Below are 111,215 nucleotides of genomic sequence, written 5' to 3'. Positions count from 1 at the left end.
GACGAGACCGACGGGGTGGGCGGAGCCGGCGCATTCTTCCTGCTGCTCGACGAACCCGAGGTCTACGGCCTGCCGCCGGACCCGGTGGTCACCACCCGTGACCTGCCGGCGATGTGGCGAGCCGTGGCAGCCGGAGCGGCGGCGGCCGTGGGTCTGATCGCCACGGCCTTCCTGGGATGGCGGCGATGACCGCGGGCGGCGACCCGGGCGCCGGGTGGCACCGCGCGGACGGTGCGCCGGCACAGCGCCGGGAGCGGCACCGGCGACGCCGGCGGGGGGCCGGCGAGGCGCTCATGGTCGAGGAGGCGGAGTTCACCTCCTACTACGGACGGCCGGTCATCAAGCCGCCGGTGTGGAAGCAACCCGACGTCCCGCTGTACCTGTTCCTGGGCGGAACGGCGGGTTCCTCGGCCGTCCTCGGCTGCTTCGCCGAGATGACCGGCCGATCCGCCATGGCCAGGGCGGCCCACCTGACCGCGGCCGGCACGGCGTTGTCCTCGGTGGGTTTCCTCATCCACGACCTGGGGCGGCCGAGCCGTTTCCTCAACATGCTGCGGGTGTTCAAGACGACCTCGCCGCTGTCGGTGGGCTCCTGGATCCTCGCCCCGTTCGGCGCGCTGACGACCGTGACCGCGGGCGCCCACCTGCTGGGCCGGTTCCCCCTGGTCCGCGCGGTCTCGTCGGCCGGTGCCGCCGCACTCGGCGGACCCATGATGACCTACACCGCGGCCCTGCTGGCCAACACCGCGGTGCCCGCCTGGCACGCGGCGCACCGGGAACTCCCGTTCGTCTTCGCGGGCTCCGCCCTGGCTGCCGGGGGAGGGATCGCCACGGCGCTGAGCCCCGTGACGGAGGCCGGACCGGCGCGACGCACCGCCATCGCGGGGGCGGTGCTCGACCTGGCCACCATGCACCGCATCGAGCACGAGCACGGCATCGTCAGCGAGCCGTACCGCGACGGCAAGGCGGGGAAGCTGCTGCGGGCGGCCCGTGCCTGCACGGCGACGGGCGCGGGTCTGGCGCTGGCCGCCGGCCGGCGGCGGGTGCTCGGTGTGGCCAGCGGGACACTGCTGGCCGCAGGGGCGGTGCTGACCCGGTTCGGGGTCTACGAGGCCGGCATGGCCAGCGCCAGGGACCCCAGGTACACGGTGGAGCCGCAGCGAGCCCGTGCGGCCGCCGCCGCCGCGGAGGAGGCGGCCTCGGAGAGCCGCACCTGACCGGTGCCCCGGCAGGGCCGACCATCCGACGGGGATGGTCGACGAGGTGTGGACCTCTCCCGCACCGGTAACAATGCAGCCGATCCCCGATCACCACCAGGAGGTTCCGTGTCCCGATCCGGGAGTGGCGCCATTCGCAACACCGACCTGCTGGCCATCTACTGCAACGACCACCTCGCCGCCTCGGTGGGTGGCATCGAGCTGGTCAAGCGGATGGTGGGTGTTCACCGTGGCTCGTCCTACGAGGAGCCCCTGCGGAAGCTGCTGGACGAACTACGCGAGGAGAACGAGTCCGTCCAGATCCTCATGGTGGCTCTCGGGCTGCCCCGGCGGCACTACAAGCAGCTGGGGCTGTGGATCGGGGAGAAGGTGAGCCGCGTCAAGCTGAACGGGCGGCTGCTGCGCCGGTCACCGCTGAGCACCTTGGTCGAGTTCGAGTTCCTCGCCTCGGCGGTCCGCGCCAAGCGCAGCGGGTTCGAGACCCTGCGGGAGATCGCGGCGATCGACGACCGGTTGGACGTGGCGGAGATCGACCGGCTCGTCGATCAGGCCAACCGGCAGCACGACTGGCTGACACATGCCCGCCGCGACGTGGCCGGCCGTCTGTTCGGCGGCAGCCCGGAGGCCGCGGACCAGGCCGCGCGCGATTGAGGCGCCCATGTGCCACAGCCACGACAGCCGCCCGCCGGCGCCGCCTCGCAGCGGCGCGCTGGGGGAGTGCGCCACCTCCACCCTCACCGCCGCCGACGGCACGGAGTTCTCGGTGGCGACTGCGCTGCCGGCCACGGACCCGACGGCCGGCGTCGTCATCCTCCCCGACATCCGGGGGCTCCATCCCTACTACGTGGCACTGGCCGAGCGGTTCGCGCAGGCGGGCCTGGCCGCGGTGGCCATCGACTGGTTCGGGCGCACCGCCGGCGTGTGCCCGGAGGGCGTCCGTCCCGAGGGCTTCGACTGGCAGTCGCACATCCCGCGGACGACGCCCGAGGGGATCGATGCCGACGTCACCGCCGCCATCGCGCACCTGCGCGAGCGCGCCGGCGCCGGCCTGCCAGTCGTGACCGTCGGCTTCTGCTTCGGGGGCAGCCACTCCTGGCGGCTGGCCGACGGCCGGCTGGACCTCGCCGGGTTCTACGGCCGGCCGGCGTTGGTCGGCGACGCCGCCGACGCGGCACACCTCCCCACGGTGATGCTGATCGCGGGAGCGGACACCGCGACACCGGTCGACGACCAGCTGGCCCTGGCCGAGCGGATGCGCGCGGCCGGCGCCGAGGTGGACGCCGTCGTGTACGACGGGGCGCCGCACTCCTTCTTCGACCGGGCGCACGGCGAGTGGGCCGACGCCTGCATGGACGCGTGGGAGCACGTGCTGGCGCTGACCGACCGCGTCGGCCGCTGACCTCCCGCGGCCCGGCACCAGCCGCCGGCATCGGGCCGGTGCTGTGCCGGTCTCCTAGGCTGGGCGTCGTGAGCGGCCAGCCGATCGATCCCGGAGTCGTCGAACTCGCCGGGCGGGTCTTCGACCTGGCCCGTGGCGGGCACACCGAGGAGCTCGCCGCCTACATGGACGCCGGTGTGCCGGTGAACCTCACCAACGACAAGGGCGACACCCTGCTGATCCTGGCCGCCTACCACGGGCACGCCGAGACGGTGGCCGCGCTGCTGGCCCGGGGAGCGGACCACGGCCGGGCCAACGACCGCGGTCAGACCGCGCTGGCCGCCGCGGTGTTCAAGCAGTCGACCGGGACCGTGCAGGCGCTCGTGGCCGCCGGTGCCGACCCCGACGCCGGCGGACCGAGCGCCCGGGCGACGGCGCAGTTCTTCGAGCTCCCCGCAATGACGGCGCTGCTGGACGGGCGCGGCTAACGTCGGACCGGCCGCTGGTGGGCACCGACCACACGCAGGGCGCCACCGAGGGGAGGGCGGCATGTCAGCACGGCCTGAGACGCCGGACGTCGGCCCGCCGCCGCACGGGCGGCGCGAGGCCGACCGGCTGGTCGCCGAGAGCAGTGCCGACCTGACCCCGGTTCCCGTCCCTGCGGGGACCACCGGCGCGGCGCCGGTGGTTCCCCGGTGGCTGGTGCTGGTCGGTGGGGTGGCCGCCGCCACGCTGGCCATCGCCGGGCTGCGGGCCATCGCCTGGCTCGTGGCCCCGGTCCTCCTCGCCGTGGTGGTCGTCGTCGCGCTGACCCCGGTGCAGCACTGGCTGCGCCGGCTGGGCGCCCCGCGCTGGGTGGCGACGACGGTGCTGCTGCTGCTGGTCTGGACCGTCCTGCTCGCCTTCGCCGCTCTCCTCATCGTGTCCGTGGCGCAGTTCGCCGCCCTGCTCCCGGACTACGCCGGGCAGGCCCAGACCCTGATCAACGACGTCGTCGCCGATCTGAACGACGCCGGCATCGTCTCCGGGCAGCTCTCCGATCTGGTCGCCCAGCTGGACTACAGCGCGCTGGTCGGCCTGGCCACCGGGCTGCTCACCCGGCTCACCGACACGGCGAGCACGCTGGTCCTGCTGCTCACCGCGCTGGTCTTCATGGCCATCGAGTCCGGCGGGGTCCGCCACCGCATGGCCCTGGTGGGCGCGGAGCGCCCGCACCTGCCGGTGGCGATGAGCCTGTTCACCCGCGGCACCCGCAGCTACCTGCTGGTGAGCACGGTGTTCGGGGCGATCGTGGCGGTCGGCGACACCATCGCCCTCGCGTTCCTGGACGTCCCGGCCGCACCGCTGTGGGGCCTGCTGGCGTTCATCACCAACTACGTGCCCAACATCGGCTTCCTGCTGGGTGTGGCGCCGCCGGCCGTGCTGGGTCTGCTGGCCGGCGGCTGGGGCGATTTCGTCGCGGTCCTCGTCGTGTACTCGCTGCTGAACTTCGTCGTCCAGACCCTGATCCAGCCGCGGTTCGTGGGCGACTCCGTGGGCCTGTCCATGACCGTCACCTTCGTCGCCCTGCTCTTCTGGAGCTGGGTGCTGGGCGCGCTCGGCGCCCTGCTGGCCATCCCGCTGACCTTGCTCGTCAAGGCCCTGCTCGTCGACGTCGACCCGCGCGGGCACTGGCTGGACGCCCTGCTCCGGGAGGAACCGCGGGCCCCCCGCACCGTGCGGGCCCGTCGACGGATGGACGACCGGCGCGCGACGCTCGCCTCGATCCGCCGGTTCCACTCCCACCCGACCCGCCGCGGGGCGGCGGAGCCGGCCGACGAGGTGGTCGGAGGGAACGACTGACCGCAGCCAGGGGTGGCCCGGAGCTCGTGGTGCTGGTCGGCCTGCAGGGCAGTGGCAAGTCCTCGTGGGTGGGTGCGCACCTGGCCGGCACGCACGTCGTGGTCAGCAAGGACCACTGGCCCAACGCCCGGCGCCGGCAGGCCCGGCAGCAGCGCGTCGTCGCCGAGCTCCTGGCCGATGGGCGCAGCGTGGTCGTGGACAACACCAACGCCGCACCGGAGGACCGCGCCCCGCTCGTGGCCCTCGCCCGGCAGGCCGGTGTACCGGTGCGGGCGGTGTGGGTGGACACCCCGCTGGAGGTCTGCCTGGAGCGCAACGCCCGCCGTGCGGGCCGGGCACGCGTGCCGCTCGCCGGGCTGTACGGCACCCGGGCCCGGCTCGTCCCGCCGTCGACGGACGAGGGCTTCACCCGCGTCGACGTCGTCCGGAGCGGCAGCGGCCCGTCCGCCGGCGGGAACGCGGCCCGGACCATGTGACGGCCGCCCGGACCCGCGGCCGTAACGTGTCGGGCGCAGCTCGCCGCGCGCCGGGGCTCCCCGCCCCGGTGACCGCCGGCATCCGAGACGAAGGGAACTCTCATGAGCGAGGCAGGCACCACGGGGGCACCCCGCGTGGCCATCGTGACCGGTGCGGCGCGCGGCATCGGCGCGGCGACCGCCCAGCGGCTGGCGCAGGACGGCTTCGCCGTCGCGGTCCTCGACCTGGACGAGGGGCAGGCGAAGGGCACCGTCGAGGCGATCGAGGCAGCCGGCGGCCGGGCGCTGGCCATCGGGGCCGACGTCAGCGACGCCGAGCAGGTCGAGGCCGCCGTCGCGCGCATCGCCAGCGAGCTGGGCGCGCCCACCGTGCTGGTCAACAACGCCGGCGTCCTGCGCGACAACATGCTGTTCAAGATGAGCGAGTCCGACTGGGACATCGTCATGAACGTGCACCTCAAGGGCGCTTTCCTGATGACCCGGGCCGCGCAGAAGCACATGATCGAGGCCACGTGGGGCCGGATCGTGAACCTGTCGAGCACCTCCGCCCTGGGCAACCGCGGGCAGGCGAACTACTCGACGGCCAAGGCCGGGCTGCAGGGCTTCACCAAGACCCTCGCCATCGAGCTGGGCAAGTTCGGCGTCACCGCCAACGCCATCGCCCCGGGCTTCATCGAGACCGAGATGACCAAGGCGACGGCCGAGCGCATGGGCATCCCGTTCGACGACTTCATCAAGGGCGCGGCGTCCATGATCCCGGTGTCCCGCACGGGCAAGCCCGAGGACATCGCGCACCTGGTGTCGTTCTTCGTCAGCGAGGGCGCCGGCTTCGTCTCCGGGCAGGTCGTCTACGCCGCCGGTGGCCCCAAGGCCTGAGGAAGGCCCGCTTCAGCAGGCCTTCCGGGGCCGGGCAGCCGCACCGGCTGCCCGGCCCCGCTTCCCTTCCCCGCCGAGGAGGCGTCATGGACGAGCGCAAGGTCCTGGTGGAGCGCCGCGGCGCCGTCCAGGTGATCACCATCAACCGGCCGTCGGCCCGCAACGCCCTCGACGCCGAGGTGGCCACGGCGGTCGCCGCCGCGGTCGACGAGCTCGACGCCGACGACCAGCTGCGGGCCGGCGTGCTCACCGGCTCCGGGGGCACCTTCTCGGCCGGGATGGACCTCAAGGCGTTCCTGCGCGGGGAGAGCCCGTCGCTGCCCGGCCGCGGGCTGTGCGGGATCACCCGCACGCCGCCACGCAAGCCGCTGATCGCCGCCGTCGAGGGCTGGGCGCTGGCCGGCGGCTTCGAGCTGGTCCTCGCCTGCGACCTGGTCGTCGCCGGCCGGACGGCGCGGTTCGGCGTCCCGGAGGTCAAGCGGTCGCTGGTGGCCGCCGGAGGTGCCGCGCTGCTCCTGCCGCAGCGCGTCCCGCGCGCCGTGGCGCTGGAGCTGCTGCTGACCGGGGAGCCGATCGGCGCGGAGCGGGCCGCCGCCGCCGGGCTGGTGAACCGGCTGGTGGACGAGGGAGACGCCGTCGACGCAGCCGTGGAGCTCGCCGGGACGATCGCCGCCAACGGCCCGCTCGCGGTGGCCGCGACCAAGCGGATCGTCCAGGAGGCGCCGGGCTGGGCACCCGAGGAGGCATGGGCACGGCACGACGAGGTGACCGCGCCGGTGTTCACGTCCGAGGACGCCCGCGAGGGCTCGACCGCGTTCGCCGAGCGGCGGGAGCCGGTCTGGCGCGGTCGCTGACGGGCCCGGGCACGGCATGGCCGGTGCCCGGTCCGGTGTTGCACCGGGCGTGGTCCGCACAGCTCTCCGCCTCGCCGTCCTCGGTGACTCGCTCGCCTTCGGCACCGGCGCCGCCCGCCTCTCCGACGCCCTCGGACCGCGGCTGGCCCGCGCGCTCTCCGACGACGGGTTCGACGTCGACCTGCACGTCCTCGCCGTCCCCGGTGCCGTCTCGGCCGACCTGGCGGCGCAGGTGCGCCGGGCACTGCCGCTGGCCGCCGACCTGGCCGTCGTGGTCGTCGGCGCCAACGACCTCGCCCGGTTCGTACCGGCGCAGCAGGCCGCCGCCGCACTGTCGGCCGCGGTGACGGCGCTCCGCGCCGCCGGCACCGACGTCGTCGTCGTCCCGGCACCGGACATGTCGATGGTGCCGTTCGTCCCCCCGGCGCTGCGGCCCCTCGTCCGCGGCGCCTGCGGAGTGCTGCAGCAGCGGCAGGCCGAGGTCGCCCTGGCCGGCGGCGCCTCGGTCGCCGCGGTGGCGGCCGAGGTGGCCCGTGCCTTCGTCACCGATCCGGCGTTCTTCTCCGGGGACCGGTTCCACCCGTCGTCGGCCGGCTACGGGCGCATCGCCGAGGCCGTGGGACCGTACGTCCTGACCGCGGCCCGCGCCCGCCGGGACGACGACGCGGCGGCCTGAGCGTCGGGCCGGTACCGCTGTGGTCCGCGACCGGCATCGTGGCAGCCGGTCAGGGCAGCCGTTCCGCCAGCAGCTCCGCGAGGTGCCGGCCCCGCCGGCCCGCCAGCTGGTCGAGCTGGGTCCGGCAGGAGAAGCCGTCGGCCAGCACCACCGCGTCGGGCGCCAGGTCGCGGACGGCGGGCAGCAGCTGCTGCTCGGCGACCGCCACGGAGACGTCGTGGTGCCCGCGCTCCACGCCCCAGTTGCCGGCCAGCCCGCAGCAGCCGCCGAGCCGCGTCACCCGGGCGCCGGCCTGCTCGAGGAGCTTGGCGTCGGCCGACCAGCCCAGCACCGAGGCGTGGTGGCAGTGCGGCTGGGCGACGATCTCCAGGCCGTCCAGCGACGGCGGCGTCCAGCCCGGGGTGGCGGCGAGCAGCTCGGCCAGGGTGCGGGTGGCGGCGGCGACCTGCTCGGCCTCCGGCCCGCCCACCAGCTCCAGCGCCTCGCTGCGCAGGACCGCGGTGCACGAGGGTTCGATGCCGACGACCGGGACGCCGGCCGCCGCGAGCGGGGCGAGGGCGCGCACGGTGCCCCCCAGGATGCCCCGGGCGGCGTCGAGCTGGCCGGTGGTGATCCAGGTCAGCCCGCAGCAGGTGTCCGCGCCGGGCACCTCCACCCGGTATCCCGCGTCGGTGAGCACCCGCGCGGCGGCGACGGCGACCTCGGGGGCGAAGTGGTCGGTGAACGAGTCGACCCACAGCGCCACTGCCTGCCCGCCCACCCCGCCCTCGCCGTGCGCCGGCCGGTCGGCCCACTGCTGGCGGAAGGTGCGGGGTGCGAACGGGGGCACCTCCCGCCGCTGGTCCATGCCCGCTCCCCACTTGGCCAGCCGCCCGCCGAGACGCGAGGTGAGCACGGCGTTGACCAGCCGCGGCGCCCGTGCGGCCAGGTCGGCCCAGAACGGCAGCCGGCCCAGCGTGTAGTGCGAGATCGGCCGCAGCCGACGCTTGTAGGACTGGTGCAGCACCTCGGCCTTGTAGGTCGCCATGTCCACGCCGGTGGGGCAGTCGCGCGAGCAGCCCTTGCAGGACAGGCAGAGGTCCAGCGCCGCGTGCACCTCCGGCGACCGCCAGTCCGTCACCGGGCCGCCCGGGGCGAGCATCTCCTGCAGCACCCGCGCCCGGCCGCGGGTCGTGTCCTTCTCCTCGCGGGTCGCCGGCCAGGACGGGCACATGACCCCGCCGGAGGACTGCAGGTCGGCCCGGCACTTGCCGACGCCGGTGCAGCGGTGCACGGCGGCGGAGAAGTCGCCGTCGTCGTGCCGGTAGGCCAGCGCCAGCCCCTTCCTGAGCGCCGGCGCGGCGGCCATCCGCACGTCCTCGTCGAGCGGAGCCGGGCGCACCAGTACCCCCGGGTTGAGCACGTCGGCCGGGTCGAACAGGCCCTTGACCCGCTCGAACAGCGACAGGGCGGCGGGGGAGTACATGTGCGGCAGCAGCTCGCTGCGTGCCCGGCCGTCACCGTGCTCCCCGGACAGCGAGCCCCCGTAGCCGGCGACCAGCCGGGCGGCGTCCTCGACGAAGGCCCGGTAGGCGCCGCGACCCCGGTCACCACCGGAACCGAACGGGAAGTCGATCCGGCCGTGCACGCAGCCGTCCCCGAAGTGCCCGTAGGGCACGCACTGCAGGCCGTGCTGGTCCAGCAGGGCGTCGAAGTCGCGCAGGTAGGCGCCGAGCCGCTCGACCGGGACGGCGGCGTCCTCCCAGCCGGCGTGCGCGGGGTGCCCGTCGCTGGTTCGGGCGGCGAGCCCCGCACCGTCCTCGCGGATCCGCCAGATGGCCGCGGCCTCCGCCGGGTCGGTGACGACGAGGGAGTCCAGGGCGCCCGCGTCGGCCAGCACCCCGCGGGCCTTGGCCACCACCTCGGCCACGGTCTCGCCGGTCAGCTCGACGACCAGCCAGCCCTCTCCGCGGGGCAGCTCGGGGACGACGGCGGCCGGCACGTCCCGCAGCCGCTGCACCATGCGCGAGTCGAGCCCCTCGACCGCCGTGGGCTCGTGGGGCAGCAGCCCCGGGGTGGCGTCGGCGGCGTCGGCCATCGTGGGGTAGCCCAGCACGACCAGGCCGCGCACCGGGGCGTCGGTGACCAGCCGCACCGTCGCGCCCAGCACCACCGCGAGCGTGCCCTCGCTGCCCACCAGCGCACGCGCGACGTCGAAGCCGCGTTCGGGCAGCAGGTGCTCCAGCGAGTAGCCGGACACCTGCCGGCCGAAGCGGCCGAACTCGGTGCGGATGGTCGCGAGCTCGGCGGCGACCAGACGGTGCAGGTCGGCGAGGACGCCGTCGCGGGGGCCGGTGCCCGGGCCGACGGTCAGGCGGGTGCCGCTCCCGGTGACCACGTCCAGCGCCACGACGTTGTCCGACGTCCGGCCGTAGCCCAGCGCCCGGGAGCCGCACGCGTTGTTGCCGATCATCCCGCCGACGGTGCAGCGGTTGTGCGTGCTCGGGTCCGGGCCGAAGCGCAACCCGTGCGGGCGGGCGGCCGTCTGCAGCGCCGCCTGCACCACCCCGGGATCCACGGTGGCCGTCCCGGCCTCCTGGTCGACGGCACGCACCCGGTCTAGGTGGCGGCTGGTGTCCAGGACGACGCCGGTGCCGACGGCGTTCCCGGCGATCGACGTCCCCGCGCCGCGGGCGGTCAGCGGGACCCCGAGGGACCGGCACACCTCGAGGGTCGCCACGATCTCGTCGGGGTGACGGGGCCGGACGACGGCCCGGGGCAGCACCCGGTACAGCGACGCGTCCGAGGAGTACAGGGCCCGGGCCAGCCCGGAGTCGTCGACGTCGCCGATGCCGGCGCGGCGGAGCTCGGCGACGACCGTGCGGCCCGCTTCCTCACGCGTGGTCGGGGAGCCGGTGGCCGGAGCGCTCATGGCGACGAGTCTGGTCCCCGGGCAGTGGGCCGGCCACACCCGGGTGGCGGTGCACGGAGACGGCGGCGGCCGGGCACCGGGGTGCCCGGCCGCCGCCGGTGGTGGGGACGAGCCGCTCAGGACGTGGGGGGCTCGTCCTTGCCCGACTCCTCGGCCTCGTCGGCCTCTTCCTTGGTCGTGTGCACCGCGCCGTCGGCGTGCTCCGGCGGGCCGTAGACGGTGTAGAGGATCAGCGGGTTCTCGCCGGTGTTGACGAAGTTGTGCTTCGTGCCGGCCGGGACGACGACGAGGTCGCCCTGCGCGACGTTCTTCTCCGAGCCGGAGACGATCGCCTTCCCGGTCCCGCTGACGAAGGTGAGGATCTGGTCGATGTCCTCGTGGGTCTCCTCGCCGATCTCCCCGCCCTTCGGGATCGTCATGATCACCAGCTGGGTGTTCGTGCCGGTCCAGAGGACCCGCCGGAAGTCGGGGCTCTTCTCTGCTTCGGTCGCGATCGTGTAGTGGATGACGGACGCCATGGACGGCGCTCCTCTCGTCTCGCGGGCAAGGGCTGCGGTCGGTCCGCCTCCACGGCGGTCCGGACCGGTGACGGCCTGCTCCTGCCCGGTCCGCACCGGGAGTAGTCGTCGGCACCCGGCGGTGTGGATCACCGGCCGGCCGGCGCCAGTCGATGCTGATCGCCCTGCCGGAGCTGGTGCGTGAGTGAACTCACCACGGCCCGGGGAAGGTCCGGGCGTCCGCCGGTGTCGTCCCCAGGTGACCTCCGTGCCCGCGACCCGGCCGTCGGCCCGCGCCTACGCGATGTGGGGCATCGGGCTGCTGGCCTACGCCGTCGCGGTGTTCCACCGCTCCTCGCTGGGTGTGGCGACGGTCGAGGCGCAGGAGCGGTTCTCCGCCGGCGCATCGGCGGTGTCGCTGTTCCTGGTGCTGCAGCTGGCCGTGTACGCCGGACTGCAGGTGCCGGTGGGTGTGGCGCTGGACGCCTGGGGCTCGCGCCGGATGATCCTGGCCGGCGCAGTGACGATGGCCGCCGGTCAGCTGGCGCTCGGCCTGGCCACCGACGTCCCCACGGCGATCGCTGCCCGGGTGCTGGTGGGCGCCGGCGACGCGATGACCTTCATCAGCGTGCTGCGGATCGTCTCCTTCTGGTTCCCGGGGGCGGCGGCCCCGCTGGTCACCCAGCTGACCGGCATCCTCGGTCAGGTCGGGTCGATCGTGGCCGCCTACCCGCTGGTCACGCTGCTGCATGCGACGTCGTGGACGGCGACGTTCGTGGGCGCCGCGGCGACCGGGGTGCTGGTGGCGCTCCTGGTGCTCCTCGCGTTGCGCGACGCACCGGAGGGCACCCCGCGGCCGCCCGCGGTCGGGCTGGCCCAGCTGCGCCGAGGGCTGGGCGAGACGTGGCGGGAGCCGGGCACCCGGATCGGCCTGTACACGCACCTGGTCACCCAGTTCTCGGGCACGGTGTTCGTGCTGCTCTGGGGCTATCCGTTCCTCGTCGTCGGGCAGGGGCTGGCCCCCGGCACGGCGGCCGGGCTGCTCACCCTCCTGGTCGTCGTCGGCATGGCTGTCGGGCCCGCCTTCGGGCGGCTGTGCGGCCGCTGGCCGCTGCGCCGGTCGGACCTCGTCTTCGGCATCCTGGCGGCGACCGCGACGGTGTGGACCGTGGTCCTCCTCTGGCCCGGGCGCGCGCCCCTGCCGCTGCTCGTGCTGCTCGTGGCGGTGCTGGGCACCAACGGGCCCGGCTCGATGATCGGCTTCGACTTCGCCCGCACGGAGAACCCGGCGGAGCGGCACGGCAGCGCCAGCGGCGTGGTGAACGTGGGCGGGTTCGTGGCCTCGTTGCTCACCATCCTGGTCGTGGGCGTCGTCCTCGACGTCCTCACCCCGGGTACCTCCGCGGACTACGACCTGGACGCCTTCCGGGCGGCGTTCGCCGCCCAGTACCTGTTCTGGGCCATCGGGCTGGGAGGCGTCCTCCGCCACCGCCGAGAGCTCCGTGGGCGGCTGGCCCGGGACGGCGTCGTGCTGGCGCCGTTGCACGCGGCCGTGCGGGCCCGGATGCGCGGCACCTCCGCCTACCGCTGAGCGGCGCGCCGGTCGCGGTTGCCCCCCGGTCCGCCACCCGGGCAGGATGCGGCCAGCGAACCGGCTGGTCGCAGAGGGGGTGGGCGTGGACGTCGTCGTCGGTCTCGACTCGGGGACGACGTCGACGAAAGCGGTCACCGCCGGCGTCGACGGGCGGGTCCGTGACGTCGTCAGCGTGGGGTACCCGCTGCTCGTGCCGGCCCCCGGACGCGCCGAGCTGGACGCCGGTGAGCTCGTCGGCGCGGCGATCGAGGCGCTCACCGCGGTCGCAGCCTGTGCCCGTGAACGGGGCGACCGGGTCGTCGCCGTCGCCCTCAGCGCGGCGATGCACGGGCTGGTACCCATGGACGACGACGGCCGCCCGCTCGGGCCGCTGCTGACCTGGGCCGACGACCGGGCCGCGCAGTGGGCGCAGGCGCTGGTCGCCGACGGCCGGGCGCCGGACCTGCACGCCCGCACCGGCACCCCCGTCCACGCGATGTCGCCCCTGGTGAAGCTGTCGTGGGAGCGGGCGGCCGACCCCGACCGGGTGGCCCGGGTGCCGCGCTGGGGCGGGGTCAAGGAGCTGGTGGTGGCGGCGCTCTGCGGCGGCCGGCACGTGGTCGACCGTTCCTGCGCCTCGGCCACCGGCCTCTACGACATCCGGGCCGGCCGCTGGGACGGCGAGGCGCTGCAGATCGCCGGCGTCCGCGCCGAGCAGCTGGGCGAGGTGCTGCCCACCACGGCGGCGCTGCGCGGGCTGCGGTCCGAGATCACGTCGGCCACCGGGCTGCCGGCCGACCTGCCGGTGGTCATCGGGGCGTCGGACGGCGTGCTCGCCAACCTCGGCATCGGGGCCGTGCGGCCGGATGTCGCCGCGGTGTCGCTGGGCACCAGCGGTGCGATGCGCGTCGTCGTCCCGGCGCCGACGGTGGACGCGGACCGCCGGCTGTTCTGCTACGCGCTCACCGACGAGGCCTGGGTGGTGGGCGGCGCGATCAACAACGGCGGGTCGGTGGTGCGGTGGGCCGCGCAGGCGCTCGCCGCCGGCCTCGAGCCGGCGCCCGACCTGGTGGGGGAGGACGCCGACGAGCTCGACGCCCGGCTGCTGGCCGAGGCCGAGACGGTGCCGGTGGGCAGCGGCGGGCTGCTGTGCCTGCCCTACCTGCTGGGCGAGCGAGCGCCGTGGTGGCGGTCGGGGCTGCGCGGGGCCTACCTCGGCCTGCGCCGGGAGCACCGCCGCGAGCACCTCGTACGGGCCGCGGTCGAGGGGGTCTGCCAGCAGCTGGCGCTGGTCCGCGACGCCTTCGCCGCAACCGGCCTGCCGGTGCGCGAGGTGCGGGCGACCGGCGGCGCGGTGGCCTCACCGCTGTGGGTCAGCACGCTGGCGGCGGCACTCGACCTGCCCGTCCGGATCGCCGACTCGCCCGAGGGCACCGGACTGGGGGCCTGCCTGCTGGGCTGGCACGCGCTGGGCGCGCTGCCCGACCTGACCGCCGCGACGGCGCTGGTCGCCGTCCACGACCCGGTCCTCCCGGATCCGGACGCCGTTGCCGTGTACCGGCAGCTGCGCCCGCTCGCCGAGCGGTCCACCCGTGCGCTGGCCGACGTGCTCACCACGCTCGACGCGCTGGACGAGGTGCTCCCCACCGTGCAGACGTAGCCAGGCCCACCCGCCGCTCGAGGAGGAACCATGCCCGAGGTCGAACCCGCACTGGGTGCCGGTCCGCTGTTGCTCATCGCCGCCGCGGGGGTCGCCCTCCTGCTGTTCCTGATCATGAAGCTCAAGCTGCACGCCTTCCTGGCGCTGGTGCTGGTCAGCTTCCTCGTGGCACTGGCCGCCCAGGTGCCCCTGGCGGACGTGGTCGGCACGCTGACCACCGGCTTCGGCAGCACGCTCGCCGCCGTCGCCCTGCTGGTGGGGCTCGGCGCGATGCTCGGCCGGCTGCTGGAGTTCAGCGGCGGGGCGCAGGTGCTGGCCGACAGCCTGGTGCGCCGCTTCGGCGAGCAGCGGGCCCCCTTGGCCCTCGGCGTCGCCGCACTCCTCTTCGGCTTCCCGATCTTCTTCGACGCCGGGCTCGTCGTCTTCCTGCCGATCGTCTTCACCGTGGCCCGCCGGCTGGGCGGCTCGCTGCTCACCTACGGACTGCCGGTGGCCGGGGCGTTCGCCGTCATGCACGCGTTCGTGCCGCCCCACCCGGGGCCGGTGGCCGCGGCCGAGCTGGTCGGCGCCGACATCGGGCTGGTCCTGGTCTTCGGGCTCCTGATCGGGCTGCCGACCTGGTACCTGGGCGGGTACCTGTTCGGCCTCTGGGCCGGGCGCCGCTACGACATCGCCGTCCCCGACATCCTGTCCTCCGGTGGCCGCACCGGCCCGGACGCGGCCGGAGCGCCGGAGACCCCGGCCGAGGGTGGCACGCCCCGGCCGGAAGCGGTGCCGCCGGCGCCGGAGAGCACGGTGGCCGGCACCGCCCCCGCGGTCGCCGCGCCCTCGGGTGGTGGGGACCGGACCTCGACCGGAACGGCCGGGCCGCCGCGCTTCGGCACCGTCCTGGCCCTGCTCCTGCTCCCGCTGCTGCTGATCTTCCTCAACACCGGGCTGAGCACGCTGGCCACCGCCGGGGCCCTCGACGGGGAGTCGTGGGTCGTCCGGACCGGCCAGCTGGTCGGGGCCACGCCCATCGCGCTGCTGATCACGGTGCTCGTCGCCTCCTACGTGCTGGGCAAGCACCGCGGCAGCTCCGGGGCCGAGATCGAGTCGGTGGTCAACAGCGCCCTCGGCCCGGTCTGCGCGATCATCCTGATCACCGGCGCCGGTGGGATGTTCGGCGGCGTGCTGCGGGCCAGCGGGATCGGCGTGGCGCTGGCCGACGTGCTGGGCGACATCGGGCTGCCGGTCATCGTGGCCGCGTTCGTGATCGCCGTCCTGCTGCGGGTGGCCCAGGGGTCGGCGACCGTCGCACTGACCACGACCGCCGGCCTGATCGCGCCGGTGATCGCGGCGACCGACGGCGTCTCGACCGCCGACCGGGCGCTGATCGTGATCGCCATCGCCGGCGGCGCGACCGTCCTGTCGCACGTCAACGACTCCGGGTTCTGGCTGGTCAGCCGGTTCTTCCAGATGGACGAGAAGACGACGCTGAAGACCTGGACGGTGATGGAGACGCTGCTGGGCACGATCGGCTTCGTGCTGGCGTTCGTGCTGAGCCTGTTCCTCTGACGGCCGCCCTCCGGGGCCGTCGTCCGTCCGGCTCCCCCCAGCTCCAGGCATAGGAGGCTATGCCTATGGATGCGGACCCGATCCGGTAGGCATAGCTTCCTATGCTGGGGGTCCGTCCGGCTGTCGGGGCGGCCGGCCCGTGGCAGGGTGAGGGCATGACGCTCGCCTCGCGTGCTGCCGCGGCCGGCCTGTCCGTGCTGGCGGGGGTCGCCGTCCGCGACCTCCTGCAGCGGGAGCACACCCTGCTGCGCAACTTCCCGCTGGTCGGCCACGCGCGCTACCTGCTCGAGTCCATCGGACCCGAGCTGCGCCAGTACCTGGTCGCCGGCAACAACGAGGAGCGGCCGTTCACCCGCGACCAGCGGCGCTGGGTGTACGCCTCGAGCAAGCGGGAGAACAACTACTTCGCGTTCGGCACCGACAACGACCTGGAGTACACGGCCGGGTACCCGGTGATCAAGCACCGCACCTTCGGGCGGGCCGTGCCGGCGACCAACGTCCATGCCGGGCACGACGTCGACCTGCCGTGCGCCAAGGTGCTCGGTGCCGCACGCGGCCGGGCGGGCGCCTTCCGGCCCGGCTCGGTCGTCAACATCTCCGCGATGAGCTTCGGCTCGCTCTCCGGAGCCGCCGTGGAGGCGCTCAACCGGGGGGCCGCGCTGGCCGGCTGCCTGCACAACACCGGTGAGGGCGGGATCTCCGGCCACCACCGGCACGGCGGGGACCTGATCTACCAGATCGGCACCGCCTACTTCGGCTGCCGGGACGAGCACGGCCGGTTCGACCTGGACCGGCTCAAGGACCTGGTGGCCGGCGCCCCGGTCCGGGCCATCGAGATCAAGCTGAGCCAGGGGGCCAAGCCCGGCCTCGGCGGGGTGCTGCCGGCGGCCAAGGTGTCGGCGGAGATCGCCGCCGCCCGGGGCGTTCCGGAGGGGGTCGACTGCATCAGCCCCTCGCGGCACGCCGAGTTCTCCGACGCCGACAGCCTGCTGGACTGGGTGGAGCTGCTGGCCGCGGAGACGGGGCTGCCGGTCGGCATCAAGTCGGCGGTGGGCGACATGGAGTTCTGGGAGGAGCTCACCCGGCTCATGGCGGAGACCGGCCGCGGGGTGGACTTCGTGACCGTCGACGGTGGCGAGGGCGGCACCGGCGCGGCGCCGCTGATCTTCACCGACTCGGTGTCGCTGCCCTTCCAGCTCGGCTTCGCGCGGGTGCACTCGACCTTCGCGCGGGCCGGCCTGGCCGACGACGTCGTCTTCATCGGCGCCGGGAAGCTGGGCCTGCCCGACAACGCGATCATCGCGTTCGCCCTCGGCTGCGACATGGTCAACGTCGGCCGTGAGGCGATGCTGGCCATCGGCTGCATCCAGGCCCAGAAGTGCCACACCGACACGTGCCCGACCGGGGTCGCGACGCAGAACGCCTGGCTGGTGCACGGGCTGGACCCGGCGCTGAAGTCGGTGCGGGCCGCCAACTACATCAGCACGCTGCGCCGCGACCTGGTCAAGGTCGCCGAGGCCTGCGGGGTCGAGCACCCCGGGCTGATCGACACCGACTCGGTGGAGGTGCTCACCGGCCGGACAGCGTCACGGCCGCTGCGCGAGGTGTACGGCTACGAGGCCGGTTGGGGCCTGCCGTCACCGGCCGACCGGGCGGCGATCGCCGCGATCATGACCGGCGAGGGCCCCGAGGGCGGCACGGCGCCGCCGTCCCCGACCGCCGTCGGCTGAACGCTCTAGTTTCGTATTACGGATGTGTGAACGTCCCCCCTGAGTGGGGATGGGACGTGGTGGTCGCGGACACAGGCTCTGTGACACCGAACCGTTGCCGGCTGCGGCCGGCCGACCTGGAGGAGAATCCATGAGCCGTACCTCTCTGCCCAACCGTCGCTGGCGCTCGGCCGCGGCCGGCATCGCCATCGCCGCCGCGTCGTTCACGATGACCGCCTGCAGCGAGGAGGAGCCGCTCGACGAGGGTGGCGTCGTCGAGGAGGAGGGCGTCCTCGAGGAGGAGGAGGGGGTGGGCTGATCTCCGCCCCCGATCGTGCCCCGGTGTGATCGAGTGCGACCGGGTGCACTGAGGGAAACGACGTCTGCGGCCGGCCCTTCGGGGCCGGCCGCAGGCATGTGGTCGCCGGCTGGTCAGGCTCCCGGGCCGCGGAGCAGGTCCTCGAAGGAGGTCACCGGGTCCGCGAACGGGTCCGCGGGCGCCGCGGGCGGACGGCCGGCCACCAGGTCGGCGAACTCCCCGGCGGCGCGGTGCACCCGTCCGGTGAGGGCCGGGCTGGTCGCGTCAGCCCCGGCCCAGTCCTCCGCTGCCGCGAAGACCGCCGTCGGGGCGACCGTGGCCCGCAGGTAGGCGAACAGCGGGCGCATCGCGTGCTCCAGTGCCAGCGAGTGCCGGGCGGTGCCGGCGGTGGCTCCCAGCAGCACCGGCTTCCCGGCGAGGGAGTCCTTGTCCAGCACGTCGAAGAACGTCTTGAACAGCCCGCTGTAGGACGCCGAGAAGATCGGGCTCACCGCGATCAGCCCGTCGGCACCGACGACGGTGTCGACCGAACCGCGCAGGCTCGTGTTGGCGAAGCCGGTGACCAGGTTGTCGGCCAGATCGCGGGCGTGCTCGCGCAGCTCCACCACCTCGACGGTGGCGGCCACCCCCCGCTCGCGGAGGGCGTCGACCGTCGCCGCCGTCAGGCGGTCGGCCAGCAGCCGGGTCGACGAGGGGACGCTCAGCCCCGCGCTGACGACGGCGAGGGTCCGGGTGCTCATCGCGCCACCGCCTCCGCCGTCCGGCCGGTCACGCTGTCGCCGGCGGCGTGCACCGTCGTCCCGCCCGCCGCGGCGACCCGTGCCGCGTGGGTGGGCGCGTCGGGCACGTGCGCGGGCTTCAGGGCGGCGAACTCCTTGCGCAGCACGGGGACGACCTCCTCGCCGAGGATGTCCAGCTGCTCGAGCACCGTCTTCAGCGGCAGGCCGGCGTGGTCCATGAGGAACAGCTGGCGCTGGTAGTCGCCGACGTAGTCGCGGAAGCCCAGGGTGCGCTCGATGACCTGTTGCGGCGAGCCGACGGTCAGCGGCGTCTCCCGGCTGAAGTCCTCCAGCGACGGGCCGTGGCCGTACACCGGGGCGTTGTCGAAGTAGGGGCGGAACTCGTCCACCGCGTCCTGGCTGTTCTTGCGCATGAAGACCTGCCCACCGATGCCGACGATGGCCTGGTCGGCGCTGCCGTGGCCGTAGTGCTCGTAGCGCCGGCGGTAGAACTCCACCATCCGCTGGGTGTGCTCGGCCGGCCAGAAGATGTGGTTGTGGAAGAAGCCGTCGCCGTAGTACGCGGCCTGCTCGGCGATCTGCGGGCTGCGGATGGAGCCGTGCCACACGAACGGCGGGACGCCGTCCAGCGGGCGGGGCGTGGAGGTGAAGCCCTGCAGCGGCGTGCGGAAGCGGCCCTGCCAGTCGACGACGTCCTCGGTCCACAGCCGGCGCAGCAACGCGTAGTTCTCGACCGCCAGCTCGATGCCGTTGCGGATGTCCTGACCGAACCATGGGTAGACCGGGCCGGTGTTGCCGCGGCCCATCATCAGGTCCACCCGGCCGCCGGCCAGGTGCTGGAGCATCGCGTAGTCCTCGGCGATCTTCACCGGGTCGTTCGTGGTGATCAGCGTCGTGGCCGTCGACAGCTGGAGCTTCTCCGTCCTCGCCGCGATCCACGCGAGCGTGGTCGTGGGGGAGGAGGAGAAGAACGGCGGGTTGTGGTGCTCGCCCAGGGCGAACACGTCGAGCCCGACCTCCTCGGCCTTCTGCGCGATGGCCAGCACCGCCTTCAGCCGCTCGGCCTCGCTGGGCGTGCGGCCGGTGGTCGGGTCGGTGGTGATGTCGCTGACGGTGAAGACGCCGAACTGCATCTCGTTCTCTCCGTATCTGGTTGAGAGTGCAATTATCTCTGCCGGGACAACGCGCCGCATCCGCGCGGTATGCCCGGGGTGTCCGAAGGGATGGGACGGCGCTCGGTGGCAGCGCAACGTAGTCGTTCCGGTACGGCCTGCCGTGGCATCGCCGGGTCGCTTCCGACCCGGGTCACGGACCCGTCACGGCGGTCCGCGCGCCGCGCGGCCCTCTGGCAGATTTCCCGTCACCTACTTCCCAGGGGGGCCATCCGGATGCTCGGGCGTGTCGAGTTCGTCGCCAACCGTGTCCAGGACGACGCAGCGCTGCCGGAGGGGTCCGATGCACGGGCTCCGCGCCCGGTCGGCGGCCTGGAGACGCTGCTGGACCACCGGCCGGCGTTCCGCGGAGCGGTGCGCGGCTACGACCGGCTCGAGGTGGACAACTACGTGGCCTGGGCCGAGGAGGAGCTCTCCGCAGCGCAGCGGGAGCGGGAGCACCTGCTCGACCGGGTGATCGCCTGCGGTACGGAGCTGGAGATCTCCCGCCGGCTGCTCGCCGAGCAGCCCGTCGGCCGCGAGCGGCCGTTGGTCAGCGCGCAGGTGAGCGAGGTGCTGCGCCTCGCCGAGGGCCAGGCGGCGCAGGTGCTCGACGCCGCGGACGCCGAGGCCGCACAGGTGCGCGCGGAGGCCCGGCTGGAGGCGGACGCCCGGCTGCGGAAGGCCCACGAGATCAAGGAACTGGCGATCGAGGTGGCCGACCAGCTGCGGGTCGACGCCCAGCGGGACCGGGCCGAGGGTGCGGCGGTGCTGGAGAAGGCGGAAGCCGATGCCACCGCGATCCTCGAGAAGGCACAGACCGACGCCGCCGAGCTGCTGCGTGCCGCCGCTGCCGAGCGGGACCGGATGGCGGCCGCCGGGGCGGCGGAGCGGGCGGCGCTGGACGAGCAGGCCGCGGCGGAGCGGGCGGCGCTGGCCGAGCAGGCGCAGCGGGACCGGGCGGCCGATGACGGCGCCGCGGCCGCCCGGCTGGCCGCGGTGCGCAGCGAGGTCGAGGACCTGTGCCGCCAGCGGGACCAGGCCCGGGAGTCGCTGCGGTCCCTGACCGACCGGATCGGTGCCGCGCTGCAGGCGGTCGGGGTGCCGCCCGCCGACGAGCTCGTGCTGATGGGCGGGCGGCCGGAACCGGCCCCCAACTGACGACCCGGCGCCGGTCGGGGCCTGGTGGGAAGCTGGCCGCAACGGTGATCGCATCGCGAGGCGGCAACAGGGAGGCAGCGGTGGACGAGGTCCGTGAGGTCGTTCGGGTCGAGGGTGGGGTCGTGGTGGGCCATGACGGCTCCACGTGCGCGCAGGAGGCGCTGCGCTGGGCCGCGCGACTGGCCCGCAGGGCCGATGTCGACCTGCACGTGGTGCGCACCTGGTCGATGACCACCGCACCGCAGCCCAGCAGCTGGGAGCCCGGCTACGTGCCGCCCATGACCGACTGGGAGCAGGCCGTGCACGACGAGCTGACCGCGCACGTGGCCGCAGCCGGGCTGGACCCGGCCGTCCGCGTCACCTGTCACGTGGTCCACCGGGCGCCGGTGCAGGGGCTGCTGGCCGCTGCCGAGGGGGCCAACCTGCTGGTGGTCGGCGCCCGCGGTCGCGGCGGCTTCGGCGGTCTGCTGCTCGGGTCGGTCAGCGACCAGCTGGTGCACCACGCCGCGTGCCCCGTGACCGTGGTGCGCACCGGCGCCGGCGGTCGGGACTTCACCGCGGCCGAGGCAGGGTCGGCGGTCGTCGGGGAGTGAGCGAGCTCGCGAGCGAACGCAAGGACAGGGCAGCCCCGCGAGCGCGGCCGACGAGCGCCAGCGAGGAGGGCACGTGAGCGTTCCCGCCGCTCGCGGCGGTAGGACACACTCCCGCTGGCCGGCGGACCGACCGCGGGTCGCGGCGGGAGGAACGGCGTGCGCGACTCCGGCGGCACCACGGTGGTCCCGGTGGGCGAGGTCCCCGAGGACGTCCTCGTGGACCGCGGCGGACGGGTCTGCACCGGTCTGGCCACGGGCGGATCGTGCCCGTCTGACCGCGGCCGTCTGACCGCGCCCGGCTGACCGTCGCCGGTCAGCCGGGGGCCTGGGCGCCGTAGACGGCCGACAGCCAGATGCCCAGCAGGACGTCGACGACGTCGGACTCCGCGATCGCCGGGCCGTCCCCGCTGAACGTCGCGTAGAGCACCCGTTCGTTCATCGACGTCAGGGCGACCGCGAGGTCCCGTGACGGCAGCCCGGGCGGAGCCGCTCCGCGGGCGCGCTCGGCGTCGATGGCGGTGGCGCACTGCTGCACCCAGCGCTCGAAGACCGCCGACCACAGGGCGCGCACCTCGTCGCTGGCCGACCGGGCCTGGGCCCACGCGACGGTGAGCGCCCGGTGCGCGCGGAAGGTCTCGTAGTAGGCCCCGATCGCACGCGCCCAGCCGTCGCGCGGGGTGGTCGCCGGAGTGCCGAACACCTCCCGCATCGCGGTGTCCGCCTCGGCGACGACGCGATCGAGCAGCGACAGGAGGACGGCGTCCTTGGAGGAGAAGTAGAAGTAGAAGGTGGGCCGGGAGATGCCGGCGCCGCGGGCCAGGTCGTCGACGGAGATGGCGGCCAGTGGCCGGTCGGCGAGGAGCCGCTCGGCCGTGCCGAGGATCGCGAGCTCCCGGTCGTCACCGGACAGCCGGGCCGGCCGACGGCCGCGCCCGGTGCTCGGGGCGTCCTCCGGAGCAACCGACACGGGAGGGAGGATAACCGCCGACGCGCGGTGCTCGACACCGTGTTGACTCCATCGACGGTCCGTCGATACGGTCGGTGGCCTCGACCACGTCCTGATCGAGCTCCGGCCCGGCCGGACGAGACCCACCGGAGAGCGCATGAGCAGCGAGCACGTGGATGTCCTGATCGTCGGCGCCGGGCTCTCCGGCATCGGCGCGGCCTGCCACCTGGAGAACCGGCGGCCGGGCACGAGCTACGCGGTGCTGGAGTCCCGGGCCGCCCTCGGCGGCACCTGGGACCTCTTCCGCTACCCCGGTATCCGCTCGGACTCGGACATGTTCACCCTCGGGTACTCCTTCCGGCCGTGGAACGAGGCCGAGTCGATCGCCGACGGGCCGTCGATCCGGCGGTACATCGAGGACACCGCCCGCGAGTACGGCGTCACCGACAAGATCCGGTACCACCACCGGGTGGTGTCCGCGGAGTGGTCGTCGGCGGACGCGCGCTGGACGGTGACCGCCGAACGCACCGACACCGGTGCGACGGTGCAGCTGACCTGCACCTGGCTGTCGGTGTGCTCGGGCTACTACCGCTACGACGAGGGCTTCCGACCCCGCTTCCAGGGGGAGGAGCGCTTCCGCGGGCAGCTGGTGCACCCGCAGCACTGGCCCGAGGACCTCGACGTCACCGGCCGGAAGGTCGTCGTCATCGGCAGCGGCGCCACCGCCGTCACCCTGGTGCCGAACCTGGCCGAGCAGGCCGAGCACGTGACGATGCTGCAGCGCACACCCAGCTACATCATGTCGCTGCCCAGCCGCGACCCGCTGGCGCAGGTCCTGCGCGCGAAGCTGCCGGCGACGGTGGCCTATCCCATCGTCCGGTGGAAGAACGTGCTCACGTCCACGGCCATCTTCCAGCTCAGCCGCCGCCGGCCCGCCCTGGTGCGCTCGCTCATCCGCCGGCTCACCGCCAAGCAGCTACCGGCCGGGTACGACGTCGACACGCACTTCAACCCGCCGTACGACCCCTGGGACCAGCGGCTCTGCCTCGTCCCCGACGGCGACCTGTTCCGCACCCTGCGCCGGGGGACCGCGTCGATCGCCACCGATCGGATCCGCACCTTCACCGAGCACGGCATCGAGCTGGAGTCCGGCCGGCACCTGGACGCCGACGTCGTCGTGACCGCCACCGGCCTGAACCTGCTGCCGGTGGGCGGGATGACCCTCGCGGTCGACGGCCGGCCGGTCGACCTGTCGGAGACGGTGTCCTACAAGGGGATGATGATCTCCGGCGTCCCGAACTTCACCATGGTCGTCGGCTACACCAACGCCTCCTGGACGCTGAAGGCCGACCTGGTCAACGGCTACGTCTGCCGGTTGCTCGACCACCTCGACGCGCACGGCTACGCGTCGGCGACGCCGGTCGCCCCGCCGGAGGGTGCCGACGCGCCGTTCCTGGACCTGGCGGCCGGCTACGTGCAGCGCAGCCTGGGCGGCCTGCCGAAGCAGGGCAGCCGGGCGCCCTGGCGCCTGCACCAGAACTACCTGCGCGACGTCGCGATGATGCGCCGCGGGCCGCTCGAGGACCAGGGGATGACCTTCCAGCCCCGTGCCACGGCCGGCGTGCTCTCCGGCACGGTGGCCGAGCGGACGGTGGCGTGATGCAGCCCTACGCCTTCGCCGAGGGAACGGCGATCGTCACCGGCGCGGCCAGCGGCATCGGCGAGGCGCTGGCGGTGCAGCTGGCCGCCCGCGGCAGCCACCTGGTCCTGCTGGACCGGGACGCCGAGCGGCTCGAGGGCGTGGCCGGCCGGATCCGGACCGCCCACCCGGCCCTGCGGGTCGGCACGCACGTCGTCGACCTGGCCGACGACCAGGCGACGGCGGCGATCGGCGAGCGGCTCGCCGCCGAGCACCCGGAGACGACCCTGCTGGTGAACAACGCCGGGGTGGCACTGGGCGGGCGCTTCGACCAGGTGACCCTGGAGGAGTTCGACTGGGTCATGGCGATCAACTTCTCCGCCGTCGTCCGGCTCACCCACGCCCTGCTGCCGGTGCTCAAGGCCAACCGCGGCGCCCACGTGGTCAACGTGTCGAGCGTGTTCGGCATCTTCGCCCCGGCCGGGCAGGCGGCCTACTCGGCGAGCAAGTTCGCGGTCCGGGGCTTCAGCGAGTCGCTGCGCCACGAGCTGGCCGAGGACGGCGTCGGCGTCACCGTGGTGCACCCCGGGGGGATCCGCACCCGGATCGCCGAGAGCGCCCGGACCGGCTCGGGCGTCTCGGTCGAGGAGTACGAGGAGGGGCGCAAGCAGTTCGCCAAGCTGCTCCGAATGCCCCCGGAGGACGCGGCGGCGCAGATCGTCACGGCCATCGAGAAGCGCCGCCCCCGGCTGCTCATCGGCTGGAGCGCGAAGGTGCCCGACGTGCTCGTCCGGCTGATGCCCGGCACCTACTGGCGGCTGATCGCCCGGCGGGCGGCGCCGGCCAGGCCGCCCGCCGCCTGAGCGGGGCGAAAAGCGGTTGCGGCGGGCGGTACAACCAGGAAGTGACCGCCCCCGCATCCGCCGTCGTCGAACTCGGACCGGACGACGACCTGTTCGCCGCCTGGTGCGAGGTGTGGGCGGCGGATGTTCGCGGAGCGGCACGGCTGGACGTGCGACCTGGTCGAGACCCGGCGGGACCTCGTGCTGCCGGTGGACGAGGACCGGCTGTCGGCCCTCGAGTCCGAGGCAGTGCGGGCCGGCGCCGGATACGAGGTCGTCACCTGGCGGGACCGGACACCCGACGCGCTGCTCGAGGACCGGGCGTTGCTGGAGCGGCGGATGACCACCGACGCGCCGCACGGCACCCTGCCGGTCGAGGAGGAGGAGTGGGACGGCGAGCGCATCCGCGAGTACGAGCGGTCCCACAGCGCCCGCGGGCGGGCGGTGCTCTCCGCCGGTGCGGTCACCGGCGACGGGCGGCTGGTCGCGTTCACCGATCTGCACGTGCCGCTGGGCCGGCCCGCGTGTGCCCACCAGGGCGGCACCTTGGTGCTGCGTGAGCACCGGGGCCACCGGCTGGGCGCGCGCGTGAAGGCCGCCGTGCTCCGCGAGGTCAGCACGGACTTCCCCGAGGTCCGCCGGATCAGCACGTACAACTCGGACGCGAACACGCCCATCGTCGCCGTCAACGAGGCCCTCGGCTTCCGGCCCGCCGGGCAGCTGTCGTCCTGGTCGCTCCGGCTGTGACCGGCCGGGTGCCGGCAGCGCCAGCGGGCCAGGCACCGCAGACTGACCGGGTGCTGACCGTCCCGCCCGAGTTCGTCCGCGCCCACACCCGTCCGGTGCGGCCCGCGCTGGTGCCGGAGGTGGAACTGCTGGTCGCCGCCGACGTCGTCGCCCTGTGGGAGGCGATGGAGACCCAGCACGGCCGCACCTCCACCGATCCACCCTTCTGGGCCGCGGCGTGGCCGGGCGGCCAGGCGCTCGCGCGGTACGTCCTCGACCACCCCGAGCTCGTCGCCGGGCGCACGGTGCTCGACCTCGGTGCCGGGAGCGGGCTGGTCGCCGTCGCCGCCGCCCGGGCCGGCGCGGCCGCGGTGCTGGCCAGCGACGTCGATCCGTTCGCGCTGACCGCGGTCACCGTCAACGCCGAGCTGAACGGGACACCGGGCATCACCCCGGTGGGCGACGTGCTGGGCGACGAGCCGCCCGACGTGGGCGTGATCCTGGCCGGCGACGTCTGCTACGACCGGGAGATGACCGACCGGGTGCTGCCGTTCCTGGACGCCGCCCGCGCGGGCGGTGCCGAGGTGCTGATCGGCGACCCGGGGCGGATCTACCTGCCGGAGGACCGGCTGGCCGCGCTGGCGGTGTACGACGTCCCCGACACCGAGCCGTCGCCCACCCGGCCGGCGGCCGTGCGCCGAACGACGGTGTGGCGGCTGCCCTGAGCCCCCGGGTTCCGGAGGTTTTGTCACCGGGGGATTGTCACGGCCCGATAACGGTGGTTACCGTGGCTCCGCCCGGCCGGTCGTCCACTCCCCATCCGGGGAGGTCCGCCCGGGCGCCGCCGAGTCACCCGCAGTCATCGAGCCGCGGGCGAGCCGGGGACCCACCGCAGCACTGGGGTGAATCGCGCGCCGCGCACGTCGCGGCGCGGGTAGGGCCACTTCCCGCCCGAACCCGTCAGCTAACTCGGTAGGCGGCCATCGGAAGGAACGGAGCGCCGCCGCATGGCGAGCCCACGGGCCCACCTGGCACGGAACTGCAGCAGGTACGCGGTCTCGCGGGCGCCGTCCCCGCGCTGAGCCCGGGCCCCGCCCGCACCCGCTGCCACGACCATCCCGCAGCAGCCCGCCGCCGTGTCGGCCGGCCGCCTGCTGCGCCCCGCACCAGGAGCAGTCCCACCCCATGAAGCCTCGCGCCACCTCCATCGCCCGTGCCCTGCGCCCGACCGGCGGCCGCAGCCGCATCCCGGGACCGGCCGGCCGGGCGGGGCTCCTGCTGGCGGTCGCCGCGGCGGGCGGCCTCGTGGCCACCGTCGTCGTCGCCGACGAGCCGGCCGCGCACGCCAAGCCGCAGCTGGCGTCGGTGAGCGTCGCGGCGCAGCTGGGCATCACCACCGAGGCGCCCGCCGACGTCGCCGAGGTCGCCGACACCGCCGCCGACTCGCTCGAGCAGCTCGCCGCCAGCCGCAGCGAGCGCGCCGCCGAGCAGACCGCCGCCGCGGAGGCCCGAGCCGCTGCCGAGCAGGCCGAGCTCGACCGCCGGGCTGCCGAGGAGGCGGCGCGGATCGCGGCCGAGGAGGCCGCGCGCCAGGCCGCGGAGGAGGCGGCCCGCCAGGAGGCCGCGCGCCAGGCGGCCGAGGAGGCTGCCCGTCAGGAGACCGCACGCCAGGCCGAGGCCGCACGCCAGGCCGAGGCCGCGCGCCAGGCCGAGGCCGCACGCCAGGCCGAGGCCGCGGCGGCTCGTGCGAGCCGGGCCCCGGCCGCGCCGGCCGCACCCGCCCCCCAGGCCGCGCCGTCCGGCTCCTACCAGAACTACGCGATGCAGAAGCTCGGCGGCTCCGGCAGCGAGTTCGGCTGCCTGGAGAGGCTGTGGGGCAAGGAGAGCGGCTGGAACCCCAACGCGCAGAACCCGCGGAGCACCGCGTACGGCATCGCGCAGTTCCTCGACTCCACCTGGGCCGGCACCGGCATCGCCAAGACCTCCGACGGCTACCGGCAGATCGACGCCGGGCTGATCTACATCCAGAACCGGTACGGCTCCCCCTGCGGCGCGTGGGCTGCTTTCCAGTCCAAGGGCTGGTACTGATCGCAGCCCCCACCGAGATCACCGGTCGTGCAGAACTCGAACGCTGATCCACCGGATGCATCGGTGGGCCGATCGCATGCGGGCCTGTGGGACGACGGCCGGTGTCTCAGGCGGGGGACCCGGCCTCGGCATTCGCGGTGAGAACCGGGCCGACCGTCTCGTAGCCCGTTCCCGTGCCTGCCGGCCCGGCGTCGGCGGGAGACGTGCGGCATGCCTAGAGTCGTTGACGAGCGACCGGACGGCAGAGGGGGAGCGATGACCGAGGCCGACGACAGCCGGCGGGCCGCCGCGCAGAGCGGGCTCGTGGGCCGGTCCATCGACGAGTTCGTCGCCCAGCTGCGCGGCTTCACCGATCGCGCGCGGGGTCTGGCGGGCAACGCCACGGCGCGGCTCCCGTTGCCGGCGCTGCCCAGCCCGCCGGGAGCGCTGTCGGCCGCCCAGGTCAGGGCGATCGCCGAGATGGTGAGCGCCCAGCGCAGCTCGATCGCGGCCATGCGCGCCCAGCTCGATGCCTTCGACCAGCAGCTCGAGGTCCTCGAGCGGATCCTCGACCCGCTGGTGGAGTGGAGCTCCACCTGGGCCCGTCTCGAGGAGGCGGTCGGTGACTTCGTCCGCCGTGACGGCGAGCGGCGCCAGAACGGCGAGCAGGCTCAGTAGCCGTCGTCCTCGTCCCCGGCCCCGGGCCGACGGCGCAGCAGGCCGGTCACCGAGCCCATCCTGGACTGCGCCTGCCGCAGCCCGGAGATCAACGGCATCAGGTCGTCGTGGATGCGCCGCAGCGTGTCGGGGACCGTGTCGACGGCTGGATCGTCGAGCACCCGGCCCACCCGCTCGATCCCGGGGCGCAGGGCCCGCACCGGCTCCTCGAGCTCCTCGACCAGCGACTCCAGCCGCTCCGCCATCCGCTGCGCCGATGCGATGGTCTCGCGGGCCGACGTCGTCGCAGCGGTCAGCTCGCGCACCGTGCCGTTGAGGTCGGCGAGGGTGCGGGGGAGCTGGGCGAGCGCCTCGGTCTGCGTCTGCAGCAGGGTGAGCAGCTCGGCGAACCCGGGGATCCGGGGAATGCCGAGGCCGCGGAAGGGGTCCACCCCACGACCGTCGACGACCGGTCGCCGGGACGCAACCCGACCGGCCGGGGAGGCGACCCAGCGGCCGTGTGCTCGACCGCTGGATCTGGGCCGTCCGGTACTGCGCGCGGCACCGGTTGCCGTGACGCGGGGGTGCCCATTCGACGGGCCGGGCATGCCCCGGTGCGGCCGCCCGTCCCCATCGGGTTCAGGACCGGGGCAGTTCTCCGGTGAGCGCGAGCCGTTCGGCCACGTCCCGCAGCTTCGTGTTCGACACCATCGAGAGCCGGGCCAGCACCTGGAACGCCTGGTCGGCGGTGAGCTTGTGCCGCTCCATGAGGATGCCTTTGGCCTGGTCGATGACCGCGCGGGACTCCAGCGCCGCCTGCAGGTGCTCGGCGCGCTCCACGGCGCTCTCGTAGAGGTACATGTTGGAGACCGGCCCCACCGCGTAAGACGCCAGCCGGGACACCAGCTGGCGGGTCCGCAGGCCGGTGACGGCCAGTTGCCGCGCGTAGACGTTGAGGGCCCCGGAGACTTTCTCCTGCACCGGCAGGGGATAGGAGAACACGCTGTCGCAGCCGTTCGCGGCGGCCTCGGCGGCGAACTCCGGCCAGGGACTCGGCGGCCCGGGTGTCGTCGACGCCGGCCGGGCGGCCCGTCGATGCCGCCTGCAGGCACGGCCCGGCGCCGGTGCGGTACTGGAAGACGTCGAGCTGCAGGGCCAGCTCACCGCTGGCCGCCACCGTGCTGGGCCGGCCGTCGCCGAGGATGGTCACCGAGACGACCGGCCGGCCCGGCAGGATGCGGGTGGCCTGCTCGGTGACCTGGTGCAGGATGGACTCGAGCGAGTGCTCGGCGAAGGGCAGCCGGGCCAGCTCGTCGAACGCAGGTTGAACGACGGCGTCGTCCTCAGGAGCTGTCACGCGTGGGACTCCGTCGGGGCTTGCACCGGACGACACACGTGCCGGCGGGGGGTGAAGGCCCGGTGGGTTCCAGGGTCGCTTCATGGTCGGGCCGGGGCCTGGTCGCACGCCGGCTGTGTGACGCGCTGTCGCGTCCCCCGGCATAGTGGTCGCCGGAGGGCCTTTCGCGCGGGGCGACCGGCTCGGCGTGCCGACCGCTGACGGCCGCCGGGAGTGCCGCGGACCTCAGGCAGCGGGGGCGAACGACACCGACGCCCACTCGTCCAGCTCGAGGACCTGCCACGTCCGCCGGACGAGCGCCGGAGCGTCCCAGAGCTCGAGCCGCACGCCCCGCTGGGCCAGGCCCCGGGCCCACACGGCGATCGCCCGGCACCCGGCCACGTCGGCGAACTCCAGCCCCGAGAGGTCGAGGGCACACGTGCCGCCGGTGACCGGGGAGGCCGCCAGCACCCTGGCCAGCTGCTCGGAACCGAGCGCGTCGACGTCGCCGACGAGCACGATCCGCTGCTGGTCGACGAAGACCTGGAACGCCGGGGGAGCACCGGGGGCGTGCACCGCCGAGGCCTCGGTCAGGGTGGACGCCGGGAGATCGGCGCGGTCGGCACACATCGCGCTCACGCCCGGCCCGTCGGCCATGAACTGGTCGGCCACGTGTCCCCAGCGGACCAGCTCCGGCTGGACCTGCGGGTCGGTGGCCAGGGCACTGACCTCCGCGCCCGGGCCGGTCCCCCGGCGAGGACCTCCAGCGCGGCCTCGTCGAGCTCACGCGCGTCGCGGTACACCCGGCAGACGTGGTCGCGCCCCCCGGCGACCGGGACGTCGGTGATCTGTCCGTGAACGCACATGCGCTCAGAGTAAGGCCTGGACAGGCACGATAGGGCCGTCCGTCCCTCCGTTCGCAGCCGTCACAAGGCTTTCAGGATGTCCTCGACCCGATCCCGCGCGTCGCCGAAGAGCATCCGGGTGTTGTCCCGGAAGAACAACGGGTTCTGGACCCCGGCGTAGCCGGTGTTCATCGACCGCTTGAAGACCACGACACGCTCGGCCTCCCACACGCGCAGGACCGGCATGCCGGCGATCGGGCTGGCCGGGTCATCGGTGGCGGCCGGGTTCACCGTGTCGTTGGCGCCGATCACCAGGACGACGGAGGTGGTGGCGAGGTCGTCGTTGACCTCGTCCATCTCCAGGACGACGTCGTAGGGCACCTTGGCCTCGGCCAGCAGCACGTTCATGTGCCCGGGCAGTCGCCCGGCGACCGGGTGGATGCCGAACCGCACCTCGACGCCGCGTTCGGTGAGCTTGCGGGTGAGGTCGGCGACCGGGCCCTGGGCCTGGGCGACCGCCATGCCGTAGCCCGGGGTGATCACGACGGACTTCGCGTCCCGCAGCAGTTCGGCGGTCTCCTCGGCGCTGATCTCGGTGTGCTCCCCGTAGTCGACGTCGGAGGAGGCGGCGCTGCCCTCGTTGCCGAACCCGCCGGCGATGACCGACAGGAACGAGCGGTTCATCGCCGTGCACATGATGTAGGAGAGGTAGGCACCCGAGGAGCCGACCAGCGCACCGGTGATGATCAGCAGGTCGTTGCCCAGCAGGAAGCCCGACGCGGCCGCAGCCCATCCCGAGTAGCTGTTGAGCATCGAGACGACGACCGGCATGTCACCGCCGCCGATCGAGGCGACCAGGTGCCACCCCAGGGCCAGCGCGAGCACCGTCACGATCGACAGCACGAGCAGGTTCGGCTCGACGACGAACACCACGGTCAGGACGGCGAACAGCACCAGCGCGCCCAGGTTCAGCCAGTTGTGGCCCGGCAGCATCAGCGGGTTGCTCTTGATCCGCGCCGACAGCTTCAGGAACGCCACGACGGAACCGGTGAAGGTCACCGCGCCGATGAAGACGCCGACCACCACCTCGCCGGAGTGGATCCCGGCCTCGGCCCCGTCGAGGACCGGGCCGCCGCCGGCCGCCTCCACGGAGAGGTAGCCGTTCCAGCCCACGAGGACCGCGGCGAGACCGACGAAGCTGTGCAGCAGGGCGATCAGCTCCGGCATGCCGGTCATCTCGACCTTGCGGGCCCGCCAGATGCCGATCGCGGCGCCGATCGCCACGGCGAGCAGGAGCAGAATGAGCCCGGTGGCCGAGATGTCCCCGATGACCACGCCGACGGTCGCGACCAGCGCGACGGCCATGCCGGCGATCCCGTAGGTGTTCCCGGCCTTGGCCGTCTCGTGCCTGGACAGCCCGGCCAGGCTGAGGATGAACAGCAGGCCGGCGACGATGTAGGCCGCGTAGGCGGCCGAGACGGCGGTCATCGGGCGGCGCCCTTTCCGTTCGGGCCGCGGGAGAACATGCCCAGCATGCGGCGGGTGACGGCGAAGCCGCCGAAGACGTTGATGCTGGCTACGAGGGTGGCGACGAAGGCCAGCGCCCGGACGGCGCCGTCGTCACTGCCCAGCTGCAGCAGCGCGCCGACCACGATGATCCCGGAGATCGCGTTGGTCACCGACATCAGCGGCGTGTGCAGGGCGTGGTGCACGTGCCCGATGACGTAGAAGCCGACGACGACGGCCAGGGTGAACACGGTGAAGTGCTGGACCAGCTCGTTCGGCGAGAAGGCGGTCAGCAGGAACAGCAGCGCGGCGCCCAGGCCGACCAGCGCGAACCGCCGCCCGGGTGCCGGCGTCTTCGCGGGCACGCTCGGCGCGCCGGCCGTGGCACCGGGCGGTGGCGAGGGTGGGGTGGGCGCCGCCGAGACCTGCACCGGCGGCGGGGGCCAGGTCTTCTCGCCGGCGCGCACGACCGTGATGGCCCGCTGCACGACGTCGTCGAAGTCGAGGACGAGCTGCCCGTCCTTGCCGGGGGTCAGCAGCTTCAGCAGGTTGACCAGGTTCGTGCCGTACAGCTGCGAGGCCTGCGCCGGGAGCCGGGCGGGCAGGTCGGTGTAGCCGATGATCGACACCCCGTTGGGCGTGACCACCACCTCGTCGGGCACCGAGCCCGCGACGTTGCCGCCCTGCGCGGCAGCCATGTCGACGACGACCGAGCCCGAGCGCATCGAGGCGACCATCTCCTCGGTGATCAGCCGCGGCGCCGGCCGGCCGGGGATGAGCGCGGTGGTGATGACGATGTCGACGTCCTTGGCCTGCTCCGCGTACATCTGCGCGGCCCGCCGGTTGAAGTCCTCGCCCATCTCGCGGGCGTAGCCGTCGGTGCTCACCTGCGCCTCCGCGCTCGGGACGGCGACGTACTCGCCGCCCAGCGAGCGCACCTGCTCGGCCACCTCGGGGCGGACATCGGTGGCCCGCACGATCGCGCCCAGGCTGGAGGCGGCACCGATCGCGGCGAGCCCCGCGACACCCGCTCCGGCGACCAGCACCTTCGCCGGGGGGACCTTGCCCGCCGCCGTCACCTGACCGGTGAAGAACCGCCCGAACACGTTCGCCGCCTCGATGACCGCCCGGTACCCGGCGATGTTGGCCATCGAGGAGAGCACGTCCATCGACTGGGCGCGGGAGATCCGGGGGACCGCGTCCATCGCCAGCGCGGTGATCGGCCGGGCGGCCAGCGCGTCGACCAGTTCCGAGGCCAGCGCGGGGGAGAGGAGGCTGATCAGCGTCGCGCCGGAGGCCAGCCGGTCGAGCTCCCCGATCGCCGGGGCGTTCACCCGCAGCACCACCTCGGCGCCCCACGCCTCGGCGGCCGTGCCGATGCGTGCACCGCCCGCGACGTAGGCCTCGTCGGGGAAGCTGCTGGCCGCACCCGCGCCGCTCTCCACCACCACGTCGTAGCCCAGCGCCACCAGCTGGGTCACCGTCGCCGGTGTCGCGGACACCCGCGTCTCGCGGGGGCGCGTCTCTCGCGGGACTCCGAGCTGCATCGTGGCGCTCCGTTCCTCGGGGGCAGGCTTCGTCGCCTGACCGCCTGCGGTGGGGTCGTTCGCGGTGCTGGTGGATCCGGAGGGATCTTCGCCTGCCGACGGATCGACCGCGCATCCGGCTCCGCAGATGTGAGCGAGTCCACGTTGCCGGCCGGCCGGGACACGGGGCGCGACGCCGACTCCCCCGGACGGGGGGCCTGGCAGGGACCCGGGTGGAGACCGGAGGGGGGATGGGCCGAAGTAGTCCGCAGCGCGCCCGAGCATCGGCGCCTGTGTGGACGAGGGGAGGACCGTGTCCGTCTTCATCAGCGAACCCGACGACGACCGCGTCCCACCGGAGATCGTGTCCTCGGTGTTCTACTGCGCCAGCGTCAGCGACGGCTTCGCCCTGGTGGTCGCCGAGACGGTGGCCGGGCGCGTTCGCGTCACATGGGTCAACGCCGGGGCCGTCGAGCTGCTGGGTTACGGGCTGGACGACGTGCGCGCTCTGCCCGTCGACCACCTCTTCCCGAGCCTCGGGGGCGGGGAGCTCGAGCTCCTCCTGCGCCGTGAGCGGGCCGCCCGGATGACCCTGCCCGTGCGCACCGCCAGCGGCGCCATGGTGCAGTCCGTGGTCACCACCACGCCCTCGCCCGGCGGCCGGATGTGGACGATCCGCATCGTCTCCGCGACCAACGAGCAGGAGCGGGCGCTGCGGGCCACCGCCGACGCCCACGAGCGCCGCTTCTCGACGCTCACCGAGCGGTCGCCGGTGCCGACGCTGCTGTCCGAGCAGGGCATGCGGCTGGCGCACGTCAACGACGCGTTCTGCAGCCTCGTGGGGCGCCGCGCCGAGCAGCTGCTGGGCACCGGCTGGATCGACACCGTGCACGACGAGGACATCGAGGCGGTCATCGAGCAGGTGTCGGCCTGGTCCTTCGTCGCCGAGCTCGCCCACGGCCACACCGAGATCGCCTCCGCGGTCATCGCGTTGGCCCGCAGCCTCAACCTGAGCACCGTCGCCGAGGGGGTGGAGACCGCCGACCAGGCCGCGGAGCTGGCCCGCATGGGCGCCACGTACCTGCAGGGCTTCGGCCTCAGCCAACCCATGACCGGCTCGCGCACCGCCGCCTGGTTCGCATCCCACGGAGAGCCGACCCCATGACCGTCACCCCGTTCCCGGCTAGAGCCGAGGCCGCCCCCGTGTTCGACCTGGAGAAGGTGCTCAGCAGCATCGACACCATGGCCGCCCAGCGGCCCGTGGCGGCGCAGATCGTCTCCGTGGCGAACTCCGACGACACCAGCGCCAAGGTGCTCTCGGGCATCCTCGCCTCCGACGTCGCCCTGGCCAGCCGGGTGATGAAGCTGGCCAACTCCGCGTACTTCGGCATGCGCGGGCGGGTGACCTCGCTGCAGTTCGCCGTCACGGTGGTCGGGTTCACCACCGTGCGGACCATGGCCACCGTGGCGCTGACCGAGCTGGACGACGAGTCCCGCCTGCCGGAGAACTTCTGGGACGTGACGACCAGCCTCGCCCTCGCCTCCTCCACGCTCGCGCCGCGCTTCGGTGAACGGCCGCAGGACGCCCTGTGCATCGGCCTGCTGGCCCAGCTGGGTGCGGCGCTGCTGCACCACAACGACACCGACGGCTATGCCGAGCTGACGGCCGAGCACCCCGACGTCACCACCCGGCGTACCGCGGAGCTGCGCCGGTACGGCATCAACAGCCTCCGCCTGACCGCCGTCGCCCTCGAGCAGTGGGGCTTCCCGCACAGCATGACGACCAGGCTCGACGAGGTCGACGACGTCACGTCGATGGAGGGCGCCCTGCTTCGCGGTGCCTTCGAGGTCGCGGCACGGCTGACCACCGAGGACTACGACACCGTGCCGATCGCCCGGCTCACCTGCGGTCAGCTGCGCGAGGACGACCTGGTGCCGGTGCTCGACGCGGTGCGGGCCGGCGCCGACGAGCTCCGCCGCGCGATGCTGGGCGACTGAGCGAGGACCGCGTCGCTGTGCGCAGACGAGCAGGATCGCGGTGGTGGCGAACTGCTCGTCTGCGCACAGCGTCTGCGCGGCGTCAGGCGTACGGGGCGCCCAGCGGGTCGACCGTCTCCCGCTCGCCGACGTGCTCGGCGAGCCGGGCGACGGCGAAGCCACCGTCACCGAGCAGGTGGTCGATCGCGGTGAGCCGGCTGGTGTAGTGGCCGACGGAGTACTCCGCCGTCACCCCGATCCCGCCGTGCAGCTGGATCGCCTCCTTGCCGACGTGCCGGCCGGCACGGCTGCTCTGCAGCCGGGCGCGGTCGGCGGCGGAGACGACGTCGCCGCCGGCCTCCTGCACCATCGACGCCCACAGCGCGGTGCTGCGGGCCAGCTCCAGGGACACGTACATGTCCGCGGCGCGGAAGGTGAGCGCCTGGAACCGGTTGAGGGTGACCCCGAACTGCTTGCGGGTCTTGAGGTACTCGGCGGTGATCCGCAGCGCGGTGTCCATCGCCCCGATCGCCTCGTGGCTGTAGGCGATCCGCGCCTCGGCGAGGACCCGCTCGATGGCGGCGGTCTGGTCCGGGTGGGTGGGGGAGTCGCTGCCACCCAGCAGGGTGGCCGGGGTGCCGTCGAAGCGGACGTTGGCCGCGCGGGTGCCGTCGTGGGTGCGGTAGCCGGTGCGGGTCAGGCCCGCCGCGTCACCCTGCACCACGAACAGCCCGGTGCCGCCGGGGGCCCCGTCCCCGGCCAGCAGAGCCGAGACGACGAGGACGTCGGCATGCGCGCCGTTCGGCACCGGCTCCTTGACGCCGGAGAGCGTCCAGCCCTCGCCGGTCCGCGTGGCGGTGACCGCCGCGGCCGACGCGCTCCACCGGGTCCCGATCTCCGCGTGGGCGAAGGCGGGCACCGTCGTGCCCTCGGCGATGGCGGCGAGGAGCTCGCCCTTCTGCTCGTCGGTGCCGACGGCGGCGATCAGGCCACCGGCGAGCACGACCGCCTCGATGAACGGCTCGGGGGCGATGACCCGGCCGATCTCCTCGGCGACGATCGCCACCTCGATCGGCCCGGCGCCCATGCCGCCGTGCTCCTCGGCGAAGGGCAGGCCCAGCAGCCCCATCTCGGCCAGCCGCGACCAGGTCTTCTCGTCGAAGCCCGGGTCGTTGGCCACCACCTTGCGGCGCTGCTCGCTGTCGCCGTACGCCCGCTCCAGGAGACCGCGGACGGCCTCGCGCAGGTCGTTCTGCTCGCTGTCGAAATCGAAGTTCACGTCAGTTCACAGCCCCAGGATCGTGCCGGCGATGATGGTGCGCTGCACCTCGTTGGAGCCTCCGTAGATGGAGACCTTGCGGTAGTTCAGGTAGTGCGGCGTCGCCACACGGGCCCAGTCGGGCACGTCGGAGCCGTCCTCGGCGAACGACGCCACCGACAGCGGGCCGGCGATGTCGACCATGAGCTCGGTGGCGGCCTGCTGCAGCTCCGAGCCCTTGAGCTTGAGCACCGAGGACGCCGGGTGCGGCTTGCCGTCGGCGGAGTTGGCGACCACGCGCAGCGCGGTCAGCTCCAGGGCGACCAGCTCGTTCTCCAGCTCCGCGATCCGGGTCGCCATGAACGGGTCCTCCAGGAGCGGACGCCCGTCGACGGTGATCTCCCGGGCGTGCTCCTTGGCCTGGGCGAGCATCTTCTTGGTGGCGCCCACCCGGGCGATGCCGACGCGCTCGTTGCCCAGCAGGAACTTGGCGTAGTCCCAGCCCCGGTTCTCCTCGCCGATCAGGTTCTCGGCCGGGACGCGCACGTCCTCGAAGAAGACCTCGTTGACCTCGAAGCCGCCGTCGATCAGCTCGATGGGGCGGAGGGTGACACCGGGGGTGTCCATCGGGAAGACCAGCATGGAGATGCCGCGCTGTTTCTTCTCCGCGGTCGGGTCGGTGCGGACCAGGCAGAAGATCCAGTCGGCGTGCTGGCCCAGGGTCGTCCAGGTCTTCTGGCCGTTGACCACCCAGTCGTCGCCGTCGCGGACGGCGGTGGTGCGCAGCGAGGCCAGGTCGGAGCCGGCGTCGGGCTCGGAGAAGCCCTGGCACCACCAGATGTCGAGGTTTGCCGTCTTGGCCAGGAAGCGCTCCTTCTGCTCCTGGTTGCCGAAGGCGGCGAGGACCGGGCCGATCATGCTGGTGTTGAAGGCCAGCGGCTCCGGGACGCTGGCCAGCTGCATCTCCTCGCGCCAGATGTGGCGCTGCAGCGGCGTCCAGTCCCGGCCGCCCCACTCCACCGGCCAGTGCGGCACGGCCAGGCCCGCGGCGTTGAGCGCCCGCTGGGCCTCGACGTACTCCTCCTTGGACACGTGCCGGTGGGCCGCGACCTTGTCGCGGATCTCCTGGGGCACCTGGGTGGTGAAGAAGGTCCGCATCTCCTCCCGGAAGGCCTGGAGCTCCGGGGACAGCTGCAACCGCATCGGTCCTCTTTCCTGACGGCGGCAGCGCCGTCTCGACGTAGTGCCCCCGACGATCCCACACGGCCTACCGGCCGGTAGATCCGGCTCACCGGGCAACCGCCGGACGTGCACGCACCGGTCGGCCCGGGAGGCGAACCGCCGGGACGGCGTGCGGATCACCCCGGAGGCGCTGGCCTCACCGGCCGTGCGCCGGCGTCGGCCTGCGGCACGGCGATCATCCGGCTGACCGTCTCCACCCAGGCCGCCCGGACGCCGTCCGGACGGTCGCCGACGAGGCTGCTCACCCGGGCGTCGATGCTGCGGCTGTCGCAGACGACGGCCTCGAAGCCGAGGCGGCACAGCAGATCCCGGATCTCGTCCAGCGGCAGGCCGACCTCCATCAGGGGCTGCACCAGCCAGTACGTCTCCTGCTCAGCGGCGGCGAAGAACTCCACGCAGCGTCTTCGTCCGCTGCCCGTCATGCGGATGCGCATGCACCCGGGCGGCCTTCGCGGTCACTCGATCGGCAGTCCCGTGTAGTTCTCGGCCAGCTCGCGGGCGGCGGCCTCGGAGGAGCAGACCCGCTGCAGCTGGGCGAGCTGCAGCTGCGCGTCGAAGTCGTCCCCCGAGCGGTGCAGCATCGAGGTCATCCACCAGGAGAAGTGCGTGCACCGCCACACCCGCCGCAGCGCGGTGTCGGAGTAGGCGTCGACGAGGTCCGTCTGCTCCTCCTGCAGGAACCGGGTCAGCGCCGTCGCGAGCAGGGTCACGTCGGTGACGGCGAGGTTCAGCCCCTTGGCGCCGGTCGGCGGCACGATGTGCGCGGCGTCCCCGGCCAGGAAGAGCCGGCCGCGGCGCATCGGCGCGCTGACGAACGAGCGCATCGGCAGGATCGACTTCTCGGTGATCGGGCCGGTGGAGACGTCCCAGCCGTCCAGGGACAGCCGGCGGGAGAGGTTCGCCCAGATGCGGTCGTCGGACCAGTTGTCGATCGAGTCGGCGGGGTCCACCTGCAGGTACAGGCGGGAGACCGACGGCGAGCGCATCGAGTAGAGCGCGAAGCCCTCGGGGTGCCAGGCGTAGACGAGTTCGTCGGTGGCCGGTGCCGCGTCGGCGAGGATGCCCAGCCACGCGTAGGGATAGGTGCGCTCCCACAGCCGGCCGTCGGCGTCGGCCACGACCGGGCGGGAGACGCCGTGGAAGCCGTCGGTGCCCGCGATGACGTCGCACTCCAGCACCTGGGGCGAGCCGTCGGCGTGGGTGAAGCGGATGCGCGGCGAATCGCCGTCGACGTCCTCAGGTCGCACGTCGGAGACGTCGAACAGCAGCGGCGGGCCACCGTCGAGCTGGGCGGCGACGAGGTCCTTCACCACCTCGGTCTGGCCGTACACCCACACGGTGCGGCCGCACAGCTCCGGGAAGTCGAGCGTGTGCCGGGTGCCGGGGTACTGCAGGTGGATGCCGCGGTGTTCCAGGCCCTCACGGCGCAGCCGGTCGCCGAGGCCGGCCTCGGTGAGCGTGTCGACGGTGTGCTGCTCCAGGATGCCGGCGCGGACGCGGGCCTCGATGTACTCGCGGGACCGGTTCTCGAGGACCACCGAGTCGATCCCGCGCAGGGCCAGCAGCCGGGACAGGAGGAGACCGGCCGGGCCGGCGCCGATGATGCCTACCTGGGTGCGCACGCGACGAGTCTGGGCGCCCGGGACCGCCGGCGGAACCGGGCGCTTCCGCTCAGTGGAATTCCAGCGAGCGGGCCAGTTCGCGGGCGATGCCGCGCGCCGCCATCTCCAGCGCGGGCACCATGCGGGCCAGGTCCCGTCGCTGGGGGGGCACCACGATGCCCAGGGCGGCGACGGCCAGCGGACCGGCGGGCCGTTCCACCTGCACCGGGACGGCGATCGAGGCGGCGCCGGCGGACATCTCCTCGCAGGTGCGGGCGTAGCGCCGCCGGCGGACCTCGGCCAGCTCGAGGGAGAGCCGGTGCCGGTCGACGACGGTGTGCCGGGTGACCGGCCGCAGATCGCTGAGCACCTGCTCCACGACGTCGTCCGGGGCGGCCGCCAGCAGCACCTTGCCCACGCCGGTCGCGTGCAGCGGCAGCCGGCTGCCCACCTGGCTGACGATCGGCACGGACACCCGGCCGGAGATCCGCTCCACGTAGAGGGCGTAGTGCCCCTCCCGGACGGCCAGGTGCACGGTGTCCCGGACCGTGGTGTGCAGGTCGAGCAGGAAGGGGGCCGCCACCTGCCGCAGCCCGAGCTGCACGGGGGCGAGCAGGCCCAGGTCCCACAGCTTGCGGCCGATCTCGTACCGCCCGTCGGGCCGCCGGACGAGCGCCCCCCAGTCGGTCAGCTCCCCCAGGAGCCGGTGCGCCGTGGTGAGCGGGGTGCCGGAGCGTTCCGCGATCTCCGAGAGGGACAGTCGGGGAGCGTCGCTGCCGAAGGCGTCGAGGATGCCGAGCGCCCGCGAGGTCACCGACCGGCCCGGAACGGCGCTGTGACCGGCCATGCGGCTCCTCCTCCCGCCCAGTGGAACTCTGGGCTTGGGCAGCCTAGTCACGGCGCCGTACCGTCCCCGGCATGACCGGGACCACATCCGGCGGTGGGCTGCACCTGCCGCAGTACCTGCGCGAGCCCGACGCGACGCGGACGCCCCTCGGCTTCCCCGAGTACCGCAGCACCGCTCTCCGGGCGCCGCTGCGGACGCCGGTGGACCTGCCGCACCGGCTGACCGAGATCACCGGCCCGGTGCTGGGCGAGGACCGGGTGCAGGCCCAGGACGCCGACCTCACCCTGCGCAACGGCGGTGAGGCCCTGGGCCAGCGGGTCCTCGTGCACGGACGGGTGCTCGACAGCGACGGCCGTCCGGTGCCCGACGCGCTGGTCGAGGTCTGGCAGGCCAACTCCGCCGGCCGGTACCGGCACGTCGGCGACAACTGGCCGGCTCCACTGGACCCGCACTTCGACGGGCTGGGCCGGGCGGTCACCGACAGCCTCGGCCGGTACGAGTTCCTCACGATCAAGCCCGGCGCCTACCCGTGGGGCAACCACCACAACGCCTGGCGCCCCGCGCACATCCACTTCAGTCTCTTCGGCTGCGCGTTCACCCAGCGGCTGGTGACCCAGATGTACTTCCCGGACGACCCGCTGTTCGGCCAGGACCCGATCTTCAACGCCATCCCGGCCCCGGCACGGCACCGGGCGATCAGCCGGTACTCCCTCGAGCGCACCCAGGACAACTGGGCGCTGGCGTTCGAGTGGGACATCGTGCTGCGGGGCGCGGACCGGACGCCCTTCGAGACCGACGACGACGGAGATGTGGCGTGAGCGCGAACCCACTGGACGTCCCACCGAATCCCACCGTCCCCTTCCAGCCCCGCACCGGGCAGCGCGGCAGCGGCTTCCTCACCGGGCCGTTCCGGCTGGGCACCACCCCGAGCGCCACGGTCGGGCCCTACCTCGCCATCGGGCTGACCTGGCCGGACGGCGCCTGGGCCGCGGAGGAAGGCACCGACGGCGGCTTCTGGATCCGCGGCCGGGTGTTCGACGGCGCCGGTGACGTCGTCCGCGACGCGATGGTGGAGACCTGGCAGGCCGACCCCGACGGCGGCTTCCCGTCGCCCGAGGACCCGCGCGGCGCCGCGTCCTACCCCGGCTTCCGCGGCTACGCCCGGTCCCAGACGCTCAGCGGCGAGTTCGGCGTCTTCACCCTCAAGCCCGGGCGGCTGCCCGACGGCGAGGGCGGGCTGCAGGCCCCGCACATCGACGTCTCCGTCTTCGCCCGCGGCGTTCTCGACCGGGCGGTCATGCGGATCTACTTCGCCGACGAGGCGGAGGCCAACGCCGAGGACGTCGTGCTGCGCGCCTTGCCGGAGGACCGGCGGAGCACGCTGCTGGCCACGCCGGCCGACGACGGCTACCGCCTGGACATCCACCTGCAGGGCGACCGCGAGACGGTGTTCTTCGCGGTATGAGCCGCTGCGCCGCCGGCCCCTCCGGTAGGAACGAGCCGTGAGCGGACTCTTCGACGGGACCTTCGCCCGCGGAGGTGCGGCCGCGGCCGTGTCCGACGCCGGCTGGATCGACGCGCTCCTCGACGTGGAGGCCGCACTCGCCCGCGCCGCCGCCGGGCTCGGGCTGGTGCCGACCACCGCGGCCGACGCGGTGACCCGGGCCTGCGCCGAGCCGGCCGGGCTGGACCTGGCCGCCGTGCTCGCTGCGGCGGCCGACGCCGGCAACCCGGTGCCGCCGTTGGTGCGGGTGCTCCGGTCGGCGGTGGGGGAGCGGGACGCGGTGGCCGTGCACGTCGGCGCCACCAGCCAGGACATCCTGGACACCGCGCTGCTGCTGGTGGCCCGCCGGGCGGGCACCGTCATCGACCGTGACCTCGCCGGTGCCGCCGAGGCGGCGGCCGGACTCGCCCGTGCACACCGGGACGACGTGGTCATGGGCCGCACGCTGATGCAGCAGGCGTTGCCCACCACGTTCGGGCTCAAGGCCGCCGGCTGGCTCGCCGGGCTCGACGGCGCCCGTGCCCGGCTGCGCGCCGTCGAGTCCTCGCTGCCGGTGCAGTACGCCGGCGCGGTCGGCACCCTGAGCGGGCTCGACGGGTCCGGCGTGGCCCTGCGCACGGCGCTCGCCGCGGAGCTCGGTCTGGCGCCCACGCCGGTCGCCTGGCACACGATGCGGCTGCCGATCGCGGACCTCGCCGGTGCTCTCGGCGTGGCCGCGGGCGTCGTGGCATCCGTCGCCGTCGACCTCGTCCTGCTCGCCCAGACCGAGGTGGCCGAGGTCGCCGAGATCAGCGAGCACCGTGGCGGCTCCTCGGCCATGCCGCACAAGAACAACCCGGTGGCCGCCATCTCGGCGCGCGCGTGCGCCCGCCGGGCACCCGGCCTGGTGGCCACCCTGCTCGCGGCGATGGAGCAGGAGCACGAGCGGGCCGCGGGGGCGTGGCACAGCGAGTGGCCGACGCTCACCGCCCTGCTGTCGACCGTCGGCTCCGCCGCCGCGTGGCTGGCCGAGAGCCTGGAGTCGCTGCAGCCCGACCTCGCCCGCATGGCCGGAACCGTCGCCGCGGCCGACGCGCGGCGCTCGCCGCGGCGGCCACCGAGGCGCTCGCGCCCCGGCTGGGCCGGAACGCCGCGCACGAGGCGGTGGCCGCTGCCGTCCGTGCGGCCCGCGAGACCGGCCGCCCGCTCGCCGACCTGCTCGCCGAGCGGGGGGATGTCGATCCCGCCGACCTGCACGCCGCTCCCGACGTCGGCGAGGCCGGCACCCAGGTCGACGCCGTCCTGGCCGACCACGACGCCCGCACCGGAGGTACCCCATGACTGCTGTCGACGTCTCCTACACCGAGAGCGGCCCGGCCGACGCCCCCGTCGTCGTCCTCGCCGGCTCCCTGGGCGCCACCCGCGCCATGTGGGATCCCCAGGTGCCTGCCCTGGCCGAGCGGTTCCGCGTGGTCACCTACGACGGCCGGGGGCACGGGAAGTCGCCGGCGCCGGCCGGGCCGTACACGCTCGACGACCTGGTCGACGACGTCGTCGCGCTGCTGGACCGGCTGGGGGCCGAGCGCGCGCACGTCGCCGGGGTCTCCCTCGGCGGCATGGTGGGGATGCGCCTGGCCGCCCGCGAGCCGGCACGGATCCACCGGCTGGCGGTGCTGTTCAGCTCGGCGAAGGTCGACCCGCAGGGCTTCCACGACCGGGCGGCCCAGGCCCGGGAGGGGGGCACCGCGCAGTTCGCCCCGGCGGTCGTGTCCCGGTGGCTGACCCCCGAGCACGCCGCCCAGCACCCGGACCTGGTGGCCCGGCTGGAGCGGATGGTCGCCGGCGCCGACGACGAGGGCTACGCCGCGTGCTGCGAGGTGGTGGGCGGCATCGACCTGCGGGAGGACCTGGGCCGGATCTCCGCGCCGACCCTGGTCGTCTCCGCTGCCGAGGACCCCGCGCTCCCGCCGCCGCACCAGGAGTTCATCGCCGCGGGCATCGCCGGAGCCGAGCTGCGCACCGTGAGCCCGGGCGCGCACCTGGCCAACCTGGAGCGGACGCTCGAGGTCACCGGCGCGCTGCTGGGCCACTTCGACGCCGACGGGAGCACCCGGTGAGCGAGCTGCCCGACACCGACCAGGCGCGCCGCGACGCGGGCATGCGCACCCGCCGCGAGGTGCTCGGCGACGCGCACGTCGACCGCGCCGTCGCGAACACCACGCCCTTCACCGCCGGGTTCCAGGACTTCATCACCCGGACGGCGTGGGGCGACCTCTGGCAGCGGCCCGGGCTGGCCCGCCGTGACCGGAGCCTGCTGACGCTGTCGATCACCATCGCGCTGCGGCACTGGGAGGAGTTCGCCCTGCACGTGCGGGCCGCGGTGAACAACGGGCTGACCGACGAGGAGATCGCCGAGGTCATCCAGCACGCGGCGGTCTACGCCGGCGTGCCGGCCGCCAACCACGCGTTCAAGGTGGCCGGCCCGATCCTCGAGGAGCTCCGCGGCTCGACCGGCGGCTGACCGGTCGGAACCGCCGCCGCTGGTCGAGGACCGCGCGTCAGGTGAGGCGGACGCGCACCGGGATGCTCTCCCAGGACCGGAGCGTGTTGTTGTGGTGCCGGCGGGTCGGCCCGGTCAGCTCGATGGAGCGGACCCGCCGGGCCAGCGCGGTGAGCAGGGCTTCGGACTCCAGGCGGGCGACGTGCTGGCCGGCGCACTGGTGGATGCCCATGCCGAAGCCGACGTGCCCGGACGGGTCGCGGGACAGGTCGAAGAGGTCCGGGTCCTCCCACCGGCGCGGATCGCGGTTGGCCGCGCCGAGGAACATCAGGATCTTGCTGCCGTCCGGGACGACGTGGTCGCCCACCCGGACGTCGGTGGTGGCGGTGCGGAAGAAGGTCTGCACCGGCGACTCCCAGCGCACCGCCTCGTCGAAGGCCATCCGGGCGAGCGAGGGCTGCTCGCGCAGCCGCTGCCACTGGTCGGGGTGGGTGGCGAAGGCGTAGAGGACGGCGGACAGCCCGTGCACCGTGGTGTCCACGCCCGCCGTGAGCAGCGAGCGGACGATCAGCGGCGCCATCTCCGGCGTGATCTCGCCGCGGTCGCTGGCCGCCCAGATGTCGGCGCCGAACCCCTCGGGCGCGAGGGCCTCGCGCCGGCACGCCGACGCCACCCAGCCGGACAGCTCGGCGACGCGGGGCGCCCCCTTGGCGACCAGGTCGTTGTCCGGCCCGAAGGCGTTGAACGCGTGGTCGCCGTAGGGGAGGAGGTTCTCCCGCCCCGCCTGCGGCAGGCCGACGGCGTCGGGGAAGACGCGGAGCGGGAAGGTCGAGGTCAGCACGGGCACGGCGTCGAACTCGGTGCCGGCGGAGAGAACGTCGTCCACCAGGGCCTCGGCGTCGGCGATCCACCCGTCCCGCAGCCGGCGCAGCGCACGCGGGCTGAGCACCGTGGTCAGCACCCGCCGCGGGGCGTCGTGCTTCGGCGGATCCGCCTCCAGCAGCAGGCTCGGCGGGCGCCAGGGCTTCTCGTACCGGAAGTTGGACAGCCCCACCCCGGCGCCCGACTGGAATTCCTGCCAGTCGACGAGGGCAGCGTGCACCTGTTCGTACCGGGCGAGGCCGTACACGTCGTACCGGCTCAGGTAGACCATCGGGCCGGCCTCGCGGAGAGCCGCCTGCAGGGGGAGGGGATCTTCGAGCACCTCGTGGTCGAACGGGTCGGCGTCGTTCGTCGGAAGGCCGGTGCTCGAACTCAGGGTCGCGGTCATGAAAGCTCCTCGGGAGGGCGGGGGATCAGAGGTCCGTCACAGGGTGAGCGCCGATCACAGGTCCAGGACGAGCCGGTCACTCTTGGACCGGGAGACGCAGATGTACATCGTGTCGCCGGCGGCTCGCTCCGCGTCGTCCAGGAGCGAGTCGCGGTGGTCGGGCTCGCCGGCCAGCACGCCGGATTCGCACGTGCCGCAGATGCCCTGCCGGCACGACGAGAGCACCTCGACGCCGGCATCCCCGACCGCATCCAGCACCGAGACGCCGGGCGACACGGTCACCGTGCGTCCCGTACGGGCCAGCTCCACCTCGAACGGGGTGGTGCGAACCGGGGCACCGCGCTCTTCGGCGAGGAAGCGTTCGGTCCGCAGCGCGTAGGGAGGCCACCCGGCGGCCACCGTCTCCATGGCGGCGATCAACGGCGCCGGGCCGCAGGAGTAGAGCCGGACCCCGGGGCGGGGGGTACCGAGGAAACCGGCGAGGTCGAGCAGCCCGAACTCGTCCTCGGGCCGCACCTCGACCCGGTCGCCGTAGGGGGCGAGTTCGTCGAGGAAGGCCATGGAGGAACGACGACGACCGCCGTAGAGCAGCCGCCAGTCCGCGCCCAGCAGCTCGGCCTGGCGCACCATCGGCACCAGCGGCGTGATGCCGATCCCGCCCGCGACGAACAGGTAGCTGTCCGCGGGCACCAGCGGGAAGTTGTTGCGTGGCCCGCCGACTCCGACCAGGTCGCCCACCGCGAGCTCGTCGTGGACGAAGGCCGACCCGCCGCGCCCGGCCGCCTCCCGGAGCACGCCCACCCGGTAGGTGGTCGGGTCCCAGCGGTCCCCGCAGAGCGAGTACTGGCGGGTGAGCCCGTTCGGCAGCACCAGGTCGATGTGCGCCCCCGGTGTCCAGTCCCGCAGCCGACCCCCCGCCGGTGCGGCCAGGTCCAGGGTCAGCACGCCGTCGGCCCGGACGTCCTTGCCGGTGACGCGCAGGGCGGCGACGTCGGCCGGTGCCGATGCCGGGGCGGGGGCGGTCGTGGTCATGCCGCGAGCGTGCGCCTGCCGGTGTGATCCAGGAAACACCTTCTCAATGGATGAGAAGCTGCGCATACTGCTCCGATGGCACGGACGGCGACCGGTGAGTCCTCGCTCGCGCGTGCCATCCGGATCCTGGAGGCGTTCACGCCGGAGGAGCCGGAGCTCGCCGTCTCCGAGCTCGCCCGCCGGTCGGGGCTGCACGTGGCCACGGCCTCGCGGATCGTCGGGCAGCTGACCGAGCACGGCCTGCTGAGCCGGGCCGGGGACCGCCGGGTGCGCATCGGGATTCGCATGTGGGAGCTGGCCTCCCGGGCCTCGCCGACCCGGTCGCTCCGTGACGCCGCGATGCCGTACCTGGAGGACCTGCACGCCGTCGTGGGGCACCACGCGCAGCTGGCCGTCCTGCTCGGCGACGAGGTGCTGTTCCTGGAACGGCTTTCCGCGCGGGACGCCGTCGTCAACTACTCGCGGATCGCCGGCCGGCTGCCGCTGCACATCTCCTCGTCCGGCATGGTCTTCCTCGCCTACGGCCCGGGGGAGCTGTGCGAGCGGGTGCTCGAGCGGCCGCTGGAGCGGTACACCGCCGCGACGATCACGACGGCCGAACGGCTGCGTGCCACGCTCGACCAGGTCCGCCGTCAGGGATACGCGCTGCTGCCCGGTCACGTGCACGCGGAGGCCACGGGGATCGCCGTGCCGGTCCGCGACGGCCTCGGTGAGGTCGTCGCCGCCCTGTCGGTGATCGTGCCGAACGACGAGCGGGCCCCTTCCGCCGTACCGGCCCTCCTGGCCGCGGCCCGGGGAGTCGGCCGTTCCGTTCCTACGTAGGGACGGTGCGACCAGCTCCTCCGCTCAGCCGCCTCGGTTCTGGGTCGTCGCTCCTCGGCCGGCGGGGACGTCGCCGGCGGAGGGACCGCGCAGATCCGGCCGGGATCGGTCGACCCGGCCGCGCCGAAATTGTCTGTGGTCGCACGTATGTTCGAGTCGTGCAGCGGATGACGGGAACCTCCCGGGTGGAGGGCTTGGTGCTCGACTGGGTGCGGACCCAGCCGGAACCCGACCCGCGACTGCCCGTGTCGTGGCTGGATGACGAGGAGGTCGCCGCCGAGCTGGCACGGATCCAGCGCAACCGGGCGCGGGATGCCGCCCGGGAGGCCGATCTGATCCTGCGGCTGGCCGAACTGCGCCCCGACGTCGACGACCCGCCGCCGGGCGCCCCGGGTGCCCGCAACCGTGCCTGGCGGAGGACGGACCCCGAATTCCCCGGAGTGAGCGAGTTCTTCGCCGACGAGGTCGCCCACGCGATCAACCTCGGGCGTGGCACCGCGGCCTTCCGTGCCCGGCGCGCCCACACGTGGCGGGAGAGCCTGCCGGCCACGTTCGCCGCGCTGCGCCGCGGGGAGATCGACGAGCGCCGTGCCGGCGTGCTCGCCGATGCGCTGCAGCACACGACGCCCGAGCTGGCCCGTGCCGTGGAGGCGGCGCTGCTGCCCGAGATGGATGACCTGTCCGTGGCCAGGCTGCGCTCGCGGGCGCTGGAGCTGCTGGCCGAACGGGACGCCACCGCGATGGATGAGCGCCACGAGGAGGCGAAGCAGGCCGCCGACGTGCGCTGCCGCGACACCGGCGACGGCATGGCGACCCTGGCCGGGGACATGACGGTTGACGAAGCGGCGGCCTGCTACGGCGTGATCGACCAGCTGGCGACGATGGCCAAGGCTGACGGTGATCCGCGCCCCATCGGGCAGATCCGGTCCGCGATCCATTCGATGCTCATCCTGCGGCCGGCCGACCACGGCCTGCCGGGCGTCACGGTGAACCTGGCCGTCACCGCCACCCTCGAGGGGCTGGAGGGGTCCTCGACCCGGGGTGGCGAGGTCAACGGGTCGCCGATCACCGCCGCCCGCCTGCGCGATCTTCTCCGCCGGATCGGCGCCCTCGGCCTCACGAACGCTGAGGGCGGGTCGCTGACGTTCGCGCTCACCGACGAGCACGGGCGGCTGCTGGCCACCGTCACCGCCGCCGAACTCGCCCGGCTGGCGCGGAGGGGCTGCCCCGAGCACGCCGATGCGCCGTGCGAGTGCCCGCTGCTCGACCTGCCGCCGTCCACCGATGGCTACGAGCCCGCGGCCGCCCAGCGGCGGTTCGTGACGACCCGGGACCGCCGGTGCCGGACCCCCAACTGCGGGCAGCGGATCGGCTGGGCCGACCACGACCACGTGGTCCCGCACGCGGAGGGCGGCCGGACGACGTGCACGAACCTGTGCTGCCTGTGCCGTTCGCACCACCGGCTGAAGACCTTCGGCCGTGGGTGGAGCTTCCGCATGGAGCCCGACGGCACGCTGCACGTCACCAGCCCGTCCGGGATCACCCGCACGACGCGGCCGCCCGGTCTGCGACCACCCGAACCCGGGCCACCGCCGTACGACCCGGCGGACGATCCTCCGCCGTTCTGAGTGCCGCGGCGGCACATGTCGACTCGACTGCATGTCGGCGAGGCGACATGTGCCGGCCCCGCTACCGGTGGACGGCGAACTCCCGCCGCGCTGCGGTCAGCGCTCCAGCTCGGCGAAGGTGTCGGCGACCCAGTCGGCGATGAAGGTGCTCACGTACGGCAGGTGGTCGAGGCCGATGTGCTCGGTCGCGCCCTCCTCCGGCGTGAAGACCCGCAGCTCCCGCTTGGGCGAGTTCACCGCCTGGTCGTAGGAGCGCCGGGCCATCTCCAGCGGGATCTGCCGGTCGTTGGCGCCGTGGGCGATGAGGAACGGGACGGTGATCTGCTCGACGACGCCCTCGAGGTTCACCGCGTCGGCGAAGTCGAGGAAGGGGTCGAGGTCGTGCTCGTTCCCGCCTTGGCCCCATACCCAGAGGACGTGCTCCCAGTAGTGGGGGACCGGCCGCTCGCCCTCGCGCTCCTTGCGCCGGCGCTGCACCGCACCCCAGTCATGGTTCGCCCCCCACGCGACGCAGAGCGCGAACCGCTTCTCGAAGGCGGCCGCGCGCGGGGCGTAGTAGCCGCCGAGCGACCAGCCGACGATGCCGATGCGGGTGGCGTCGACGTCGTCGCGGGTCGCCAGCCAGTCCACCGCCGCACCGGCCCACGCCTCGGCGTCGATCCGGGCGGTGATGCCCTGCAGCCGCAGCGCCTCGCCGGTGCCGGGCTGGTCGAGCATCAGGCAGGAGATCCCGCGGGCGGCCAGCTCCTCCCAGTGGTTGGAGGCGTACATGTGCTCCTTGGTGGAGTCCAGGCCGTTGACCAGGACGATCACCGGGGCCGGCCCGTCGTCGGTCGCCGGGGCGGCGCTGAAGTAGGCCGGCAGCGTCGTCCCCTCGTAGGGGATCTGGACCCGGCGGACTCGCGGGCTGTGCGTCTCGAAGGCCTTCTCCGCGATCTCCAGCATCCGGCGGTAGGTGGGCACCCGGTCCGGGTCGGAGTGCGCGAGCATCCGCTCGGCCTGGGCGAGGTAGTTGCTGGCGCGGAACCACAGCTGCCCGGCGGTCCGGGTGTGCCCGGCCTTCTCCGCTGCCTCGGCCTGGCCGACCAGCTGGTCGGTGAGCGCCCGCCAGGCGCGCAGGAAGTCCGGCGTACCGGCGTCCTCCCCGGCGTTCGCGGCGTCCTTGATCGGCCGGCAGGCGCGGTCGACCTCGTCGATCAGGCCACCGGAGTTCAGCGTCGCGACGACGCCGAGGTTCCAGGTGTAGGGGCCGGTGGGGAAGTACTCGAACACTGCGGTTCCTCTTTCGATCAGGGGGTGCGCGTGCGGGCGCGAGGCCGGGGACGTGCGGGTGCCACGGGCGGCAGGTCCAGGCCGGGGACGACGCGGTTGCGGATCGTGCCGATGCCCTCGACGGTCATCTCGACGACGTCGCCGGGCTGCAGCGGCGGGGGAGCGGCGGCGCGGTGCCGTCCCCACAGCTCGGCCAGGCAGCCGCCGTTGCCGCAGGTGCCCGACCCCAGCACGTCGCCCGCGCGCACCCAGGTCCCGCGCGACGCGTAGGAGATGAGGTCCTCGAACGGCCAGCCCATGTTGGAGAGCAGGTCCTGGCCGATCTCGCGCCCGTTCACCGCGACCCGCAGGTCGAGGGCGAGGAAACCGTCGTCGTCCCGGTAGGGCTCCAGCTCGTCGGCGGTGACCAGCCACGGCCCCAGCGTCGTCGCCGAGTCCTTGCCCTTCGCCGGGCCGAGGTTGACCTTCATCTCGCGGCGCTGGAGATCGCGGGCCGACCAGTCGTTGAACACGGTGTAGCCGAAGACGTGCTCGCGGGCCTGCTCGGGCGTCAGCGAGGCGCCGTCCCTCCCGACGACGACGGCGACCTCTAGCTCGAAGTCCAGCATCTGCGAGCCCGGCGGCACGGCGACGTCGTCGTGCGCCCCGACCAGCGCGTAGGGGTTGGTGAAGTAGAAGGTCGGCGCCTCGTACCACTCGGGCACCACGCCCGCGCCGTCCCCGACGCTCTTCACCACGCCCTCGACGTGCTCCTCGAACGCGACGAAGTCCCGGACGGTGGGGGCGTCGAGCGGGGGCAGCAGGCGGACCGACTCCACCGGCACGGCGGGCCCCTCCAGCGCCGCGTTGCCGGCCTCCAGCGCGGCGGGCAGCCCGGCGCGGACGAGCTCCAGGACGCTGCGGCCGTCGGGGATAGCGTGCAGGCCGGCGGCGCTGAGCACACCGGCCTGCACGTGGCCTCCGGCCTCCCAGGTGGCGAACCGCATCAGACCGGGGGAGCGACGAAGAGACCCTTGTCGGGGTCGTTGAACGAGCGCTGCGCGACGAACTCGTCCATCGCGTTCGCGGTGCCCCACTGGTCGCTGACCTCGGGATTGGTGAAGTCGTAGACGTGCGGGTGCCAGGTGTCCTCGTCGAGCAGCTCGAGCTCCGTCGTGTACTCGACGGTGTTGCCGTGCGGGTCGAGGAAGTAGCTGAAGGTGTTGTTGCCGGCCATGTGCCGGCCGGGGCCCCAGATCTTCTCGACGCCGGCGCGCAGCAGCCGGCCGGTGCCGCGCATGTACTCGTCGATGCCGCGCAGCTCGAACGACGCGTGGTGCAGCGAGGGGTGCGGACCGCGGGCGATCGCCATGCTGTGGTGCCAGGCGTTGATCCGCATGAACCACATCATTTCCCCCATGCGCGGGTGCATCAGGGTGTCCGACAGGGCGAACGCGAGGTGCTTCTCGTAGAAGGCGCGGGTGCCCTCGGGGTCCGCGGAGTTGATCACCACGTGCGACAGGCGGACCGGGATCGACTCGCCCTCCTCGATCCTGCGGTGCTGCCGGACGGCGACGTCGGAACTGACCTCCACCGTGCGGCCCTCGTTGTCGAAGAACCGGAACCCGTAGCCGCCGCCCGGGGTCTGCAGGGTGTCGGGCTCGCTGATCAGCCGGACGCCGTCGCGGGCGAGCTGGCCGGCGAGGGTGTCGACGTCGGCGGCGGTGGCGGCACCGAAGGAGATCAGGTCGATCCGCTTGTCGGTGGCCTCACGCAGCCGGACGACGTACTGCTCGGGGGAGCCCTCGGCCGCGAGGAAGGTCAGGCCGGAGTCGCTGTGCTCGGCCGTGAGGCCCCACGTGTTGGTGTAGAAGTCGAGCTGCCTGGCGTGGTCCGGCACGGCCAGGTCGACGTGCCGCAGGTGCGTGATCAGGCGCTGGGTCATCTGTTCTCCGTGAGGTCCTTCGTCAGGCGGGCTGGCTGGTGAGCATGGCGATCTGGCGGAAGAGGGTGGGCGCGTCACCCTGCACGTGGTCGAGCTGCCACTGCGCGAGCGTGTTGGAGGCGTCGACGACGGTGGTGGCGCGCTCGTACCGGCGGGCGTGGAAGGCGTCCCACAGCTCCTGGTCGAGCGCGTCGCGGGTGAGCAGCAGGTCGGTGAGGACGTAGGCGTCCTCCAGCGCCTGCGCACCGCCCTGGGCGATGGTGGGCGGGCAGGTGTGCGCGGCGTCGCCGATCAGCACGGCGCGGCCGCGGTTCCACGGCGCGGGCAGGACGTGCGTCTCGAACCAGGTGTAGTTGACCCGGCTGGGGTCGGTCAGCGTCTCGCGGATCTCGTCCCACGGGCCGTGGTAGGCCTGCGACAGCTCCTTCATCACCGCGAGCTGCTCGTCCGGGCTCAGGGTCGACCGGTCCTGCGCCGGCTCGACGATGTAGGCGTAGAGGGAGTCCTCGCCGGTGGGGCAGTAGCCGGCGATGAACGACGGGCCGCCGTAGAACAGGTCGGTGCGGGTGACGCTGGCCGGCCGGGGACCGAACGCCCGCCAGATGCCCATGCCGACCGACCTGGTCTCCAGGTCGATGCCCAGGGCGCGGCGGGTCCAGGAGCGGATGCCGTCGGCGCCGACGACCAGGTCGTAGCGGCCGGCGGAGCCGTCGGCGAACGTGACGTCGACGCCGTCGGCGTCCTGCCGCAGCGCGGTGTGCGTCGTGCCGTACCGGAGCTTCACCCCGACCTCGGTGGCGCGTTCGCAGAGGATCCGGGCCAGCTCCGGGCGGGGCATGCCCATGACCGCGGGCAGGTCGGGGCCCCCGGTCTTGGCGTCCGGGATCTCCGCGACCACGGTGCCGGCCGGGTCGGGCGCACGGATGCCGGTGACATCGAAGGCGTAGCCCTTCTCACGCACCTGCTCCCAGACCCCGAGGGTGCGCAACTCGCGCAGCGCGTTGCCCTGCAGGGTGATGCCGGACCCGGTGGCGGCGACGTCCGGCTTGATCTCCACGAGGTCGACGGCGACGCCGGCCTCGGCCAGGCGGATGGCGGTGGCGGTGCCGGCGAGGCCGGCGCCGACCACGAGCACGCTGGTGGCGGCGGGCATGTCAGGACTCCTTCGTCCGGTCGGTCACTTGACGGCGATCGGATTCACCGGGGCGCCGACGGCGCCGGTGACGGGCAGGGGGGCGGCGGTGAGCCAGAAGTCGTAGCGGCCGTCGGCCGCGCAGTCGGCCGCCAGGGCGTCGAGGTCCCACATCTCGCCGAGGAACAGGCCGATGTGCGGGATGGCGACCTGGTGCAGCGGCTGGAAGGCGACGTCGAACTCGTTGGGCCGCACCTCGAAGCCCCAGGTGTCGGTGGCGATGCCGGCGATCTCGGTGCCGTGCAGCCAGTCGGCGGTGGTGAACGACAGCCCGGGGGCCGGGCCGCCGGCGTACTCGCCCCAGCCGCGCCCCTCGGCGATGTCGCGGCGGGCGCGGGTGAGCTGACCGGTGCGCACCAGCAGCAGGTCGCCGCGGCCGACGCGGGCGCTGTCGCCCTGCGCCTCGATGGTGGCCCGCAGGTGCGCAGGAGTGACGGCGAAGCCGTCGGGCAGTTCGCCGTCGGTGCCGATCGCCCGGCCGACGTCGAGCAGCACACCGCGGCCGGCGATGCGGTCGGCCACGGTCTCGATGCCGGTGACCGAGTCGCCGGCGCTGGTGACGACGTCGCCGGCCCGCCGGCCGTTCCAGGCGTTGCCGTGGTCGAAGATGTGGCCGAGGCCGTCCCACTGGGTGGAGGCCTGCAGGGGCATGGCGATGACGTCATCGGCGCCGCCCAGGCCGTGCGGGAAGCCCTGGCCGCGTTCGGCGTCGGTGCCGGTGTCGAGCATCGTGTGCACCGGGTTGGTGCGCCGGCGCCAGCCCTTCTGCGGGCCGTCCATGTCGAAGCGCTGGGACAGCGAGAAGCTCACCCCGCGACGGACCAGCCCGGCGCCCTCGACGCGCTTGTCCTCGGTCAGGAAGTTCAGCGTGCCCAGCACGTCGTCGGCGCCCCAGCGGCCCCAGTTCGAGCACCGCTGCGCGGCGGCGGCGATGGCGCCCTCCGGGTCGGTCGGGTCCAGCTGGTCGGGCGTGAGCACGTCGGGTCCCTTCGTGAGTGCGACGGGCATCACGCTGCGGGACGGGCGCCTCACCCGGGAAGACGAGATGTCTGATGACAGGCATCAGCGCCGTCTATACGGTGCCCGGATGAACCTCGCCAGCCTGGACCTCAACCTGCTGGTGTCCCTCGACGCCCTCCTGCAGCAGCGCAGCGTCACGCGGGCCGCCGCGCAGATGGGCCTGTCCCAGCCGGCGCTGTCGGCGTCGCTGGCCCGGCTGCGCCGGCACTTCGGCGACGAACTGCTCACCCGGGTGGGCAACGACTACCGGCTCACCCCGCTGGCGGCCCAGCTCAAGGAGCTGGCCCGGATCGCACTCACCGGCGTGGAGCGGGTGTTCACCGCCCAGCCGGAGTTCGAGCCGGCGTCCTCGACCCGGGAGTTCTCCCTGCTGGTCAGCGACTACGGCGTGGCGGTGCTCGGCGACACCCTCGCGACCCTGCTGGCCGAGGAGGCTCCCGGTGCGCGGTTGCGGTTCTCGGCGAACACGCCGTCGTTCGTCGACCGGGCCGACCAGGTGCTGCTGAGCACCGACCTGCTGGTGCTGCCGCACGGCTTCGTCGCCGACCTGCCGCACCGCGACCTGTACCGCGACGAATGGGTCTGCGTCGTCGCCGCCGACAACGCCCAGGTCGACGGCGAGCTCACCGTGGAGCACCTGGAGACGCTGCCCTGGGTGGTCACCTACCACGGCCCGACGGCGTCCACGCCCGCTGCGCGGCAGATGCGGATGCTGGGTATCGAGCCGCGGGTGCAGGTGGTCACCGAAAGCTTCCTGACCGTCCCCGCGCTCGTCGCCGGCTCCGACCGCATCGCGCTGCTGCAGCGCCGGCTGGTCGACCTGCTGCCGCTCAACACCGGCGTCCGCGCGCTGGCCACGCCGTTCGCGGCGGGCCCGCTGGTGGAGGCGATGTGGTGGCACCCGGTCTACCAGGACGACCCCGAGCACGTCTGGCTGCGCGACCTCGTCGTGCGGGCCACCGAGCAGGCCGTCGGCGACCCGGCGGCGGCGCCCATCGACCTGGTCGATGACCCGGGTCAGCAAAAGTGATTTCCGCACGGCTCCCGGAGTGCTGACACTTCCTCGCCAGTGACGCCGATCACCGGTATCGGTGCCGAACCACCTGGAGATCCCGTGTCCGAGTCCGTCGTGAGCCCCGAGCGGCTCCCCGAGGAGCCCACCGTCGGGGAGGTCGCCGTCGACCCGGTGACCGGTCGGCCCGCCGGCCGCCCGCAGGCCGTGGTCCTGCTCCTGTCCAGCTGCCTGGCCGTGCTCGGCGCGGTGCTCCTCGCGCCGGTGCTGCCCCGCATCGAGGAGGCCTTCGCGGGCACGCCGGGGGTGGCGGCGCTCACGCCGATCGTCCTGACGGCCCCGGCGCTGGTCATCGGCCTGACCGCCATGATCGCCGGTCGGATCGTCGACCGGGTCGGCCGCAAGCGGCTGCTCGTCGGCGCGCTGGTGGTGTACGCCGTCGTCGGCACCGCGCCCCTGTGGCTGCCGTCGCTGGAGCTGATCGTGGCCTCCCGGGTGCTGCTGGGGCTCACCGAGGCCGCGATCATGACCTGCTGCACCACCCTGCTCGCCGACTACTTCCACGGGTCCGAGCGGGAGCGCTACTTCGGCCTGCAGGTCGTCTACACCACCGTCGCCGCCACCCTCTTCTTCGGTCTCGGCGGTGCCCTGGGCGCCGCCGACTGGCGGACGCCGTTCTGGCTGTACGCCGTCAGCATCCCGCTGGCGATCGCGGCCGCGAGGTTCATCTGGCAGCCCGCCCCGCGGGCGCAGGCGGCGGCACGGACCGAGAAGCTCCCGCCGCTGCCGTGGCGGCAGCTCGGTGCGCCGGTCGGGGTGACGCTGCTCGGCGGTCTGGTCTTCTACGTCCTGATCGTCCAGCTGTCCTTCACGCTCGACAGCATCGGCGTGGAGTCGACGGCCACCATCGGGCTCGCCAGCGCCATCGCCTCCCTCGGCACCGCCGTCGGCGCCTTCCTCTTCGGCCGCCTCGCCCGGCTGGGCCCGGCGGTGCTCGTCCCGGTGGCCTTCGCCGTCTCCGGGGTCGGCATCCTCGGGATGGGGCTGGCATCGGCCCTGCCGGTGGTCATCGTCTTCTCGGTCGTCACCGGGTTCGGCAACGGGCTCCTGCTGCCCGCGCTGCTCACCTGGGCGCTCAGCTCGCTGAACTTCGAGCAGCGCGGCCGCGGCACCGGCGTGTGGACCTCGGCGCTGTTCATCGGCCAGTTCGTCTGCCCGCTGGTCGTCCTGGCGCTCACCGGTGCCATCGGAAGCCTGGGTTCGGCGCTCGTGGTCCTGGGCGTCCTCAGCCTCGCGGCCGCCGCCGGCGTCCGGGCGATCCGACCCCGCCAGGCTGCCGACCCCGCGCTCGCCGCGCACTGACCCCGGACGACGGAGGCCCCGCGGGCAACCCGCGGGGCCTCCGGTCGTCGCCGGCACCGGCGCCTGTCCGGGTCGCCCGCACGAGGACATCCGCTGGGGCAGACACCCAGCGCGGGGCGGCCTGGCTCCAGCTGCTGCGCACCGCCCCGGGACTGCCGGCGCGTCAGCTGTCCGCCGACCGGGCCCGCGGCCCGGGGTGCCGCCTGCCGGTCTCCCGCCGCGCACCGTCCGCCGTCCGCTCCCCGGAGTCCCCGACGTCGGGGGGAAGGTCCGCGCGGCGATCCGCCCGCGGGCTAGCGCAGCGGGCGGAAGAACTCCCGGATGTCGCGGACGAGGGCCTCGGGCTGCTCCATGGCGGCGAAGTGGCCTCCCCGGTCGTGCTCGTGCCACATCCGCAGGTCGCGGTACTGGGCGCGGGCCCACTCCTCGGTCGGCTGCATGATCTCGTGGGGGAACAGCGAGACCCCGGTGGGGACCGTGACGGTCGGGGTGCGGCTCGCCGGGCGCTGCGCCATCTCCCAGTACATCCGTGCGGACGAGCCGGCCGAGTCGGTGAGCCAGTAGGTGGCCACGTGGTCGAGGATGCGGTCGGCGCCGAGGGCGGAGACCGGGTCGCCGGCGCAGTCGGACCAGGACCAGAACTTCTCCAGGATCCAGGCGCACTGCGCGGCGGGTGAGTCGGCCAGCCCGTAGGCCAGGGTCTGCGGCCGGGTGCGCTGCTGCATGTTGTAGGCGGAGTCGATGGTGCGGAAGTGCTCGGCGGCCCGGCGGGCGCGCTCCTCCCGCTCGGTGAACCGGGTCTGGTCGGCCGGCGGCGGGGTGACCACCATGTTCAGGTGGATGCCCACCAGGCGGTCGGGGTGCCGGGCGGCCAGGTTGGCGGACACGAAGGAGCCCAGGTCACCACCCTGTGCGCCGAAGCGCTCGTAGCCCAGCCGGGACATCAGCACGGCCCAGGCGTCCGCGACCCGCTCGAGCCCCCAACCCGGCTCGGTGGGCTTGCCGCTCCAGCCGAAACCGGGCAGGGACGGCACCACCACGGTGAACGCGTCCCGGGGATCGCCGCCGTGTGCGGTCGGGTCGGTCAGCGGGCCGAGGACGTCGAGGAACTCGGCCACGGAGCCGGGCCATCCGTGGGTCAGCACCAGCGGCAGCGCAGCGGGATGGGGGGACGGTGCGTGCAGGACGTGGATCGGCACGCCGTTCAGGTCGGTGGTGTACTGCTCGACCGCGTTGAGCCGGGCCTGCCGGGTCGGCCAGTCGTAGTCGTCGGCCCAGTACCGGCACAGCTCCTGCACGTACTCCAGCGGCACGCCTTGCGACCAGTCCCCGACGGTGGGCCGGTCCGGCCAGCGGGTGGCGCGCAGCCGGCGACGGAGGTCGTCGACGTCCTCGTCGGGCACGGAGATCGTGAAGCGGGCGACGCCGGGCATGGGCACCGGGTCACGGTAGCGGCGCCACCGGGGTCACGGGTCCGTCCCGGGCCACCGTGACCGACCTCTGCCGGGGCGTCGGCCCGGTCGCAGCCGGCCGTCGATAGCCTGTCGGCACTCGGACGGGAGGCGGAGATCCTCATGGGCTGGACGGCGAGCCGGGTGGGCCGGTGCCGCATGCGAGGCCACCCACCACGTCCGGCGGGATGAGCCGTCCGCACCTGCGCAGCGACGCCGCCCGCCTCGCCGCGGTGCTGCTCGCCGCGCTCAACCTGCGCGGCGCGATCGCCGCGGTCGGCCCGGTGCTCCCGGAGCTCCGCGCGGACCTCGACCTCTCGCCGGAGGCGGCCGGTCTCCTGACCACCCTCCCGGTGCTCTGCTTCGCCGTACTGGCGCCGGCCGGCGCCTGGCTGGGCCAGCGCCTCGGCACCGGGACGGCGGTGCTCGCGGGGCTGGTGACGGTCGCGGTCGGAACGGTGCTGCGCGTCCTCGGCGGTCCGCCGCTGCTCTTCGCCGGCACCTTCCTCGTCGGCGCGGCGATGACCGTGGGGAACGTGCTCCTGCCCGTGGTGGTCAAGCGCGAGTTCGGCCGACGGGCCGGGATCGTCACGGGCCTCTACACCGCTGCCCTCGCGGCCGGCGCGGCGCTGACCGCGGCGTTCACCGCGCCGATCGCCGCGCTCGGCGGATGGCGGCTGGGACTGGCCGTCTGGGCCGTCGTCGCGCTGGTCGCGGCCGTGGGCTGGGTGGCGGTCTTCCCGCCGCGAGATCCCGCGGTTCCCGTCCCGGAGGCGATCCCGCCGTCCGGGGTGCCGACGGTCGTGTGGCGGTCGCCGGTCGCCTGGGCGGTCACGGCGGTCCTGGCGATGCAGTCGGCGCTGTACTACGCCGTCACGACGTGGCTGCCCAGCCTCCTCGCCGAGGATCTGGGGGTCGACCTGGCCACCGCCGCGTTCGCCGCCTCGGCGTTCCAGGTCCTGGGCATCCCGGGTGCGCTGGCGATCCCCGCGCTGCTGGGCAGGTGGCGCGGGCAGACGGGGCTGGCCGCGGCGGTCGCGCTGGCCTGGGGGGTGCTGCCCGCGGGCCTCCTGATCTGGCCGGCCGCGTGGCCGGCGTGGGTGATCGTCGGGGGCGTCGCGCAAGGCGCCGGGATCTCACTCGCCTTCGCCCTGGTCGTCCTCCGGTCGGCCGATGACGGCGTCGTCCGCCGGCTGTCGGGCATGTCGCAGCTCGTCGGCTACGGCGTGGGAGCAGCCGCCCCGCTGGCGGTCGGTGCCCTGTACTCGGCCACCGGGGGGTGGGCGGCGCCGCTGGCGCTGCTGGTGGCCGTCGCGGCGGCTCACGGGGCGGCCGGCGTGGTTGCCGGCCGGTCCCGTGCGATCGGGTGAGCCAGCGGGACGCGGGACCGGAGGCGTCAGACGGTCGCCGGGAGCGGCATCTCCCGCACGTCGTCGGCGATGGTCAGCGGGGCGCCGGTGGCGGCCACCACCTCGTCGACGGTCACGCCCGGCGCGGTCTCCCGGAGCACCATGCCGTCGGGGGTGACGTCGATGACGGCGAGGTCGGTGATCACCCGGTCGACGCAGGCCTTGCCGGTGAGCGGCAGCGTGCACTCCTCGACGAGCTTCGGTGATCCGTCGCGGGCGACGTGCTCCATCATGATGATCACCCGCCGGGCGCCGTGGACGAGGTCCATCGCGCCGCCCATCCCGTTGACCATCTTGCCGGGGATGAGCCAGTTGGCGAGGTCGCCGCGGGGATTGACCTGCATGGCGCCCAGCACGGCGACGTCGAGGTGCTTGCCCCGGATCATCCCGAAGGACAGCCCCGAGTCGAAGAAGCTCGCCCCGGGCAGGACGGTGACCGTCTCCTTGCCGGCGTTGATCAGGTCGGGGTCCTCCTCGCCCTCGAACGGGTAGGGCCCCACGCCCAGGACCCCGTTCTCCGAGTGCAGGACGACGTGGATGCCCTCGGGGACGTAGTTGGGCACGAGGGTCGGCATCCCGATGCCGAGGTTGACGTACTGGCCGTCCTCCAGCTCGAGGGCCACCCGGGCGGCGAGCTGCTCACGGTTCAGGGCCATCAGGCTGCTCCCTCGGTCGCTTCCTCGCCGGCGGCGGCCGGGGCGGCGGAGTCGTCGGTCCCGGCCGCCGGGCGGGGCCGGGTGGTCCGCTTCTCGATCTTCTTGCCGTCGCTGCCCACGACGACGACGCGGTCGACGAACACCCCGGGCAGGTGCACGTCCTCGGGCCGGATGTCGCCGGGCTCGACGAGCTCCTCGACCTCGGCGACGGTGATCCGGGCGGCCATCCCGGCCAGCGGGTTGAAGTTCCGGGCCGACTCGTGGAACACCAGGTTGCCGTGGCGGTCGCCCACCGCGGCGCGCACCAGGCCGAAGTCGGCGGTGAGCGCCGTCTCCAGCACGTACTGCTGGCCGTCGAAGACGCGCACCTCCTTGGGCTCGCTGGTCTTCACCACGTTGCCCTCGGCGTCGTAGCGCACGGGGATGCCGCCCTCGGCGACCATCGTGCCCACGCCGGTGGGCGTGTAGAAGGCCGGGATGCCGGTGCCGCCGGCGCGCAGCCGTTCGGCGAGCGTGCCCTGCGGGGTCAGCTCCACCTCCAGCGCCCCGGACAGGTACAGCCGGGCCAGTTCCTGGTTGCCGCCGACGAAGGAGCTGATGGTGCGGGTGATCCGTCCCGCGTACAGCAGCACGCCCAGCGCCTGGTCGTCGACCCCGCAGTTGTTGGAGATCGTCGTCAGCCCGTCGGCGCCCTGCTCCAGGAGCGCGTCGATGAGCGCGAACGGCACCCCGCACAGCCCGAACCCGCCGACGGCGAGCCAGGAGCCGGAGGTGATGTCGGCGACCGCCTCGGTGGGTGAGCCCACGACCTTGTCCACGTCAGTCCTCCCGCTCGGCGGGGGCGGGGGGCGGCGCCTGCCGCCCGTGGTCCGTGTGCGTCCGATCCACCAACTGCTCCCATCGGTCGGTCTGCGGGGCCCCAGTATCCATCCCGACCGGGCCGCGCCCGACGTGCGCGCACCACTGGGTGGAATGGTCGCCGCACCCACCCGGTGGGAACTCGGCCGGGGCAAGGGCCGTTGCGCGGGCATGGAACTGACCTGCCCGAAGTGTCACGGCACCATGCGGACCTACGAGCGCAACGGCGTGCACGTCGACCAGTGCTCCGACTGCCGGGGGATCTTCCTCGACCGGGGTGAACTCGACCGGCTGATCGACGCGGAGAACTCCTGGCACGGCGGCGCGGCCCCGAGGACGAGCGGATCGCAGCAGTCGCCGGGCCACTCCGGTTCCGACGAGGAGCGCGACGACCACGAGCGCTCCGGTGGCCGGCGCTCCGGTTCCGCGCAGGGGCTCGGCTCCGCGGCGGGGCTGAGCGGCGTGGTCGGTGAGGTGCTGCGGCAGGTGCAGGGCTCCTCGCACTCGTCGCACTCCACCGGGCACGGCAAGCGGCGGAAGCAGTCCTTCCTGGGCGAGCTCTTCGGCTGAGCGCCCGGCTGCGCCTCAGCGCAGGAACGTGGTGAGGCGGACGCTCACCGTCTCGCCCCCGGGGTGGTGGTCCCCGCCGGCGATGTCGACGTGGTCGCACAGCTGGCGCGCCAGCCACAGGCCCATCCCGCCGCGGGACAGGTCGCTGCCGTGGGCGGGCCCGTAGCCGGCGAACGGGTCGTCCCAGCCGGGGCCGCCGTCGGTGATCGTGCAGACGATCCGGTCCGCGCCGGTCCAGAGCCGCAGGCTCACCGGCGGCAGCCCGTGCCGGACCGCGTTGGAGGCCATCTCGTCGACGGCCAGCAGGAAGTCGTCGACGAGGTCCGCACCGGCCGGCACCCCGGCCAGCTCGGCGGCGACCGCGTGCCGCAACCCGATGAAGTCCCTGACGTCGGCCGCCGCCAGCCGCGGGGGCGTGCGCTCGAGCGGCTCGTCGGGGATCGGCAGCGTCCGGAGGTAGGCCGCGGGATCGGTGTAGGAGGGGCTGGGGACGCGGCCGTCCGCCGTCACCAGCCGGCTGTGCGTGCGGCCGGCGGACTCGAGGACCGGGTCGGGCAGCTGCCGGGTGTCGAAGGCGCACAGCCCCCAGAGGTTCCAGCCGGACAGCGCCCGGTTGATGACCGACTCGTAGCGCTCCCACTCCAGCCAGTCGCGCTCCGTGCGGCCGTAGTCGGCCTCGCCCACGACCCGCACCCGGCCGGCGCCCGCGGCCGTGCACTGCTCGGCCAGCCGGCGGAAGGTGGTGATCGCCTCGGGCGTGCGCGGGCGGTAGACCGCGTGGCGCTCGACGACCTGCAGCCGCGGATCGTCGTCCAGGGCCTCGCGCAGCGCAGCGGCGGTGTCGGGCCGCGTGGCGACCACGGCGGCGTCACCCTCGGCCAGGCCCGCCCGCAGGAAGGGTGCCGCCAGGGCGACCAGCTGCTCGGTCGAGTCGTACAGCAGCGCGTCGTGCGGGAACCCTCCGGGCGCGGGACGGCCCGCCCCACCCGTCGTCGTCCAGTCCACCTGCACTCCCGCTGTGTCCGTCCGCTGCCCCGGACTCCCCCTCCACGGTAGGGCAGCGCGGCGGAGCACTCAGCACGGCGTGCCGGATCGCCGGTCGTCCGCGGCGCGGACGCCGGCCGGCGCGGCACAGTGGAGGCGTGTTCGACATCGACTGGATGGGACTGCTCACCCGCGAGGTGCTCCGCGAGCGCGGGGCCGCGCTGATCGCCGAGACCTGCGCCTGGGCCGTGGGGCTCTCCGACCGGCCGCACTACCGACGGCACTCCGGCCGGCTCGCGCCCAGCGGCCTGACCGTGGGAGAGCGGGCGGCGAACGGGCAGCCGCTGGGCGATGAGGAGGACGGCCGGGTGGACCTCGGGGACGCCCGGCCGGGCAGCTTCCAGGACGCCTTGGCGATGGTCGGCCCGGACGGCCGGCTGGAGGCCGAACGGTTCGACGACGAGGTCCTGGTGCCGTTCGTGGCGGAGACCTGCCGGCTGGCGGGTGAGCGGGGCCGGACCACCCGGCGGGCGGACTGGGCGGAGCTCGCCGACGACCTGGGCGAGGATCCCGTGGACGTGGCCGACGTGGTGCGCGCCGGGGGCTGGGAGGCGCCGCTGCGCATCGACGCCGAGCACCTGGTGCTCGCTGCACTGGGGCACGTGCCGCTGATCGAGGTCGAGGCCGAGGGGCTGCCGCTGTCGCTGGTCCGGGCGGCCGAGGCGGCGGCCCGCGCGGCCGTGCCCGCGCCCGCTCCGGAACCGGACGACAGCCTGGCCGGCGCGCTGTTCCTCGCCCGGGCCGCCCTGGAGGACTCCGGGTGCTCCGTGCCGGTGCCGCCGGAGGAGTCGGACCTGCTGCTCGCCGCCCTCGGGGAGGCCGGCCTGGAGCCCGACGAGGTGACGAGCGTGGTGCCGCACCTGCCGGTGGAGGAGTCGACGATCACCCGGATCGCGGCGACGCTGCCCGGCGGCCAGGATGGGCCTACGGACGGGGACCGACCGAGGAGCGTGGGATGACCGACCCGAACAGCCAGGCACAGCCCGAGGACACCGACGAGGGTTCGCACGCGAGCGTGGGAAAGGACCCGGCCAGCCCGGGTGGCGGCCGGACCGGCGGCGAGACCTCGGTCGACGAGGCGATGGGGCAGGAGCCCGGCGACCCCAGCTGATCGGCGGCGGCCGCCGTGTCGGTGCGTGAGCTGGTCGTCCTGGGCACCTCGAGCCAGGCGCCGACCCGGGACCGCAACCACAACGGCTACCTGCTGCGCTGGGACGGCGAGGGTCTGCTGTTCGACCCGGGGGAGGGCACCCAGCGGCAGCTGCTGCTGGCCGGCGTCCCCAGCGGCGCCATCACGCGCATCTGCGTGTCGCACTTCCACGGCGACCACTGCCTGGGGCTGCCGGGCGTCCTGCAGCGGATGAACCTGGACCGGGTGCCGCACCCGGTGCCCGCCCACTACCCGGCCGGTGGCCAGCGGTGGTTCGACCGGCTGCGCCACGCGTCGGAGTTCCACGACCTGCTCGACGTACCCGAACGCCCGGTGACCGGGGACGGGCCGGTCGTGACCGGGAGGTTCGGCACGCTGGAGGCCCGCCGCCTGGACCACCCCGTCGAGACCTACGGCTACCGGCTGGTCGAGCCCGACGGGCGCCGGATGCTGCCGGATCTGCTGGCGCGGCACGGCGTCGCCGGGCCCGACGTCGGGCGGCTGCGACGCGAGGGCGGCCTCCGGCGCGACGGCCGGGCGGTCCGGCTCGAGGAGGTCAGCGTCCCTCGTCGCGGGCAGCGCTTCGCCTTCGTGATGGACACCCGGCTGTGCGATGCGGTGTGGGCCCTGGCGGAGGGGGCGGACCTGCTGGTCATCGAATCGACGTTCCTCCACGAGGACGCCGGCCTGGCGCGCGACTACGGGCACCTGACCGCCCGCCAGGCCGCGGCGGTCGCCGCGGACTGCGGTGTGCGGAGGCTGGTGCTCAGCCACTTCTCCCAGCGCTACGACGACCCGCGGCGGTTCTCCGACGAGGCGGCCGAGGTCTTCGACGGGGACGTCGTCGTCGCATCGGACCTGCAGACGGTGCCGGTGCCGCGCCGCTCCGATGCGGTCGACACGGGACGGGAGCCGGCAGCACCGCCGCGGTGAGGGACGTCGTGCCGGGTGGTCAGACCTCGTCGACCTCGAAGGTGCGCGACGGCGAGACGACCTCCTCCTGCGCGGCGACGAGCAGGACCTCCCGCGATCGCGCGTCCTCGGTGCGCTGCAGGAGGCCGAACACCGTCGCCGCCGCGCGCCCGAGCGCGTCGGCCGCGGACCGGGTGCCGAGCCAGTGCGCCAGGAACAGCGCCGCGATCGCGTCACCGGCGCCGTTGACGGACACGCCCAGCCGCGGCGTGCGCACCCGCCAGTGCCGCCCGCCCTCCGAGGCCAGCAGGTCGACGGCGTCGTCGGGGGTGTCCTCGGCGACCAGCGAGGTCGTGAGCACCACGCGGGGGCCCAGCGCCTGCACCGCGGCGACGGCGTCCTTCACCGACGCCGGCGAGCGGGTGGTCGCGCCGGAGAGCAGGTCGAGCTCGTAGTGGTTCGGCGTGACCACGTCGGCGGCCGGCACCGCGACCTCGCGCATGAACTCCGCGATGCCCGGCCGGACGAAGACCCCGCGGCCGACGTCACCGATGACCGGATCGCAGCAGTAGACCGCCTGCGGGTTCGCCGCCCGCACCCTCGCCACCGCGCCGACCACGGCGTGGCCGATGTCGGCCGAACCGAGGTAGCCCGAGAGGACGGCGTCACAGCTGCCGAGCACCCCCCGGTCGGAGATGCCCTGCACCAGCTCGTCGATCGACTGGCCGTCGTAGACGCGGCCGGTCCACTCCCCGTAGCCGGTGTGGTTGGAGAACTGCACGGTGTGGACCGGCCACACCTCGATGCCGAGGCGCTGCAGGGGAAACACGGCCGAGGAGTTGCCGACGTGGCCGTAAGCGACGTGCGACTGGATGCTGAGGACGGCGGTCACGGCAGGCACCCTGGCACACGCCCACCGGGCGACGATCAGGTGACCTGATCGTTTCGGGTCCTGGCTCAGCGTCGACCGTGAGCCAGGAGCACAAACGATCAGGCCACCTGATCACCATTAGGGCGACGGGGCGGGCGCGCGCCAGGCCAAGGCCCGGGCCGGGGGTCAGCCGGCGGTGTCGCCGGTGGTCCGCTGCAGCGAGATCTCGACGTGCGGGCGGGACTGCCACAGCGCCCAGTCGGCGCTGATGTCGCCGGCCGCGCGCAGCAGGAGGGGCAGGTGCTCGCCGAGCAGGCGCTCGGTGGAGGTCTCCGCCGCGTGCACCGTCACGTTCATGGCGGCGCGGACCAGGCCGTCGCCGTCCCGGACGGGGACCGCCACCGAGCGGACGCCCGGCGCCAGTTCCTCGTCGGCCAGGGCCCAGCCGCGCGCCCGGACCTGGGTGAGCTCGGCCTGCAACTGCTCGGCGGACCGGCCGATTCCCGGCGGCAGCCCGGCGCGGCTCCGCTCGGCGAGGGTGGCGGCCAGCTCGCCGGGGGAGAGGGCGGCGAGCAGCACCTTGCCCTGGGAGGTCTGGGCCGCGGGGAAACGGGCGCCGATGTCGACCCGCAGAGCGATCAGCTTGGGCACCGCCACCCGGGCGACGTACACGATGTCGGAGCCGTCGAGCTGCGCCATCGACGAGGATTCCCCGGTCCGCGCGACCAGCGTCTCCAGGTGCGGCCGGGCGATGTCCCACAGCCCCAGTGCCCCCACGTAGGCCATCCCCAGCGACAGCACCTTGGGGGTGAGGGAGAAGGTCCCGTTCGCCGACCGGACGAAACCGAGCTCCTCCAGGGTGAGCAGGAGCCGGCGGGCCGTCGGGCGGGCGAGTCCCGCCGCGGCGGCCACCTCCGTCAGCGACATGCGCGGATGCGCGCGGTCGAAGCACGCCAGGACGTCCAGCCCCCGCGCGAGGGCCTCGACGAAGTCGGGGCCGGTGCCGCGCCCTGCCATGGCAGATCCCTCCGGTCGCTGTCTGGTGGCGCGATCGGCGACCCCGCACGCTTCCGCCGGGGAAGCGGTGCGAGGCCGCCGATCCTGGCCCCCTGCAGGGCGGCAGGGGGCCCTTCTTCAGTGGTGGGGGGTCGACTCCCTGCCCGCCGGTCGCTCGGTCTCCATGTGCTCCTCGAAGACGGGCTCGCGGGCGGCGTGCGTGCCGTGGGACTTGTAGTCGGTGTACTGGTACGGGTTGTCGAGCATCTCCGTGCCCGGCAGGTCGGGGTACATGCCCGCGGCCCAGGCCTCCTCGCCGAGGGCGGACCGCAGGTGCCCGACCGTCGCGTCGATCTCCCGCCGGGCCGCGGCCAGGTCGACGTCGACCAGCTGATGAGCGTGCTTCACCACCCGGCCGTCGACCAGGACCGTGTGCACGTCGCCCCGCTGGGCCTGGAACGCGACGTGCCCGAACGGGTTGAGCAGCGGGAACGACACCGGGGAGGCATCGTTCTTGATCAGCACCACGTCGGCCTTCTTGCCCGGCTCGAGGCTGCCCAGGTCGTCCCGGCCGAGGGCCAGCGCCCCGCCGCGGGTGGCCCACTGGACGACGTCCTGTGCCCGCAGCTGCAGGTGGGTGACGGTGTCGCCCTTGAGGTGGGCCTCGAAGTGCTCGCGGGACCGGTCGGCGCCCAGGGTCGTGCGCATCGCGGAGAACAGGTCGCCGCTCCACCACACGCTGGTGTCCATCGACAGCGACACCGGGATGCCGTGCGAGCGCACCTGCCAGGTGGGCGGGTAGCCCTGGCCCGCGCTCTGCTCCGACTCCGTGGACACCGAGATCGAGCCGCCGGTGGCGGCGATGCGGTGGTAGGAGTCGGGGGTGAGGCTGGCCGCGTGCACATAGACCGTCTCCGGCGTCATGAACCCGTGCTCGTGCATGAGGCGGATGCCGTCGTCGTTCGTCGCGCCCCAGACGCCGGCGTGCGTGGTGACCGGCAGGCCCAGCTCGCGGGCCACCTCGAAGGCCGCCTTCTCCGGGAAGGCCGGGTCGCCGGTGACGTCGAAGGCCAGCTGCACGCCCATCCGGTCGTCGCCCGCGTCGCGCAGCCGCTGCAGGAAGGACTGGACGCCCGCGTCGGCGGTCCACTCCCACGGGGCGGCCTGGATGTTGCCGTAGGCCAGCACGAACCGGCCCGGTACCGAGCGCAGCGCGTCGACGGCGGCCTCGGCGTGGTCGACGCTCTGCAGTCCGTGCGACCAGTCGACGGTCGTGGTGACGCCGGCCTCCAGGGACTCCAGCGCCGAGAGCCGGTTGCCGGCCGCGACGTCCTGCGGCCGGAACGTCCTCCCGTGCTCGAGGTAGTACCAGACGAAGTACTGGGTGAGCGTCCAGTCGGCGCCGTAGCCGCGCATGGCCGTCTGCCACATGTGCCGGTGGGTGTCGATCATCCCGGGCATCACGATGCCGCCGCGGGCGTCGATCTCCTGGGTGCCCTCGGGCACCTCCAGGGCGGGCCCGACGGCGGCGATGCGGTCGTCGACGACCAGCACGTCGGCGCCCTCGAGCACCGTGCAGCTGTCGTCCATCGTCAGCACGGTCCCGCCGCGCAGGATCACCGGCCGACCGGCCACCGGGGTGGGCTCGGACTGGGTCATCGTCTCCTCCTGGGCGTCGTAGTCGCTTTTCGGACGGGTGTCCGTATAACGGGCACCCGCTGCGACCTGGATCACGATGGCGCGCCGCGGTGGCCGTGTCAACAGCGCCGTCGAGCGTCGGACAAACCGCCGTTCTCGTGTTGACAGCCCTCTACGCGACGCAGGAGACTTCCCGACCAGCTGCGGACAACCGTCCGCGATCGACGTGACGAGGAGTGTCGACCGCCGATGAGCGCCGAGGCGACCGAGCCGGACGACCCGGGGACGACGACGGCTCCCGGCCCCCTGTCCGGGCTGCTCGTGGCCGACTTCTCCCGCATCCTGGCCGGCCCCTACGCCACCATGCTGCTGGCCGACCTCGGGGCCGAGGTGATCAAGGTCGAGGGCCCGCACGGCGACGACACGCGCACCTGGCAGCCGCCCGTCCGCGAGGGCGTGTCCACGTACTACATGGGCGCCAACCGCAACAAGCGCTCCATCGCCCTCGACCTCAAGGACCCGGCGGACGCCGAGGCAGCCCGGGAGCTGGCGCGGCGGGCCGACGTGCTCGTGGAGAACTTCAAGCCGGGCGGCCTGGCACGTTTCGGCCTGGACTACGACTCGGTGGCCGCGACCAACCCCGGCGTGCTCTACGCCTCGATCAGCGGCTTCGGCAGCGGCCCCGGGGGCGCGGCGCTGCCCGGCTACGACCTCATCGTGCAGGCCATCTCCGGGTTCATGAGCCTCACCGGCGATCCCGACGGCTCGCCCTACCGGGCCGGCGTCGCGCTGTTCGACGTCATGGCGGGCCTGCACGCCACGATCGGTGTGCTGTCCGCGCTCAACCACCGGCACGCCACCGGTCAGGGCCAGCACGTGGAGGTGAACCTGCTGTCGTCGGCGCTGTCGGGGCTGGTCAACCAGACCAGCGCCTACGTCGCGGGCGACGTCGTCCCCTTCCGGATGGGCAACAGCCACCCGAGCCTGTTCCCGTACGAGCCGCTGCCCTGCGCCGACGGCGACCTGATCATCACCGCCGGCAACAACGGCCAGTTCCGCCGGCTGGTCGAGGTGCTCGGGGTGCCGGAGCTCGCCGACGACCCCCGGTTCGGTCGCAACGAGGACCGCACGGCCAACCGGGAGGAGCTGCGCCCCCTGCTGGTCGAGCGGCTGAAGACCCGCACCAAGCACGAGTGGTTCCGCGCGATCATCGCGGCGGGCGTGCCGTGCGGGCCGATCAACACCATCGACCAGGGCGTCGCCTTCGCCGCGGAGGTGGGCCTGGACCCGGTCGTGCACGTGGGCGAGGGCGCGGACGCCGTCCCGTCGGTCCGCAACCCGATCACCTTCTCGGCGACGCCACCGGCCTACCGGCTGCCGCCGCCGGACCTGGACCAGCACGGTGCGGAGGTCCGCCGCTGGCTGGCCGAGCCCGAGGAGGGGGGCCGATGACCACGCCGGGGTACCCGACCGCACTGGGCGCCTCCAGCCTCGAGTCGATCACCCTGCTGGGCAGCGACCTGGCGGACGACGTCATGGGGACGGTCGGCTTCGGTGAGCTGGCGTTCTGGCTGGCCACCCAGCGCCGGCCGAGCCCGGGGGAGACCCGGGTCTTCGAGGCGGTGCTGGCCGCGCTCGCCGACCACGGGTTCACCCCGACCGCGATCGTCACCCGGCTGACCTACCTGTCGGCCCCCGACTCCATCCAGGGGGCGCTCGCCGCCGGCCTGCTTGGCGGCGGGTCCCGCTTCCTGGGCGTGACCGAGGACTGCGGCCGCTTCCTGCACGACGTGCTCGCACGCGTGGACGGCGCCCTCCCCACCGACGACGCCGGCTGGGACGCCCTCGCGCTGGAGACCGTGACCGCGCAGCGCGCGGCCGGCCGCTTCGTGCCCGGGCTGGGGCACCACGTGCACAAGCAGGGCGACCCGCGGACGCCGCGGCTGTTCCAGATCGCCACCGAGGAGGGCCACTACGGGCCGCACCTGTCGCTGTTCGCTGCGATCGGCCGCGTCCACCCGCAGGTGCTGGGCAGGCAGTTGCCGCTCAACGGTGCCGGCGTCTGCGGGGCGGCCCTGGCCGACCTCGGCCTCCCGCTGGAGCTGCTGCGCGGCTTCGCGCTGCTGGCCCGCACGGCCGGGCTGATCGGCCAGCTCGCCGAGGAGCTGCGGCACCCGGTCGCCAACGACGTCTTCCTCTCCGTCGACCTGTTCAACCGCCCCGTCGATCCCGACCCCTTCGTCCCCGCGCCGCTGCCCGGCGCCGGCGCGGAGCACTGAGGCACCGGTCGTGCGCGCCGCCGTCCTGCAGGTTCCGGGGGAGACCCCGGAGTTCACCGAGCACCCCGATCCGCGGCCGGAGCCGGGCACGACCGTCGTCCACGTGACCGCGGCGCCGCTGGTGCCGCTGGACCTGCTCTGCGCCTCGGGCACCTCCTACTTCGGTCGCCCGGCGGCGCCCTACGTGCCGGGCGTCCAGGGCGTCGGGGTGGTGGAGAGCGGCGGGCACCTGCCGCCGGGCAGCCGCGTCTGGTTCGCGACCGCTGCGGGCATGGCTCCGGGCGACGGCAGCCTCGCCGAGCGCTGCGCCGTCGGGGCCGACGACCTGGTGCCGGTGACGGCAGAGGTGCCCGACGCCGCGCTCGCCGCGCTGGGCCTGTCGGCCGTCGCGGCCTGGATGTCGCTGACCTGGCGCGGCGGGCTGCGGCCCGGGGAGCACGTGCTGGTGCTCGGCGCCGGGGGCGCCGTCGGCCAGGTGGCCGTCGGCGCGGCCCGGCTGCTCGGTGCGGAACGGGTCGTCGCGGTGGCCCGGTCGGAGCAGGCGCGCGAGCGCGCGCGGGCAGCGGGCGCCGACGAGGTGGTCGCGCTCGACGGGGACGCCGACGCGCTGGAGGTCCGGTTCCGCGACGCGCTGGGCGGCCGGCTGGACCTGGTCGTGGACCCGGTGTTCGGCGTCGCGGCCACCGCGGCCTCGCGGGTGCTGTCGGCCGGCGGCCGGCTGGTGAACCTCGGCGGGGCCTCGGGGGACACCGCCGTCTTCTCCTCCGCCGTGCTGCGCGCGAAGTCCGCCGCGGTGCTGGGCTACACGAACAACGCCCTGACCCCCGGGCAGCGCCGGGAGGCGCTCACCGAGATCGCCCGCCACGCCGCAGCCGGCGGCCTGGCGGTCGCCCACGAGCAGGTGCCGCTCGCCGACGTCGCCGCGGCCTGGCGCCGCCAGGCGACCGGCGACCCCGGCGTCCGGCTGGTACTGACGCCCTAGGACGAGTGCGACCCCCGCGGGAGCCGCGGGGGGAGAGGTCGCGCGGCCGGGAGCCGGCCGCGCCGGACGGCAGGAGGACGCCGTGCAGCTGGTCACCGAGGACAACATCACCGATCTCGCGGGAGAGCGCTGGGCCACCGCCCGCGACCCCCGTCTCGCGGAGGTCATGACCGCGCTGGTGCGGCACCTGCACGACTTCGCCCGGGAGGTGCGGCTCACCGAGGACGAGTGGATGGCCGCGATGCAGTGGCTCACCGCCACGGGGAAGATCAGCACCGAGAAGCGCGAGGAGTTCATCCTCGCCTCCGACGTGCTGGGTCTGTCGATGCTCGTCGTCCAGATGAACCACCGGCTGGAGCCGGAGGCCACGCCGGCCACGGTGCTGGGGCCCTTCCACATCGAGGGCTCGCCGGAGCTGGGCTACGCCGAGGACATGTCCGACGGGGTGCCGGGCGTCCCGCTGTTCCTGCACGGGCGGGTGACCGACCTCGACGGCGCGCCGGTGGCCGGCGCGGTGCTCGACGTCTGGCAGTCGGACTCCGAGGGGCTCTACGAGTCGCAGCTGGTCGAGGTGGACGAGGCCCGGCTGCGGGCCAAGTACACCACCGACGACGACGGCCGCTTCTGCGTGCGCACCATCGCCCCGCTGGGCTACTCGATCCCCATGGACGGGCCGGTCGGCGACCTGGTGGAGCGCACCGCGATCAGCCACTTCCGGCCGGCGCACATCCACTTCCTGCTCAACGTCCCGGGGTTCGAGCCGCTGATCACCCACCTGTTCCAGGAAGGCGACCAGTACCTGGACAGCGACGTCGTGTTCGGCACCAAGCAGGAGCTCGTGACGGCGTTCGAGGCGCGGGACCCCGGGACGACGCCCGACGGCGGCTCGATCGACGTGCCGTGGCTGGAGTCGCGGTACGACTTCGTGCTGCAGCGGCAGGCCTGACCCGCGGCGCCCGGCCGGCGCGACCCGCCGTCCCGGTTGCCGCCGGGGCCGCCCGGCGGGAGGCTGCGGAGGGCCGAGCGGCAGCTCCGGGGAGGCACGATGACGGCACGCAAGCCTCAGGAGATGGCGGAGGTCGCGGTCGGGACCGGCGCCAAGAAGGTGCACCGCACCTGGGACCGGGTGCTGGTCAGCGCCTTCCTGGCCGGCGCCTACATCGCCTTCGGCGGCCTGGTGGCCATCACCGTCTCCTCCGGCCTGGATCCGGCCATCTGGGGCACCCTGCCCACGCTGTTCACCGGTATCGCCTTCACCCTCGGCCTCGTCCTGGTCCTCATCGCAGGGTCGGACCTGGCGACCGGGAACATGCTGCTCGTCCCGTTCAGTGCCATGGGCGGCAAGATCGGGCTGGGCGACGTCGCCCGCAACCTCACCCTCGTCCTGCTCGGCAACCTGGTCGGCGCGATCTTCGTGGCCTTCTTCCTGGCAGTGCAGAGCGGGGTCGTCGGCGACACGGGCGCGGAGGGGAGCGCGGCGCTCACCTACGAGCGGTTGGCCGACATCGCCCAGGGCAAGGCCGTCGGGCACACCCCGTGGGAGACCTTCCTCCGTGCGGTGGGCGCCAACTGGCTGGTCTGCCTGGCGGTGTGGATGTCGCTGTCGGCGTCGACCGTCTCGGGCAAGATCCTGGCGATCTTCTTCCCGATCATGGCGTTCGTCGCGATGGGCTTCGACCACGTCGTGGCCAACATGTTCTTCATCCCCGCCGGCATCTTCGCCGGGGTCCCGGACATCGGCTGGGGCGACGCCCTGCTCAACTGGCTGCTCGCCGGCGCGGGCAATCTGGTCGGCGCCGTCGTCTTCGTGGCGACGTCCTACTGGTACCTCTTCCTCCGCGACGAGCCGGACATCTCGCCGGAGGCCGAGGCCGCCGAGCCGGCGGAACGCGGCTGACCGGACGTCCCCCGATCGTCATGAGCGCGTGTGCACCAGCGGAAACAGGCGGGTAGGGGCTCCTGCGGCGAGAGCCCCCGGCCGCGACCGCGGACCGGGACGCACAGCCCCGAGGAGAACCCGTGACCGTCGCCGCTCAGATGCTGGACACGTACCCCAAGGACCTCGGCGGGGTGGACAAGCAGAAGCTCATCGAGTGCATCGAGGCCTGCGTCGAGTGCGCCCAGGCCTGTACCGCCTGTGCCGACGCCTGCCTCAGCGAGGACATGGTCGCCGAGCTGACCACGTGCATCCGCGCGAACACCGACTGCGCCGACATCTGCGACACCACCGGCCGCGTGCTGTCCCGGCACACCGGCTACGACGCCAACCTGACCCGCGCCGTCCTCGAGGCCTGCGCCGCCGCGTGCAAGTCCTGCGGTGACGAGTGCGGCAGCCACGCGGAGATGCACGAGCACTGCCGGGTGTGCGCCGAGGCGTGCCGCCGCTGCGAGGCGGCCTGCCGCGACCTGATCAGCAGCCTGGGCTGATCGGCATGCCGACGTCCTCCTCGTCGCCCGGCGGGGCGCGGTGACCGTCGACGTGCTGCTGGCGGCGGCGGGTGCGCTCGCGCTCCTCGCCGCCGCCTGGTCCGACTGGTTCCGCCGCCTGCCGATCAGCGAACCGCTGCTGGCCCTGGCCATCGGGATCGTCCTCGGCCCGGCGGTGCTCGGTGCGGTCGACGTGCCCGCGCTGCTCGAGGACCACGCCTGGCTGCACACCGCCGCGCGGCTGCTGCTCGCGATCTCGGTGATGTCGGTCGCGCTCCGGTACCCCTTCCACACCGCACGCGGGCGCACGCGGCCGGTCCTGCTGCTGCTGGCGGTGGTGATGCCGGTGATGGCCGTGGTCACCGCCGGGCTGGCCGCATGGACCCTGGGTGTCGGCCTGGGGGTCGCCGCGCTGATCGGCGCCGCGTTGACCCCCACCGACCCGGTCCTCGCCTCGACCGTCACCACCGGGGAGCCCGCGGAGCAGGACCTCCCCGGCCGCGACCGGCAGGTGCTCTCCCTGGAGTCCGGGGCCAACGACGGGCTGGCGCTCGCGCTCGTGCTGATCGCGCTGGCGCTGGCCGGGCCGCTGACCATGGGTGACGCGCTGCTCGAGACGCTCTGGGACGTGGTCGGGGCGCTCCTGCTGGGGGCGTTCCTGGGCTGGCTCGGTGGCCAGGCCCTCAAGGCCGGTGCCGACCACGGGGCCACCGACCCGGGGCCCGAACTGGTGTTCACGATCGTGCTTGCCTTCGCCGTACTGGGGGTCGGCGGCTTGATCCACGTCGACGGGATCTTCGCCGTCTTCGTCTGCGGACTGGCCTTCAACGCGGTGAGCACCGGGCGGGAGCGCGAGGCCGACGTGCGGATCGACGAGGCCGTGAACCGGTTCGTCGTCCTCCCGCTGTTCCTGGCGTTCGGCGCGATCCTGCCGTGGTCGGAATGGCGCTCGCTCGGCTGGGCCGGCCTGCTGTTCGCGGTCGCGGTCCTGTTCCTGCGCCGCCCGCCGATCGTCTACCTGCTCCGCCGCCCGCTCCGGCTGGCCCGGCCGGACGCCGTCCACCTCGGGTGGTTCGGCCCGATCGGGATCTCGGCGCTGTTCTACCTGACCCTCGAGGCCGAACGGCTGTCGATCGACCCGGTGGTGCTGGTGGCCGGCTCGCTGGTGGTCGCCGTCAGCACCCTGGTGCACGGGCTGACCGCCACTCCGGGGCGGGTGCTGTACCGGAAGGTCGCCGGCCCGAAGGGCGAGGCCGTGGACGCGACGCGGGAGCGGACCGGGTCGTCGTCCGGCGGCGACGGGTAGGAAGCGGGCATGTGGTTCGACAGTTTCTCCGATCTCGTCCGCGTCCTGCTCGTCGGCGGGGCCGCCTACATCACCGTGGTGGTCCTGCTCCGGACGACGGGCAAGCGCACCCTGGCCAAGCTCAACGCCTTCGACCTGGTCGTCACCGTCGCCCTGGGCTCGACGCTGGCCACGATCCTGCTGAGCCAGAGCGTCTCGTGGACCGAAGGGGCGCTCGCGCTGGCGCTGCTGGCGGTCCTGCAGACCGCGGTCGCCTGGGTCACCACGCGTCGCCCGGGGCTGCGCGCGGTGGTGACCGCCCGGCCGAGGCTGGTGCTGCGCGACGGCGAGCCGCTCCACGATGCGATGCGGGCCGAGCGGATCAGCCTCGACGAGATCCGGCAGGCGGTCCGCTCGTCGGGTACCGGCGACCTCTCCTCGGTGGCGGCCGTGGTGCTGGAGAGCGACGGATCGCTCAGCATCCTGTCCGCACAGCAGTACGGGGACGGCTCGGCGTTGTCGGGGGTGGAAGGGGTGGGGCGGTGACCCTCGCGGTCACACCCCGGGCGACCGCGGCGCGTTGACCAGGGTCAGGCGTCCGCCGTCGTCCCGGATGCTGAGCTCCAGCGAGCGCAGCGCGTGCAGCCCGTCCTCGTCGGCCGCCGACACCTCCTGCAGATCGACGACGACGGTGTCGTGACCGCTGCGGCGCAGTGCCTCCACCGTGCCGCGGACCATGTCGGCGGCGCGCACGGTCAGATGCCCCTGCGCGTGGATGGCTCCGAGCCGGCCGTCGATCCGCTCGGTGAACGCGGCCTGGTCGTCCACCGGCGGAAGCCCGCCGGGCGCCGCTTCGGGATGACGGGATGCCAGGTGCCACGGGTCGCCGATAGCGCGGTACGGGCTCATCGTGCCTCCTGGGTGGGTCGGGTGCGGCCGACGCCGGTAGGCGTGGACCCGGCGGCGTCCCGCACAGGGTGCCAGTGCCGGGACCGGACGGGAAGGTTCTCAATGCAACCTTCATGCAGATGTCGTCCGCCGGGAGTCGAGCGGTCTGCCAGTATGGCGAGTCAACGATCGGTGACGCAGTGCGCCGAAATATGACGAACTCGTGTCACGCATCGAGGGAGGTCGTCGGCCGGGTTCGACCGCGCCCCGGGCGGGCAGTGGCGGGTGACTCGCACGACACCGACTCCCGGAGGACGCACGTGGCGCGCATCGACCGGATCGCGGAACCCTGGGGCACCCGGACCCCGTACGGACCAGGCGAGAGCTGGCCTCCGAGGGTGGACACCCACCTCGCCGACGGCCTGACCGAGGCCGACGTCGACCGCTGGGTGCAGTCGGCGTCGATCCTGCACTCCAACGGCGACGCCCTGGACATCGCCGTGAAGGACGAGCGGATCGTCGGCGTCCGCGGTCGCGAGGTCGACCGGGTCAACCACGGCCGGCTGGGCCCGAAGGACCTCTTCGGCTGGCAGGCGAACCACTCGCCCGAGCGGCTCACCAAGCCGCTGATCCGCAAGAAGGGCAAGCTCGTCGAGACCGACTGGGACACCGCGATGAACGCGGTGGCCGGCCGGGCGAAGGAGCTGCTCGAGGAGCAGGGGCCCAGTGCGATCAGCTTCTACACCACCGGGCAGCTGTTCCTGGAGGAGTACTACACGCTCGGCCTGATCGCCCACGGCGGGATCGGCACGAACCACGTCGACGGCAACACCCGCCTCTGCACCGCCACCGCGGCGGCAGCGCTCAAGGAGACCTTTGCCTGCGACGGGCAGCCGGGCTCCTACACCGACATCGACCACGCCGACGTCATCGCGCTCTACGGGCACAACATGGCCGAGACCCAGACCGTGCTGTGGACGCGGGTGCTCGACCGCCTCGCCGGACCCAACCCGCCGAAGGTCATCTGCGTCGACCCGCGCGCGACGCCGGTCGCGCGGGCCGCCACCGTGCACCTGGCCCCTCGCCCGGGCACGAACGTGATGCTGATGAACGCGCTGATCCACGAGATCATCGCCAACGGCTGGATCGACCGCGCCTACATCGAGGCGCACACCGTCGGCTTCGCTGAGCTCGAGAAGCAGATGAAGGGCTACCCGCCGGAGGTCGCCGCCGAGGTCTGCGACGTGCCGGCGGAGCAGATCCGGGAGGCCGCCCGCATCCTCGGGCAGGCCGAGCGGCTGCTGTCCACCGTGCTGCAGGGCTTCTACCAGTCCCACCAGGCGTCGGCCGCCGCCGTCTCGGTGAACAACATCAACGTCATCCGCGGCATGCTCGGCAAGCCCGGCTGCGGCATCCTGCAGATGAACGGCCAGCCCACCGCGGAGAACACTCGCGAGGCCGGGGCGGACGGCGACCTGCCGGCGTTCCGCAACTGGTCCAACGACAGCCACATCCAGGACCTCGCGCGGGTCTGGAACATCGACCCGATGCAGATTCCGCACTACTCGCCGCCGACGCACATCATGCAGCAGCTGCGCAAGGGCCGCCTATTGACGGAAAGTTGACACTGCGGGCGCACGCTGCACGTCTATTCGCCGGCGGGTCGGCGGTGCGCGCGTCGCTGACCTGGGGACCATCCTGCTCTTGCTACGTTGACGCGACATTGTCGTGTTTCCGTTGACAGGGTGGGGTGCGGGGTTGGCGCAGGTGCCGGGCTCGGCGGGACTGGTTCTGGTCGAGGGCGTCGCTCATCTGGACGAGCCGGCTGCGGTGTTCGAGGGCATGCTGACCGGCTGGGCCAGGCAGCAGAAGTCGCGGATGCTCTCCGATGCCACCGTCTCCTCGCGGCTGTCACTGCTGCGCCGGTTCACCGAGTTCGCCGGCTCCTACCCGTGGTCGTGGACGCCGGCCGACGTCGAGGACTTCACCGTCGGGCTCACCTCCGGTGAGCGGCGGATGGCGCCGGCGACGATCCGCGGCTACCACCTGACGCTGCGGATGTTCTGCGACTACCTCACCGACGCCCGTTACGAGTGGCCCCGGCAGTGCCGCGACCGGTTCGGGCAGGTGCCCAGCCAGGTGTGTCACGAGTGGAACACCGTCGCGCACCTGACCGAGTACGAGGGACAACCGGCCCGGCGCCCGCTGTCCTACGACGAGCTGGAGCAGTTGTTCGACCACCTGGACCGTCAGGTGGATGTGATCGTCAAGTCCGGACGCAAGGGTGCGCTCGCCGCGCTGCGGGACGCGCAGATGATCAAGACCTGCTACGCCTTCGGGCTGCGCCGCAACGAGCTGTGCCGCCTCGACGTGGCCGACCTGCGACCCAACCCGCACGTGCCGGACTGGGGCGGCTACGGGTCGGTGCACGTGCGCTACGGCAAGGCCATCCGCGGCGGCGTTCCACGCCGGCGCACGGTGCTGGCGGTCCCGGAGTTCGACTGGGCGATCGCCGGGCTGCGGCAGTGGGCCGAGCAGGCCCGGCCCATCCTGCGGCCCGCGGACCATCCGGCGCTGTGGGTCACCGAGCGGCTCACCCGGGTCTCGACCAAGCACCTGGACAAGCGGTTCGCGGTGCTGCGCGCCGGCGCCGGGCTCGCCCCGGAGCTGACGCTGCACTGCCTGCGGCACTCCTATGTCACGCACCTGATCGAGTTCGGCTATCCGGAGCGGTTCGTGCAGGAACAGGTCGGGCACGCCTACGCCTCGACGACGGCGATCTACACCTCGGTCAGCAACGACTTCAAGAACAAGACGCTGCAGGCGGCGCTCGGCCGCGTCTACAAGCCGCCATCGACAACCACGGAGGCCACCGGGGCGACGACCGGGATGACGACCGGGACGGAGGTGCGCCGATGACTCGGCGGCTGGTGATGCGCTGGCACCTGCGGCAGGTGATGGCCTCCCGCGGCATCTTCCAGACCAGCGAGTTGGTGCCGCTGCTGGCCGAGCGCGGGGTGCACCTGACCCGCCAGTACGTGCACAAGCTGGTCACCACCCCGCCGCAGCGGGTCAACGTCGACCTGCTCGCCGCGCTCTGCGACATTCTCGGCTGCACCCCCGCCGAGCTGCTCGAACCCGTCGTCGAACAGGCCGAACAGGCCAAGACCGGCACCGTCGATGCGGCGCGGGAGGGGCTGGGCATCGGTGACCTCCGCCCGATCCGCGCCACCGTCCGGCGCCCGCACGAGGACCGGTGAGCGCTCCGCGCGGCTGGTCGACCACCACCTGCGGGCAGTGCGGCGAGCTGCGGCCCTGCCATCGGAAGATCCTCGAGCAGCGGGTCTGCCAGCGCTGCATGCTGCGCTTCCGTCGCACGGCCAAGCCGTGCCCGGGCTGCGGCCAGCTGAAGGTGCTGGCCTTCTACGACCCGCAGCGCCGCCCGGCCTGCGCCGGCTGCACCGGCCACGAGCCGGTCTACGCCTGCCCGTCCTGCGGCCGCGAAGACAGCCCATTCGGCCGCCACTGCGGGCCCTGCACCCTGCGCCAGCAGCTCACCGAGCTGCTCACCGACCCGACCGGAGACATCCACCCGAAGCTGCAGCCGGTCTTCGACGCCCTGATGGCCGGGCCGCGGCCGCAGACCACGCTCTACTGGCTGACCCGTGCCTCGGCCCGCCCGGACATCCTGCGGGACATGGCCCGCGGCGAGCTGGAGATCTCCCACGCCGCCTTCGCGGCTCTGCCGGCCACCCGGTCGGTCGACTACGTGCGCGATCTGCTCGCCGCGCTCGGCGTCCTGCCGCCCTACCAGCTGGCCGTCGAACGCATCGTCCCGTGGCTGCGCGAGCTCCTCACCGACCTGCCCAAACCCCACGCCGAGGTGATTGACCGATTCGCCCGCTGGCAGCTGCTGCGCCGGCTACGGCTCCTCGGCGAGCGTGACCGGGTCACCCGCGGCGGGGTGCAGCACGCCCGCGCCGCCGTGCTCGGTGCCGCCCGGTTCCTGCGCTGGCTCGACGAGCACAACGCCACCCTCGCCACCGCCACCCAGGCCCAGCTCGACGACTACCTGGTCAGCCATCCCGGCCGCGGCCGAAGCCTGAAGGTGTTCCTGGACTGGACACAACGCAGCGGCGTCGGCTCCGACCTGCACGTTCCCGGCGCCGAGCGGCCGCTGCCGCAGGTCACCCTCTCCGACCAGCGCCGCTGGCAGCAGGTCGAGCGGCTGCTGCACGACGACGACATCCGCCTCTATGTCCGCATCGGCGGGCTGTTCATGCTGCTGTTCGCCCAGCCGCTGGCCCGGATCTGCCGCATGCGCGCCGACCAGATCACCACCGAGCCCGACGGAGCCGTGACCGTCACCTTCGACGCAGCCCCCATCCAGCTGCCCGATCCGCTCGACCGGCTCGTGCTCGACCAGCTGGCCCGCCGCGGCCAGGCCTCCTACGCCAGCCGCCCCGACCGCTGGCTGTTTCCCGGCGGTCTGCCCGGAAAGCACCTGGTCACCGAGAACATCCGCTCCCAGCTCGTCGCTCTGGGCATCCGGCCCTCCGCCGCCCGCAAGGCCGCGATGTTCGACCTCGCCGCCCGGATGCCGGTGCCGATCCTGGCCGAACTGCTCGGCCTCAGCACGAACACCGCCACCCGCTGGGCCGCCCTCGCCGCCCGGGACTGGAGCCAGTACGCCGCCATGCGACGGGCCTGACACCACGACGCTCTCCCACCGACGACCAGGCTCCCTCCCCGCCGTCGTCGGCGGAGCCGACCGGAGACGGGCAATAGGAGGTGGTTCCGATATGCGCCTCCACCGATATACATCGAAGAGGGCTCGATCCGCTTTCTGTACGTGACCGCCACCAACCCGGCGGTCTCCCTGCCCGAGCTGGCGCGGATCCGCGCGCTGCTCCAGCAGGACCGGCTGTTCCTCGTCGTCCAGGACATCTTCCTGACCGAGACCGCCCAGCTGGCCGACGTCGTCCTGCCCGCCGCCACGTGGGGCGAGAAGACCGGGACCTTCACCAACGTCGACCGCACCGTGCACCTGTCGGAGAAGGCGGTGGAGCCACCGGGTGAGGCGAAGTCCGACCTGGACATCCTCATCGACTTCGCGCACCGGATGGGCCTGGAGGACAAGGACGGCCGGCCGCTGGTGAAGTGGTCGGACGCCGAAGGTGCGTTCGAGGGCTGGAAGGAGTGCAGCCGCGGCCGGCCGTGCGACTACTCCGGCATGTCCTACGCCAAGCTGCGGGGTGGCAGCGGCATCCAGTGGCCGTGCAACGAGGACAACCCCGACGGCACGGAGCGGATCTATGTCGACGGGCAGTTCTGGGCGCAGCCGGACTACTGCGAGAGCTACGGCCGGGACATGATCACCGGGGCCCCGGTCGAGGAGACCGAGTACCGGGCGATGAACCCGACCGGCAAGGCGGTGCTCAAGGCCGCCGAGTACATCGGCCCGCACGAGCTGCCGAGCGAGGAGTTCCCCTTCCAGCTGATCACCGGCCGCACGCTGTACCACTTCCACACCCGGACGAAGACCAAGCGGGCACCGCAGCTGGACGCCGCCGCCCCGGAGGTCTGGGTGGAGATGTCGGCGAGCGATGCGACCGACCGCGGCTGGACCGAGGGCGACGTCCTCGAGGTGACCACCCCGCGCGGCCGGGTGCGGGCCCGGCTGCGGATCAGCGGCATCCGTCCCGGGGTGCTCTTCCTGCCGTTCCACTACGGCTACTGGGACACCAAGGATGGATCCCAGCCGAAGAAGAAGGAGGCCGGCCGGGCGGCCAACGAGCTGACCCTCACCGACTGGGACCCGGTGTCCAAGCAACCGATCTTCAAGACCGCGGCGGCGCAGGCGGAGCGCGTGGCATCGGGAAAGGGCACGCCCGCCCCTGCGCCGACGACCACGGGGTCGGCGCCGGTGACCGGCACCGTGCCCCCGACCCGGGGCGGCGACAGCGCCCGCGCACAGGAGCTGGTGGGAGGCACGGCATGAAACTGGACATGGCGATCGAGGAGCTGCACCGTTCGGAGAACCACCTGGTCACCGTGCTGACGTCCATGTCGGACAAGCACAAGGCCGACCACGAGGTCTGCTACGTCACGCGCGACATGGCCAAGTGGTCGCGCCAGCACGTGGCCGACCTCGCCCGGATCGGGCGGGACTTCGGGCTGGACCTCGACCCGGAGGCGTCGGAGGACCCGAGCATCCTGGCCGCGATGAAGCAGCGGGCGTCGGACCTCATGGGACGCCGGTCGGTTCCAGGGCTGCTGCTGCTGACCGATCTGCGCCACCTGTACCGGGAGGCGGCCGGCACCTCGGTGGACTGGGAGCTGCTGGCCCAGGGTGCGCAGGGAGCCAAGGAGCAGGAGCTGCTGGACGTCGCCGAGAAGTGCCACCCGGAGTCGCTGCGCCAGGCACGGTGGGCCAACGCGCACCTGAAGGTCGCCTCACCGCAGGTCCTCGCCAGCTGACGCGCAGAAACCGGGACGCCGATCGTCCCGCCGTGCCCGCCACACTGCTGGGCGGGCCCGGCGGTCAGCGGGGCTGCGGGTCGGCGGCGGCGGGCGGCGGGATCAACCCTGCGGCGACCGGCCACCGCCCGGCCAGCGCATCCTCGACGGCCGCGCGCCACAGTGCTGCCTCGCGCTCGTCCACCGAGGTGGTCTCCACCGCCAGCTTCGCCGTGCGGTCGGTCAGCGCCTGCAGTTCGGCGTCCAGGCCTTGGCCGCGCAACCGCCAGCCGAGCTCGCGCAGCAGGCCGGCGATCCGCCGCAGCACGGCCGGCTGGCCGGACGCGTACTCCAGCGGTTCCTCCAGGCCGAGCCGCAGGAGTGCCTGGGCGGTCCACCGGGGGAGCACCAGCCGCACCACCCCGTCCCTGTCGCGGCGGGCCGAGACGGCGGTGTACCGCGGCAGCAGGTCGCCGAGCACGGCCGAGACGTGCGACAGCGCGTGCACCGCGGTCGTCGGGTCGTTGATCCCCGACGAGAGCGCGCGCCCGGCGATGTCGACGATCTTGCGGAGGCTGTAGGCGGGGTCCTCCTCCGGAGTCCGCTCGTGGGAGACCGCCACCGCGCCGGCGATCGCGCCGGCCAGCTCCTCCCGGTCCTGCAGCGGGGCACCGGAGCGGGACCACACGTGCGCCAGTGGTGTGCCGGCCACCACGGAGTCGCCCATGCGCGGGGAGAGGGCCACCACGGCGTCCTGTGCGCGCGCCTGCTCGATCACGCGCTCCTCGTCCACGGCGACGAGGAAGCCGCTGGTGACCGCCTCGACCGGTGTGCCCGGGCCCGGGGGCAGCCCGATCGGGGGCTCGTCCGGCTCCTCGCCGGCCCGCTGGATCGCCTCCCTCGCCTCGTCGTGGACGTCGCGCAGCATCACCTCGACCCGCAACGAGCGGGCGAGGTGCCCGAGGAAGAAGACCAGCGCCGCCACGCTGCCCAGGGCCAGGACGAACGCCAGGGTGATCGACAGGCGTGGCACGAAGGCCGGGCCGTCGGCGTCCTCGGTGCGGACCGTCCTGAGCACCGTGAGCGCGTAGACGAAGGTGGCCGTCAGCTGGCCCAGCGTCGCCTGCACCACCGGGTCGGTGGCGAAGGTCTGCAGCAGGCGGGGGGAGTACTGGCTGCTGCCCAGCTGCAGCGCGACGACGGTGAGGGAGAAGATCACGCCGGTCACCGAGATCAGCGAGCCGGCGATGGCGGCCAGCAGGTCACGCGCCGCGGCCGGGCCGCCACCGAACACGAAGTTCAGCGGTGAGCTCTCGTCCGGGGTGCCCACGTACCCGTCCAGCACCGGCATCAGCAGGCCGAGGGTGACGGCGAGGGTGACGGCGACCAGCGGCAGCGGCCACAGGGAACCGCGCATCAGGCGCCAGAAACGGCCGACGGGGTGCGGACGGCTCACGCGCAAGATCCTGGCGTCACCCGCGAGACCTTAGTGCGGCGGGTGTTCCGGGGACGCGGCAGCTCCGGAGCCCGCAGCGGCGGAGGCGGCCGCGACGGTGGTGCGACCGGCGCCGGTCACCGGGGGGGCGACCCGGGGCTCGCTGGAGGAGCCACCGAGCTGAAGTTGTCCCGGCCCACCGGGGCTTCGGTGAGCCCGGTGTCGGTGGGCACCTCCACGGGGACACCGTCGAGGAGGAACCGCACCTGCTGGGTGCCCTCCAGACCGGTCAGCGTCCAGACCACCTGCGCGACGGCGAGCAGCTGGTTGCCGCCGCTGATGCCGGTGAACTCCGTGGTCACCGCCACCGAGGTGATCCCGCCGGGCAGGCCGACGTCCACCGACAGGACCTGCGGGGCCAGCGCAGTCCGCAGCCCGGCGATGACCTCCGCGCGGGTCGGCCCGGCGACCAGCGCATCGAGCGCCTCCGCCGGGGTCAGGAAGTCGACCGTGCGCCGGGCCGGCACCAGATCGGCGCCTCGCACGAAGTAGACGGTCAGTTCCAGTCCTGCGGTGTCGGACGAGCGTGCCGGCTGGGACGTCTGGGGGGCGGGGACGGTGAGCGGCTGAGGGGCGGCCTGCGGCTCGACACCGCACCCGGCCAGCAGGAGCAGCCCGCACAGCAGTACGAGGATCACTCTCACGGGCCGTCCTCCACGGGTAGCTCGACGACGAACCGGGCGCCGCCGGCGGGGCTGTCCTCGACGGACACCCGGCCGCCCATCGCGCGGACGTGCCGGGCCACGAGGGCCAGCCCCAACCCGGAGCCCTCGGTCCGGGTCCGGATGCTGCCCGCGCCCCGGGCAAAGCGCTCGAAGATGCGCGTCCGGTCGACCTCGGGGACGCCGGGGCCGGCGTCGTCCACCAGGACCCGCGCCTCGTCGCCGTCCCGGGTGACGGTGACGGCGACGACCCCCCCGGCGTGCCGGTCCGCGTTGTCCATCAGGTTGCTCAGCACCCGCTCCAGGCGCCGCTTGTCCCCGGCCACGACGACGTCCTCGGCACCGGCACCGATCGAGAGCAGATCCGTCGCGCTGCCGTCCAGGCGTCGCCGGGACAGCACTTCCCAGGTGAGCGCCGACAGCTGCACCGGCTCGACAGCCGCGTCGGTGCTGCCGGCGTCGGCCCGGGAGATCTCCAGCAGGTCGGCGACGAGCCGTTCGAAGCGGACCACCTCGGAGCGGAGCAGCCCGAGCGCCTCCGCCTGGTCGGCATCGCCGGGGTCGGCCGTGGCCTCGACTAGATCGAGGGCTCCGAGCATGGTGGTCAACGGGCTGCGGAGCTCGTGGCTCACGTCGGCGGCGAAGCGGGCATCGCTGAGCACCCGGTCCTCCAGCGCCTCCGCGGTCTGGTTGAACGAGGTCGCGATCGGGATGAGCGACGGGTCGCCGCGCGGGTCGATGCGGGTGTCGAGGGCCCCGCCCGCCACGGCCGCCGCGGCGGCGGAGATGCGGTCGAGGGGGCGCAGCGTCGGCCCGGTGACCCACCAGCCGACCACGAGGGCCAGCGGCACGGAACCGAGCACGGAGGCGGCGAGCACAGCGGCGAGGACCCGGTAGGTCTTGTCCAGCTCCGAGAGCGGGAAGACCTCGACGTAGGCCTGCTGGAGCTCGGCGAGGGGGATGGCGACCGCCAGCACGGTCTCCCCGTTGACGGTGATCCGCTGCCGGACCGGTTCCCCGTCGGTGACGGCCTCGCGCAGCGCCGCGGGGAGGTCGTCCCGGCCGATGAGCAGCGAGGTCGTCGTCCAGGCGCCGTCGTCGACCAGCAGCGAGGTCGATCCCGTCTCGCGGGGCAGCTGGGCGAGCAGCTGGGCCACGCTGAGCCCCTCGGTGGCCAGCGACCGCTGCACCTGGGCGGCGTTGGTCGACGCCTGGGCGAGCGTCACCCGCTCGCGCTGGAGCAGCAGGTACTGGGAGACCGCCACCCAGACGGCGACGGCGAGCACGGTGGACAGCAGCAAGGTGACGGCGGTGAAGGCCACGGTCGCCCGGGCGCGCAGCGTCCGCAGGCGGAACGGTGCCGGCCGCGGGCTCCGCTCCGGCGACGGCGCGGCCGGATCCGCGACCGCGGCCGCACCCGGCCGAGGGGCCTCCGCGGCCGCGGAGGGAGTCCCGTCGGCGGGAGGAGCGGGAGCAGTCACCCCGGGACCCGGTAGCCCATGCCCCGGACGGTGGTCACGAGCGTCGGGGTCGCGGGGTCCGGCTCGATCTTCTTGCGCAGCCGGCGCACGTGGACGTCGACCAGCCGGGAGTCACCGAAGTAGTCGTATCCCCACACCCGTTCCAGCAGCTCCTCGCGGCTGAGCACGCGCCCGGGCTCCGCGGCGAGCTCGGTGAGCAGCCGGAACTCCGTGCGGGTCAGGTTGAGCAGCTCGCCGCCCCGGGTGACGGTGCCCTCGCTCGGTGAGACCTCCAGGTCTCCCACGGTGAGCCGGACCCGGGGTTCGGGGGCGCGGGTCCGCCGCGCCAGCGCACGGATGCGCGCGGAGAGCTCCTTGACGACGAACGGCTTGGAGACGTAGTCGTCGGCGCCGGCCTCCAGCCCGGCGACGACGTCGTGGCTGTCCGAGCGGGCGGTCACCATGATCACCGGGGTGTTGGACGTCTTGCGGATCTCCCGGCACACCTCGAAACCGTCCATGCCCGGCAGCATCAGGTCCAGCAGGATCACGTCGAAGGGGTGCTCGGCCAGCTTCTCCAGGGCAGCTTCTCCGCTCTCGGCCTCGGTGACCTCCAGCCCCTCGCGCTGCAGGGTCATCTGGAGCATGCGCCGGATCCGCGGGTCGTCCTCGATGATCAGCACAGACCGCGACATGTCCCTCAGTCTGCCGACCTCCGGCGGGACGTGCAGGCCAGGTTCCCGATCGGGGGGTCCGGTGCCGGGAGCCGGTGCGCGAGCCCCCCGCCGCATCGGCACGCCACCGCACGCCGAAGGCGCTGTGTGACAAGTTCGTGACCGGTGGGTCCCACCGGCGGCTGGTGGCTACCGGGTCGGGAGACCTGGCCGGCGTCGGCCCGGCCGAGAGGAAGGAAGCCCCGCTCGTGAGCCGGAGAGTCCCGCCCGTCCCGCCCGTCGTCGGGGGACGGGACGTCCGCCGTGTGCCGCGCGCCGTGACCGGCGGCGCCAGGTGAGCGCGGTCGTCTCCGCGCTCTGCCTCGTGGCCGGCGCGCTCGTCGTCGCGGTGGTGGTGTGGGACGTCGCCGCGATGACGCTCACGGTGGGCGGGAGCGCCGGACCGATCACCAACCGGGTGCTCGCGGCCACGTGGCGGGCGCTGCTGCGGCTGCACCGGCGACGGGCGGGGCAGCCGCGACTGCTCGGCGCCGCCGGGGCGCTGCTGCTGGGGCTCACCGTCGTCCTCTGGATCGTCGTGTACTGGGCCGGGTGGTCGCTGGTCTTCCTGGGCAGCGGTGCGGTGGTCGACGCAGACACCATGGCGCCGGCGTCGCTGCCGGACGTCGTCTACTTCGCCGGGATGACCCTGTCCACCCTCGGGGTCGGTGACTTCGTCGCCGGCACGGCCGGATGGCGGGTCGCCTCGGCGGTGGCCGGCTTCAGCGGCCTGGCGCTGATGACGCTGGCCATCACCTATCTGCTGTCGGTGACGTCGGCGGTGGTGAGCCGCCGGGCGCTGGCCACGCGACTGCACGCGCTGGGAGACAGCGCGCAGGGCATCGTGCTCGGTGGATGGGACGGGAAGGGGTTCGAACCCGCCTTCGTCCAGCAGCTGGTGCAGCTGCCCGGTCAGCTGGTCGCGGTGGCCGAGCAGCACGAGGCATATCCGGTGCTGCACTACTTCCGCACGCGGACGGCGAGCGCGGCGGCCCCGCTGGCGATGGCGCGGCTCTACGACGCGCTGCACCTGCTGGGGGCGGGGGTCGCGCAGCCGGTGCGGCCACCGGCCTCGGCCGTGCAACCGGTCCTTCGCGTGGTCGAGCGGTACGTGGGGACGGCCGGCGTCGACCGGGCGAAGGTGCACGAGGCCGACCCGCCACCGGCGCCGGCCGTGGACCGGCTGATCGCCGCAGGCGTCCCGCTGGCGCCGGAGACCGAGCGGCAGGGAGCGGTCGAGGCGGCCGCCGGGCGCCGGGCAGGATTGCGCCAGCTGGTCGAGGACGCCGGATGGAAGTGGGATGCGTGATCATCGAGCTGTTCGGCCAGGAGATCCGGCTGCTGTTCGTCAGCGAGGAGAACGGCATCAAGCTGTTCCTCACCGCCGTGCTCCTGCTTGGCCTCGTGCTGCTGCGCTGGGTGGCCCGCGGAGCGGTCCGGATGCTGATGCGTGGCATCGACCGCGACGGCCCCCGCTTCTGGGCACGGCAGATCATCAACCTGGTCGTCACCGTCCTGCTGTTCCTCGGCGTCCTGTCGGTCTGGTTCGACGACCCGTCCCGGCTCGCCACGGGGATCGGCCTGGTGACGGCGGGGCTGGCCTTCGCCCTCCAGAAGGTGATCACCGCGCTGGCCGGCTACCTGGTGATCCTCCGCGGCGGCACGTTCGACGTCGGTGACCGGATCACCATGGGCGGTGTCCGTGGCGACGTGATCGCGCTCGGCTTCATCCGCACCACGATCATGGAGATGGGCCAGCCGCCCGCGGTGCAGGGCGCGGATCCGGCGCAGTGGGTGCGCAGCCGCCAGTACACCGGCCGCGTGGTCACGGTGACCAACGACAAGGTGTTCGACGAGGCGGTCTACAACTACACCCGCGACTTCCCGTACCTGTGGGAGGAGCTCACGCTCCCGATCCGGTACCAGGACGACCGTGCCCGGGTGGAGAAGCTCCTCTTGGAGACCGCCCGCCGGCACTCCGTCTCCCAGGAGGAGATGCCGGCCGAGGCGCTGCGGCGGATGAGCGAGAAGTACTTCGTCCGCGGCGCCGACCTCGAGCCGCAGGTGTACTGGCGGCTGACCGACAACTGGCTCGAGCTGACGGTGCGCTTCCTCACCGGGGTGTACGGCGTCCGCGACGTCAAGGACCGGATGGCCCGCGAGGTGCTGGCCGAGCTCGACGCCGCCGGCATCGGGCTGGCGTCGGCGACGTTCGACGTCGTCGGGCTCCCCCCGCTCCGGATCACCGGGCGGGAGGGACCGGCGCCGGCCGGGTGACCGGTGCCGGTCCGCGGGTCAGCCCTCGGACCGCAGGGTGAAGAAGGCGATCTCCGGCGGGGCGTTGATCCGGACCGGCACGACGCTGAAGCCCGTGCCGCAGGTGACGAACAGCCGGTTGCCCTCGGCCGCGTAGTCCTCCGGCGCCCAGCCCTCCGCGACGATCTTCTCCTCCTCGGTCAGTGCGAGGTAGGCCCAGTGCGGCGTGCCCGGCAGGGCGATCTGGCCGCAGTGGGTGTGACCGGCCAGCGCGAGCGGGGCGGTGCCGGCGGGGAACTCGTCCAACACGGTGGGGTTGTGCGACAGCACGATGCGGGGGGCGCCGTCCGGCACGTCGGCCAGCGCGGCGTCGATGTCGAGTTCACCCGGCACCACCGGCCCGACACCGACCACGTGCAGGGCCGCGGCGCCGGTGCCGGTGCCCGGTACCGGCGCAGCCTCGTTGCGCAGCACGGTGACGCCCGCGGCCTCCAGGGCGGTGGCCACCTCCTCGGCCGCTCCCACGGCGTAGTCGTGGTTCCCCAGGACGGCGAACGTGGAAATGCCCGACTGCAGCAGGGGGTCCAGCAGGTCGAGCACCGTGTCCACCTGCTCATCGACGCTCGGGCTGCTGCTGTAGACGAAGTCGCCGCCGAGCAGCGCGACGTCGGGCTCGTCCTCGACGATCTCCTCGACGGCGCGCTCCACCATGCCCTCGTTGGCCCACCACATGCCGACCTGCAGGTCGGTGATGAGCGCGACCTCCGTGCCGTCGGCCGTCTCCGGGAGCTGGGCGAGCACGACGTCCGCCCGCTCCACGTCGAGGATCAGCCGCGGCTCGATCAGGACGCCGTAGACGAGCAGCAGCGTGAGCAGCCCGCCGATGACGGCGGCGACGCGTCCGATCCAGTGCTTCATGGGGGGAGGACCTCCGGGTGGGGGGAGTGGTGCACGCGACGCCGAGGCGCCGGACAGGGCTGAGGAGTGGTCGGGCTCATCCGGCCGCGGTGATCGAGGTGTCCGTCCAGCCGACGGTCACGTACGGATCGGTCTGGAAGAACTGCCCGACCAGCGTGCCCCCGCGTCGGCCGGGCTGCCGGAGGCCGACGACGTCGGTCGCCGCCTCCGGCGCCGGCTCAGCGGTCGACGCGCTCCTCGCGGGTGACCGACCGGCCCGCCACGGTCTCCTCGCGGCCGGGGGCGCGGTCCACGACGTGGTTGTCCCTGATCACGGCCGTCGGCGCGGTCGCCGGGCCGGGGTCGGCGGGCGGCGCCGGGGGCGGCGCCGGGGTGTCATCGCGGGTGTGGGACTCGGCGACCTTCACCGGGCGGCGCACCTTGCCGCCGAGGATCCCGCCCAGGACGGCCAGCACCAGGCCCGCCAGCAGCGACCAGAAGCCGGTCCACAGGGCGGTCTCCACGGTGAACCCGCCACCGGCGGAGCCGAGGCCGCTGCCGACCTGCTGGGTACCGCCTTCGAGGCCCGCGGCGAGGTTGCCGCTGAGGTTCAGAGCGCCCGGCACCACCGCGGTGAGGGTGAGCAGGAAGAGCAGCCCCCAGGCGGTGAGCCCGTTCACCAGCCCGGCCATGGCCCCCCGCGCGCCGGCCAGCAGCCCGGCGAGGAAGCCGGCGAACAGCAGGGCACCGGCGGCGGTGCCGCCGACGAACCAGCCGAGGTTGTCGCTCACCCAACCGTTGCCGGCGCTGGAGGCGAGGGCGAGCCACAGCGCGTTGAACAGGGCGTAGACGGCCAGGCCGATGACCGCGCCGGCGATCACCGGCCCCCAGCGCACCAGGTCGACGGTGCGGGCCTGCTGCTCCAGGGGCTGGACGGGTGGCACGGCGCTGGACATGGCTGTCCTCCTCGACTCGTCGGCCGGTGGCCGGGTGACGCACCGGGTGCGGAGGCAAGGCACGGCCGTCCGCTGCCTGGGGATGCCCGGCGGGTCGCGGAGGATACGCGGCCGCGCGCGCTGTCACGGCTTCGCAACGGGCACACGGGCCGAGGGGTCCACCCCTGTTGCGAACCGGTGACGAAACCGGCGGGCCGGCCTCGCGGTGCCGATACCGGGAAGGAGTGTAGAAGCATCGCACCGACCGCTTCGCCGGACTCCGCGGCCGGACCTCAGCACGGAAGGAACGACGGCCATGACGACCAGCCGGCGACCGACCCCGCCGCCTGCCGCGAGCGGCCGCATCCGGCGGGACGGGTGAGCCCGGTGGCGCTGTCGCACGCCGCCCGGCGTCGGTGGCCCTCCGTGGCCGGCGCCTTCCTGTCACTGACCTTCGGCGTGATCGCCCTCGCCGGCTGCGGGGAGGACGACACCTCGGCGACCACCCCGGTCGACGTCGGCGTCCGGCCGGTCGAGGACCTCGAGGACCCCTACAGCGGGCTCTACAGCGAGGCCTTCCGCGACGACATCGAGGGCTACGAGGGCCTGGAGGTGTCGCTGCTCGGCGAGGTGCAGCGCATCATCTCCCCGATAGCCTTCACGCTCGGCGGCGAGGACGACGTCGAGCCGATCCTCGTGATCATGCACGAGGAGCTCGGTGACCTGGCGCCCGGTCAGGTGGTCGCGGTCGCCGCCGTGCCCTGGGAGGAGTTCGAGCTCGTCGCGGTCGAGGAAGCCGTCGGCAGCGACCTCCCCGACGAGGCCTACGCGAACTGGGAGGGGGAGCCCTTCCTCGACGCCTCGATCGTGCAGTCGAGGGACTGAGGTCGTCGCCGGCCGGCCCGCGGCCGGCGCCCCCGGGCCGAGCTGTCCCGGTCGCACCCGGCAATCTCCGGTGGCAGCGATGACTTCCGTGCGACCTCCCGGTCTTCCCCTCGGAGTTTCCCGCACCCGGCGGGCGGCGACCACGTCCGAGGAGTCCCCGTGCGCATGATCTTCGTGAACCTGCCCGTCACCGACCGCGACCGGGCCGACGCCTTCTACGGCGCGCTGGGTTTCCGGCGCAACGACCAGTTCTCCGACGAGCGGTGCGTCTCCTACGTCGTCGAGGAGAACATCCACGTGATGCTGCTGACCCGCGAGCGGTTCGCCGACTTCGTCACCGGTGCGGTCGGCGACCCGGCGCAGGCCACGTCGGTCCTCATCTGCCTGTCGGCGGACAGCCGGGAGGAGGTGGACCGGCTGGTGAGCACCGCCGTCACCGCCGGAGGGAAGCCGTGGCTGCCGCCCCAGGACCACGGCGTCATGTACGGGGCGAGCTTCGCCGACCCCGACGGCAACGTCTGGGAGGTCATGTGGATGGACCCCACGGTCGTGCAGGGCTGACCGTGCTCCCGGGTTGCCCGTCCGCGGCGGCACGGCGACGCTGACGGAGCGGGACGACGCCACGACTAGCTGTAGGTGGCGCCGCCCGGCCGCCGAGCACCGCCCGAGGGGGAACGATGAAGGATCCGCGCCGCCCAGCCGTCCCGGAGACGGAGCGCCCCGACCCCCGGCCACGGACCACCGGCCGCCAGGTCGTCGTCTTCGCCGACGCCGACAGCGAGGAGCCGGTCGACTGGGCCCGCGCCGGGGTGCGCGACGTCGCGGACTCGCGGGACTTCGCCGCCGGCGACGTCCCGCCGGAGACCCTCCGGGGAGCCGGCGCCACGGTGTTCGCCGCGCTCGGCATCGCCGTCGTCACGGCGGACGAGGGACAGCTGCGCGAGCTGCGGGCGGGGTCGGCCCGGCCGGTGCTGTCGGTCTCGCCGGAACTCGTCCACCACGTCCTCCCGGCCGACATGGGCACCTACGTGCGCGGCTACCGGGACGGCGTCAGCGATCTGGCCGGGCGGTTCGCGTCCGCCGATACGCCCGCCGGGGCGGCGCCCAGGGCGCGGTTCCAGGACACCGCGGAGGCGACCTGGGGGGTGCAGGCGGTGCGCGCCGACGCCTGCGGCTTCTCCGGTCGTGGCATCCGGGTCGCGGTGCTGGACACCGGTTTCGACCTGCCCCATCCCGACTTCGTGGGCCGGGCGGTGACGGCCCGTTCCTTCGTCGCCGGGGAGGACGCCCAGGACGGCCACGGGCACGGCACGCACTGCATCGGGACCGCGTGCGGGCCCGCTGGGCCTCGAACCGGGCCCCGGTACGGCGTCGCCTCGGACGCGGAGATCTTCTCCGGCAAGGTGCTCGGCAACGAGGGCAGCGGCACCGACGCCGGCATCCTCGCCGGGATCAACTGGGCGGTGACCAGCGGCTGCCCGGTCATCTCGATGTCCCTGGGCGCGGATGTCATGGAGGCGCACCCGCCGTACTCGGCGGCCGGGCGTCGGGCGCTGCAGCGCGGCTCGCTGATCATCGCCGCCGCCGGCAACAACGGCGACCGGCGCGGGGGGAACCCGGGCTTCGTGGGCGCCCCGGCCAACAGCGTGGAGATCATGGCCGTGGGTGCGCTGGACCCGGGTCTGGAGATGGCGTACTTCTCGGCCCGCAGCCTGCCGGAGCGCGGTGGCCAGGTCGACGTCGCCGCACCGGGAGGGGAGGTGCTCTCGTCGTGGCCGATGCCGGATCGCTACCGCACGATCAGCGGCACCAGCATGGCGACTCCGCACGTGGCCGGGGTGGCCGCGCTGTGGGCCGAGGCCACCGGCCGCCGCGGAATGGAGCTGTGGGCGACGCTCTGCCAGGAGAGCGAGCGGCTGCTCCAGCCGTCGCTCGACGTGGGGAGCGGGCTGGTGCTGGCGCCGCGGTGAGCGATTCCCCGGCCGCGCGGGTCCGCGTAGTCTCGCCGGACATGACCCACGTCAGCGTCACCGTCGACGACGGGCACCTGTCCGCCCTCGACGGCGTGGTGCAGGGGCTGCGGGCGCGCGGCATGCAGGTGGACCAGGTGCTGGACGGGCTGGGCATCATCACCGGTTCGGTCCCGCCCGGCACCCTGGGTGCGCTGTCCGGCGTCGCGGGCGTGGTGTCGGTCGACGAGCAGCTGAGCCACCGGGTCCCGCCGCCGGACGCGCCCGTCCAGTAGCCGTCCCGGCGTCAGCCGACCGCGGACTCCGCCGGTGCCGGGTCCGTCGGCGCCGGCCGCCCGGCCGGATGACGGAGTTCGCGGACGGTCGCCAGGGACGTGTGGGCCCGCCGGCACTCCGCGACATCGGTCACGAGCCTGGCCGGCGCCGGTGGGGTGTGCAGCAGCTGTTCCAGCCCGACCAGCAGCACCAGCCGGTGCATGCACGTGCTGGGCAGCACCGACAGCTCCCGACCGTGGCGGTGGGCCAGGCGGTGCGCGGTCACCAGCGACCGCAGGCCCGCGGCGTCGCAGAAGGTGACCTGCCGGGCCTCCAGGGTCCAGACCGCATGGTCGGTGGCGGACAGCGCGGCCAGCGCGTCGAGCACGTGGTGGGCGTGTTCCCGGTCGAGCTCACCGGCCACGCTGACCTCCGCCGAGCGCACGTCGACCGAGACCGTGAAGGGAGACCCCGCGGGCTCGGCCGCGGCGCAGTGCTCGGGGTACTCGTGCAGATCCATGGCGGATCTCCCACCTGGGGCGCGCACTGCCCGGAGTGGGGCTCCGGTAGCAGCGCGATGTCCCGGACGCAGCTGGGGCCGGAGCTTCGACCCGCTGACGACGCTAGCACTTCCGGACCCGCATGTCCCGGTGTGCATCTCCTGCCCGACCGGCGTCCGGCGACGGCCGATCGCCGCACACGCCGGTGGCCGCGGCGCGTTGCAACTCACACCGACGCAGACCGACCAGGGGAACCGTCGATGTCGTCCGCCCTCGCCACCACGCTCCGGGAGTCGGCCACGACCGCTCCCGACGAGCCGCTGTGCCGCATCGGCGAACTGGTGACCGAGCTGCCCGAGGAACCCCACCGGCACGATCCTCGGGAGGAGCTGCGCTGACGCCGTCCCCGCGTACCCGGGGGCGGCCCGTGATGGGATGGGGCCGATGAGCGAGAACGGAAGCCGACTGCGCGAGGTCCGACCCGAGGACGCCTTCGACGTCGAGGCCGTGCACGCGTGGCTGGCGCCGCGCGTGCCGGCGCTCGAGGGGCGGTCCGCACCCCTGGTGCGGCAGTTCTCCGGCGGGGCCAGCAACCTCACCTACCTGCTCGACTACGCCGACCTGGAGCTGGTGCTGCGCAGGCCGCCGCACGGGCACAGGGCGGCCTCGGCGCACGACATGGGCCGGGAGGTGCGCGTGCAGCAGCGGCTGCGCCCGCACCTGGACGTGGTCGCCGAGATCTACGGCTTCTGCTCGGACCCGTCGGTCATCGGCAGCGACTTCTACGTCATGGAGCGGCTGACCGGCACCATCCTCACCCGGAAGCTGCCCGAGGGCGTGCAGCTCTCGCCCGAGCGGGCGCGGGTCCTGGGCGAGACCACCTACGACACGCTGGCCGACCTGCACCTCATCGACGTCGACGCCGCCGGCCTCGCCGACCTGGGCAAGGGGCCGGGGTACGTCCGCCGCCAGGTGGAGGGCTGGTCGCGGCGCTTCCGCGACGCGCTGACCGACGACGTGCCGCCGGCCGAGGAGCTCATGGCCTGGCTGGCCGAGCACCAGCCGCAGGACGTGCGGGCGAGCCTGCTGCACGGGGACTGGAAGCTGGACAACCTGGTGCTCGACCTCTCGGGCACGCCGCGCATCACCGGCGTCCTCGACTGGGAGATGGCCACCGTGGGCGATCCGCTGATGGATCTCGGCGCCTCGCTCGCCTACTGGGTGACCGCCGACGACGAGGAGGAGTTCGGGCTCGTCTCCACCCAGCCGAGCATCCTGCCCGGGATGCCGACCCGTGAGCAGCTGGTCGAGCGCTACCTGGCCCGCACGGGGCTCCGCACCGACGACTGGACCTTCTACGAGGTGTTCGGACTGTTCCGGCTCGCGGTGATCATCCAGCAGATCTGGGCCCGCTACAGCTCCGGGCACACCACCAACCCGCGGTTCGCGAACTTCGGGATCGCCGCCGCCGTCCTGCTCCAGCGCGCCGAGAGGCTGGCCGGATGCCGCTGATCTGCCTCGTCCGGCACGGTCAGGCCTCCTTCGGGTCCGACGACTACGACGTCCTCAGCGATCTCGGCCGGCAGCAGGCGACCTGCCTGGGGGAGGAGCTGCGACGACGCGACCTCCGCGACCCGCTGGTCCTCTCGGGCACCCTGCGCCGCCAGCGTGACACCGCGGCGCTGCTCGCCGAGGCCGCCGGCTGGCCGGTGCCCGGGGACGTCGATCCGCGGCTCGACGAGTACGACCACCTGGACCTGCTGAAGCGGTATCCCACCGATCCCGGGGGAGAGCCGGCCGGCGAGTCCGGCTCCCGCCAGGTGCAGCGGCTGCTCGACGCCGCGCTGCGCTCCTGGATCGCCGCCGGTGAGCCCGACGGCTGGCCGGCGTTCTCCTCCGGGGCGGTCGCCGCGGTCGAGGAGCTGGTCGCCCGGCTGCCCCGTGGCCGGGACGCCGTCGTCGCCACCTCTGCCGGGGTGATCGCCGCGGTGGTCGCCGCGCTCCTCGCGGCACCGGCCGACGGCGTGGTCGGGCTCAACCGGGCGGCGGTGAACGTCGGGATCACCTCGGTGCTGGCGGGCGCCGGCGGGCTGTCCCTGCTGGCCTTCAACGACCACGCCCACGTCACGGGCGACCGGCGGAACCTGCTCAGCTACCGCTAGCCCGGGCCCGCCGGCCGGTGACCCCGCGATCGCCCCGGGAAGGATGGGCAGGTGCCCGACAAGCCACTGCCCGACGTCATCGCCCCGGGGCTGGACGTGCTGTTCTGCGGTATCAACCCCTCGCTGATGTCCGCGGAGATCGGCCACCACTTCGCCCGGCCGGGCAACCGGTTCTGGCCGGCCATCCATCTGGCCGGGCTCACGCCGCGGCGGTTGCAGCCGGTCGAGGACCGACAGCTGCTGCGCTACGGGCTCGGCGTGACCAACGTCGTCGACCGGCCGACCCGGACCGCGGCCGAGCTCTCCGGCGACGAGCTCCGCGCCGGCGCGGAGGCACTGGAGCGGCTGGTGGCCCGGTACCGGCCGCGGGTCCTCGCCGTCCTCGGGATCACCGCCTGGCGGGAGGGGTTCGGCCGGCCGAAGGCGCTGATCGGCCGGCAGCCCGAGCGGGTGGGTGGTGCCGACACCTGGGTGGTGCCCAACCCCAGCGGTCTCAACGCCCACTTCCAGCTGCCCGACCTCGCGCGCGTCTACGGGCAGCTGCGGCCCGACGCCGCCGCGCGCACCGGGTGCTGACTCAACCGACGACCACGTTCCACGGCCGGATGGTCCACGCGGTCACCATGCCCTTGGTGACGTAGGGATCCTGGGCCACGAAGCGCTCGACCGCCGCGCGCGGCGCCGTCCAGATCAGCAGCGCCCGGTCGTAGGGGTCGGGGAGAGCACCGGCCAGCAACAGCTCACCCCGCTCGTGGGCAGCCCGGGCCAGGTCCAGATGGTCGGCGCGCAGCGCGGTCCGCCGCTCCAGGTAGTCCTCGGCGAGCGTGTACTCGAGCACCAGATGCATGCCGCCACTCTCACACCCGCAGCTCTGGGGCCACCGCGGGGTACGGGAGTGGGCACAATGCCAGGATGCCCCGCCTGCTGGTCGTCCACCACACGCCGTCGCCGGCCCTGCAGGCCGTGCTGGAGGCGGTCAAGGAAGGCGTCGCGCTGGTCGACGACGTCGAGCTCGTGCTCCGGCCGGCCTTGTCCGCGGGACCCGCTGACCTGCTCGCCGCCGACGGGGTGCTGCTCGGCACGCCGGCGAACATCGGGTACATGTCCGGCGCCCTCAAGCACTTCTTCGACACCGTCTACTACCCGTGCCTGGACGCCACGGTGGGGCGGCCGTACGGGGTCTACGTGCACGGGAACGACGACACCGCGGGCGCGCTGCGCAGCGTCGAGCGGATCACCGAGGCGCTGCGCTGGAAGCAGGTCGCCGCGCCGCTGAGCCTCACCGGTGCGCCGTCTGCGGCCGACCTGGAGGCCTGCCGCGAGCTGGCGGCGACCGTCGCGGTCGGTCTCTGACCGCTCCGGGCCGGTCGTCGGGCGCCGGGTCCGTGCCGGACGCCGCCGAGGTCCTCGGGACCTGACTCCCCGTGCCCGACGGTGCCCGTGGCGGTGGCTACGGTGCCCACGTGGGGGAGATGAAGGACCGGATGCTGGCCGGGTTGCCGTACCGCCCCGACGACCCCGACCTCGCGGCGGGCGCCGGGTCAGTGGTCACCCGGGACCTGCCATCCGACGTCGTCGCCGTCGGCAACCCGGTCCGGGTGGTGCGGGAGCTCTAGAGGCAGATCGCAGCGGAGCCTCGCGGGTGTCCGGCCGGCCCGGTGCGGCCGCCGACCGGCTGCCGTCGCTCCGGTCCTGCGGGGCCGGAGGCGCGCGGTGCGGTGCACGACGGCGCCGGGCGGCCTGACGGTGCGGCACTGCGGCGGATCACGGCCGGCCGGCCGGGGGAGCCGCTCGGGCCGGAACGGGGGAGTGGGTCTACAGCGAGGCCCACCGGGAGCGGCACGTGGTCCGCGGCGCGTCGGGGGTTCCACCGGCCGACGTGGTCCTCGACCGGGTGCTGGGCGGGTACTGGGTGCCCCGCGGGGCGGACGTGCAGGCGCGGTAGCCCACGGTCACCAGCGCAGGGGGTGGGTGGACCGCGAGTGCGCGGTCCGGCAGGCCCGGCAGTTGCCCCAGGAGACGATGCACAACGGGGTCGTGGGTCCGCCGCACTCGGGGCACTCCACCGACTGCCCGGCGCTCGCCCGCGCCTCGCTGACGGCGCGGCTGCGCTCCTCGTGGATCTTCTCGTCACCCCGGCAGGGACAACCGAGATGGGCTTCCGCGCAACGTCCGACGTGCTTGGTCAAGGGCTGTCCTCGGGTCGTGCCGGGCGGCCCGCCTGCGGTCGCCGGTGGCTGCCCCCGAGGGCGGATGCGCCGGGGGGAGGAACGCGAAAGGGGCCACGGCGCAGTGCGCCGTGGCCCCTCCCGTCAGGCGACGATCAGAGCGGGCGGACGTTCTCCGCCTGCGGGCCCTTCTGGCCCTGCGTGACGTCGAACTCGACCTGCTGGCCCTCGTCGAGGGACTTGTAGCCGTTGCCGCTGATGGCGGAGTAGTGGCAGAAGACGTCGGCGCCGCCGCCGTCCTGGGCGATGAACCCGAAGCCCTTCTCCGCGTTGAACCACTTCACAGTGCCCTGAGCCATGTCGTTACTTCTTCCGTGCTGGGAGGTGACCGCACAGGTACGTACCGGGTGCGGGGCCGCCGCACCGACCGGCAGGACCGAGAGGAACGTCAGGCAGAGACGACTGCGGACGTCCAAGAACGAAAGCAGAGGCGCAACAGCGACCAGGGAGAACTATACCCCCCACCAGCCCTTTCCGGTACCCCCTGGGGTTCGTCGGTGCGGAGCCGAGCGCGGATCCCGGCCGGCCGGTGCGCCACCGGCTGCCGCAGCTCACCCCGTGGCTCGACCATGCCATCGCCCTCGGCGCATCGGGGCTGGCCCTGGGCCCGGTGTTCGCCTCCGGCACCCACGGCTACGACACGACCGACCATCGGCGGATCGATCCGCGGCTGGGCAACGACGCCGATCTCGACACCCTGGTCGCGGAGTGCCGGGCCTGCGGCCTGCGACTGCTGCTCGACGGCGTCTTCAACCACGTGGGACGCAGGCCGTCTCAACCACGTGGGACGCGGCCGTCCGCGGCGGCTGACCGCCGAGGACCGTGCTCAGCGGGCGGCCAGGCGCTTCACCGAGCTCACGACGTACGTCACCGAGAGCGCGAGGAACAGCGCTCCCACCGCCGCGCGCACCTGGTCGTCGGTGACCGGGGCCCGCCGGGCGACCGGTCCGGCCACGGCGTCGGCCACACTCGCGCGCCAGCCCCCGAGGCCGGCTTTTCCGAAGGAAATCGCATCCATGGCCGGTCCCTACCCCGGTCCGCCGCGGATAGCCACGATCACCGGACACCGCACCCGGTGGTCGATGCCGGCGGGGCGGGGAGGGACCTCTCCTGGCCCCGCCCATCGGCGCCACCCGCAGGGTCCAGCCCGGCGATCCCCGGCCATGGAGGAGGCGGTCCCGCGGCTGGTGGCGCGCGCCTGATCGGGCGGCCGACGTGTACCCGGCCCGGCGTACCGGGTAGGGGGCGGAGCATGAGATCTGCACTGGTCAGACCGCGTTCGCAGAAGGTGATCGCCGGGGTGTGCGCCGCCCTGGCCAACCGGTTCGGGCTCTCCAAGGGGCTCGTCCGGTTCGGCTTCGTCCTCTTCGGCCTGTTCGGCGTCGGGGAGCTCGTCTACATCATCCTCTGGATCATGATCCCCAAGGAGGGCTGACCGGAGCCGGGGCGGGATGGGCCGGCTGTGATTGGCTGTCGGCCGATCCGCCCGCCTGCGAAGGGACCGCGATGTCGCTCCTGTCCAGCCTCGCCGAGGCGCTGGCCACCGCGCGGGTCGAGGTCGTCGACCTCACCGCGCCGCTGTCGGCGGAGACACCGATCATCCAGCTGCCCGAGCAGTTCGCCCAGACGGCCCGGTTCGAGTTGGAGGAGCTGAGCCGGTACGACGACCGCGGCCCGGCCTGGTACTGGAACAACTTCCGCACCGGCGAGCACACCGGGACACACTTCGACGCGCCCAACCACTGGGTCACCGGCCGGGACGGCGACGACGTGGCCTCGGTCCCGGCGGCGCGGCTGATCGCGCCGGCCGCCGTCCTCGACTTCTCCGCCCGGGCCGCCGAGGACCCCGACTTCCTGCTCGAGGTGGAACACGTCCGGGCGTGGGAGGAGACCCACGGCCCGCTGCCCGAGGGTGGCTGGCTGCTCTACCGCACCGGCTGGGCCGCGCGGTCGGCCTCCCAGCAGGAGTTCCTCAACGCCGACGACACCGGTCCGCACACCCCCGGCCTGTCGCCGGACTGCGCGCGATGGCTCGCCGAGGAATCCCCGGTGCTGGGGCTCGGCGTGGAGACGGTGGGCACCGACGCCGGCGCGGCACACTCGTTCGACCCGCCGTTCCCGTGCCACGCGGCCCTCATGGGCAGCGGGAAGTACGGCCTCACCCAGCTGCAGAACCTCGACCGGCTACCGCCGACCGGCGCGCTCGTCGTGGCGGCACCGCTGCCCATCGTCTCCGGATCGGGCTCGCCGTCACGGGTGCTGGCGCTGGTCGAGCGGGGATGACCCGCGCGCGGCAGACGGTGGCGCACGCGGTCGGGGAGGCGCTCGTCCGCGGCGGGATAGACACGGCCTTCGGGGTCGTCGGTTCGGGGAACTTCGTGGCGACGAACGCGATGGTCGCCGCCGGCGCCCGGTACGTCGCGGCCCGGCACGAGGGTGGAGCGGCCACGATGGCCGACGCCTACGCCCGCACGAGCGGTCGCCCGTCGGCGCTGACCCTGCACCAGGGGTGCGGGCTGACCAACGCGCTGACCGGCATCACGGAGGCGGCGAAGAGCCGCACACCGCTGGTGGTGCTGACGGCGGAGGCGACCTCGCCGCGCTCGAACTTCTTCGTCGACCAGCCGGCGCTGGCCGAGGCCGTCGGGGCGGTGTCGGTGCGGCTGACCTCGCCGTCGGACGCGGCGGCGCAGGCGGCTGCGGCCGTGGCCATCGCGCGGGACGAGCGGCGCACCGTCGTGCTGAACCTGCCGCTGGACGTGCAACAGCACGATGCCGGGGAGCCGGTACCGGCGGCCGGCCCGGCGCGGCCGGTGCCGGTGGCCGATGCCGAGGAGCTCGACCGGCTCGCCGACGCGCTCCGGACGGCGCGGCGCCCGGTGTTCGTGGCCGGCCGGGGTTCGCGCGGTCCGGGCTGCCGTGCGGCGCTGGAGGGGCTGGCCGACCGCTGCGGCGCGCTGCTGGCGACGTCCGCGGTGGCCAAGGGGCTGTTCCGCGGCAACGACTGGGACCTCGACGTCTCCGGGGGGTTCGCCACACCGCTGGCCGCCGAGCTGATCTCCGGCGCCGACCTGATCGTCGGCTGGGGCTGCGCGCTGAACATGTGGACCATGCGGCACGGCCGGCTGATCGCGGACGGTGCCGTGGTCGTGCAGGTCGACGACGAGGCCGGCGCGATCGGCCGGCAGCGCGCGGTGTCGTTCGGCGTGGTCGGCGACGTGCGTGCCGTGGCAGGGGACGTGAGCGCGAGGCTGGGCGACGCCCGGGCCACCGGCTACCGCACCGCGGAGGTCCGCGAGGCGCTCACGCTGCGACGGCGCTGGCGGGACGAGCCGTTCGCCGACACGGGCGACCAGGCGCGCATCGACCCGCGCGCCCTGACCGTCGCGCTGGACGACCTGCTGCCCGCCGAGCGGGTGGTCGCGGTCGATTCGGGCAACTTCATGGGCTACCCGAGCATGTTCCTCGACGTCCCCGACGAGCACGGCTTCTGCTTCACCCAGGCCTTCCAGTCGGTGGGCCTGGGCCTGGCGACCGCGATCGGCGCAGCGCTGGCCCGTCCCGATCGGCTGCCGGTCGCGGCCCTGGGTGACGGCGGCGCGCTGATGGGGGCCGCAGAGCTGGAGACCGTCGTCCGGCTCGGCCTGCCCATGGTGGTCGTCGTCTACGACGACGCCGGCTACGGCGCGGAGGTGCACCACTTCGGGCCGGACGGGCACCCGCTGGACACCGTCCGGTTCCCCGAGACCGACTTCGCCGCCATCGGCCGCGGCCACGGGTACGCGGCGGTCACCGTGCGACGCCCGGCGGACCTGGACGGCGTCGCGGCCTGGCTGGCCGGGGCCCGCTCGACGCCGCTGCTGGTGGACGCCAAGGTCACCCGCGACGAGCCGTCGTGGTGGCTGGAGGAGGCGTTCCGCGGCCACTGAGCAGGCGCACCGCCCTTCCCCCGGGCGCGGCGTGCGCTACCAGGCGGTGGTGGCCTGCAGGACGGCCTCGCTGAGCGCCCGGGTGCGCAACTCGGTCACCTGCTGGTACTCCGGATCGGCGACCATCCTGCTGAAGGCCTCCCGCGAGGGGTAGCGGACGAGCAGCACCGTGTCCCACGCCTGCCCGTCCTCGGCCACCAGCGCGGTGGAGCCGTCGCCGGCGTAGAGCACCTCGCCGCCGTACCGGGGCAGGAACGTCGTGTCCAGCGCCTCGGCGTACCGGGCGTACAGCTCCCGGCCGCCCTCGGCGTAGCGCAGCAGGTTGAGCATCACGACGGGGCCGCCGGGGTCCTCCTGCAGATAGCGCTTGAGGTCCGTGCCGCGGGGATCGATGGCCATGCCGGCGAAGCTAGCAACCGGCACCGGCCGCCGGACGCGCGCACCGCGGTGCCGACTCGTCGGTCCGGCGGCATGTCGACAGGTCGGCGGCCTGCCGGACCTCACCGGCTCATGGCCAGCCCTGCTCGTGCAGTGGCGTCACCGTGACCTGGGGGAGCACCAGGTTGCCCGGCGCGGCGACGATCCAGGCGACGAGGTCGGCGACCTGCTCGGGTCGGAGTACCTCGCGCTCGGGTCACTGCGGCTCGGTCGTCCGGCGCTCCGCCGGGTCCCAGGTGCCCCACGACGTCGCCATCGCCCCGGGATACAGCACGCAGGCCCGGATGCCGTGCGGGCGGCCCTCGGCGGCGAGGGACTGGGTGGAGCCGGTCAGGGCGAACTTCGAGGAGCAGTAGGCCGCCGCCTCGGCCCACCCGCGGAGTCCGGCCAGCGAGGACACGTTGATGATCGTGCCGCCACCCGCGTCGCGCAGGTGCGCGAACACCGCCTTGCTCAGCACGAAAAGTGCGCGCAGGTTCACGGCGAGGACCCGGTCCCAGTCCGCGACCGTCGTCTGCTCGACGGTGCCGGGGACGTCGGTGCCGGCGGCGTTGACCAGGACGTCCACCCGTCCCCAGGCCCCGACGACCTCGTCGATGGCGGCCTGGGCCGCCACCGCGTCGGCGAGATCCACCGGCCGGCTCCGCGCCGTCCCTCCGTCGCGCGCCACTTCCCGCTGGACGTCCGCGAGGTCGCCGGCAGCACGCGCGAGGAGCGCGACGCGGAAGCCGTCCCGGGCCAGCCGGAGCGCCACCGCGCGACCCAGCCCGCTGCTGGCGCCGGTGACGACCGCCACCCGCCGGCCGTCCACCTCCGGTGTCCGCCATGTGATCGTCCGATCGTTCGTCCCCGGAGCGTGCGGTCAGCGCCGTGCCGCCGGGTCGAGCAGCCGGTCGAAGACGAGCCCGGTGCCCTGCGCCTGGACGTACTTGTCGGCCACGTCGATCGCCCAGTCGCGCGCCGACCACTGCGTGGGGTGGTACAGCCCGAGTGCGGTGTTGAGCAGGACGTCCCCGGTGTACACGGTGGCGAAAACCGTGTTCACGGCTTTCTGCCCTCGGAGGCCCTTCAGGGCAGCGATGCCGTAGGCGGTGCCCCACATCATGCCCAGGGAGAAGTGGGTCGCGTAGTTCAGCCGCCTCCGACCCTGCGGGGTCTCCGGATCGACGGGGGTGACCCGCTGGGCGAAATCGGCCGGTGCGTAGCTCTCGCTCCGCTGGGTGAGCGGCATCTCGACGAACTTCTGGAAGGCCGTCATCACGACGGTTCCGCCGAATCCGGCGAGAACGCCGCGCCCGATCACGGCGACGGCCGATGGACGTCTGGTGGTATGCATTCGTGGCCCCTACCCGCCGAGGGTCCGTGGACACTTCCACCACGGGCCTCGGGCCGCCGGATGAGACCGGCCGCCCCGGGTAGGGGAGGCCGCATGCGTGCGAGCGTGCCGTTCCAGGAGAGCGAGATCCGACTGGCCGACGGCCGAACCCTGGCGTACGCCGAGTACGGCGATCCCGAGGGGCAGCCGGTGCTCGGCTGCCACGGTTCACCGAGCTCTCGGCTCGAACGGCACGTCCAGGACGTCGAGGACTACCGGCGGTGGGGGGTGCGACTGGTCGTCCCCGACCGGCCCGGCTTCGGCCGCTCCGATCCGCAGCCCGGCCGCCGGGTCATGGACTGGCCCGACGACGTCCGGCAGCTGCTCGACCACCGCGGCGTCGAGCGGTTCGCCACGCTGAGCCTCTCCGGCGGCGCGGCGTACGCCCTGGCCTGCGCGCACGTCTTCGGGAACCGGGTGCGTGCCGTCGGCATCCTCGGCGGGGCGCCGCCGCCCGACGTCCCGTGGCCCTGGCCGCGGTGGGTGCCCCAGCGGGTGCGGAGGGCGGCACACCGGCCGGCGCAGCTGACGGCGGTGCTGCGCCCGGCGTTCGCGCCGCTCGGGCTGCGTCCGGCGTCGATCCCGCGCTACCTGCAGCTGCGGCTGAACGCGGCCGACCGGCGGGTGATCGGCCGCCCGGCCGTCCGGCGGATCCTGGCCGACACCTTCACCGAGGGGCTGCGGAACGGAACCGCCCCGCTCGCCGAGGACCGCGCGCTGCTGTTCCGGCCGTGGGGGTTCCCGCTGTCGACGATCGAGCAGCGGGTGCACATCTGGCACGGCGCGCAGGACTGGCAGGTCCCCCTCGTCCTGGGGCAGCTGCTCAGCGCGATGCTCCCGAACTGCGAGGGGCACTGGGTCGCCGGGGAAGGGCACTTCCTGGTGTTCGACCACGCGGAGGAGATCTACGCGACGCTCCTGGGCTGACCCGCTCAGGCCAGCTGGGCGGCCACCAGTGGTTCCAGGGTGATCCCGGAGTGCCGCTGCTGCAGCATCCGCAGCGCCCACTTGTCGGAGAAGAGCGCCAGCAGCTCGCCGTCGGCCCGCTGCACGACCTCGACCCCGCCCGAGGAGGCGATCAACGGCAGCGACGCCTCGTCGGTCCGCATGGCCAGGCTGTACGGCAGCCGGTCGAGGGCCACCGGGGCGTTGAACTCGTGCTCCATGCGGTGGGTGGCGACCTCGAACTGCATCGGCCCGACGACGGCGAGGACCGGGGCGCCGTCGCCCCGCCGGTCCGAGCGGAGCACCTGCACCACGCCCTCGGAGTCCAGCTGCTCGATGCCCTTGCGGAACTGCTTGTGCTTGGCGGTCTCCCGGCTCCGGACGACGGCGAAGTGCTCGGGCGCGAAGGTGGTGAGCGGAGGGTAGTCGACCGGCCGGTCGGCGTAGAGGCTGTCGCCCACCCCCAGTGCGGAGGCGTTGACCAGCCCGACGACGTCGCCGGGGTAGGCGAGGTCGACGCTCTCCCGCTCGCGACCGAACACGTGCTGGGCGTACTTGGTGGTGAACGGGCGCTTGGTCCGGCCGTGCGTGACGACCATGCCGCGTTCGAAGACGCCGGTGCAGATGCGGATGTAGGCCAGCCGGTCCCGGTGGGCGGCGTCCATGCCCGACTGGACCTTGAAGACGAAGGCGCTGAACGGCTCGCCCAGGTCGCGTACCGAGCCCTCGGCGTCCGGTCGGCCGGTCGGTGCCGGGGCGAGGTCGACCAGGGTGTCCAGCAGGGCGCCCACCCCGAAGTTGGACACCGCGGAGGCGAACAGCACCGGCGTGGTGACCCCGTCGAGGAACAGCGACTGCTCGTGGTCGGCGCCGGTGGCGGCCAGGAGGTCGACCTCCTCGACGGCCTGCTGCCAGGCGTCTCCCTCGCGGGCGACGGCGGCCTCGGGGGACAGGGCCTCCTCGGGCGCGATCGTGGCGCCGCCGGCGGTCCGGGTGAACCGGCGGTAGCTGCCGTCGGAGCGGTCGAGCACCCCGCGGAAGTCCCCGGCGATACCGACCGGCCAGGTCAGCGGGGTCGGGGTGAGGCTGGTGCGCTCGCTGATCTCGTCCATGAGCTCGAGGGCGTTCTTGCCCGGACGGTCCCACTTGTTGATCACCGTGACGATCGGGATGCCGCGGTGCTTGCAGACGGCGAAGAGCTTCATGGTCTGGGTCTCGAGGCCCTTGGCGGCGTCGACCAGCATCACCGCGGCGTCGACCGCGGTCAGCACCCGGTAGGTGTCCTCGGAGAAGTCGGCGTGCCCCGGGGTGTCGAGCAGGTTGATGACGGCGTCACGGTACTCGAACTGCAGCGCGGCCGAGGTGATGGAGATGCCGCGGGCCTTCTCCATGTCCATCCAGTCCGACACCGTCCCGCGGCGGCCGGCCTTGCCGTGCACCGCACCGGCCTGGCCGATGACCCGCGCGTGCAGCGCCAGCGCCTCGGTGAGCGTGGACTTCCCGGCATCGGGGTGGCTGATGACGGCGAAGGTGCGGCGCCGGGCGGCCTCGGCGACGGCCGATCGGGCGGCGCGGTCCGCGTCGCCGGCGGGGTGGGCGGCAGTCACCGATGGTCTCCTCGTGGTGCGGGGCGCCGCGGCCGGCGCGGGGCGGCGGCGCGGGTGGTGCGGGGGACGCCGGGGGGCACCAGCGGGCGGGCCTGTCCGGCCGTCCGCGCCGGGCGTGGCGTCGGCGTCCGGCCCAACGCTACAGGCGTCAGCCGGTGTAGCCGCCGCGCATGTCCTCGACGATCAGCGGCCGGTCCAGCGTCGACGGTGCCAGCCGCTGCCGGGGCCGGTCGGCCGGGAACACCCCGGCGGCGTCCAGCACCGCCTCGTCGAGGAACCGGGTCGCCGGGGCGGCGGGCGACAGCGCGAGGTCCGGCGGCCGCGGCCCGCGCTGGGCGACGGCGAATCCCCAGTCGCCGAAGCTCGGCACGTGCACGTGGTACGGCGTGGCCGCCAGCCCCGCGGCATCCAGCGTGGAGACGGTCCGCCAGAACGCGGTGGGTGTCGAGTACGGGCTCCCGGCCTGCACGGTCACCAGCCCGTCCGGGGCCAGTGCCGCCGAGACGAGGCCGTAGATCTCGGTCGAGTACAGCCGGCCCAGCACCGGGGTGTCCGGGTCGGGCATGTCCACGATCACCGCGTCGAAGCCGGTCGCGGCGGGGGACCGCAGCCAGCGGAAGGCGTCGTCCTGGACCACCTCGACCCGGGGGTCGTCGAACGCGGAGTCGTTGAGGGCGGCCAGCCGGGTGCGCGCCAGCGCGATGACCTGGGGGTCGAGCTCGACCTGCACCACCTCGCGGACGCTCGGGTGGCGCAGCACCTCGCGGGCGGCGAGCCCGTCCCCACCACCGAGGATCAGCACGCGTTCCGGGTCGCGGGCCAGCGCCGGGTGCACCAGCGCCTCGGTGTACCGGTGCTCGTCGACGCTGGAGAACTGCAGGTCGCCGTCGAGGTAGAGCCGGAGGTCGCCGGACCGCTCGGTCAGCACGATCTCCTGGTAGTCCGAGCGCCCGGCGGCGACCACCGGGTCGGCGTAGAGCCGCTGGCGGGCCGTCGTCTCGATGTCCTGGGCGCGGACGAGCAGCACCGCCAGCCCGGCCGCCGCCACCAGGAGGGCGGCGGTGGCCGTGCGGCGGGCGCGGGTGCCCATCTGGCGGCGCAGCAGCAGCCCGGCCACCACGGCCGCGGCCAGCAGGTTGACCAGGCCGGTGAGGGCGGCGCCGCGGACCTGGCCGGCCAGCGGCAGGAGAATGAACGGCCAGGCCAGGCCGCCGAGCAGGGCGCCGGCGTAGTCGGCGGCGTTGAGATCGGCGAGCAGCTTGCCACTGCCCTCGGCGTCGATGCCGGTGCGACCGGTCTGGAGCAGCGTCATCAGCAGTGGCACCTCGGCACCGACGAGGATGCCGAGCACCGCCGTCGCGACGAGCAGGACGGCGCTGCTCGTGCCGTAGAAGGAGAACGACACGTAGAGGGTGACGGCACTCAGGCCCCCGGCCACGCCCAGCAGGATCTCCACCGCGACGAACGTGACGGCGGCGGAGGCGAGGAACGGCTTGACCAGCAACGCACCCACGCCGAGTGCGGCGACGAACCCGGCGACGATCAGCGAGGTCTGAGTGATCCCGCCACCGACCAGGCTGGCCGACAGGGTGAGCAGCACCAGCTCGTAGATCAGCCCGCACGCCGCGCAGACGGCGACCGCGGCCAGCAGCAGCGGGCGCGAGCGGACCGCCGTCCGCCCGGCTCCCGGCGCGGTGACCTCGGGCGCGGGCGCGGTCACGGGCGTCAGGACAGGGCGGCGGCGTTGACCGCGCCGATGGCCACCAGGCTGGCGCCGATGGCCCAGGCCGATCCGCGCATCCGCGGCTCGTTCACCAGCGAGCGCAGGTCGGCCGGGATGACCGCGTCCAGCACCCGCAGGGCCAGGGCCTGCAGCAGCACACCGATCAGGCCGTAGAACGCCGTGTCCACCAGCCCCTGGCCGAGGCCGTCCGCGCTGGTCATGATCGCCGTCACCACGATGATCGCCAGTGCGAGGTGGTTGGCGGCCAGCAGGATCGCCGCGTTCGGGTTGTGGTCGAGGTAGACCTGCGTCCGCAGGTTGCCCGGGGTGATGAGGTCCAGCGCGAGGAACCCGAGGGCCAGCACGCCCACCCCGATGACGAAGAAGAGCAGCGTCCCCACGGCCCCCTGGACCAGCAGGTCGCTGTCGACGGTGCCGAACTCCAGCGCCTGCCACGTGGTGCTCATGTCGGGTTCTCTCCTGGGATGGGGGACGGAAGGGGAGTGCGTGGCGGTCACTTGCCGAAGCCGGGGCCGCCGCTGCCGCCGGTGCCGACGGGGGAGCCGGGCCGGAAGCCCGGCCCGAGGAAGGCGAAGAAGCCCCCGCGGTAGCGGCCGTCGAGGTCCTCGACCCGCACGGTGCTGCCGCCGCCGGCGGCCGCGCTCACGATGACGATGTCGTCGCTGTAGCGCAGGTACTCGTTGCCGCCGTCGGCCTGCCGCTCGGCGGGCGGGACGGCCTCGACGATCGCGGCGGTGGTGGTGCCCACCGGTTCGGGCGAGGAGTAGACCGAGGTGTCGTCGAGGATCTCGGTCCGTTCGTAGGTGTCGTCCAGGAAGTCGCGGACGCGGGTCCCGCTGCCGCAGCCGGCGACGAGGACGGCGGTGGCCAGCAGGACGGCCAGCACCCGGTGCAGAGATCTCATGGCGTCCACCTGCTTCGTGTGGTGACGACCTCGCCGGTGTTCCCGGCGGGGTAGAGGTGCCAGGTCTGCCAGGCCCAGCCGCCTGCGGTGAGGGGCTGGGCGGTCATGGCGGTGAGTGCGCCGACCGAGCCGGGGAAGGCGCCGCACAGCCACGCGGCGTCGGTGTCGGCGAGGGCCCGGAGCCGGTCGGCCGTCGCGTCCAGTTCGGCGCGACCGGTGGCGGTCACCGCCGAGGTGAGCTCGTAACCGCCCGACCGGGTGCTCCGGGGGAGCGGGTCGCCGCCGGCGCCGACGGCGTCGCAGGAGACCTCCTCGGTGAGCCGGGCGCCGGGGACGGCGGCGGTGACCACGTGCGAGGCGCCGAGCACCCCGAGGGTGACGGATCCGCCGCGGCCGTCGACCAGCCGCAGCTCCGCCAGCGTCGCCGGCGCCGACCGGTCGAGCAGCAGGCCCAGCGCGGCGGCCGACACGTCCCGCGGCTCGATGGCGAGCAGGTGGAGGCTCACGCGGCCTCCTCGCTGGCGCTCGTCGGCTGCGTTCGCAGGGCTGCCCTGCCCATCGGTGAGCTCGCGAGCTCGCTCACTGGTCCGGCGTCCGGTGGTAGACGGTGAGCTCACCCCGGCTGACCGCGCGGCCGGTCGAGACCTCCCACGACTGGGTGGCCGCCCAGCGCTCGAAGGCCAGCAGACCGGTCTTGTCCGCGGTGGCGTAGTCGGCGTAGTCCACGGTCCCGCTGGGCGGGGTGCCCGTGGTGCCCTCGGCGGTGTAGGCGGCCCGCCCGCGCTCGATCTGCCGGTGCACCCGGTCGTCGAGGATCACATCGCCGTCGGGCGTGAGGTCGGTGCCCTCCCGGCGCATCCACAACGTCATCTCGAGATCGCCCTCGTCGTCCTCGACCGTGAGCCAGCGGCGGCCGGTCGACCCGTCGAGCAGGTGCTCGCGCCAGGTCATCCCGCCCTCCTCCAGCACGATCGTGCCGCGGACGACGTGGTCGATCCCGGCGTAGGTGATCACGTCGCCCACGCCGATCTGGTGCGGGTCGTAGACGTCGGGCTCGTCGGCCAGGGGGTCGACCCGGCGGCGCGGCCCGGCGGCCTTCGCCAGGTTCCGGCGGCGGAGGACGAGGATGACCGTGGCCAGGACCGCCAGGGCCACGAGGACGACGATCAGGAGGACGAGGAGCACGTCGGACATCGGGTGGCCTCCTTGCGATGGGCGTGCGGGCCGTCTCGAACGTACCGTGCGCCGGCCTCGTGGT

The 111,215-nt window shown here is 73.8% G+C and carries 118 protein-coding genes, 2 pseudogenes and 1 riboswitch (1 of these 121 cut by a window edge); of the genes and pseudogenes, 71 read left to right on the top strand and 49 right to left on the bottom strand.

Annotation, left to right across the window (positions count from 1 at the left end; translation table 11 throughout):
* The 10 genes from BLASA_RS13805 to BLASA_RS13760 form a co-directional block, all read left to right on the top strand.
* Positions 1–189: the 3' portion of a 4Fe-4S dicluster domain-containing protein gene (locus BLASA_RS13805; RefSeq protein ID WP_014376790.1), read on the top strand. The gene continues 849 nt to the left of window position 1, outside the view; 189 of the gene's 1,038 nt are visible here — the last part of the coding sequence; its start codon lies beyond the left edge, outside the window; it ends in the stop codon at positions 187–189.
* Positions 186–1,217, top strand: a complete 1,032-nt coding sequence (gene nrfD / locus BLASA_RS13800; protein ID WP_014376789.1) for an NrfD/PsrC family molybdoenzyme membrane anchor subunit — start codon at positions 186–188, stop codon at positions 1,215–1,217. The genes BLASA_RS13805 and nrfD overlap by 4 nt, the downstream gene beginning before the upstream one ends.
* A 108-nt stretch (positions 1,218–1,325) precedes the next feature.
* Entirely contained in the window at positions 1,326–1,868 is a 543-nt protein-coding gene (locus tag BLASA_RS13795; protein WP_014376788.1) for a hypothetical protein, read from the top strand.
* A 7-nt stretch (positions 1,869–1,875) separates the two neighbouring features.
* Positions 1,876–2,616 (top strand): dienelactone hydrolase family protein, encoded by a 741-nt coding sequence (locus BLASA_RS13790; RefSeq protein WP_014376787.1) that lies wholly within the window; start codon positions 1,876–1,878, stop codon positions 2,614–2,616.
* Between the two features lie 68 nt (positions 2,617–2,684).
* Complete coding sequence (locus BLASA_RS13785; RefSeq protein WP_014376786.1) at positions 2,685–3,083, top strand: ankyrin repeat domain-containing protein; 399 nt, start codon at positions 2,685–2,687, stop codon at positions 3,081–3,083.
* Positions 3,084–3,144: 61 nt separating this feature from the next.
* Positions 3,145–4,437, top strand: a complete 1,293-nt coding sequence (locus BLASA_RS13780) for an AI-2E family transporter (protein WP_014376785.1) — start codon at positions 3,145–3,147, stop codon at positions 4,435–4,437.
* 26 nt (positions 4,438–4,463) lie between these two features.
* The gene (locus BLASA_RS13775) at positions 4,464–4,913 is read left to right on the top strand and encodes an ATP-binding protein (protein WP_014376784.1); all 450 of its coding nucleotides are present in this window, start codon (positions 4,464–4,466) and stop codon (positions 4,911–4,913) included.
* A gap of 102 nt (positions 4,914–5,015) precedes the next feature.
* Positions 5,016–5,789 (top strand): 3-oxoacyl-ACP reductase FabG, encoded by a 774-nt coding sequence (fabG, locus tag BLASA_RS13770; RefSeq protein ID WP_014376783.1) that lies wholly within the window; start codon positions 5,016–5,018, stop codon positions 5,787–5,789.
* Between the two features lie 86 nt (positions 5,790–5,875).
* Positions 5,876–6,643 (top strand): crotonase/enoyl-CoA hydratase family protein, encoded by a 768-nt coding sequence (locus BLASA_RS13765; RefSeq protein WP_014376782.1) that lies wholly within the window; start codon positions 5,876–5,878, stop codon positions 6,641–6,643.
* A gap of 49 nt (positions 6,644–6,692) precedes the next feature.
* On the top strand, positions 6,693–7,319 hold the full coding sequence (locus BLASA_RS13760; RefSeq protein WP_014376781.1) for an SGNH/GDSL hydrolase family protein: 627 nt from the start codon (positions 6,693–6,695) through the stop codon (positions 7,317–7,319).
* Positions 7,320–7,368: 49 nt separating this feature from the next.
* Here BLASA_RS13760 and BLASA_RS13755 read toward each other — a convergent pair whose 3' ends face one another.
* Both BLASA_RS13755 and BLASA_RS13750 read right to left on the bottom strand, forming a co-directional pair.
* A complete protein-coding gene (locus tag BLASA_RS13755) occupies positions 7,369–10,230 on the bottom strand; it encodes an FAD-binding and (Fe-S)-binding domain-containing protein (protein ID WP_014376780.1) in 2,862 nt (953 codons plus the stop codon).
* A 116-nt stretch (positions 10,231–10,346) separates the two neighbouring features.
* The gene (locus tag BLASA_RS13750; protein WP_014376779.1) at positions 10,347–10,748 is read right to left on the bottom strand and encodes a cupin domain-containing protein; all 402 of its coding nucleotides are present in this window, start codon (positions 10,746–10,748) and stop codon (positions 10,347–10,349) included.
* Positions 10,749–10,995: 247 nt separating this feature from the next.
* Here BLASA_RS13750 and BLASA_RS13745 point away from each other — a divergent pair, with 247 nt between their 5' ends.
* The 5 genes from BLASA_RS13745 (at position 10,996) to BLASA_RS25100 (ending at position 17,545) form a co-directional block, all read left to right on the top strand.
* A complete protein-coding gene (locus BLASA_RS13745) occupies positions 10,996–12,318 on the top strand; it encodes an MFS transporter (protein ID WP_014376778.1) in 1,323 nt (440 codons plus the stop codon).
* Positions 12,319–12,403: 85 nt separating this feature from the next.
* Entirely contained in the window at positions 12,404–13,960 is a 1,557-nt protein-coding gene (locus BLASA_RS13740; RefSeq protein WP_014376777.1) for a gluconokinase, read from the top strand.
* Between the two features lie 30 nt (positions 13,961–13,990).
* Positions 13,991–15,517 (top strand): GntP family permease, encoded by a 1,527-nt coding sequence (locus BLASA_RS13735; RefSeq protein WP_014376776.1) that lies wholly within the window; start codon positions 13,991–13,993, stop codon positions 15,515–15,517.
* Between the two features lie 155 nt (positions 15,518–15,672).
* A complete protein-coding gene (locus BLASA_RS13730) occupies positions 15,673–17,247 on the top strand; it encodes an FMN-binding glutamate synthase family protein (protein WP_014376775.1) in 1,575 nt (524 codons plus the stop codon).
* A 130-nt stretch (positions 17,248–17,377) separates the two neighbouring features.
* A complete protein-coding gene (locus tag BLASA_RS25100) occupies positions 17,378–17,545 on the top strand; it encodes a hypothetical protein (RefSeq protein ID WP_014376774.1) in 168 nt (55 codons plus the stop codon).
* 113 nt (positions 17,546–17,658) lie between these two features.
* On the opposite strand, the gene BLASA_RS13725 is transcribed toward BLASA_RS25100, so the two are convergent.
* Together BLASA_RS13725 and BLASA_RS13720 are read right to left on the bottom strand one after the other, a co-directional pair.
* Entirely contained in the window at positions 17,659–18,285 is a 627-nt protein-coding gene (locus BLASA_RS13725; protein WP_014376773.1) for an FMN reductase, read from the bottom strand.
* The gene (locus BLASA_RS13720; RefSeq protein WP_014376772.1) at positions 18,282–19,418 is read right to left on the bottom strand and encodes an LLM class flavin-dependent oxidoreductase; all 1,137 of its coding nucleotides are present in this window, start codon (positions 19,416–19,418) and stop codon (positions 18,282–18,284) included. Before BLASA_RS13720 ends, BLASA_RS13725 begins: the two co-directional genes overlap by 4 nt.
* Before the next feature lie 255 nt (positions 19,419–19,673).
* On the opposite strand from BLASA_RS13720, the gene BLASA_RS13715 reads away from it, so the two are divergent.
* Both BLASA_RS13715 and BLASA_RS13710 read left to right on the top strand, forming a co-directional pair.
* Positions 19,674–20,597: a DivIVA domain-containing protein gene (locus BLASA_RS13715; RefSeq protein WP_014376771.1), complete on the top strand. Its 924-nt coding sequence runs from the start codon at positions 19,674–19,676 to the stop codon at positions 20,595–20,597.
* Between the two features lie 80 nt (positions 20,598–20,677).
* Positions 20,678–21,190: a universal stress protein gene (locus BLASA_RS13710; RefSeq protein ID WP_014376770.1), complete on the top strand. Its 513-nt coding sequence runs from the start codon at positions 20,678–20,680 to the stop codon at positions 21,188–21,190.
* A gap of 313 nt (positions 21,191–21,503) precedes the next feature.
* Here the strand turns inward: BLASA_RS13710 and BLASA_RS13705 are convergent, their stop codons facing one another.
* Positions 21,504–22,157: a TetR/AcrR family transcriptional regulator gene (locus tag BLASA_RS13705; RefSeq protein ID WP_014376769.1), complete on the bottom strand. Its 654-nt coding sequence runs from the start codon at positions 22,155–22,157 to the stop codon at positions 21,504–21,506.
* 136 nt (positions 22,158–22,293) lie between these two features.
* Between BLASA_RS13705 and BLASA_RS13700 the strand changes: the two genes are divergently transcribed.
* From BLASA_RS13700 to BLASA_RS13675, 6 genes are all read left to right on the top strand, one after another.
* Positions 22,294–23,796: a flavin-containing monooxygenase gene (locus BLASA_RS13700; RefSeq protein ID WP_014376768.1), complete on the top strand. Its 1,503-nt coding sequence runs from the start codon at positions 22,294–22,296 to the stop codon at positions 23,794–23,796.
* A complete protein-coding gene (locus BLASA_RS13695; protein WP_041776509.1) occupies positions 23,796–24,638 on the top strand; it encodes an SDR family NAD(P)-dependent oxidoreductase in 843 nt (280 codons plus the stop codon). The genes BLASA_RS13700 and BLASA_RS13695 overlap by 1 nt, the downstream gene beginning before the upstream one ends.
* A gap of 123 nt (positions 24,639–24,761) precedes the next feature.
* Positions 24,762–25,364 (top strand): GNAT family N-acetyltransferase, encoded by a 603-nt coding sequence (locus BLASA_RS13690; RefSeq protein ID WP_014376766.1) that lies wholly within the window; start codon positions 24,762–24,764, stop codon positions 25,362–25,364.
* 50 nt (positions 25,365–25,414) lie between these two features.
* The gene (locus tag BLASA_RS13685) at positions 25,415–26,068 is read left to right on the top strand and encodes a class I SAM-dependent methyltransferase (protein ID WP_014376765.1); all 654 of its coding nucleotides are present in this window, start codon (positions 25,415–25,417) and stop codon (positions 26,066–26,068) included.
* Between the two features lie 125 nt (positions 26,069–26,193).
* Positions 26,194–26,338: riboswitch (cyclic di-AMP (ydaO/yuaA leader) on the top strand.
* A 190-nt stretch (positions 26,339–26,528) separates the two neighbouring features.
* Positions 26,529–27,431: a lytic transglycosylase domain-containing protein gene (locus BLASA_RS13680; RefSeq protein ID WP_014376764.1), complete on the top strand. Its 903-nt coding sequence runs from the start codon at positions 26,529–26,531 to the stop codon at positions 27,429–27,431.
* A gap of 255 nt (positions 27,432–27,686) precedes the next feature.
* A complete protein-coding gene (locus BLASA_RS13675; protein ID WP_041775770.1) occupies positions 27,687–28,088 on the top strand; it encodes a hypothetical protein in 402 nt (133 codons plus the stop codon).
* Here the strand turns inward: BLASA_RS13675 and BLASA_RS13670 are convergent.
* From BLASA_RS13670 to BLASA_RS13650, 5 genes are all read right to left on the bottom strand, one after another.
* Positions 28,082–28,519: a hypothetical protein gene (locus BLASA_RS13670; RefSeq protein ID WP_014376762.1), complete on the bottom strand. Its 438-nt coding sequence runs from the start codon at positions 28,517–28,519 to the stop codon at positions 28,082–28,084. The genes BLASA_RS13675 and BLASA_RS13670 overlap by 7 nt on opposite strands.
* A 187-nt stretch (positions 28,520–28,706) precedes the next feature.
* Complete coding sequence (locus BLASA_RS23535; RefSeq protein ID WP_014376761.1) at positions 28,707–29,069, bottom strand: ANTAR domain-containing protein; 363 nt, start codon at positions 29,067–29,069, stop codon at positions 28,707–28,709.
* Positions 29,070–29,649: 580 nt separating this feature from the next.
* Positions 29,650–30,075 (bottom strand): STAS domain-containing protein, encoded by a 426-nt coding sequence (locus BLASA_RS23525; protein WP_014376760.1) that lies wholly within the window; start codon positions 30,073–30,075, stop codon positions 29,650–29,652.
* Between the two features lie 254 nt (positions 30,076–30,329).
* Entirely contained in the window at positions 30,330–31,736 is a 1,407-nt protein-coding gene (gene pntB / locus BLASA_RS13655) for a Re/Si-specific NAD(P)(+) transhydrogenase subunit beta (RefSeq protein ID WP_014376758.1), read from the bottom strand.
* Positions 31,733–33,301, bottom strand: a complete 1,569-nt coding sequence (locus BLASA_RS13650) for a Re/Si-specific NAD(P)(+) transhydrogenase subunit alpha (RefSeq protein ID WP_014376757.1) — start codon at positions 33,299–33,301, stop codon at positions 31,733–31,735. The genes pntB and BLASA_RS13650 overlap by 4 nt, the downstream gene beginning before the upstream one ends.
* 292 nt (positions 33,302–33,593) lie before the next feature.
* Here BLASA_RS13650 and BLASA_RS26330 point away from each other — a divergent pair, with 292 nt between their 5' ends.
* The gene (locus tag BLASA_RS26330; RefSeq protein WP_014376756.1) at positions 33,594–34,445 is read left to right on the top strand and encodes an EAL domain-containing protein; all 852 of its coding nucleotides are present in this window, start codon (positions 33,594–33,596) and stop codon (positions 34,443–34,445) included.
* Positions 34,442–35,278, top strand: a complete 837-nt coding sequence (locus BLASA_RS13640) for an HDOD domain-containing protein (protein ID WP_041775769.1) — start codon at positions 34,442–34,444, stop codon at positions 35,276–35,278. Before BLASA_RS26330 ends, BLASA_RS13640 begins: the two co-directional genes overlap by 4 nt.
* Before the next feature lie 82 nt (positions 35,279–35,360).
* Here the strand turns inward: BLASA_RS13640 and BLASA_RS13635 are convergent, their stop codons facing one another.
* The 5 genes from BLASA_RS13635 to BLASA_RS13615 form a co-directional block, all read right to left on the bottom strand.
* Entirely contained in the window at positions 35,361–36,536 is a 1,176-nt protein-coding gene (locus BLASA_RS13635) for an acyl-CoA dehydrogenase family protein (protein WP_014376754.1), read from the bottom strand.
* A 6-nt stretch (positions 36,537–36,542) separates the two neighbouring features.
* Complete coding sequence (locus tag BLASA_RS13630) at positions 36,543–37,718, bottom strand: acyl-CoA dehydrogenase family protein (RefSeq protein ID WP_014376753.1); 1,176 nt, start codon at positions 37,716–37,718, stop codon at positions 36,543–36,545.
* 155 nt (positions 37,719–37,873) lie between these two features.
* On the bottom strand, positions 37,874–38,152 hold the full coding sequence (locus tag BLASA_RS13625) for a hypothetical protein (protein WP_014376752.1): 279 nt from the start codon (positions 38,150–38,152) through the stop codon (positions 37,874–37,876).
* Between the two features lie 60 nt (positions 38,153–38,212).
* A complete protein-coding gene (locus BLASA_RS13620; RefSeq protein WP_014376751.1) occupies positions 38,213–39,379 on the bottom strand; it encodes a 4-hydroxybenzoate 3-monooxygenase in 1,167 nt (388 codons plus the stop codon).
* 49 nt (positions 39,380–39,428) lie between these two features.
* The gene (locus tag BLASA_RS13615; protein WP_014376750.1) at positions 39,429–40,205 is read right to left on the bottom strand and encodes an IclR family transcriptional regulator; all 777 of its coding nucleotides are present in this window, start codon (positions 40,203–40,205) and stop codon (positions 39,429–39,431) included.
* A 71-nt stretch (positions 40,206–40,276) separates the two neighbouring features.
* Between BLASA_RS13615 and pcaH the strand changes: the two genes are divergently transcribed.
* From pcaH to pcaC, 6 genes and pseudogenes are all read left to right on the top strand, one after another.
* Positions 40,277–41,023 (top strand): protocatechuate 3,4-dioxygenase subunit beta, encoded by a 747-nt coding sequence (gene pcaH / locus BLASA_RS13610; RefSeq protein WP_014376749.1) that lies wholly within the window; start codon positions 40,277–40,279, stop codon positions 41,021–41,023.
* Complete coding sequence (pcaG, locus tag BLASA_RS13605; RefSeq protein ID WP_014376748.1) at positions 41,020–41,670, top strand: protocatechuate 3,4-dioxygenase subunit alpha; 651 nt, start codon at positions 41,020–41,022, stop codon at positions 41,668–41,670. Before pcaH ends, pcaG begins: the two co-directional genes overlap by 4 nt.
* A 37-nt stretch (positions 41,671–41,707) precedes the next feature.
* Positions 41,708–42,532 (top strand): annotated as a pseudogene (locus tag BLASA_RS25990) (lyase family protein); the annotation flags it as partial.
* Between the two features lie 320 nt (positions 42,533–42,852).
* A complete protein-coding gene (locus tag BLASA_RS25985; protein WP_231839464.1) occupies positions 42,853–43,029 on the top strand; it encodes a hypothetical protein in 177 nt (58 codons plus the stop codon).
* Positions 43,026–43,805, top strand: coding sequence for an alpha/beta fold hydrolase (locus BLASA_RS13600; protein WP_041775768.1), 780 nt, complete (start codon positions 43,026–43,028; stop codon positions 43,803–43,805). The genes BLASA_RS25985 and BLASA_RS13600 overlap by 4 nt, the downstream gene beginning before the upstream one ends.
* Entirely contained in the window at positions 43,802–44,209 is a 408-nt protein-coding gene (gene pcaC / locus BLASA_RS13595; protein ID WP_014376746.1) for a 4-carboxymuconolactone decarboxylase, read from the top strand. Before BLASA_RS13600 ends, pcaC begins: the two co-directional genes overlap by 4 nt.
* A gap of 37 nt (positions 44,210–44,246) precedes the next feature.
* Here the strand turns inward: pcaC and BLASA_RS13590 are convergent, their stop codons facing one another.
* The gene (locus BLASA_RS13590) at positions 44,247–45,458 is read right to left on the bottom strand and encodes a cytochrome P450 (RefSeq protein ID WP_014376745.1); all 1,212 of its coding nucleotides are present in this window, start codon (positions 45,456–45,458) and stop codon (positions 44,247–44,249) included.
* A gap of 54 nt (positions 45,459–45,512) precedes the next feature.
* Positions 45,513–46,490: a PDR/VanB family oxidoreductase gene (locus BLASA_RS13585; RefSeq protein WP_014376744.1), complete on the bottom strand. Its 978-nt coding sequence runs from the start codon at positions 46,488–46,490 to the stop codon at positions 45,513–45,515.
* 75 nt (positions 46,491–46,565) lie between these two features.
* Between BLASA_RS13585 and BLASA_RS13580 the strand changes: the two genes are divergently transcribed.
* Together BLASA_RS13580 and BLASA_RS13575 are read left to right on the top strand one after the other, a co-directional pair.
* Positions 46,566–47,312 (top strand): IclR family transcriptional regulator, encoded by a 747-nt coding sequence (locus BLASA_RS13580; protein ID WP_014376743.1) that lies wholly within the window; start codon positions 46,566–46,568, stop codon positions 47,310–47,312.
* Between the two features lie 167 nt (positions 47,313–47,479).
* Positions 47,480–48,940 (top strand): HNH endonuclease, encoded by a 1,461-nt coding sequence (locus BLASA_RS13575; RefSeq protein WP_041775767.1) that lies wholly within the window; start codon positions 47,480–47,482, stop codon positions 48,938–48,940.
* Positions 48,941–49,036: 96 nt separating this feature from the next.
* On the opposite strand, the gene BLASA_RS13570 is transcribed toward BLASA_RS13575, so the two are convergent.
* Genes BLASA_RS13570 through BLASA_RS13550 form a run of 5 tightly spaced genes read right to left on the bottom strand, consistent with a single transcriptional unit; the run spans position 49,037 to position 54,306 of the window.
* Positions 49,037–50,212 (bottom strand): alpha/beta hydrolase family protein, encoded by a 1,176-nt coding sequence (locus tag BLASA_RS13570; protein ID WP_014376741.1) that lies wholly within the window; start codon positions 50,210–50,212, stop codon positions 49,037–49,039.
* A 17-nt stretch (positions 50,213–50,229) separates the two neighbouring features.
* Positions 50,230–51,198, bottom strand: coding sequence for a fumarylacetoacetate hydrolase family protein (locus BLASA_RS13565; RefSeq protein ID WP_014376740.1), 969 nt, complete (start codon positions 51,196–51,198; stop codon positions 50,230–50,232).
* Positions 51,198–52,136: a VOC family protein gene (locus tag BLASA_RS13560; protein ID WP_014376739.1), complete on the bottom strand. Its 939-nt coding sequence runs from the start codon at positions 52,134–52,136 to the stop codon at positions 51,198–51,200. Before BLASA_RS13560 ends, BLASA_RS13565 begins: the two co-directional genes overlap by 1 nt.
* Before the next feature lie 22 nt (positions 52,137–52,158).
* The gene (locus tag BLASA_RS13555; protein WP_014376738.1) at positions 52,159–53,289 is read right to left on the bottom strand and encodes an FAD-dependent oxidoreductase; all 1,131 of its coding nucleotides are present in this window, start codon (positions 53,287–53,289) and stop codon (positions 52,159–52,161) included.
* 24 nt (positions 53,290–53,313) lie between these two features.
* Positions 53,314–54,306: a cyclase family protein gene (locus BLASA_RS13550; RefSeq protein WP_014376737.1), complete on the bottom strand. Its 993-nt coding sequence runs from the start codon at positions 54,304–54,306 to the stop codon at positions 53,314–53,316.
* Between the two features lie 109 nt (positions 54,307–54,415).
* On the opposite strand from BLASA_RS13550, the gene BLASA_RS13545 reads away from it, so the two are divergent.
* Both BLASA_RS13545 and BLASA_RS13540 read left to right on the top strand, forming a co-directional pair.
* The gene (locus BLASA_RS13545; RefSeq protein WP_014376736.1) at positions 54,416–55,378 is read left to right on the top strand and encodes a LysR family transcriptional regulator; all 963 of its coding nucleotides are present in this window, start codon (positions 54,416–54,418) and stop codon (positions 55,376–55,378) included.
* A gap of 84 nt (positions 55,379–55,462) precedes the next feature.
* Positions 55,463–56,722, top strand: a complete 1,260-nt coding sequence (locus BLASA_RS13540) for an MFS transporter (RefSeq protein WP_014376735.1) — start codon at positions 55,463–55,465, stop codon at positions 56,720–56,722.
* Between the two features lie 293 nt (positions 56,723–57,015).
* Here the strand turns inward: BLASA_RS13540 and BLASA_RS13535 are convergent, their stop codons facing one another.
* Complete coding sequence (locus BLASA_RS13535; RefSeq protein WP_041776503.1) at positions 57,016–58,155, bottom strand: epoxide hydrolase family protein; 1,140 nt, start codon at positions 58,153–58,155, stop codon at positions 57,016–57,018.
* Between the two features lie 206 nt (positions 58,156–58,361).
* Here BLASA_RS13535 and BLASA_RS13530 point away from each other — a divergent pair, with 206 nt between their 5' ends.
* A complete protein-coding gene (locus BLASA_RS13530) occupies positions 58,362–59,543 on the top strand; it encodes an MFS transporter (protein WP_014376733.1) in 1,182 nt (393 codons plus the stop codon).
* 26 nt (positions 59,544–59,569) lie between these two features.
* Here the strand turns inward: BLASA_RS13530 and BLASA_RS13525 are convergent, their stop codons facing one another.
* Both BLASA_RS13525 and BLASA_RS13520 read right to left on the bottom strand, forming a co-directional pair.
* A complete protein-coding gene (locus BLASA_RS13525; protein ID WP_014376732.1) occupies positions 59,570–60,238 on the bottom strand; it encodes a CoA transferase subunit B in 669 nt (222 codons plus the stop codon).
* On the bottom strand, positions 60,238–61,056 hold the full coding sequence (locus BLASA_RS13520) for a CoA transferase subunit A (RefSeq protein WP_014376731.1): 819 nt from the start codon (positions 61,054–61,056) through the stop codon (positions 60,238–60,240). The genes BLASA_RS13525 and BLASA_RS13520 overlap by 1 nt, the downstream gene beginning before the upstream one ends.
* A 154-nt stretch (positions 61,057–61,210) precedes the next feature.
* Between BLASA_RS13520 and BLASA_RS13515 the strand changes: the two genes are divergently transcribed.
* The gene (locus BLASA_RS13515; RefSeq protein ID WP_231839463.1) at positions 61,211–61,666 is read left to right on the top strand and encodes a zf-TFIIB domain-containing protein; all 456 of its coding nucleotides are present in this window, start codon (positions 61,211–61,213) and stop codon (positions 61,664–61,666) included.
* Between the two features lie 15 nt (positions 61,667–61,681).
* Here BLASA_RS13515 and BLASA_RS13510 read toward each other — a convergent pair whose 3' ends face one another.
* Positions 61,682–62,671 carry a sensor histidine kinase gene (locus tag BLASA_RS13510; RefSeq protein WP_166486548.1) on the bottom strand — a complete coding sequence of 330 codons (990 nt, stop codon included), beginning with the start codon at positions 62,669–62,671 and terminating at the stop codon, positions 61,682–61,684.
* Between the two features lie 137 nt (positions 62,672–62,808).
* On the opposite strand from BLASA_RS13510, the gene BLASA_RS13505 reads away from it, so the two are divergent.
* From BLASA_RS13505 to BLASA_RS13500, 3 genes are read left to right on the top strand one after another with little or no spacing between them, the layout of a single operon-like run.
* Complete coding sequence (locus BLASA_RS13505) at positions 62,809–63,669, top strand: hypothetical protein (protein WP_014376728.1); 861 nt, start codon at positions 62,809–62,811, stop codon at positions 63,667–63,669.
* Entirely contained in the window at positions 63,666–63,821 is a 156-nt protein-coding gene (locus BLASA_RS25095) for a hypothetical protein (protein ID WP_014376727.1), read from the top strand. The genes BLASA_RS13505 and BLASA_RS25095 overlap by 4 nt, the downstream gene beginning before the upstream one ends.
* Before the next feature lie 15 nt (positions 63,822–63,836).
* Complete coding sequence (locus BLASA_RS13500; protein ID WP_014376726.1) at positions 63,837–64,793, top strand: ribonuclease Z; 957 nt, start codon at positions 63,837–63,839, stop codon at positions 64,791–64,793.
* 19 nt (positions 64,794–64,812) lie between these two features.
* Here the strand turns inward: BLASA_RS13500 and pdxY are convergent, their stop codons facing one another.
* The 3 genes from pdxY to BLASA_RS13485 all read right to left on the bottom strand — a co-directional run bounded on the left by pdxY (position 64,813) and on the right by BLASA_RS13485 (position 68,298).
* A complete protein-coding gene (gene pdxY / locus BLASA_RS13495) occupies positions 64,813–65,664 on the bottom strand; it encodes a pyridoxal kinase PdxY (protein WP_014376725.1) in 852 nt (283 codons plus the stop codon).
* Between the two features lie 165 nt (positions 65,665–65,829).
* On the bottom strand, positions 65,830–66,660 hold the full coding sequence (locus tag BLASA_RS13490) for an IclR family transcriptional regulator domain-containing protein (protein ID WP_014376724.1): 831 nt from the start codon (positions 66,658–66,660) through the stop codon (positions 65,830–65,832).
* A gap of 117 nt (positions 66,661–66,777) precedes the next feature.
* Entirely contained in the window at positions 66,778–68,298 is a 1,521-nt protein-coding gene (locus tag BLASA_RS13485; protein WP_014376723.1) for an amidohydrolase family protein, read from the bottom strand.
* Between the two features lie 228 nt (positions 68,299–68,526).
* On the opposite strand from BLASA_RS13485, the gene BLASA_RS13480 reads away from it, so the two are divergent.
* The 8 genes from BLASA_RS13480 to BLASA_RS13445 all read left to right on the top strand — a co-directional run bounded on the left by BLASA_RS13480 (position 68,527) and on the right by BLASA_RS13445 (position 75,796).
* Positions 68,527–69,729, top strand: coding sequence for a CaiB/BaiF CoA transferase family protein (locus tag BLASA_RS13480; RefSeq protein WP_014376722.1), 1,203 nt, complete (start codon positions 68,527–68,529; stop codon positions 69,727–69,729).
* Positions 69,726–70,556, top strand: a complete 831-nt coding sequence (locus BLASA_RS13475; protein ID WP_014376721.1) for a citryl-CoA lyase — start codon at positions 69,726–69,728, stop codon at positions 70,554–70,556. Before BLASA_RS13480 ends, BLASA_RS13475 begins: the two co-directional genes overlap by 4 nt.
* 10 nt (positions 70,557–70,566) lie before the next feature.
* Positions 70,567–71,538: a quinone oxidoreductase family protein gene (locus tag BLASA_RS13470; protein WP_014376720.1), complete on the top strand. Its 972-nt coding sequence runs from the start codon at positions 70,567–70,569 to the stop codon at positions 71,536–71,538.
* Between the two features lie 82 nt (positions 71,539–71,620).
* Positions 71,621–72,484, top strand: coding sequence for a dioxygenase (locus BLASA_RS13465; RefSeq protein WP_014376719.1), 864 nt, complete (start codon positions 71,621–71,623; stop codon positions 72,482–72,484).
* Positions 72,485–72,583: 99 nt separating this feature from the next.
* Positions 72,584–73,435, top strand: coding sequence for a formate/nitrite transporter family protein (locus tag BLASA_RS13460; RefSeq protein WP_041775766.1), 852 nt, complete (start codon positions 72,584–72,586; stop codon positions 73,433–73,435).
* 122 nt (positions 73,436–73,557) lie between these two features.
* Positions 73,558–73,965: a four-helix bundle copper-binding protein gene (locus tag BLASA_RS13455; protein WP_014376717.1), complete on the top strand. Its 408-nt coding sequence runs from the start codon at positions 73,558–73,560 to the stop codon at positions 73,963–73,965.
* Between the two features lie 40 nt (positions 73,966–74,005).
* Positions 74,006–75,271: a cation:proton antiporter gene (locus tag BLASA_RS13450; RefSeq protein ID WP_014376716.1), complete on the top strand. Its 1,266-nt coding sequence runs from the start codon at positions 74,006–74,008 to the stop codon at positions 75,269–75,271.
* Positions 75,272–75,280: 9 nt separating this feature from the next.
* Entirely contained in the window at positions 75,281–75,796 is a 516-nt protein-coding gene (locus tag BLASA_RS13445) for a DUF421 domain-containing protein (RefSeq protein WP_014376715.1), read from the top strand.
* A 9-nt stretch (positions 75,797–75,805) separates the two neighbouring features.
* Here the strand turns inward: BLASA_RS13445 and BLASA_RS13440 are convergent, their stop codons facing one another.
* A complete protein-coding gene (locus tag BLASA_RS13440; protein WP_014376714.1) occupies positions 75,806–76,159 on the bottom strand; it encodes an STAS domain-containing protein in 354 nt (117 codons plus the stop codon).
* 377 nt (positions 76,160–76,536) lie between these two features.
* Between BLASA_RS13440 and BLASA_RS13435 the strand changes: the two genes are divergently transcribed.
* The 6 genes from BLASA_RS13435 (at position 76,537) to BLASA_RS13410 (ending at position 82,618) form a co-directional block, all read left to right on the top strand.
* A complete protein-coding gene (locus tag BLASA_RS13435) occupies positions 76,537–77,763 on the top strand; it encodes a molybdopterin-dependent oxidoreductase (RefSeq protein ID WP_014376713.1) in 1,227 nt (408 codons plus the stop codon).
* Positions 77,764–77,905: 142 nt separating this feature from the next.
* Complete coding sequence (locus BLASA_RS13430) at positions 77,906–79,057, top strand: tyrosine-type recombinase/integrase (protein WP_231839624.1); 1,152 nt, start codon at positions 77,906–77,908, stop codon at positions 79,055–79,057.
* Complete coding sequence (locus tag BLASA_RS13425; protein ID WP_014375253.1) at positions 79,054–79,398, top strand: helix-turn-helix domain-containing protein; 345 nt, start codon at positions 79,054–79,056, stop codon at positions 79,396–79,398. Before BLASA_RS13430 ends, BLASA_RS13425 begins: the two co-directional genes overlap by 4 nt.
* Positions 79,395–80,849, top strand: coding sequence for a hypothetical protein (locus BLASA_RS13420; protein WP_014375252.1), 1,455 nt, complete (start codon positions 79,395–79,397; stop codon positions 80,847–80,849). The genes BLASA_RS13425 and BLASA_RS13420 overlap by 4 nt, the downstream gene beginning before the upstream one ends.
* 105 nt (positions 80,850–80,954) lie before the next feature.
* On the top strand, positions 80,955–82,139 hold the full coding sequence (locus BLASA_RS13415) for a molybdopterin oxidoreductase family protein (RefSeq protein ID WP_083878005.1): 1,185 nt from the start codon (positions 80,955–80,957) through the stop codon (positions 82,137–82,139).
* Complete coding sequence (locus BLASA_RS13410) at positions 82,136–82,618, top strand: hypothetical protein (protein ID WP_014376711.1); 483 nt, start codon at positions 82,136–82,138, stop codon at positions 82,616–82,618. Before BLASA_RS13415 ends, BLASA_RS13410 begins: the two co-directional genes overlap by 4 nt.
* A gap of 64 nt (positions 82,619–82,682) precedes the next feature.
* On the opposite strand, the gene BLASA_RS13405 is transcribed toward BLASA_RS13410, so the two are convergent.
* The 4 genes from BLASA_RS13405 to BLASA_RS13390 form a co-directional block, all read right to left on the bottom strand.
* Complete coding sequence (locus BLASA_RS13405; protein WP_014376710.1) at positions 82,683–84,053, bottom strand: DUF2254 domain-containing protein; 1,371 nt, start codon at positions 84,051–84,053, stop codon at positions 82,683–82,685.
* Positions 84,054–84,169: 116 nt separating this feature from the next.
* Positions 84,170–84,736 (bottom strand): GerMN domain-containing protein, encoded by a 567-nt coding sequence (locus BLASA_RS13400; protein WP_083878004.1) that lies wholly within the window; start codon positions 84,734–84,736, stop codon positions 84,170–84,172.
* Complete coding sequence (locus tag BLASA_RS13395) at positions 84,733–86,235, bottom strand: sensor histidine kinase (RefSeq protein WP_014376708.1); 1,503 nt, start codon at positions 86,233–86,235, stop codon at positions 84,733–84,735. Before BLASA_RS13395 ends, BLASA_RS13400 begins: the two co-directional genes overlap by 4 nt.
* Positions 86,232–86,909: a response regulator transcription factor gene (locus BLASA_RS13390; protein ID WP_014376707.1), complete on the bottom strand. Its 678-nt coding sequence runs from the start codon at positions 86,907–86,909 to the stop codon at positions 86,232–86,234. Before BLASA_RS13390 ends, BLASA_RS13395 begins: the two co-directional genes overlap by 4 nt.
* 313 nt (positions 86,910–87,222) lie before the next feature.
* Here BLASA_RS13390 and BLASA_RS13385 point away from each other — a divergent pair, with 313 nt between their 5' ends.
* Positions 87,223–88,236 (top strand): potassium channel family protein, encoded by a 1,014-nt coding sequence (locus BLASA_RS13385; RefSeq protein ID WP_014376705.1) that lies wholly within the window; start codon positions 87,223–87,225, stop codon positions 88,234–88,236.
* Positions 88,218–89,204 (top strand): mechanosensitive ion channel family protein, encoded by a 987-nt coding sequence (locus BLASA_RS13380; protein ID WP_051004998.1) that lies wholly within the window; start codon positions 88,218–88,220, stop codon positions 89,202–89,204. Before BLASA_RS13385 ends, BLASA_RS13380 begins: the two co-directional genes overlap by 19 nt.
* 18 nt (positions 89,205–89,222) lie before the next feature.
* Here the strand turns inward: BLASA_RS13380 and BLASA_RS13375 are convergent, their stop codons facing one another.
* Together BLASA_RS13375 and BLASA_RS13370 are read right to left on the bottom strand one after the other, a co-directional pair.
* Positions 89,223–90,101: a metallophosphoesterase gene (locus BLASA_RS13375; protein ID WP_014376703.1), complete on the bottom strand. Its 879-nt coding sequence runs from the start codon at positions 90,099–90,101 to the stop codon at positions 89,223–89,225.
* Positions 90,102–90,319: 218 nt separating this feature from the next.
* Positions 90,320–91,036: a hypothetical protein gene (locus tag BLASA_RS13370; protein WP_014376702.1), complete on the bottom strand. Its 717-nt coding sequence runs from the start codon at positions 91,034–91,036 to the stop codon at positions 90,320–90,322.
* Between the two features lie 366 nt (positions 91,037–91,402).
* Here BLASA_RS13370 and BLASA_RS13365 point away from each other — a divergent pair, with 366 nt between their 5' ends.
* The 4 genes from BLASA_RS13365 to BLASA_RS13350 all read left to right on the top strand — a co-directional run bounded on the left by BLASA_RS13365 (position 91,403) and on the right by BLASA_RS13350 (position 94,145).
* On the top strand, positions 91,403–91,900 hold the full coding sequence (locus tag BLASA_RS13365) for a hypothetical protein (protein WP_014376700.1): 498 nt from the start codon (positions 91,403–91,405) through the stop codon (positions 91,898–91,900).
* 165 nt (positions 91,901–92,065) lie between these two features.
* Positions 92,066–92,461 carry a VOC family protein gene (locus tag BLASA_RS13360; protein WP_231839646.1) on the top strand — a complete coding sequence of 132 codons (396 nt, stop codon included), beginning with the start codon at positions 92,066–92,068 and terminating at the stop codon, positions 92,459–92,461.
* 116 nt (positions 92,462–92,577) lie between these two features.
* Positions 92,578–93,870, top strand: coding sequence for a S8 family serine peptidase (locus tag BLASA_RS13355; protein ID WP_014376698.1), 1,293 nt, complete (start codon positions 92,578–92,580; stop codon positions 93,868–93,870).
* Between the two features lie 41 nt (positions 93,871–93,911).
* On the top strand, positions 93,912–94,145 hold the full coding sequence (locus BLASA_RS13350; protein ID WP_014376697.1) for a hypothetical protein: 234 nt from the start codon (positions 93,912–93,914) through the stop codon (positions 94,143–94,145).
* Positions 94,146–94,156: 11 nt separating this feature from the next.
* Here the strand turns inward: BLASA_RS13350 and BLASA_RS23520 are convergent, their stop codons facing one another.
* Entirely contained in the window at positions 94,157–94,645 is a 489-nt protein-coding gene (locus BLASA_RS23520) for an STAS domain-containing protein (protein WP_014376696.1), read from the bottom strand.
* A 240-nt stretch (positions 94,646–94,885) separates the two neighbouring features.
* Here BLASA_RS23520 and BLASA_RS25090 point away from each other — a divergent pair, with 240 nt between their 5' ends.
* Genes BLASA_RS25090 through mug form a run of 4 tightly spaced genes read left to right on the top strand, consistent with a single transcriptional unit; the run spans position 94,886 to position 97,363 of the window.
* Entirely contained in the window at positions 94,886–95,023 is a 138-nt protein-coding gene (locus tag BLASA_RS25090; protein ID WP_166486547.1) for a hypothetical protein, read from the top strand.
* 46 nt (positions 95,024–95,069) lie between these two features.
* Positions 95,070–96,137: a phosphotransferase family protein gene (locus BLASA_RS13340; RefSeq protein ID WP_014376695.1), complete on the top strand. Its 1,068-nt coding sequence runs from the start codon at positions 95,070–95,072 to the stop codon at positions 96,135–96,137.
* On the top strand, positions 96,128–96,787 hold the full coding sequence (locus BLASA_RS13335) for a histidine phosphatase family protein (protein ID WP_014376694.1): 660 nt from the start codon (positions 96,128–96,130) through the stop codon (positions 96,785–96,787). The genes BLASA_RS13340 and BLASA_RS13335 overlap by 10 nt, the downstream gene beginning before the upstream one ends.
* A 51-nt stretch (positions 96,788–96,838) precedes the next feature.
* A complete protein-coding gene (gene mug / locus BLASA_RS13330) occupies positions 96,839–97,363 on the top strand; it encodes a G/U mismatch-specific DNA glycosylase (RefSeq protein ID WP_014376693.1) in 525 nt (174 codons plus the stop codon).
* A 1-nt stretch (position 97,364) separates the two neighbouring features.
* Here mug and BLASA_RS13325 read toward each other — a convergent pair whose 3' ends face one another.
* The gene (locus BLASA_RS13325; protein WP_014376692.1) at positions 97,365–97,634 is read right to left on the bottom strand and encodes a YciI-like protein; all 270 of its coding nucleotides are present in this window, start codon (positions 97,632–97,634) and stop codon (positions 97,365–97,367) included.
* A gap of 65 nt (positions 97,635–97,699) precedes the next feature.
* On the opposite strand from BLASA_RS13325, the gene BLASA_RS13320 reads away from it, so the two are divergent.
* Both BLASA_RS13320 and BLASA_RS25980 read left to right on the top strand, forming a co-directional pair.
* A complete protein-coding gene (locus BLASA_RS13320; protein WP_014376691.1) occupies positions 97,700–98,140 on the top strand; it encodes a flavodoxin family protein in 441 nt (146 codons plus the stop codon).
* A 110-nt stretch (positions 98,141–98,250) separates the two neighbouring features.
* A complete protein-coding gene (locus BLASA_RS25980; protein ID WP_014376690.1) occupies positions 98,251–98,403 on the top strand; it encodes a hypothetical protein in 153 nt (50 codons plus the stop codon).
* 707 nt (positions 98,404–99,110) lie between these two features.
* Here BLASA_RS25980 and BLASA_RS13310 read toward each other — a convergent pair.
* Positions 99,111–99,314 carry a cold-shock protein gene (locus BLASA_RS13310; RefSeq protein ID WP_041775763.1) on the bottom strand — a complete coding sequence of 68 codons (204 nt, stop codon included), beginning with the start codon at positions 99,312–99,314 and terminating at the stop codon, positions 99,111–99,113.
* 230 nt (positions 99,315–99,544) lie between these two features.
* Between BLASA_RS13310 and BLASA_RS26325 the strand changes: the two are divergent.
* Positions 99,545–99,772 (top strand): annotated as a pseudogene (locus tag BLASA_RS26325) (alpha-amylase family glycosyl hydrolase); the annotation flags it as partial.
* Positions 99,773–99,841: 69 nt separating this feature from the next.
* Here the strand turns inward: BLASA_RS26325 and BLASA_RS13305 are convergent.
* Entirely contained in the window at positions 99,842–100,033 is a 192-nt protein-coding gene (locus BLASA_RS13305; RefSeq protein WP_014376686.1) for a hypothetical protein, read from the bottom strand.
* 234 nt (positions 100,034–100,267) lie between these two features.
* On the opposite strand from BLASA_RS13305, the gene BLASA_RS13300 reads away from it, so the two are divergent.
* The 3 genes from BLASA_RS13300 (at position 100,268) to BLASA_RS13290 (ending at position 102,944) form a co-directional block, all read left to right on the top strand.
* Positions 100,268–100,450, top strand: coding sequence for a PspC domain-containing protein (locus BLASA_RS13300; protein ID WP_041775762.1), 183 nt, complete (start codon positions 100,268–100,270; stop codon positions 100,448–100,450).
* Positions 100,451–100,521: 71 nt separating this feature from the next.
* On the top strand, positions 100,522–101,298 hold the full coding sequence (locus BLASA_RS13295; protein WP_014376684.1) for a cyclase family protein: 777 nt from the start codon (positions 100,522–100,524) through the stop codon (positions 101,296–101,298).
* Positions 101,295–102,944 (top strand): thiamine pyrophosphate-binding protein, encoded by a 1,650-nt coding sequence (locus BLASA_RS13290; protein ID WP_014376683.1) that lies wholly within the window; start codon positions 101,295–101,297, stop codon positions 102,942–102,944. The genes BLASA_RS13295 and BLASA_RS13290 overlap by 4 nt, the downstream gene beginning before the upstream one ends.
* Positions 102,945–102,980: 36 nt before the next feature.
* Here BLASA_RS13290 and BLASA_RS13285 read toward each other — a convergent pair whose 3' ends face one another.
* The 3 genes from BLASA_RS13285 to BLASA_RS13275 all read right to left on the bottom strand — a co-directional run bounded on the left by BLASA_RS13285 (position 102,981) and on the right by BLASA_RS13275 (position 104,640).
* Positions 102,981–103,343 (bottom strand): DUF1330 domain-containing protein, encoded by a 363-nt coding sequence (locus BLASA_RS13285; protein ID WP_014376682.1) that lies wholly within the window; start codon positions 103,341–103,343, stop codon positions 102,981–102,983.
* A gap of 235 nt (positions 103,344–103,578) precedes the next feature.
* A complete protein-coding gene (locus BLASA_RS13280; protein ID WP_014376681.1) occupies positions 103,579–104,193 on the bottom strand; it encodes an SDR family NAD(P)-dependent oxidoreductase in 615 nt (204 codons plus the stop codon).
* Between the two features lie 51 nt (positions 104,194–104,244).
* Entirely contained in the window at positions 104,245–104,640 is a 396-nt protein-coding gene (locus BLASA_RS13275; protein ID WP_197536220.1) for a hypothetical protein, read from the bottom strand.
* A gap of 171 nt (positions 104,641–104,811) precedes the next feature.
* Here BLASA_RS13275 and BLASA_RS13270 point away from each other — a divergent pair, with 171 nt between their 5' ends.
* Positions 104,812–105,684, top strand: a complete 873-nt coding sequence (locus BLASA_RS13270; protein ID WP_014376679.1) for an alpha/beta fold hydrolase — start codon at positions 104,812–104,814, stop codon at positions 105,682–105,684.
* 5 nt (positions 105,685–105,689) lie between these two features.
* Here BLASA_RS13270 and BLASA_RS13265 read toward each other — a convergent pair whose 3' ends face one another.
* The 6 genes from BLASA_RS13265 to BLASA_RS13240 form a co-directional block, all read right to left on the bottom strand.
* Positions 105,690–107,309 (bottom strand): peptide chain release factor 3, encoded by a 1,620-nt coding sequence (locus tag BLASA_RS13265; RefSeq protein ID WP_014376678.1) that lies wholly within the window; start codon positions 107,307–107,309, stop codon positions 105,690–105,692.
* A gap of 148 nt (positions 107,310–107,457) precedes the next feature.
* Positions 107,458–109,029, bottom strand: a complete 1,572-nt coding sequence (locus BLASA_RS13260) for a polyamine aminopropyltransferase (RefSeq protein ID WP_014376677.1) — start codon at positions 109,027–109,029, stop codon at positions 107,458–107,460.
* Between the two features lie 5 nt (positions 109,030–109,034).
* Positions 109,035–109,499: a DUF350 domain-containing protein gene (locus BLASA_RS13255; RefSeq protein WP_014376676.1), complete on the bottom strand. Its 465-nt coding sequence runs from the start codon at positions 109,497–109,499 to the stop codon at positions 109,035–109,037.
* 47 nt (positions 109,500–109,546) lie between these two features.
* A complete protein-coding gene (locus tag BLASA_RS13250; protein ID WP_014376675.1) occupies positions 109,547–109,957 on the bottom strand; it encodes a DUF4247 domain-containing protein in 411 nt (136 codons plus the stop codon).
* Entirely contained in the window at positions 109,954–110,463 is a 510-nt protein-coding gene (locus BLASA_RS13245; RefSeq protein ID WP_014376674.1) for a DUF2617 family protein, read from the bottom strand. Before BLASA_RS13245 ends, BLASA_RS13250 begins: the two co-directional genes overlap by 4 nt.
* 73 nt (positions 110,464–110,536) lie before the next feature.
* The gene (locus tag BLASA_RS13240) at positions 110,537–111,151 is read right to left on the bottom strand and encodes a DUF4178 domain-containing protein (protein WP_014376673.1); all 615 of its coding nucleotides are present in this window, start codon (positions 111,149–111,151) and stop codon (positions 110,537–110,539) included.
* Between the last annotated feature and the right edge of the window lie 64 nt (positions 111,152–111,215).

Origin of the sequence: Blastococcus saxobsidens DD2 (genome assembly GCF_000284015.1) — a bacterium.
Taxonomy (GTDB): Bacteria; Actinomycetota; Actinomycetes; order Mycobacteriales; family Geodermatophilaceae; genus Blastococcus; species Blastococcus saxobsidens_A.
The sequence above is the reverse complement of the archived record's forward strand: the minus strand, read 5'-3'. Positions and strand labels throughout refer to the sequence as shown.

Coding starts and splice junctions, on each gene's coding strand:
- BLASA_RS13240 (WP_014376673.1), bottom strand. CDS start 111,151: ATGTCCGACGTGCTCCTCGTCCTCCTGATCGTCGTCCTCGTGGCCCTG.
- BLASA_RS13780 (WP_014376785.1), top strand. CDS start 3,145: ATGTCAGCACGGCCTGAGACGCCGGACGTCGGCCCGCCGCCGCACGGG.
- BLASA_RS13355 (WP_014376698.1), top strand. CDS start 92,578: ATGAAGGATCCGCGCCGCCCAGCCGTCCCGGAGACGGAGCGCCCCGAC.
- BLASA_RS13300 (WP_041775762.1), top strand. CDS start 100,268: ATGAGATCTGCACTGGTCAGACCGCGTTCGCAGAAGGTGATCGCCGGG.
- BLASA_RS13485 (WP_014376723.1), bottom strand. CDS start 68,298: ATGACCCAGTCCGAGCCCACCCCGGTGGCCGGTCGGCCGGTGATCCTG.
- BLASA_RS13630 (WP_014376753.1), bottom strand. CDS start 37,718: ATGCGGTTGCAGCTGTCCCCGGAGCTCCAGGCCTTCCGGGAGGAGATG.
- BLASA_RS13270 (WP_014376679.1), top strand. CDS start 104,812: ATGCGTGCGAGCGTGCCGTTCCAGGAGAGCGAGATCCGACTGGCCGAC.
- pntB (WP_014376758.1), bottom strand. CDS start 31,736: ATGACCGCCGTCTCGGCCGCCTACGCGGCCTACATCGTCGCCGGCCTG.
- BLASA_RS13440 (WP_014376714.1), bottom strand. CDS start 76,159: ATGAGCCCGTACCGCGCTATCGGCGACCCGTGGCACCTGGCATCCCGT.
- fabG (WP_014376783.1), top strand. CDS start 5,016: ATGAGCGAGGCAGGCACCACGGGGGCACCCCGCGTGGCCATCGTGACC.
- BLASA_RS13390 (WP_014376707.1), bottom strand. CDS start 86,909: ATGTCGCGGTCTGTGCTGATCATCGAGGACGACCCGCGGATCCGGCGC.
- BLASA_RS13600 (WP_041775768.1), top strand. CDS start 43,026: ATGACTGCTGTCGACGTCTCCTACACCGAGAGCGGCCCGGCCGACGCC.
- BLASA_RS13715 (WP_014376771.1), top strand. CDS start 19,674: ATGCTCGGGCGTGTCGAGTTCGTCGCCAACCGTGTCCAGGACGACGCA.
- BLASA_RS13480 (WP_014376722.1), top strand. CDS start 68,527: ATGAGCGCCGAGGCGACCGAGCCGGACGACCCGGGGACGACGACGGCT.
- BLASA_RS13765 (WP_014376782.1), top strand. CDS start 5,876: ATGGACGAGCGCAAGGTCCTGGTGGAGCGCCGCGGCGCCGTCCAGGTG.
- BLASA_RS13295 (WP_014376684.1), top strand. CDS start 100,522: ATGTCGCTCCTGTCCAGCCTCGCCGAGGCGCTGGCCACCGCGCGGGTC.
- BLASA_RS13320 (WP_014376691.1), top strand. CDS start 97,700: ATGCCCCGCCTGCTGGTCGTCCACCACACGCCGTCGCCGGCCCTGCAG.
- BLASA_RS13490 (WP_014376724.1), bottom strand. CDS start 66,660: ATGGCAGGGCGCGGCACCGGCCCCGACTTCGTCGAGGCCCTCGCGCGG.
- BLASA_RS13380 (WP_051004998.1), top strand. CDS start 88,218: ATGGAAGTGGGATGCGTGATCATCGAGCTGTTCGGCCAGGAGATCCGG.
- BLASA_RS13700 (WP_014376768.1), top strand. CDS start 22,294: ATGAGCAGCGAGCACGTGGATGTCCTGATCGTCGGCGCCGGGCTCTCC.
- BLASA_RS13475 (WP_014376721.1), top strand. CDS start 69,726: ATGACCACGCCGGGGTACCCGACCGCACTGGGCGCCTCCAGCCTCGAG.
- BLASA_RS13375 (WP_014376703.1), bottom strand. CDS start 90,101: ATGAAGCACTGGATCGGACGCGTCGCCGCCGTCATCGGCGGGCTGCTC.
- BLASA_RS13575 (WP_041775767.1), top strand. CDS start 47,480: ATGACGGGAACCTCCCGGGTGGAGGGCTTGGTGCTCGACTGGGTGCGG.
- BLASA_RS13525 (WP_014376732.1), bottom strand. CDS start 60,238: ATGGCCCTGAACCGTGAGCAGCTCGCCGCCCGGGTGGCCCTCGAGCTG.
- BLASA_RS13585 (WP_014376744.1), bottom strand. CDS start 46,490: ATGACCACGACCGCCCCCGCCCCGGCATCGGCACCGGCCGACGTCGCC.
- BLASA_RS13340 (WP_014376695.1), top strand. CDS start 95,070: ATGAGCGAGAACGGAAGCCGACTGCGCGAGGTCCGACCCGAGGACGCC.
- BLASA_RS13555 (WP_014376738.1), bottom strand. CDS start 53,289: ATGCCCGCCGCCACCAGCGTGCTCGTGGTCGGCGCCGGCCTCGCCGGC.
- BLASA_RS13515 (WP_231839463.1), top strand. CDS start 61,211: ATGGTCGCCGCACCCACCCGGTGGGAACTCGGCCGGGGCAAGGGCCGT.
- BLASA_RS13445 (WP_014376715.1), top strand. CDS start 75,281: ATGTGGTTCGACAGTTTCTCCGATCTCGTCCGCGTCCTGCTCGTCGGC.
- BLASA_RS13735 (WP_014376776.1), top strand. CDS start 13,991: ATGCCCGAGGTCGAACCCGCACTGGGTGCCGGTCCGCTGTTGCTCATC.
- BLASA_RS13335 (WP_014376694.1), top strand. CDS start 96,128: ATGCCGCTGATCTGCCTCGTCCGGCACGGTCAGGCCTCCTTCGGGTCC.
- BLASA_RS13720 (WP_014376772.1), bottom strand. CDS start 19,418: ATGCAGTTCGGCGTCTTCACCGTCAGCGACATCACCACCGACCCGACC.
- BLASA_RS25095 (WP_014376727.1), top strand. CDS start 63,666: ATGACCGACCCGAACAGCCAGGCACAGCCCGAGGACACCGACGAGGGT.
- BLASA_RS13755 (WP_014376780.1), bottom strand. CDS start 10,230: ATGAGCGCTCCGGCCACCGGCTCCCCGACCACGCGTGAGGAAGCGGGC.
- BLASA_RS13565 (WP_014376740.1), bottom strand. CDS start 51,198: ATGCGGTTCGCCACCTGGGAGGCCGGAGGCCACGTGCAGGCCGGTGTG.
- BLASA_RS13545 (WP_014376736.1), top strand. CDS start 54,416: ATGAACCTCGCCAGCCTGGACCTCAACCTGCTGGTGTCCCTCGACGCC.
- BLASA_RS13350 (WP_014376697.1), top strand. CDS start 93,912: ATGACCCACGTCAGCGTCACCGTCGACGACGGGCACCTGTCCGCCCTC.
- BLASA_RS13255 (WP_014376676.1), bottom strand. CDS start 109,499: ATGAGCACCACGTGGCAGGCGCTGGAGTTCGGCACCGTCGACAGCGAC.
- BLASA_RS13640 (WP_041775769.1), top strand. CDS start 34,442: ATGACCGTCACCCCGTTCCCGGCTAGAGCCGAGGCCGCCCCCGTGTTC.
- nrfD (WP_014376789.1), top strand. CDS start 186: ATGACCGCGGGCGGCGACCCGGGCGCCGGGTGGCACCGCGCGGACGGT.
- BLASA_RS13305 (WP_014376686.1), bottom strand. CDS start 100,033: ATGGATGCGATTTCCTTCGGAAAAGCCGGCCTCGGGGGCTGGCGCGCG.
- BLASA_RS13250 (WP_014376675.1), bottom strand. CDS start 109,957: ATGAGATCTCTGCACCGGGTGCTGGCCGTCCTGCTGGCCACCGCCGTC.
- BLASA_RS13730 (WP_014376775.1), top strand. CDS start 15,673: ATGACGCTCGCCTCGCGTGCTGCCGCGGCCGGCCTGTCCGTGCTGGCG.
- BLASA_RS13650 (WP_014376757.1), bottom strand. CDS start 33,301: ATGCAGCTCGGAGTCCCGCGAGAGACGCGCCCCCGCGAGACGCGGGTG.
- BLASA_RS13615 (WP_014376750.1), bottom strand. CDS start 40,205: ATGGCCGGTCACAGCGCCGTTCCGGGCCGGTCGGTGACCTCGCGGGCG.
- BLASA_RS13695 (WP_041776509.1), top strand. CDS start 23,796: ATGCAGCCCTACGCCTTCGCCGAGGGAACGGCGATCGTCACCGGCGCG.
- BLASA_RS13275 (WP_197536220.1), bottom strand. CDS start 104,640: ATGACGGCCTTCCAGAAGTTCGTCGAGATGCCGCTCACCCAGCGGAGC.
- BLASA_RS13725 (WP_014376773.1), bottom strand. CDS start 18,285: ATGAGCACCCGGACCCTCGCCGTCGTCAGCGCGGGGCTGAGCGTCCCC.
- BLASA_RS13370 (WP_014376702.1), bottom strand. CDS start 91,036: ATGTCCAGCGCCGTGCCACCCGTCCAGCCCCTGGAGCAGCAGGCCCGC.
- BLASA_RS13690 (WP_014376766.1), top strand. CDS start 24,762: ATGTTCGCGGAGCGGCACGGCTGGACGTGCGACCTGGTCGAGACCCGG.
- BLASA_RS23520 (WP_014376696.1), bottom strand. CDS start 94,645: ATGGATCTGCACGAGTACCCCGAGCACTGCGCCGCGGCCGAGCCCGCG.
- BLASA_RS13325 (WP_014376692.1), bottom strand. CDS start 97,634: ATGCATCTGGTGCTCGAGTACACGCTCGCCGAGGACTACCTGGAGCGG.
- BLASA_RS13535 (WP_041776503.1), bottom strand. CDS start 58,155: ATGCCCGGCGTCGCCCGCTTCACGATCTCCGTGCCCGACGAGGACGTC.
- BLASA_RS13360 (WP_231839646.1), top strand. CDS start 92,066: ATGATCTTCGTGAACCTGCCCGTCACCGACCGCGACCGGGCCGACGCC.
- pcaH (WP_014376749.1), top strand. CDS start 40,277: ATGACCGGGACCACATCCGGCGGTGGGCTGCACCTGCCGCAGTACCTG.
- BLASA_RS13680 (WP_014376764.1), top strand. CDS start 26,529: ATGAAGCCTCGCGCCACCTCCATCGCCCGTGCCCTGCGCCCGACCGGC.
- BLASA_RS13580 (WP_014376743.1), top strand. CDS start 46,566: ATGGCACGGACGGCGACCGGTGAGTCCTCGCTCGCGCGTGCCATCCGG.
- BLASA_RS25100 (WP_014376774.1), top strand. CDS start 17,378: ATGAGCCGTACCTCTCTGCCCAACCGTCGCTGGCGCTCGGCCGCGGCC.
- BLASA_RS13410 (WP_014376711.1), top strand. CDS start 82,136: ATGAAACTGGACATGGCGATCGAGGAGCTGCACCGTTCGGAGAACCAC.
- BLASA_RS13285 (WP_014376682.1), bottom strand. CDS start 103,343: ATGGCCATCGATCCCCGCGGCACGGACCTCAAGCGCTATCTGCAGGAG.
- BLASA_RS13750 (WP_014376779.1), bottom strand. CDS start 10,748: ATGGCGTCCGTCATCCACTACACGATCGCGACCGAAGCAGAGAAGAGC.
- BLASA_RS13460 (WP_041775766.1), top strand. CDS start 72,584: ATGACGGCACGCAAGCCTCAGGAGATGGCGGAGGTCGCGGTCGGGACC.
- BLASA_RS13590 (WP_014376745.1), bottom strand. CDS start 45,458: ATGACCGCGACCCTGAGTTCGAGCACCGGCCTTCCGACGAACGACGCC.
- BLASA_RS13425 (WP_014375253.1), top strand. CDS start 79,054: ATGACTCGGCGGCTGGTGATGCGCTGGCACCTGCGGCAGGTGATGGCC.
- BLASA_RS13675 (WP_041775770.1), top strand. CDS start 27,687: ATGACCGAGGCCGACGACAGCCGGCGGGCCGCCGCGCAGAGCGGGCTC.
- BLASA_RS13310 (WP_041775763.1), bottom strand. CDS start 99,314: ATGGCTCAGGGCACTGTGAAGTGGTTCAACGCGGAGAAGGGCTTCGGG.
- BLASA_RS25090 (WP_166486547.1), top strand. CDS start 94,886: ATGTCGTCCGCCCTCGCCACCACGCTCCGGGAGTCGGCCACGACCGCT.
- BLASA_RS13290 (WP_014376683.1), top strand. CDS start 101,295: ATGACCCGCGCGCGGCAGACGGTGGCGCACGCGGTCGGGGAGGCGCTC.
- BLASA_RS13790 (WP_014376787.1), top strand. CDS start 1,876: ATGTGCCACAGCCACGACAGCCGCCCGCCGGCGCCGCCTCGCAGCGGC.
- BLASA_RS13530 (WP_014376733.1), top strand. CDS start 58,362: ATGAGCCGTCCGCACCTGCGCAGCGACGCCGCCCGCCTCGCCGCGGTG.
- BLASA_RS13560 (WP_014376739.1), bottom strand. CDS start 52,136: ATGACCCAGCGCCTGATCACGCACCTGCGGCACGTCGACCTGGCCGTG.